The sequence below is a fragment of the Aquabacter albus genome (assembly GCF_040049275.1).
Classification (GTDB): Bacteria; Pseudomonadota; Alphaproteobacteria; order Rhizobiales; family Xanthobacteraceae; genus Aquabacter.
The window spans coordinates 287044-402386 of the sequence record NZ_JBDZDT010000001.1; the positions used below are offsets into that span (position 1 = coordinate 287044).

88 protein-coding genes (2 of these 88 only partly in view) are annotated in these 115343 nt (G+C 67.3%); 34 read left to right on the forward strand and 54 right to left on the reverse strand.

The window, feature by feature from the left end:
* A protein-coding gene (locus tag ABLE91_RS01145; protein WP_348927640.1) for an MdtB/MuxB family multidrug efflux RND transporter permease subunit crosses the window boundary here: on the reverse strand, positions 1–237 show its 5' end (the start). 2853 nt of this gene lie to the left of the window's left edge; 237 of the gene's 3090 nt are visible here — the first part of the coding sequence; its start codon is at positions 235–237; its stop codon lies off the left edge, out of view.
* 25 nt (positions 238–262) lie between these two features.
* On the reverse strand, positions 263–1537 hold the full coding sequence (locus ABLE91_RS01150; RefSeq protein WP_348927642.1) for an MdtA/MuxA family multidrug efflux RND transporter periplasmic adaptor subunit: 1275 nt from the start codon (positions 1535–1537) through the stop codon (positions 263–265).
* 574 nt (positions 1538–2111) lie between these two features.
* Here ABLE91_RS01150 and ABLE91_RS01155 point away from each other — a divergent pair.
* Together ABLE91_RS01155 and ABLE91_RS01160 are read left to right on the forward strand one after the other, a co-directional pair.
* Positions 2112–3278: an MFS transporter gene (locus tag ABLE91_RS01155; protein ID WP_348927644.1), complete on the forward strand. Its 1167-nt coding sequence runs from the start codon at positions 2112–2114 to the stop codon at positions 3276–3278.
* Between the two features lie 89 nt (positions 3279–3367).
* A complete protein-coding gene (locus tag ABLE91_RS01160; RefSeq protein ID WP_348927645.1) occupies positions 3368–4072 on the forward strand; it encodes a glutathione S-transferase N-terminal domain-containing protein in 705 nt (234 codons plus the stop codon).
* A gap of 27 nt (positions 4073–4099) precedes the next feature.
* On the opposite strand, the gene ABLE91_RS01165 is transcribed toward ABLE91_RS01160, so the two are convergent.
* From ABLE91_RS01165 to ABLE91_RS01250, 18 genes are all read right to left on the reverse strand, one after another.
* A complete protein-coding gene (locus ABLE91_RS01165) occupies positions 4100–5728 on the reverse strand; it encodes an isochorismatase family protein (protein ID WP_348927647.1) in 1629 nt (542 codons plus the stop codon).
* A 15-nt stretch (positions 5729–5743) separates the two neighbouring features.
* Complete coding sequence (locus ABLE91_RS01170) at positions 5744–6592, reverse strand: N-acyl homoserine lactonase family protein (protein ID WP_348927649.1); 849 nt, start codon at positions 6590–6592, stop codon at positions 5744–5746.
* Positions 6593–6675: 83 nt separating this feature from the next.
* Positions 6676–7788, reverse strand: coding sequence for a vWA domain-containing protein (locus tag ABLE91_RS01175; RefSeq protein WP_348927651.1), 1113 nt, complete (start codon positions 7786–7788; stop codon positions 6676–6678).
* On the reverse strand, positions 7785–8669 hold the full coding sequence (locus ABLE91_RS01180; protein WP_348927652.1) for an AAA family ATPase: 885 nt from the start codon (positions 8667–8669) through the stop codon (positions 7785–7787). Before ABLE91_RS01180 ends, ABLE91_RS01175 begins: the two co-directional genes overlap by 4 nt.
* A gap of 4 nt (positions 8670–8673) precedes the next feature.
* A complete protein-coding gene (locus tag ABLE91_RS01185) occupies positions 8674–9717 on the reverse strand; it encodes a xanthine dehydrogenase family protein molybdopterin-binding subunit (protein ID WP_348927654.1) in 1044 nt (347 codons plus the stop codon).
* 1 nt (position 9718) lies between these two features.
* Positions 9719–11473 (reverse strand): xanthine dehydrogenase family protein molybdopterin-binding subunit, encoded by a 1755-nt coding sequence (locus ABLE91_RS01190; protein ID WP_348927656.1) that lies wholly within the window; start codon positions 11471–11473, stop codon positions 9719–9721.
* Between the two features lie 11 nt (positions 11474–11484).
* Entirely contained in the window at positions 11485–11967 is a 483-nt protein-coding gene (locus tag ABLE91_RS01195; RefSeq protein WP_348927658.1) for a (2Fe-2S)-binding protein, read from the reverse strand.
* A gap of 10 nt (positions 11968–11977) precedes the next feature.
* A complete protein-coding gene (locus ABLE91_RS01200) occupies positions 11978–12799 on the reverse strand; it encodes an FAD binding domain-containing protein (protein WP_348927660.1) in 822 nt (273 codons plus the stop codon).
* A gap of 1 nt (position 12800) precedes the next feature.
* Positions 12801–13253: an SRPBCC family protein gene (locus ABLE91_RS01205; protein WP_348927662.1), complete on the reverse strand. Its 453-nt coding sequence runs from the start codon at positions 13251–13253 to the stop codon at positions 12801–12803.
* A gap of 2 nt (positions 13254–13255) precedes the next feature.
* Complete coding sequence (locus ABLE91_RS01210; protein WP_348927664.1) at positions 13256–13693, reverse strand: SRPBCC family protein; 438 nt, start codon at positions 13691–13693, stop codon at positions 13256–13258.
* 9 nt (positions 13694–13702) lie between these two features.
* Positions 13703–16591 (reverse strand): flotillin family protein, encoded by a 2889-nt coding sequence (locus ABLE91_RS01215; protein ID WP_348927666.1) that lies wholly within the window; start codon positions 16589–16591, stop codon positions 13703–13705.
* Positions 16592–16618: 27 nt separating this feature from the next.
* The gene (locus tag ABLE91_RS01220) at positions 16619–17491 is read right to left on the reverse strand and encodes a phosphoenolpyruvate hydrolase family protein (RefSeq protein WP_348927668.1); all 873 of its coding nucleotides are present in this window, start codon (positions 17489–17491) and stop codon (positions 16619–16621) included.
* A 7-nt stretch (positions 17492–17498) separates the two neighbouring features.
* The gene (locus ABLE91_RS01225) at positions 17499–19739 is read right to left on the reverse strand and encodes an ABC transporter permease (RefSeq protein ID WP_348927670.1); all 2241 of its coding nucleotides are present in this window, start codon (positions 19737–19739) and stop codon (positions 17499–17501) included.
* Positions 19732–20511, reverse strand: coding sequence for an ABC transporter ATP-binding protein (locus ABLE91_RS01230; protein WP_510181893.1), 780 nt, complete (start codon positions 20509–20511; stop codon positions 19732–19734). Before ABLE91_RS01230 ends, ABLE91_RS01225 begins: the two co-directional genes overlap by 8 nt.
* A gap of 5 nt (positions 20512–20516) precedes the next feature.
* Positions 20517–21605, reverse strand: coding sequence for a branched-chain amino acid ABC transporter permease (locus tag ABLE91_RS01235; RefSeq protein WP_348927674.1), 1089 nt, complete (start codon positions 21603–21605; stop codon positions 20517–20519).
* A 2-nt stretch (positions 21606–21607) separates the two neighbouring features.
* A complete protein-coding gene (locus ABLE91_RS01240) occupies positions 21608–22618 on the reverse strand; it encodes a branched-chain amino acid ABC transporter permease (protein ID WP_348927675.1) in 1011 nt (336 codons plus the stop codon).
* Positions 22611–23465 carry a helix-turn-helix transcriptional regulator gene (locus ABLE91_RS01245; RefSeq protein WP_348927677.1) on the reverse strand — a complete coding sequence of 285 codons (855 nt, stop codon included), beginning with the start codon at positions 23463–23465 and terminating at the stop codon, positions 22611–22613. Before ABLE91_RS01245 ends, ABLE91_RS01240 begins: the two co-directional genes overlap by 8 nt.
* A 159-nt stretch (positions 23466–23624) precedes the next feature.
* A complete protein-coding gene (locus ABLE91_RS01250; protein ID WP_510181890.1) occupies positions 23625–24875 on the reverse strand; it encodes an ABC transporter substrate-binding protein in 1251 nt (416 codons plus the stop codon).
* 598 nt (positions 24876–25473) lie between these two features.
* On the opposite strand from ABLE91_RS01250, the gene ABLE91_RS01255 reads away from it, so the two are divergent.
* Entirely contained in the window at positions 25474–26457 is a 984-nt protein-coding gene (locus ABLE91_RS01255) for a Bug family tripartite tricarboxylate transporter substrate binding protein (protein ID WP_348927679.1), read from the forward strand.
* Positions 26458–26515: 58 nt separating this feature from the next.
* Here ABLE91_RS01255 and ABLE91_RS01260 read toward each other — a convergent pair whose 3' ends face one another.
* Positions 26516–27331, reverse strand: coding sequence for an IclR family transcriptional regulator (locus ABLE91_RS01260; protein ID WP_348927681.1), 816 nt, complete (start codon positions 27329–27331; stop codon positions 26516–26518).
* 358 nt (positions 27332–27689) lie between these two features.
* On the opposite strand from ABLE91_RS01260, the gene ABLE91_RS01265 reads away from it, so the two are divergent.
* The 12 genes from ABLE91_RS01265 (at position 27690) to ABLE91_RS01320 (ending at position 39846) form a co-directional block, all read left to right on the forward strand.
* Positions 27690–28550: a fumarylacetoacetate hydrolase family protein gene (locus ABLE91_RS01265; RefSeq protein ID WP_348927683.1), complete on the forward strand. Its 861-nt coding sequence runs from the start codon at positions 27690–27692 to the stop codon at positions 28548–28550.
* Between the two features lie 262 nt (positions 28551–28812).
* Complete coding sequence (locus ABLE91_RS01270; RefSeq protein ID WP_348927685.1) at positions 28813–30900, forward strand: hydantoinase/oxoprolinase family protein; 2088 nt, start codon at positions 28813–28815, stop codon at positions 30898–30900.
* Entirely contained in the window at positions 30897–32684 is a 1788-nt protein-coding gene (locus ABLE91_RS01275; RefSeq protein WP_348927687.1) for a hydantoinase B/oxoprolinase family protein, read from the forward strand. The genes ABLE91_RS01270 and ABLE91_RS01275 overlap by 4 nt, the downstream gene beginning before the upstream one ends.
* A 15-nt stretch (positions 32685–32699) precedes the next feature.
* Entirely contained in the window at positions 32700–33110 is a 411-nt protein-coding gene (locus ABLE91_RS01280) for a hypothetical protein (RefSeq protein ID WP_348927689.1), read from the forward strand.
* 212 nt (positions 33111–33322) lie between these two features.
* A complete protein-coding gene (locus tag ABLE91_RS01285) occupies positions 33323–34102 on the forward strand; it encodes an IclR family transcriptional regulator (protein ID WP_348927691.1) in 780 nt (259 codons plus the stop codon).
* Entirely contained in the window at positions 34095–34718 is a 624-nt protein-coding gene (locus ABLE91_RS01290; protein WP_348927693.1) for an RraA family protein, read from the forward strand. Before ABLE91_RS01285 ends, ABLE91_RS01290 begins: the two co-directional genes overlap by 8 nt.
* Before the next feature lie 10 nt (positions 34719–34728).
* Positions 34729–35985, forward strand: coding sequence for a 3-isopropylmalate dehydratase large subunit (locus tag ABLE91_RS01295; protein ID WP_348927694.1), 1257 nt, complete (start codon positions 34729–34731; stop codon positions 35983–35985).
* A 10-nt stretch (positions 35986–35995) separates the two neighbouring features.
* Positions 35996–36535, forward strand: a complete 540-nt coding sequence (locus ABLE91_RS01300) for a 3-isopropylmalate dehydratase small subunit (protein WP_348927696.1) — start codon at positions 35996–35998, stop codon at positions 36533–36535.
* Positions 36536–36564: 29 nt separating this feature from the next.
* Positions 36565–37536: a TRAP transporter substrate-binding protein gene (locus ABLE91_RS01305; protein WP_348927698.1), complete on the forward strand. Its 972-nt coding sequence runs from the start codon at positions 36565–36567 to the stop codon at positions 37534–37536.
* Between the two features lie 7 nt (positions 37537–37543).
* Positions 37544–38044 carry a TRAP transporter small permease gene (locus ABLE91_RS01310; protein WP_348927700.1) on the forward strand — a complete coding sequence of 167 codons (501 nt, stop codon included), beginning with the start codon at positions 37544–37546 and terminating at the stop codon, positions 38042–38044.
* Positions 38041–39327: a TRAP transporter large permease gene (locus ABLE91_RS01315; protein ID WP_348927702.1), complete on the forward strand. Its 1287-nt coding sequence runs from the start codon at positions 38041–38043 to the stop codon at positions 39325–39327. The genes ABLE91_RS01310 and ABLE91_RS01315 overlap by 4 nt, the downstream gene beginning before the upstream one ends.
* Before the next feature lie 42 nt (positions 39328–39369).
* A complete protein-coding gene (locus ABLE91_RS01320) occupies positions 39370–39846 on the forward strand; it encodes a cupin domain-containing protein (RefSeq protein ID WP_348927704.1) in 477 nt (158 codons plus the stop codon).
* A gap of 59 nt (positions 39847–39905) precedes the next feature.
* Here ABLE91_RS01320 and ABLE91_RS01325 read toward each other — a convergent pair whose 3' ends face one another.
* The 7 genes from ABLE91_RS01325 to ABLE91_RS01355 all read right to left on the reverse strand — a co-directional run bounded on the left by ABLE91_RS01325 (position 39906) and on the right by ABLE91_RS01355 (position 48294).
* On the reverse strand, positions 39906–41627 hold the full coding sequence (locus tag ABLE91_RS01325) for an FAD-binding protein (RefSeq protein ID WP_348927706.1): 1722 nt from the start codon (positions 41625–41627) through the stop codon (positions 39906–39908).
* 17 nt (positions 41628–41644) lie between these two features.
* On the reverse strand, positions 41645–42844 hold the full coding sequence (locus ABLE91_RS01330; protein WP_348927708.1) for a fumarylacetoacetate hydrolase family protein: 1200 nt from the start codon (positions 42842–42844) through the stop codon (positions 41645–41647).
* 5 nt (positions 42845–42849) lie between these two features.
* Positions 42850–44043, reverse strand: coding sequence for a YyaL domain-containing protein (locus ABLE91_RS01335; protein ID WP_348927710.1), 1194 nt, complete (start codon positions 44041–44043; stop codon positions 42850–42852).
* A gap of 111 nt (positions 44044–44154) precedes the next feature.
* The gene (locus ABLE91_RS01340; RefSeq protein WP_348927711.1) at positions 44155–44550 is read right to left on the reverse strand and encodes a thioesterase family protein; all 396 of its coding nucleotides are present in this window, start codon (positions 44548–44550) and stop codon (positions 44155–44157) included.
* Positions 44547–45329 carry an enoyl-CoA hydratase/isomerase family protein gene (locus tag ABLE91_RS01345; protein WP_348927713.1) on the reverse strand — a complete coding sequence of 261 codons (783 nt, stop codon included), beginning with the start codon at positions 45327–45329 and terminating at the stop codon, positions 44547–44549. Before ABLE91_RS01345 ends, ABLE91_RS01340 begins: the two co-directional genes overlap by 4 nt.
* Positions 45326–47404: an acetate--CoA ligase family protein gene (locus tag ABLE91_RS01350; RefSeq protein WP_348927714.1), complete on the reverse strand. Its 2079-nt coding sequence runs from the start codon at positions 47402–47404 to the stop codon at positions 45326–45328. Before ABLE91_RS01350 ends, ABLE91_RS01345 begins: the two co-directional genes overlap by 4 nt.
* 14 nt (positions 47405–47418) lie before the next feature.
* Complete coding sequence (locus tag ABLE91_RS01355; RefSeq protein WP_348927716.1) at positions 47419–48294, reverse strand: Bug family tripartite tricarboxylate transporter substrate binding protein; 876 nt, start codon at positions 48292–48294, stop codon at positions 47419–47421.
* A gap of 236 nt (positions 48295–48530) precedes the next feature.
* Between ABLE91_RS01355 and ABLE91_RS01360 the strand changes: the two genes are divergently transcribed.
* Positions 48531–49442 (forward strand): LysR family transcriptional regulator, encoded by a 912-nt coding sequence (locus ABLE91_RS01360; RefSeq protein WP_348927718.1) that lies wholly within the window; start codon positions 48531–48533, stop codon positions 49440–49442.
* 30 nt (positions 49443–49472) lie between these two features.
* On the opposite strand, the gene ABLE91_RS01365 is transcribed toward ABLE91_RS01360, so the two are convergent.
* The 4 genes from ABLE91_RS01365 to ABLE91_RS01380 are packed head-to-tail and all read right to left on the reverse strand — an operon-like array spanning position 49473 to position 54832.
* Positions 49473–50657 (reverse strand): LLM class flavin-dependent oxidoreductase, encoded by a 1185-nt coding sequence (locus ABLE91_RS01365; RefSeq protein ID WP_348927719.1) that lies wholly within the window; start codon positions 50655–50657, stop codon positions 49473–49475.
* A gap of 23 nt (positions 50658–50680) precedes the next feature.
* Complete coding sequence (locus ABLE91_RS01370; protein WP_348927721.1) at positions 50681–52627, reverse strand: TRAP transporter permease; 1947 nt, start codon at positions 52625–52627, stop codon at positions 50681–50683.
* 7 nt (positions 52628–52634) lie between these two features.
* A complete protein-coding gene (locus ABLE91_RS01375) occupies positions 52635–53639 on the reverse strand; it encodes a TAXI family TRAP transporter solute-binding subunit (RefSeq protein WP_348927722.1) in 1005 nt (334 codons plus the stop codon).
* Between the two features lie 23 nt (positions 53640–53662).
* Entirely contained in the window at positions 53663–54832 is a 1170-nt protein-coding gene (locus ABLE91_RS01380; RefSeq protein ID WP_348927724.1) for an acyl-CoA dehydrogenase family protein, read from the reverse strand.
* A gap of 146 nt (positions 54833–54978) precedes the next feature.
* Here ABLE91_RS01380 and ABLE91_RS01385 point away from each other — a divergent pair, with 146 nt between their 5' ends.
* Together ABLE91_RS01385 and ABLE91_RS01390 are read left to right on the forward strand one after the other, a co-directional pair.
* On the forward strand, positions 54979–55956 hold the full coding sequence (locus tag ABLE91_RS01385) for an aliphatic sulfonate ABC transporter substrate-binding protein (RefSeq protein WP_348927726.1): 978 nt from the start codon (positions 54979–54981) through the stop codon (positions 55954–55956).
* Positions 55957–56101: 145 nt separating this feature from the next.
* Complete coding sequence (locus ABLE91_RS01390) at positions 56102–57586, forward strand: MFS transporter (protein WP_510181891.1); 1485 nt, start codon at positions 56102–56104, stop codon at positions 57584–57586.
* Positions 57587–57711: 125 nt separating this feature from the next.
* On the opposite strand, the gene ABLE91_RS01395 is transcribed toward ABLE91_RS01390, so the two are convergent.
* Positions 57712–71589, reverse strand: a complete 13878-nt coding sequence (locus tag ABLE91_RS01395; RefSeq protein ID WP_348927728.1) for a DUF4114 domain-containing protein — start codon at positions 71587–71589, stop codon at positions 57712–57714.
* Between the two features lie 361 nt (positions 71590–71950).
* Positions 71951–72934, reverse strand: a complete 984-nt coding sequence (locus ABLE91_RS01400; RefSeq protein ID WP_348927730.1) for a helix-turn-helix transcriptional regulator — start codon at positions 72932–72934, stop codon at positions 71951–71953.
* A 177-nt stretch (positions 72935–73111) separates the two neighbouring features.
* Here ABLE91_RS01400 and ABLE91_RS01405 point away from each other — a divergent pair, with 177 nt between their 5' ends.
* Entirely contained in the window at positions 73112–73468 is a 357-nt protein-coding gene (locus tag ABLE91_RS01405; RefSeq protein ID WP_348927732.1) for an iron chaperone, read from the forward strand.
* 320 nt (positions 73469–73788) lie between these two features.
* Here ABLE91_RS01405 and katG read toward each other — a convergent pair whose 3' ends face one another.
* Complete coding sequence (gene katG / locus ABLE91_RS01410) at positions 73789–75960, reverse strand: catalase/peroxidase HPI (RefSeq protein WP_348927734.1); 2172 nt, start codon at positions 75958–75960, stop codon at positions 73789–73791.
* 130 nt (positions 75961–76090) lie between these two features.
* Between katG and ABLE91_RS01415 the strand changes: the two genes are divergently transcribed.
* Entirely contained in the window at positions 76091–77035 is a 945-nt protein-coding gene (locus ABLE91_RS01415; protein WP_348927736.1) for a hydrogen peroxide-inducible genes activator, read from the forward strand.
* 26 nt (positions 77036–77061) lie between these two features.
* Here ABLE91_RS01415 and ABLE91_RS01420 read toward each other — a convergent pair whose 3' ends face one another.
* The 6 genes from ABLE91_RS01420 to ABLE91_RS01445 are packed head-to-tail and all read right to left on the reverse strand — an operon-like array spanning position 77062 to position 81724.
* The gene (locus ABLE91_RS01420; RefSeq protein WP_348927738.1) at positions 77062–77949 is read right to left on the reverse strand and encodes an amidohydrolase family protein; all 888 of its coding nucleotides are present in this window, start codon (positions 77947–77949) and stop codon (positions 77062–77064) included.
* Between the two features lie 16 nt (positions 77950–77965).
* On the reverse strand, positions 77966–78766 hold the full coding sequence (locus tag ABLE91_RS01425; RefSeq protein WP_348927740.1) for an SDR family NAD(P)-dependent oxidoreductase: 801 nt from the start codon (positions 78764–78766) through the stop codon (positions 77966–77968).
* 10 nt (positions 78767–78776) lie between these two features.
* Positions 78777–79325, reverse strand: coding sequence for a carboxymuconolactone decarboxylase family protein (locus ABLE91_RS01430; RefSeq protein WP_348927741.1), 549 nt, complete (start codon positions 79323–79325; stop codon positions 78777–78779).
* 10 nt (positions 79326–79335) lie between these two features.
* Positions 79336–79923, reverse strand: coding sequence for a hypothetical protein (locus ABLE91_RS01435; RefSeq protein WP_348927743.1), 588 nt, complete (start codon positions 79921–79923; stop codon positions 79336–79338).
* Positions 79916–80731, reverse strand: coding sequence for an alpha/beta fold hydrolase (locus ABLE91_RS01440; RefSeq protein WP_348927745.1), 816 nt, complete (start codon positions 80729–80731; stop codon positions 79916–79918). The genes ABLE91_RS01435 and ABLE91_RS01440 overlap by 8 nt, the downstream gene beginning before the upstream one ends.
* Positions 80732–80740: 9 nt before the next feature.
* Entirely contained in the window at positions 80741–81724 is a 984-nt protein-coding gene (locus ABLE91_RS01445; RefSeq protein WP_348927747.1) for a Bug family tripartite tricarboxylate transporter substrate binding protein, read from the reverse strand.
* A gap of 167 nt (positions 81725–81891) precedes the next feature.
* Between ABLE91_RS01445 and ABLE91_RS01450 the strand changes: the two genes are divergently transcribed.
* Positions 81892–82854 carry a LysR family transcriptional regulator gene (locus ABLE91_RS01450; protein ID WP_348927749.1) on the forward strand — a complete coding sequence of 321 codons (963 nt, stop codon included), beginning with the start codon at positions 81892–81894 and terminating at the stop codon, positions 82852–82854.
* A 24-nt stretch (positions 82855–82878) separates the two neighbouring features.
* Here the strand turns inward: ABLE91_RS01450 and ABLE91_RS01455 are convergent, their stop codons facing one another.
* Positions 82879–83943 (reverse strand): glycosyltransferase family 4 protein, encoded by a 1065-nt coding sequence (locus tag ABLE91_RS01455; RefSeq protein WP_348928303.1) that lies wholly within the window; start codon positions 83941–83943, stop codon positions 82879–82881.
* A gap of 134 nt (positions 83944–84077) precedes the next feature.
* On the opposite strand from ABLE91_RS01455, the gene ABLE91_RS01460 reads away from it, so the two are divergent.
* Both ABLE91_RS01460 and ABLE91_RS01465 read left to right on the forward strand, forming a co-directional pair.
* Entirely contained in the window at positions 84078–85901 is a 1824-nt protein-coding gene (locus tag ABLE91_RS01460) for an ABC transporter ATP-binding protein (protein ID WP_348927751.1), read from the forward strand.
* A 102-nt stretch (positions 85902–86003) separates the two neighbouring features.
* Complete coding sequence (locus ABLE91_RS01465; RefSeq protein ID WP_348927753.1) at positions 86004–88220, forward strand: amylo-alpha-1,6-glucosidase; 2217 nt, start codon at positions 86004–86006, stop codon at positions 88218–88220.
* 20 nt (positions 88221–88240) lie between these two features.
* Here the strand turns inward: ABLE91_RS01465 and ABLE91_RS01470 are convergent, their stop codons facing one another.
* From ABLE91_RS01470 to ABLE91_RS01480, 3 genes are all read right to left on the reverse strand, one after another.
* A complete protein-coding gene (locus tag ABLE91_RS01470; protein ID WP_348927755.1) occupies positions 88241–89554 on the reverse strand; it encodes an MFS transporter in 1314 nt (437 codons plus the stop codon).
* A 32-nt stretch (positions 89555–89586) separates the two neighbouring features.
* The gene (locus ABLE91_RS01475) at positions 89587–90387 is read right to left on the reverse strand and encodes a PRC-barrel domain-containing protein (RefSeq protein WP_348927756.1); all 801 of its coding nucleotides are present in this window, start codon (positions 90385–90387) and stop codon (positions 89587–89589) included.
* A gap of 247 nt (positions 90388–90634) precedes the next feature.
* Positions 90635–91705, reverse strand: coding sequence for a LacI family DNA-binding transcriptional regulator (locus ABLE91_RS01480; protein ID WP_348927758.1), 1071 nt, complete (start codon positions 91703–91705; stop codon positions 90635–90637).
* A 102-nt stretch (positions 91706–91807) separates the two neighbouring features.
* Here ABLE91_RS01480 and ABLE91_RS01485 point away from each other — a divergent pair, with 102 nt between their 5' ends.
* Genes ABLE91_RS01485 through ABLE91_RS01505 form a run of 5 tightly spaced genes read left to right on the forward strand, consistent with a single transcriptional unit; the run spans position 91808 to position 97915 of the window.
* On the forward strand, positions 91808–92824 hold the full coding sequence (locus ABLE91_RS01485) for a TRAP transporter substrate-binding protein (protein ID WP_348927760.1): 1017 nt from the start codon (positions 91808–91810) through the stop codon (positions 92822–92824).
* A 41-nt stretch (positions 92825–92865) separates the two neighbouring features.
* On the forward strand, positions 92866–94752 hold the full coding sequence (locus ABLE91_RS01490) for a TRAP transporter large permease (RefSeq protein WP_510181894.1): 1887 nt from the start codon (positions 92866–92868) through the stop codon (positions 94750–94752).
* A gap of 32 nt (positions 94753–94784) precedes the next feature.
* Complete coding sequence (locus ABLE91_RS01495; protein ID WP_348927762.1) at positions 94785–95324, forward strand: VOC family protein; 540 nt, start codon at positions 94785–94787, stop codon at positions 95322–95324.
* Between the two features lie 7 nt (positions 95325–95331).
* Positions 95332–96606 carry a ribulose-bisphosphate carboxylase large subunit family protein gene (locus ABLE91_RS01500; RefSeq protein ID WP_348927763.1) on the forward strand — a complete coding sequence of 425 codons (1275 nt, stop codon included), beginning with the start codon at positions 95332–95334 and terminating at the stop codon, positions 96604–96606.
* A 7-nt stretch (positions 96607–96613) separates the two neighbouring features.
* On the forward strand, positions 96614–97915 hold the full coding sequence (locus tag ABLE91_RS01505; RefSeq protein ID WP_348927765.1) for a four-carbon acid sugar kinase family protein: 1302 nt from the start codon (positions 96614–96616) through the stop codon (positions 97913–97915).
* Between the two features lie 19 nt (positions 97916–97934).
* Here ABLE91_RS01505 and ABLE91_RS01510 read toward each other — a convergent pair whose 3' ends face one another.
* On the reverse strand, positions 97935–99257 hold the full coding sequence (locus ABLE91_RS01510) for a sugar porter family MFS transporter (RefSeq protein WP_348927767.1): 1323 nt from the start codon (positions 99255–99257) through the stop codon (positions 97935–97937).
* A gap of 132 nt (positions 99258–99389) precedes the next feature.
* Between ABLE91_RS01510 and ABLE91_RS01515 the strand changes: the two genes are divergently transcribed.
* Genes ABLE91_RS01515 through ABLE91_RS01535 form a run of 5 tightly spaced genes read left to right on the forward strand, consistent with a single transcriptional unit; the run spans position 99390 to position 105473 of the window.
* On the forward strand, positions 99390–100721 hold the full coding sequence (locus ABLE91_RS01515; protein ID WP_348927768.1) for a DegT/DnrJ/EryC1/StrS family aminotransferase: 1332 nt from the start codon (positions 99390–99392) through the stop codon (positions 100719–100721).
* Positions 100722–100768: 47 nt separating this feature from the next.
* On the forward strand, positions 100769–102172 hold the full coding sequence (locus ABLE91_RS01520) for a sugar porter family MFS transporter (protein ID WP_348927770.1): 1404 nt from the start codon (positions 100769–100771) through the stop codon (positions 102170–102172).
* Positions 102173–102182: 10 nt separating this feature from the next.
* Entirely contained in the window at positions 102183–102542 is a 360-nt protein-coding gene (locus tag ABLE91_RS01525) for a hypothetical protein (RefSeq protein ID WP_348927771.1), read from the forward strand.
* Positions 102535–104166, forward strand: coding sequence for a GMC oxidoreductase (locus ABLE91_RS01530; RefSeq protein WP_348927773.1), 1632 nt, complete (start codon positions 102535–102537; stop codon positions 104164–104166). The genes ABLE91_RS01525 and ABLE91_RS01530 overlap by 8 nt, the downstream gene beginning before the upstream one ends.
* Positions 104166–105473: a carbohydrate porin gene (locus tag ABLE91_RS01535; protein ID WP_348927774.1), complete on the forward strand. Its 1308-nt coding sequence runs from the start codon at positions 104166–104168 to the stop codon at positions 105471–105473. Before ABLE91_RS01530 ends, ABLE91_RS01535 begins: the two co-directional genes overlap by 1 nt.
* 230 nt (positions 105474–105703) lie before the next feature.
* Here the strand turns inward: ABLE91_RS01535 and ABLE91_RS01540 are convergent, their stop codons facing one another.
* Genes ABLE91_RS01540 through ABLE91_RS01550 form a run of 3 tightly spaced genes read right to left on the reverse strand, consistent with a single transcriptional unit; the run spans position 105704 to position 108966 of the window.
* Positions 105704–106318, reverse strand: a complete 615-nt coding sequence (locus ABLE91_RS01540; RefSeq protein WP_348927776.1) for an Isoquinoline 1-oxidoreductase subunit — start codon at positions 106316–106318, stop codon at positions 105704–105706.
* Positions 106318–108501, reverse strand: coding sequence for a xanthine dehydrogenase family protein molybdopterin-binding subunit (locus ABLE91_RS01545; RefSeq protein ID WP_348927777.1), 2184 nt, complete (start codon positions 108499–108501; stop codon positions 106318–106320). The genes ABLE91_RS01540 and ABLE91_RS01545 overlap by 1 nt, the downstream gene beginning before the upstream one ends.
* Before the next feature lie 3 nt (positions 108502–108504).
* Complete coding sequence (locus ABLE91_RS01550) at positions 108505–108966, reverse strand: (2Fe-2S)-binding protein (protein WP_348927778.1); 462 nt, start codon at positions 108964–108966, stop codon at positions 108505–108507.
* Between the two features lie 192 nt (positions 108967–109158).
* Between ABLE91_RS01550 and ABLE91_RS01555 the strand changes: the two genes are divergently transcribed.
* Entirely contained in the window at positions 109159–109773 is a 615-nt protein-coding gene (locus ABLE91_RS01555; protein ID WP_348927779.1) for a TetR/AcrR family transcriptional regulator, read from the forward strand.
* Positions 109774–109870: 97 nt separating this feature from the next.
* On the opposite strand, the gene ABLE91_RS01560 is transcribed toward ABLE91_RS01555, so the two are convergent.
* The 5 genes in view from ABLE91_RS01560 to ABLE91_RS01580 are tightly spaced (at most 37 nt apart) and all read right to left on the reverse strand, a layout consistent with a single transcriptional unit that may run on beyond the window.
* Positions 109871–110515, reverse strand: coding sequence for a DUF1989 domain-containing protein (locus tag ABLE91_RS01560; protein ID WP_348927781.1), 645 nt, complete (start codon positions 110513–110515; stop codon positions 109871–109873).
* A 34-nt stretch (positions 110516–110549) separates the two neighbouring features.
* Positions 110550–111407 carry an ABC transporter ATP-binding protein gene (locus tag ABLE91_RS01565; RefSeq protein WP_348927782.1) on the reverse strand — a complete coding sequence of 286 codons (858 nt, stop codon included), beginning with the start codon at positions 111405–111407 and terminating at the stop codon, positions 110550–110552.
* 2 nt (positions 111408–111409) lie between these two features.
* Positions 111410–112372 (reverse strand): ABC transporter substrate-binding protein, encoded by a 963-nt coding sequence (locus ABLE91_RS01570; RefSeq protein ID WP_348927784.1) that lies wholly within the window; start codon positions 112370–112372, stop codon positions 111410–111412.
* Between the two features lie 34 nt (positions 112373–112406).
* Complete coding sequence (locus tag ABLE91_RS01575; protein ID WP_348927786.1) at positions 112407–113192, reverse strand: ABC transporter permease; 786 nt, start codon at positions 113190–113192, stop codon at positions 112407–112409.
* A 37-nt stretch (positions 113193–113229) separates the two neighbouring features.
* Positions 113230–115343, reverse strand: partial view of a hydantoinase B/oxoprolinase family protein gene (locus ABLE91_RS01580; protein ID WP_348927787.1) — the 3' portion only. It continues 1525 nt past the right edge of the window; only the last 2114 of its 3639 coding nucleotides appear in the window; its start codon lies beyond the right edge, outside the window — the gene reads right to left on this strand; the stop codon is at positions 113230–113232.

Sequence of the window (115343 nt, forward strand, 5' to 3'; positions counted from 1 at the left end):
CTGCTTCAGGTTCGCCATCTGCCCCAGCTGGCGCTCCAGCGGCGCGGTGACCGAGGAGGTCATCACTTCCGGGCTCGCCCCGGGATAGAAGGTGCGCACCGCGATGGTCGGGTAGTCCACCTCGGGCAATGCGGAGAGCGGCAGGAAGCGGAACGCCACCATGCCCACCAGGAGCAGCGCCGCCATCAGGAGCGAGGTGGCGACCGGGCGCTCGATGAAGGGGCGGGACGGGTTCACGCCGTATGCTCCCTGCCCTGCCCGGTCATTGCGCCGGCCTCTGGCTGCGCCGGGGCGCGTCGGGCGGAACGGTGGCGGCGCCTTGCTGCGCAGGGCGCTGAGCGTCCGGCTCGCGCACCCTGGCGCCTTCCTTCAGCTTGTCGGCGCCGTCGAGCACGATCTTGTCGCCGGGCGCGAGGCCGCTGGTGACGGCGACCTTGTCATCGTGGCTCGGACCAAGCACCACCTTGCGCACGGTGACGCTCTCGTCCGGCTGGATCAGATAGACGAAGGTGCCCGGCGCGCCGCGCTGGACGGCGGCCGAGGGAATGACGGTGGCGCCCGACAGGGTGTCCACCAGCAGGTCCACATTGACGAACTGGATGGGGAACAGGGCATCGTCGGTGTTCGGGAACTCCGCCTTCAGCTTCACCGTGCCGGTGGAGACGTCCACCTGATTGTCCACGGTGGTCAGCTTGCCGGTGGCGATCTGCGCCCGCCGGTTGCGGTCGAACACCGTCACCGGCAGTTCCGCGCCCGCCGACACGCGCCGCAGCACCGCGGGAACCTGATCCTCGGGCAAAGAGAACACCACGGTGATGGGCTTGAGCTGGGCGATCACCACGATGCCACTGGAATCCCCCGCCTGGACATAATTGCCCACGTCCACGAGGCGGATGCCCACCCGGCCGGCGACCGGCGCCACGATGTGGCAATATTCCACGTTCAGCTCGGCGGTGCGCACCTGGGCCTTATCCACCGCAATGGTGCCCTCCCACTGCTTCACCAGGGCATCCTGCGTGTCCACCTGCTGCTGGGAGGCCGCATTCTTGGCCACCAGCGGCTTCACGCGCTCAAGGTCCATTTGCGCGTTCTTCTGCTGCGCCTGATCGCGGGCGAGCTGGCCCTGCGCTTGCTGGAGCGCCGCCTCATAGGGGCGTGGGTCCACCTCGGCGAGCGGATCGCCCGCCTTCACATCCTGCCCCTCCTTGAAGGAGATGGCGGTGAGACGCCCGCTGATCTGGCTCTTCACGGTGACGGTGACGAGCGGGGTAACCGTTCCCAGCGCCGTGAGCATGATGGGCAGGTCGGCCTTCTGCGCCGTGGCGCTGGCCACCGGAATGGGGCCAGCTCCGGCGCCCCCGCGCCCGCCGGCGGGCGCTGTCGCGTTGGGCCGGATGAACCAGCCCGCGCCGACCAAGGCGAGGAGCAGGAGGAAGATGACGGCAGACCACGGAAACCGCCGCCGCTTGCGCGGGTTCAGCCCCTCGATGGCGATGGGCTCGCCCTTCAGATCCCCTAGCGGACGCGGGTCATTCATGTGGACGCATTCCGAAGCGCGGAAGGGACAAATCCCTCTCCGACGCGGTGACAGTTCGCTCCGGACAGATCATCCGTGGAATCGGGCGCTAAAAGATTGCTGATCTGCGGCGATATTTCGGCGCCTTGATACGGCATATGGTTTCTGCCGGCGTGTAAATGCATTGCATGCTTACGGAATTATATATGCTGTGGCGAAGCTGATGATTGTTACAAATTGGCAATCCCGCATTACGTTACGGAATGTTTACTCGATGAAGACGTGGCCGATGCAATGGAAACGCTCAAACTGAGCGCCCCGCCCCTGCCGTACAGCGGAATATTCTGTCCCGCAATGTAGCCGGCGCCATCCCAGGCGGGACGGCGATGGTGTCGCCGATCTCCTCCATGCGCGCGGCAGCGAAGGCTTCCAACCGCTCGCGCCGCGGCCCGCCATGGCACCACCCTGCCAAAATGCCGCGCCGCCCCTGCCGGCACGGCGGCGCAATACCGCTATTTTGCTGCAGGACAGCAAATGCGGGATCACGCGCCCTGTGGCTCATGAAATGGTATCAGGCGCGGCGGCGCAGCCGGCCGTGCAACGCTCAGTGCTCGTGGCCTTCTCGGCGGGCTGCGGCATCACGGTGGGCAACGTCTATCTGTGCCAGCCGCTCCTGCACGAGATGGCGGTCAGCTTCGGCGTGACGGAGCAGGCCGCGGGCCTCGTGGCCGTGGCCTCGCAGGCCGGCTACGTGCTCGGCATCCTGTTCATCCTGCCGCTGGCCGACGCCATCGATCCGCGCCGTCTCCTGCGGGTTCTGCTGCTGCTGACGACCCTGTCGCTCGTCGGGGCGGCGTTCGCACCCACCATCTCCGCCCTCGCGCTGGCCAGCCTTGCCTTCGGCACCACCACCGTGGTGCCGCAACTGCTCATCCCCTTCACCTCGGGCCTCGTGGAGCCGCGTCATCGCGGGCGGGTCATCGGTGCCCTGCAGACGGGGCTGGTCCTCGGCATTCTCCTCACGCGCACCGCCTCGGGCGGGGTTGCCGAGATGAGCGGCTCGTGGCGCGCGCCCTATATGGTGGCGGCGCTGCTCACCGGCGGCCTGTTCCTGCTGCTGCCGCAACTGATGCCGCAGAGGCCGCGACAGCCGGGCGGCCTTGGCTATTTCGCGCTCATGCGCTCCCTCGCCTCGCTGCTGGCGATCAGGCCCCTGCGGCTGTCCATGGTCCTCGGCTTCTGCGTCTTCGGCGCCTTCTCCGCCTTCTGGGCGACGTTGGCGTTCCATCTTTCGAGCCCGGCCTTCGCGCTCGGGCCGGCGGCCATCGGCCTGTTCGGGCTCTATGGCGCGCCGGGCGCCCTGCTCTCCCCCATGGCCGGGCGGCTGTCGGACCGCTACGGGGCATTCTGGGTGAATGTGGCCTCGCTGGTCTTCGTCATGGTCGCCTTCGTGCTGGCGGGCTGGCTGGGGGCGATCTCGCTGCTGGCGCTGATCCTGGCAGTGAACTTCCTGGATTTCGGCCTCCAAAGCGGGCAGGTCGCGAACCAGACCCGCATCCTCACCGTGGGCGACGGCATCCGCGCCCGCATCAACACCGTCTACATGGTGGCGACCTATGGCGGCGGCGCCTTCGGCTCCCTTGCCGGGGCCTTCGCCTGGACCGTCGCGGGCTGGAAGGGTGTCTGCGGCCTGTCCCTCGGGCTGGTGCTTACGGCATGCATCACGCTCGCGCTCATGCGAAGCGCCAACGAGCCTGCGTGAGGCGATGATCGGGGCATCGCCGTTGCGCGCCCGCCAAGCCCCGCTATCGTCGCGTGCGATTTCGGATATCGATTCCGGTGGAGTTTCCAATGCCTGACCTTTCCGCTTTCCCCATTGCCAAGCGCTGGCCGGCCGCGCACCCGGACCGCCTTCAGCTCTATTCCTTCCCGACGCCGAATGGCGTGAAGGTGTCCATCGCGCTTGAGGAGATCGGCCTCCCGTACGAGCCGCACGCGGTCAATATCAGCCAGAACGAGAGCTGGACCCCCGAATTCCTCTCGCTCAATCCCAACGGCAAGATTCCGGCGATCATCGATCCCGACGGGCCGGACGGCGCGGCGCTGGGGCTGTTCGAATCCGGGGCGATCCTGCTCTATCTTGCCGAGAAGACCGGCAAGCTGCTGCCGGCCGACACGGCCCGGCGCTACGAGACCATCCAGTGGGTCTTCTTCCAGATGGCGGCGGTGGGGCCGATGTTCGGCCAGGTGGGCTTCTTCCACAAATTCGCCGGACGCGAGATCGCCGACAAGCGCCCGCTCGAGCGCTATCGCGATGAATCCAAGCGCCTGCTCGGCGTCCTCGATACGCGCCTCGACGGGCGGCAATGGATCATGGACGACGACTACACCATTGCCGACATTTCCCTCATCGGCTGGGTGCGCAACCTCGTCGGCTTCTACGGCGCCCGGGAACTGGTGGAGTTCGACACGCTGAAGCACGTTCCCGGCTGGCTGGAGCGCAGCCTCGCGCGCCCCGCCGTGCAGCGCGGGCTGGACATTCCCAAGCGGCCCTGAGCCGTCGGGAGACTTTCAGGCTCGGCATCACTCGCGCGTCGCAGCCATCACCGCCTCGACATCCGTGACTATGGCCACGTTCTGCAGGGCATAGTTCACCGAGGCGGTGTGCCATTCGGCATTCATGGTGGAGCAGGCATCTTCCGGCACCACCATGAAATAGCCCTTGTCGGCGCCGGTGCGGGCCGTGTGCTCGATGGACATGTTGGTCCAGGCGCCGGTGACGATCACCACGTCGCGGCCGAGCGCCTTGAGCACGGTCTCAAGGCGCGTGCCTTCCCACGCGCTCATGCGCTGCTTTTCCACCACATGGTCGCCGCTCTGCGCCTCGAGCCCGGGCACCGGCGCGACACCCCACGTGCCGCGGACCAGCGCCTTGGTGTCCGCAAGCCCCTCGAAGAGCGGGGCGTTCATGGTCACGCCGGGCGCGCCGGGCTCCACGATGAACCACACATGGATCACCGGGATGCCGCGTGATCGCGCCGCCTCGGCCAGCCGCGCCGCGTTGGCGATGGCGTTCTGCTGCCGGCAATGGGCCGGCGAGCCGGACGAGGCGAAGGCCCCACCCTCCATGACCACGTCGTTCTGCATGTCCTGGATGATGAGCGCGCAGCGTGCCGGGTCGAGGCCGTAGCCCGGCGCGGCCTTCTTCACGCCGCTCGCGGCTATCGAGGCCGCCGCGGTGACGCCGGTGACTGGTCGATCCGCCGCCGCGCCGCCAGGGCTCGGACGGGCCTCGGCGCCGGCTGCCTTCATGTAGGGCTCGATCCGGGGGCCGATCATGGTCTCGACGGCGTAAAGCGAATGGGTGGCGGTGAGGAAAAGCGTGCGCCAGTCCGGCCCGCCCCAGGCGAGATTGCCGACGAGTTCAGGCACGCGCACCTTGCCGATCAGCTCGCCCTGGATCGAATAGACCCAGACGCCGCCCGGGCCGCAGACCCAGACATTGCCCTGCGCATCGCACTTCATCCCGTCCGGCACGCCGGGCTCGCTCGCCGAGACGATGTCCGAGGCGAAAATCCGGCCGGAGCCGAGCCTGCCGTCCGGCAGCACGTCGAAGACGCGGATATTGTGCTGGACCGTATCGTTGACGAACAGCCGGTCCTCGGTGGGGCAGAAGCACAGACCGTTGGGCTGGTCGAAGAGATAGCGGTCCACCAGCAGTTCCGGCGCCCCGCCGCCGGGCGGAATGCGATAGACCCCCTGGAAGCCGAGCTGGCGGGGCCGCTCGACCCCATAGAGCGGCATGCGGCCATACCAGGGGTCGGAGAAATAAATCGACCCGTCCGACTTCACGCAGACATCGTTGGGGCTGTTCAGCTCCATGCCTTCGAAATGCGAGGCCAGCACCTCGCGCCGGCCGTCCGGCCGCTCGCGCACCAGGGTCGAGGTGGCATGCTCGCAGACGATCAGGTTGAGGTCGGCGTCATAGGTCATCCCGTTGCATTTGTTCGCCGGCCGCTTGACCTCGCGCACGCCGCTCTTGTCCCAGCGGCGGCGCACGTCGCCGGGCATGTCCGAGAACAGCAGATGGTGCTCGCGCGGATGCCAGACCGGCCCTTCCGAGAATTCGAACCCGGTGCCGAGTTGGCGCACCGGCGCCCAGAGGTCCATCAGGTCGGCGAAACCGGGGCGGACGGCAGCATGGGTTGTCATGATGCGAGCCCCGGATCAGGCCGCAAACCAGTTGCGCGCCGGCAACGACTGCACCACCGGGCCGGGGATCGCCATGTCCATGCGGCCCACCACCAGCCCATGGGCGATCTTCGCCGGCTTGTCGTGCACCGGCAGCAGGAATTTCGAGCTTGAGAGCAGCTTCTTGATGGCCGCCTTCTCGCCGCGCTTCGAGCCGCCATGGTTGCCGGTGACGCGCGGCTCGTTGTCGCCAAGTTCGTGGAAGGGGGTCACGATCTGGTCGTTGAAGTCGTAGATCACGTCGCCGCAGAGGGTTGCCCGGCCTTCCACCGTGTCCACATGCACGTTCATGGACCCTTCCGTGTGCGCGCCGGCCGCCTCCAGGTAGCAGCCGGGGAACAGCTCGATGGGGCCGGACAGTTCGAGGTCTTCGAAGCGCAGCGCGTCGCGGGTGTGCAGGCGGTCCACGAGGTGCTTGATGTCGGGCGCCGGATACTGCGGGTGCATCAGGCCGGAGACCGAATATTCAAGCTCCCGCCGGTTGACGATCACCGTGGTGTTCATGGGGAAGAGATCGTCCTTCCCCGCATGGTCGATATGCAGGTGCGTGTGCAGCACATAGCGCACATCGCCCATGCGCACGCCGTATTTGGCGAGCTGGTTCTCGATCATGTTCTCGTGGAACTGGAGGCCGCGCATGCCGAGGCTCTCCATGATCTGGTTGTTGCGGTAGCCGGTATCGACCACGATGGGCCAGGGGCCGCCGAGGACGAGGAAACCATAGGTCGGCACGCGGCGCACACGGCCACAGTCGCGTCCCAGCACGAGGAAGCTCGACTCGAGCTCGATGTCGCCATAGTCGAGAACCTTGATTTCGAGCGCCATGAACGTCCTCCCCTTAAGTTATCGAGCGAGGCAGCAGGCCCGCCCCGCGATCTCGTTGAATATTTTGCCCTCGGGCCGCTCGGTCACGCCGCCTTCGCGCCTCCGAGCGAGAGGATGTGCCGACAGATCCGAGCGGTGCTCCCGCCATCGGTGAGGCTTGCAAGCCGCGGCGCGATCAGCCGCAGCGCCTCGGTTTCCGGCCGGTAGCCCGGGTCCGAAGCGAGCGGAGTGAGCCAGTGGATGCCATGGGCCCGCGCCGCAAGCCGCGCGACCGCGCCGACGAGGGCGGAAGGATCGCCCCGTTCCAGCCCGTCCGACAGCACGACGACAACGGCGCCACGGGCATAGGCGGCAAAGCGCGGCACCGCGAGAAAGGCCAGCAGGGCATCGCCGATGCGCGTGCCGCCATCCCAGTCGGCGACGAGGCCGGAAGCCTCGCTGAGCGCGTGCTCGCGCCGACGCCGGCGCAGCGCGCGCGTCACGCGGGTGAGCCGGGTGCCGAAGGTGAAAGCCTCCGCCCGCGGCGCGGCCTGGATGACGGCGTGGGCCAAGGCGAGGTTGGCGTCGCTGCGCTGCTTCATGGAGCCAGAGACGTCGATGAGCAGCAATATGGGGCGCGGGCGGGTGACGCGCCGGAGCTTCTTCAGGCTCATCACCTCGCCGTCATGGCGGATGGCGTCCTTCAGGCTGCGGGCAAGATCGACCGTGGGCCCGCGCCGCGCGGCGCGATGGCGATAGCCCCTGCGGCGCGGCAAGGCGGCCGGCAGCGCCCGCCCGAAGCGGCGCAACGTCTCGCTCTCGTCCATAGTCCGCAGGCGCCGCAGGGACAGCGCCTCGGCGCCGGTCGCAGCCTGCCCGGTCTCATTGATCTCCTCGGCGATGAGGATTTCGCGGGAACCGGAATCCTCCTGGACCGACATCTCCTCGTCCGGCGCCCAATCGTCCTCGCCCGGCTCGGCAAAAGCGCCGAGGAAATGCATGTCGAACAGCGCGTCGAAACGGTCCCGCTGCTCGGGATGGGGGGCAAGCGTCGCCACCGCCGCCTTGCGCACGTGCGCGATGCTGCGCGGGCCGAGCAGTTCCACGGCCATCAGGAACGCCGTGGTCTGTTCGGGCGCGACGGCAAAGCCGTTTCCGCGCAGCAGCGTCGGAAAGGCGACGAGCGGGCGCGCGGCGGCGGGGAGCGGCGCGATCATGCCGCCAGTCCCGGAATGATCAAAGGCAGGCGCGGACGCAGATGGACGAGATCCTCCTCGTCCTTGATGGCCGCACCGAGCGAGCGCCGGAACGCCTCCGGCCAGGGCGCCCCGCTGTGCGCGAGCGCGGTGGCGGCTTCCGCCCAGTCCACCGCCTCGGCCACGCCCGGGGGTTTCGCGAGCGGCTCCTGCCTGAGCAGCCCCACCGCATGGACCACGGCCCTCGCCGTGCTCTCCGCCACGGCGGAGGAGCGCAGCATGATGATCTGCGCCTCCCGCTCCGCCTCGGGATAGGCGATGTAGTGATAGACGCAGCGCCGCCGCAGCGCTTCGTGCAGTTCGCGAGTGCGGTTCGAGGTGAGGACCACCACCGGCCGCTCCGCTGCGCGCAGCGTTCCGCGCTCCGGGATGGAGATGGAGAAATCGGAGAGGAATTCCAGAAGGAAGGCCTCGAACTCATGGTCCGAGCGGTCGATTTCGTCGATGAGGAGGACAGTGGAGTCCGGCCGCCTGAGCGCGGTCAGCATGGGCCGCTCGATGAGAAAATCGTCGCGATAGATGTCGAGGCTCTCGCCCTCGCGCGCCTGCCGGATGGCCAGCATCTGGCGCGGATAGTTCCACTCATAGAGCGCGGCGGCCGCGTCGATGCCCTCGAAGCATTGCAGTCGGATGAGCTGGCGTCCGAGAATGCCGGCCAACGCCTTGGCGGCCTCGGTCTTGCCGACGCCGGGCGCGCCTTCCAGCAGCAGCGGCTTGCCCAGCGCGAGGGCGAGATAGCCAGCGGTGGCGATGCCGTCGTCCGCCAGATACATGGCCGCGCGCAGCGCCTCGGCCAGGTCCTCGGGGCTCGAAATGCCGGAGACGGTGGTGCGCAGCGTCATGCCGTCACCGCCAATTGACCGGGCCGCCACGGCGCGGCTGCGGGCGCACGCCGCCATTGGCGCGGATAGCCTTCAGGATCTTCTCGGGCGTGATGGGCAATTCGTCCACGCGCACGCCCACCGCGTTATAGATCGCGTTGGCGATGGCCGGCAGCACGGGGTTGGCGCACATCTCGCCCGGCCCCTTGCCGCCGAAGGGGCCATCCGGCGCCGGCCGCTCCAGCACCGTGACGTGGTAGGGCGCGATGTCCCCCGGCCCCGGCATCAGATATTCGTTGAAGTCGCGCGGGCCGTGGTCGGGATTGGGATAATAGGGCTCCGGCGTCTCATAGAGCGCGTGGCTGATCCCCATCCAGGCGCCGCCCACGAGCTGCTGCTCCACCATGCGCGGATTGATGACGCGGCCAAGCTCATAGGCACTGGTCATCCGCAGCACCGTGACCTCGCCGGTCTCGTCATCCACCGTGATGTCGGCGACAAGGCAGGCATGGGCGAAATCGGTGTTGGGGTTCATCTCGCCGGTCTCGGCATCCACCGCCGAGAGGGGAATGAGGAAGATGCCACGCCCGGCAATGGTGCGGCCCTGCTTGAACTGGGCGGCCTGGGCGGTGGCCTTCACCGTGATGCTGCGCGAGGGCGCGCCGCGCACATGGATGTTGCCGCGCCCGTCGGTGACGAGGTCGGCGGCATTGACCTCAAGCTCCTCCGCCGCCGCCTCCATCAGCACGCCGCGCGCCTCGCGGGAGGCGGCGATGACGGCGTTGCCCATGCGGTGCGTGCCGCGGGAGGCGAAGCTGCCCATGTCGTGGGGGCCGGTATCGCTGTCGGCGGTGTCCACATAGACGTCCTCGATGGGCACGCCCAGCGTCTCGGCGGCGATCTGGCGGCTCACCTGCTTCATGCCCTGGCCGAGATCGATGGCCGAGAGCGCGACGGTGAACTTGCCGTCCGGATTGGAATGGACCAGGGCCTGGCTCGGGTCGCCGCCGAGATTCATGCCGATGGGATAATTGACCGAGGCCATGCCGCGGCCTTCATGGCGCGCCATCTCAGCGCCTCCTCGTGCCGAAGACGGAAGAGAACCGCACCGCGCCATGCTGCGTCTGCGCCGGAGCGGGCGGAGAGGCGGCAGGAGCGGGCGGCGACTGATAGGCCGGCGGTGGTGGTTGGATCGCTGCCGGCTGGTACGGTGGCTGCGCCGGCTGATAAGACGGCGGAGGGGGGACGACAGGCCGTGCCGGCTCGTAGCGGGGCACTTGCATCGGCGCTGGCCGGTTGTCGCGGGCCCCCTCGAACACCGGCCGCTTGGTCAACGGAATGCGCATCGTGCCGGCGGGCAGGACCTGCGTCGTGGGGCCGCCGCGCGTGTCGGGCCTACCGATCTGGCCGCTCTGGTCGACCGGCGTCGCCGGGATCTGCGCCCGCTCGCCGACGCCGCCGCCGACAACGGAGGACTGGCGCTTCGCCTGTTCGGAGATCGGCCAGTTCGCCTTCTCCGCCGCCACCTGCACGCATTCGATGAGCGCGGTGTTCTTGGCGGCGCGGCGGTGCGCCTTCATGTCCCCATCGCGATAGGCGTTGAGGATGCGGAACTCCATGGGGTCCATATTGGCCGCCTCGGCGAGGCGATCCATCTGGACCTCGATGGCGAAGTCCACGGCGGTGACGCCGAAGCCGCGCATGGCGGTGGAGGGGCAGCGGTTGGTGTAGCTGACATAGATGTCGGAGGAGACGTTCGGGATCGAGTACGGGCCCGGCACATGGGCGGTACACTTGATGGCCGCATAGCTGGACAGGCGGGTATAGGCACCGGCGTCGAAATAGCTGCGGATGTGGCGGGCGATGATGCGTCCGTCCCGCATCAGTCCGTCCTTGACAAAGATGCGCTCGGCGCCGCGCGGCGAGCCGGAAAGCATCTCCTCCTCGCGATCGAGCACGTAGCGCACCGGCTTTCCAGTGAGCATGGCGCCGAGCACGGCGAGGGGCTCGGTGAGCGAATCCACCTTGCCGCCGAAACCGCCGCCCACCGTGCCGCCGATGAAATGCAGCCGGTTGGATTCCAGGTCCACGATCTTCGCCGTAGTGCCCAGCGAGAAGAACAGGCCCTGCGCGCAGGTGTGCACCACATAGCGGTCATTGTGCTCGGGCGCGGCGATGGTTCCGTTGGTCTCGGTCGGCGCATGCTCGATGGGAGACATCTGGTAGCGCTCTTCCATCACGATGTCGGCCTGGGCGAAGGCCCGCTCCACATCGCCGAAGCGGAGCTTCTGGTGGTCGAAGCGGTCGTGATATTCGAAGTAATTGCCGGGATAGGTCTCGTTGACCACGGGCGCGCCGGGCTTCAGCGCCTCCTCCACATCGAAGACCGGCACCAGGGGCTCGTAGTCTATGCGGACCAGCTTGCGCGCCGAAAGCGCCGCTGCCTCGCTCTCGGCGATGATGGCCACCACCGGCTCGCCCTTGTAGCGGACCTTGTCCACGGCCAGCGTCGGCTCATCGTCCTTGCCGAAATTGATCAAGCTGAGCAGCGTGTTCTTGTTCACCGGCACGTTGGCGCCGCGCAGCACCTTCTTCACCCCTGGCGCCCGCTCGGCGGCCGAGACATCGATGGAGCGGATGCGGGCATGATGGTGAGGGCTGCGCACCACCTTCAGATGCAACAGCCCGTCGAAGGCATGGTCATCGAAAAAGCGCGTGCGGGCCGTGACATGCCCGGGCATATCCTGGCGCTGCACGCCCTTGCCGACGACATTGAGATTGTCGTCGCGCTCGTCGGCGAAGATGTCCTTGCGCATCTCCAGCATGGCAGCCTCCTTCAGGCCCGTCTTGCGCCGGGGGCGGCGGCAGCGGCTAGGATCGCCGCGATGATCGGCTCGTAGCCGGTGCAGCGGCAGATGTTGCCGCTGATCCCGTCGATGACCTCCTCGCGGGTGGGGTTGGGGTTCTTCGCCAGAAGCGCCCGCGCGGCGGTGAGCATGCCGGGCGTGCAGAAGCCGCATTGGGCCGCGAAATGGTCCATGAACGCCTCCTGCAGCGGTTGAAGGTTCGGCCCGTCTGCCATGCCAGAGGCGGTCTCGATCTGGCGGCCCTCGCATGTCACCGCCAGCGTCAGGCAGGAGAGGTGCGGCTCGCCGTCGATCAGCACGGTGCAGACCCCGCACGTGCCCTGCCCGCAGCCATATTTCGGGGCGAAGTCGCCGAGGCCGCGCCGGAGCATGTCCAGCAGCGTTCCGGCCGGATCGACGAAGGTGGCGCGGTCGGCCCCATTGAGGCGGAACTGGACCGGGAGCTTGGCCATGATCGTCTCCTCAACGGGGCTCGCCGGCCAGGAGCCGGCCGAGATGAACGGGCAGGATCTCGCGCCGGTACCATTCGCTGGCGATGGCATCCGTGGCCGGCCGGCAGCCTTCCAGGGCCGCCTGCTTCGCTGCCTGGATGGCGGCCGCATCGAGCGGCTTGCCTTCCAGCGCGCGCTCCACGCCGCGGGCGCGCATGGGCGTCGGTGCCATGGCGCCATAGGCGACACGCGCCGGCGCCACACGCCCGCCGGAGAGCGGCAGGTGCGCGGCGATGGAGAGCACCGAAATGCCCTTCGGCTTCACCCGGCTGACTTTCCGGAAATGCAAATCGGACGGGTTCTGCGGCCGGGCGAACTGGACCGCCGTGACCAGCCCCTGCCCGCCCCGCTCGCGCCCGGCAAGGAAGTCCTCCAGCGGCACCGCCCGGCCGGAGCCATAGCCCGCCTGAAGCACCACCTGGGCATCGAGCGCGAGAAGCGCCACGGTGAAGTCGCCATAGGGCGTTCCGGCGAAGAGATTGCCGCCGATGGTTGCCATGTTCCGGATCGCCGGCCCGCCGATGCCGCGCGCCGGCCCGTGCAGATAGGCGAGATCCCGGCTGGCGAGCACCATGGCCATGGTCACGCCGGCGCCAATCTCGACCCGCGCGCCGCTCACGCTCATCTGCCGGAAGGCCGGATCGGTGACGCGCACCAGCGTGCCCTCCGTCAGCCGGCCTTCATTGACGTCGCGCATCACCAGCGTGCCGCCGCCGATCAGCAGCGCTTGCCGGTCGCCGGAGAGGATGCCGGCCGCTTCCGAAAGGCTCGCGCAGCTTCTCACGTCGAGCATTTCAAGCCTCCTCGCGGGCGATCTGCGGCAGGCGGCGGACCGCTTCGATGCCGTTGGTGTAGACCTCGTCGCCGACGATCTGCGCCAGTTCCGCCTCCCGCCCCGGCGGCGTGGTGAAGCGGCTCTCCCAGTGCCAGAAGCTCCGGTTGCCGTCCGTCACCGGAAGCAGCCGCACATGCGCCACGTAGTTGAAGAGCGGGATCGGCGTGTCCAGCAGGCAATAGCTGAAGGTCATCTCAAGATCCGAGAGGGTGAGGAGCTGCTCGCGCAGCTCGCTGCCGTCGCGCAGGAGGAAGCGGCGCACGCAGCCCACCCGGTCGGATGGGTTGGCGCGCTCGATCTCGCTCCAGGCGACGATCGGGTGCCATTTGTCATGGCCGTTGAAGTCGCGCAGGAGTGACCAGAGCCGGTCCACCGGCGCGTCGATGATCGTGCTGCGGACGACATGGGGCATGGTCACCCCCCGAATGCGCGCTTGAGGGCATCGAATCCGCCTTGGAACACGTTGCCGCCGATGCCGCCGACGAGTTCCGTCTCGCGCTCCGGCGCGCAGTCAAAATCCGCTGACCATTCGATGAAGGTCCGCTCCTGATCGGTGATGGGGGTCAGCCGGAGCGTCGCCACATAATTGGTCAGTGGCATGGGCGAATCGAGGATCGAATAGGTGCAGAACATGTCGTAGTCCGACAGGCCGAGGAGCTGCTCGCGCAGCCGGTCGCCGTTCCGCAAGGCGAAGGCGCGGATGCAGCCCACCTTGTCGGCCGGTTCGCCATTCTCGATGCGGCTCTCCGCGATGGCGGGGTGCCAGTTCGGCAGGCCGTTGAAGTCCCGCACGCGGGCCCAGACCTTGACGGCGGGAGCGCCGATGACACTTGAGACGTAGACGCGAGCCATGGTCCTACCTCACGCCTTCTCTGCCGGGCCAGCGCCGCCGTCGGAGCCTCCGCCCGACCCGCCACCCGACCCGCCTTTGGGCTTCGCCGGCTGCGCATCCTTGGCGACGCGCTGCATGTCGGAGGCCTCGCGCATGAGCCCGCCCATCTTGGCGAGGTTCCCGCCTTCGATGCCGATCTCCTTCAAGACCTGATCGATCATGGGCGCCTGCACTCGGTAGCGCAGCGCGGATTCTATCACCTCGTCGGTGGGCGAGCGCGCCGCGCCGCCCGTGCCGCTCATCCCCGCGAGCCCGTCCACATGAAGGATGCGGATGCCCTCGATCTTCTCCATGGGCTTCACGCTCTCGCGTACGATCCCCTCGATCTTGTCGAGCAGCCGGCGGCGGAACATTCCGTAGCGGGCGCCGTCGCTGAGCACGTTCTCCGCCTCGTAGAGGAGCTTCTGCGCCTCGGCCTCCACCGCGCGGCGGACCTTCTCGGCCCCGGCCGCGATACGGGATTCTTCCGCCGCCTTCTCGGCGAGCGTGATCTCGACACTCTTGCGCCGCTTGGCCGTCTCGCTTTCGCGGACGGTCTTGACCTGCTCCTCCGCCTCCACCGCCTTGGCGCGGGCGATCTCGGCATTGGCCTGCGCGGCGGATTCCTCCAGGGACTTCGCATAGAGGGCGATGGCCTTGTCCATGGCGGCGGACTCCACATCGCGCTCGCGCTCGATCTCCAGCTTGCGCAGTTCGCGCTGGCGACCGACGCGCGCCTCGTCCAGACCCCGGTCGGAGGAGATGCGGGCCCGCTCCACCTCCTCGTTGGAGGCGATCTGCGCCTCCTGGAGCGCCTGGGTGCGGGCGATCTCCAGCTGCTCCAGCGCCCGGCGCCGCTCGATCCGCGCCGCCTCCAGCCCTTGCTCGCGGGCGATGTCCACGGTCTCCACCTGCTGGCGCGCCGTGATCTCGGCCTGGCGCAGCGCCTTGTCCGCGTCGGTGCGCTCCACCTTCTTGGCGGCCAGCACGATGGCGCGATCTTCCTCGGCCACCTCGACGGCCTTCTTCTGGGCGATCTGCAGCATCTCGCGGGTCTTGGCGGAGTTGATCTTCTCCTCGTCGAGACCAAGCTCGGTGGCGATCCGCTGGCGCTCCACCACGTCGCGGCGTTTCAACTCGGCGGCTTCGAGATTGGCGTTGCGCCGGATCTCCAGTTCCTTCGTGGCGAGTTCGGCGGCGATGCGCTCGGCCGCCACCACCTTCTCCTGCGCGATGCGGGCGGCTTCCGTCGCCTCGCGGGCGGAAATCTCCGCGGTGTCGATGGCCTGGTTGCGGGCGATCTCCAGGTTGCGGATCTCCTCGTCGCGCCGGATGCGATCGCCGGAGACGGTCTTCTCCTGCTCGATGCGGGCTTTCTCGACGGTTTCGCGCGCGGAAATCTCCGCTGCCTCGAGGGTCTCCGTCCGCCCGATCTCCAGCAGGCGCTTGCTCTGCTCCTGCGCGATGCGCTCCGCCGTGATCACGTTCTCCTGGGCGATCCGCGCCTTCTCCACCGCCTCGCGCGCGGCGATCTCGGCCTCGTCCAGCGATTTGTTGCGGGCGATCTGGAGCGCGCGCAGCCGCTCCTCCTGGGCGATGCGGGCGGTCTCCACCGCCTCCTTCGCGGCGATATCCTCCTGATCGATCGTGCGGGTGCGCTCGATCTCGCGGTTGCGCACCTCCTGCTCGCGGACGATGCGCTCGGCATTCACCGCAGTCTCTTGGAGAATGCGGGCCTTATCGGTTGCCTCGCGGGCGGCGATCTCCGCCCCCTCTAGCACCCGGGTACGTTCGATCTCCTTCTGCCGGATGTCGCGCTCGGAAGCGATGCGGGCGGTGTTGATGGCCTGATCGTTGGCGATGCGCGCCTTCTCCACCTGCTCGCGGGCGACGATCTCGGCCTCCTCCACAGCCTGGGTGCGGGCGATCTCCTGCTGGCGGATATCCCGCTCCGAGGCGATGCGCGCCTCGCTGATGGCGCGCTCATTGGCGATGCGCGACTTCTCGATCTCCTCGCGGGAGGTGATCTGCGCCTGCTCCGCCTCGGTGTCGCGCACGGCGCGCTCGCGGGCCACCTCGGCGCGCTGCACGGCGCGCTTGATCTCGATCTCGCGCTGCTGCTCCAGCCGCGCCCCCTCGCTCTCGCGCTCGATGTCGAGCGCCTGGCGCTCGGCTTCGAGATTGCGCGTGCGGATGCGGATCATCGCATCCTGCTCGATGTCGTTGCGCAGCTTCCGCTTGTCCTCGATCTCCTCGATGATGCGCGTCAGGCCCTCGGCATCGAAGCGGTTGGACGGGTTGAAGAATTGCAGGTCGGTCTGGTCGAGATCGGTGAGCGCCACCGATTCCAGCACGAGGCCGTTCTGGTCGAGCGCCTCGGCCGCGGCATCCTTGACGCGCTGGACATAGGTGCCGCGCTGCTCGTGCATCTCCTCCATGGTCATCTCGGAGGCGACGGTGCGCAGCGCCGAGATGAATTTGCCCGAGAGCAGCGCATTGAGCTGGTCCGGCTGGAGCGTGCGCCGGCCGAGCGTGGCGGCGGCCACCGAGACGGCTTCGCGCTGGGGCCGCACGCGGACATAGAATTCGGCGTCGATATCCACGCGCATGCGGTCGCGGGTGATGAGCGCGTCATTGTTCGCCCGCGTCACCGCGAGCTGGAGCACGTTCATGTTCACCGGCGTGACGTCGTGGATGATGGGCAGCACGAAGGCGCCGCCATTGATCACCACCTTTTCGCCGAACAGCCCGGTGCGGACGAAGGAGACCTCCTTCGAGGACCGGCGATAAAGCCAGTTCACCAGATAGACGATGATGGCGATGATGATCACCGCCACGATCAGCCAGAGGATCAGCGATCCGATCAGCTGTCCCGTCATGTCCTCATCCTCCCGCCCGTGTCAGGGTCATTTCGCTTTGCCGGCCTTGCGCGCCGGCTTGGTTTCTTGCGTGCTGCCGATCCGCTTGAAGGCGCGGACCTGATCGCGGATCGCCACTTCCACCGGCAGGCGCTCCATGGAAGAGGCGCCATAGAAGCCGTGGCAGTTCGCGGTACTTCTCATGATGAAGTCTGCATCGGCCGGCTCGGCCACCGGCCCGCCATGGACCAGGATGAGCGCATCCTTCTTCACCTTGAGCGCCGCCTTGGCCCAGCGATCCACCAGCGTCGGGCAATCCTGAAGCTTCAGCGCGGTCTCCGCGCCGATGCTGCCGCCGGTGGTGAGCCCGAGATGGCAGACGATGATGTCCGCGCCCGCCTGCGCCATGGCGCGGGCGTCGTCTTCACAGAAGACGTAAGGCGTGGTCAGCAGCCCCTTGGCGTTGGCGAGGGCCACCATCTCGACCTCCAGGCCGTAGCCCATGCCGGTCTCTTCGAGATTCTGGCGGAAGACGCCGTCGATCAGGCCCACCGTCGGGAAGTTCTGGACGCCGGCAAAGCCGATCCGCTTCACCTCATCCAGGAAGACATCCATGCGGCGGGACGGGTCCGTGCCGCAGATTCCGGCGATGACGGGCGTCGCCTTAACCACCGGCAGCACCTCGGCCGCCATCTCCATGACGATGGCGTTGGCATCGCCATAGGGCATCAGCCCGGAGAGCGAGCCGCGCCCGGCCATGCGGTAGCGGCCGGAATTGTAGATGACGATGAGGTCGATGCCCCCGGCCTCCTCGCACTTGGCCGAAAGGCCCGTGCCGGCGCCGCCGCCGACAATGGGCTCGCCGCGCGCGACCATGGCCCGGAAGCGCTTGAGGAGGGTGGCTTTGTCGAAGCTTGCCATGGGTTGCCTATCGTTGCGCCGCACGCTCGCGGCGCCGGCCGGCATGCAGCGTGCGGAACTGCTGCGCCAAAGCGGCGGCGAAGGCGGGATCGTTGATGTGGAGCGGCAGCCGGATGAGCTGGCGGTTGGTGGTGACGCGCACGGTCTGAACCAGCGCCTGGACGAGCGCAGCGTCCGCCGCCGGGTCGTGGAAGGGCTGGCCCGGTGCATCGAGCGCCGAGACGCCCAGCTCCGGAATGAGGAAGCGCACCGGCCCTTCCATCTGGTTCAGCCGCTCGCCGATCCAGCGGCCCATGCGGGCATTCTCTTCCGCCGTCGTGCGCATGAGCGTGATCTGCGGGTTGTGCGCATAGACCCTGCGGCCGCGATAGCGCTCGGGCACGGTCTCGGGCGCGCCGAAATTCACCATGTCCAGCGCGCCCACCGAGCCCACATAGGGGATGCGGGTGCGGATGACCGCGCCGAAGCGATCCTCGGTGGCCGGCAGGATGCCGCCCATCATCATGTCGCAGATCTCGGTGGTGGAGATGTCGATCACCGCGCCGACGAGCCCGGACTCGATCAGCTTCTCCATGGCCCGCCCACCCGTGCCGGTGGCGTGGAAGACCAGCGGCTCCCACTCGGCCTCGATGAGCTTTGCGACCTGCTGCACGCACGGTGTGGTGACGCCGAACATGGTCAGCCCGACGAGCGGCTTCTCGGCCGTCTCCCGGCGGCGCGGCGCCTCGCGCCGCAGCTCCGCGAGCCGTGCCTTCGCCATGGCGGCCATGGCGTGGGCGCCGTTGCCCAGGACGAGGCGCGAGACCCGGTTGAGGCCCTGCACGTCCGTGACCGCATGCACCATGGCGATGTCGGTGGCGCCCACATAGGCGCGCACATCGCCGGAGGCCATGGTGGAGATCATCAGCTTGGGCAGGCCCACCGGCAGCTCCTGCATGGCCGGCGTCACCATGGCGGTGGCGCCCGAACCGCCGGCCGAGATGATGCCGATCACGCCCTCCTGGCGCGGCAGCCACGCCTTAAATGCGTCCGTCATGGCTGCCACCGCCGTGCCGCGATCGCCCGAGGCGATGCCGGCGGACCCCCGAGGATGGGCAAGCGCCACCTCCTGCGGGCTCACGTCGCCGCCGGCGCTGCGCCCCGAAGTGGACAGGTCCACCAGGCGGGTCCGCAGGCCCTCAGCGCGGATGAGATCGCGGATGAAGCGCAGCTCATCGCCCTTCGTGTCCAGCGTGCCGGCGATGACCACATAAGGCTCGCCGAGGACAGCGGCAGCCAGCGGCCGGACGTCACCCACGGGGCGGCCGTCGCGCGTTGCCAGCGTCGGGCGCGAGACGGTGCGGGCCTGCGCCTCGATGCGGGCCGCCGGCACAGGCTGCGACCAGCGCGTCGGGATCACGGGATTGGAGAGATAGACCCGCGTCGGCCCCTGCGGCACAGGCGCGGCGGCCGGAGCCGCCCCGTTGCCCGTGCGGGCCTGCACCACCGCATCGGTCTCGTCATGGCCGTGGCGGCCGACGCCGAGGAGGCGCTGCTGAAGCTCGCGGTCGCCGGCGAGGGTGGCGGACGCGATGATGCGGTTGATCCGGCCATTGACCATGATGGCCACCGGATCGGACATCTGGGTCGCGACGCCGATATTCTGCTCGATGACGAGGATGGCGACATCGCCATTCTCGGCGAGCCGCACCAGCATCTCCTCCACATGGGCGACGATGACAGGCGCAAGCCCTTCGGTGGGCTCGTCCATGACCAGGAGGCGCGGATTGAGCAGCAGCGCGCGGCTGATGGCCAGCATCTGCTGCTCGCCGCCGGAGAGCTGGGCGCCGCCGTTGTTGCGCCGCTCGGCGAGGCGCGGAAACACCTCGTAGATGCGCTCGGGCGTCCAGGCACCGCGCTTGCCCCGCTGCATCACCCGCAGATGCTCGTCCACGGTGAGCGAGCGCCACAGGCGCCGGCCCTGCGGCACATAGCCGACGCCGAGGCGCGCCACCTCCGCCGGGGAACGGCCGGCAATCTCCTCGCCGAAGAAGCGGATGGAGCCCGAGGAGATGGGCACGAGCCCCATGATGGCCTTGCACATGGTGGTCTTGCCCATGCCGTTGCGGCCGACAACGGAGAGCACGCCGCTCTGCAAGGTGAGATCGACGCCCTGCACGGCATGGGACCGGCCATAGAAGACGTTCAGCCCTGCGATCTGGAGGATGGGGATGCCCGCGGCGGGCGGGGCTTTCAGGCGCTCAGCCATGGGCGCCCCCGAGATAAAGCTCCTGCACCTCGGGATCGGTCTCGATCTCTTCCGGCCGGCCTTCCTTGAAGATGCGGCCGTTGTGCATCATCGTCACGCTCTCGACGACGCGCAGCGCAACATCCATATCGTGCTCGATGATGATGTAGCCGATATGGCCGGGCAGCGAGGTGAGGATGTGGACGAGGTCGCGCCGCTCCGTGGGCGAGAGCCCCGCCGCCGGCTCATCGAACAGGATGAAACGCGGCGCCCCCGAAAGGGCCAGCGCGATCTCCAATTGGCGCTGCTGCCCATAGGCGAGTTCGCCCACGAGGCGGTCCTTCACGGGCGCCAGATGCACCGCATCCACCAGCCCCTCGGCGGCATGGACGAGCGCATCGTCGCGGCGCGGGCGCAGGAGGGAGAAGCGGTTGCGGGAGACGCCCCGGCAGGCGAGGTAGACATTGTCCATCACCGAAAGACCGGCGAAGAGCGAGGAGATCTGGTAGGTGCGCCTAAGGCCGCGGCGGATGCGCTCGTGGGGCGGGAAGGCGGTCACGTCCTCGCCAAAGAAGCGGATGATGCCGGAAGACGGCGGAAAATCGCCGGTGATGCAATTGAACAGCGTGGTCTTGCCCGCGCCGTTCGAGCCCAGCACCGCCCGCCGCTCGCCGGGGCGCACGGAGAGGGTGATGTCGGATAGCGCGGCCAGCGCCCCGAACAGGCGCGAGACGCCGCGCAGCTCCAGCGCATTGGCCGAGCCGGCCGTGCTCAGGCTTTCCCGGGACGGCATCGCATTCATGGCGTGCCTCCGCCGATGCGCATCTGCGCGGCCTGGGTCTCGCGGCTCCGGCGATAGCGCTCGCGCAGCCGCTGCCAGATGCCCACGAGCCCGTCCGGCGAGAACAGCACGATGACGAGAAAACCCAGCCCGATGAGGAGCTGGAAGCGCTTGCCGTCGAGGCCCACCGCCTCCAGGAGGTCGAGCGAGAAGGTGCGCAGCAGCACATAGACCAGCGCGCCGATGAAGGGCCCGATGGGCCGGCTCATGCCGCCGACCACGGCGATGATCAGAACATCGACCACCGGCCCGACGCCGGCCGTGCCCGGCGAGACCTGCCGCTGGTACCAGACCAGCAGCACGCCCGCGAAGCCGGCGATCACCGAGGCGAAAGTATAGGCGGCGATCCGGTGGGCGACCACGTTGAAGCCGAGGGCCGCCATGCGCCGGGGATTGTCCCGCGTGCCCTGGAGCGCGAGGCCGAAGGGCGCGCGCGACACATAGATGACTGCGCCATAGGCGAGCGCCGCGCAGCCCAGCGTCAGATAGTAGAAGGGGACGTTGCTGCCCCAGTCGACCCCCAGGAAGACCGGCGGCGTGATGCCGTTGAAGCCGCTGAAACCATTGAAGATCGTGTAGTTCTGCAGGCACAGATAGTAGAAGGCCGAGGCGATCGCCAGCGTGATCATGATGGTGTAGATGCCCTCGGTCCGCACCGAGAGCGCCCCGCTCAGAGTGCCGAACAGCATGGCGATGAAGACCGCCACGGGCACCGCCGCCCACCAGGGCCATTTCAGGCTGATCTGGGCGATGGCGCTGTCCCCGAAGATGGCGACAAGATAGCCGGCGAACGCCGCCACCGTCATCTGCACGAGGCTGACAATGCCGCCATAGCCCGCCAGGAACATCAGGCTGAGGGCGATCATTCCGAGGATCATCGCGTAGGCGATGATCTGCACGAGCCAGAACGACGTCGCGATCAGCGGCATGACGAGCAGCAGCGCGGCGACGATCCAGAAGGCCGGCCCCTGGCGGGCGATCACCTCGCCGAGCCCTTCGCGGGGCGGGGCGTGCTGGCCGATGGGGCGGATGTCGGTGATGGCCATGGTCAGCGCCTCGCCGCCAGGCCCTGCGGCCGGATCGCCAGCACCGCGACCATGATGATGAAGGTCAGCATCACGGCGTAAGTGGGCATGTAGACGGAGCCGAACTGCTCGGCGAGGCCGACGATGAGCGCGCCCATGGCCGCGCCGGGGATCGAGCCCATGCCGCCGACGATGACCACCACCAGCGAGGAGAGGAGGATCTTCGTGTCCTCCCCCGGCTGGAGCGACTGGAAGGTGCCGCCGACGACGCCCGCGAGCCCGGCCAAGCCCGCACCGAAGGCGAAGACCAACACGAAGATGAGCTGCACGCGCACGCCCGTCGCGGAGAGGATGTCGCGATCATCGACGCCGGCGCGCACCAGCATGCCGATGCGCGTGCGGTTCAGCGCCAGCCACATGACGACGCCGACGATGATCGCGCCCATGAGGATGGCGATGCGCACGAACGGATAGGTCATCATGACCGCTTCGCCGTTGCTGCGCAGGCCGACCATGAAGGGCAGCTGCACCGGGCCGGCCAGCCATTCCGGCGTCGTCACCTGATAGGTGTCGCCGCCATAGTTCCAGAGCAGCAGGTCGGCGACGATGATGGAGAGGGCGATGGTCACCAGCGTCTGCCGCAGGTCCTGCCCCTCCATCCAGCGGAAGAGGAGCACCTGCATCAGGATGCCCGCCAGGGCGACGATGATGAAGGCGACGATGAGCGCCACCAGCCAGGAGCCGGTCAGATGGCCGATGCTGTAGCCGATATAGCCGCCGAGCAAATATAGCGAGCCGTGGGCGAGGTTGACGTTGCGCATCAGGCCGAAGATGAGCGTGAAGCCGCTGGCCACCAGGAAATAGAGCGCGCCGAGGGTGATGCCGTTGAACAGCGCGCTGAGGAACACGCGCTTGCGCCCGAACGTCGCCTCCATTTCCGGCGTCCAGACCGCGAAGACGAGCCACAGGAGAAGCGCGGCCGCGACCAGGATCACGAACGACCAGATGGGGCGCCGGGCGATGAAGTCACCCATGGGCCACCTGCAGCGGGGTAAGCCCGACCGTGCGCAGCGCCCGGCGATAATCGCTCGGCGACATGCCCATATGGGCGGTGAAGAACCGGGTGAAGACGCTCTGGCACGAGAAGCCGAGCCGCGCGCTGATGCTCGTGACCGGCTCGTGCGACAGCACGATCCGGTCGAGCGCGGCGTCAACGCGGACCGTGTTCGCGAAGACCGTCGGCGTCACGCCCACCTGCTCCTTGAACAGCTTGAAGAAATGGGCCCGCGACAGGCCGGCCTCGCGGGCGACATAGGCAAGCACATGCTCATAGGACGTATGCTCCTCCAGCAGGCGACAGGCGCGCTGGACGCGCCTGTCGATGGTACATTCCGCCGGCAGGTGGATCAGCGAGGAGGCGAGCCCGGGGCCGATGGGCTCGCTGGAGGCCTGCGCCAGCGCCATCAGCACCGGCGCAAGGTTGAGCTCGCGATGCGCGGAGAGCAGCATCTCGACGGCCTTGTCGCGCCACGCCGCAAGCTCGCGGGTGACCACCAGCTCGGAGGACGGGAAGGCGAGCGAACCCGGCGGCGTCATGGTCTGCGCCGCCAGCCATTCGGGCTTGAGATAGACCACGAGGAAAAGTCCGCACGCGCCGCAGCTCTCCGGCATGAAGCTGTGTGGCTCCCAGGGATTGACGGCGGCTCCCATGAAGGGGTCGGCGCGGAACGCGCGGCCGTTGACGTTCACGAGCCCGCATCCGCCTTCCAGATAGAAGATCAGATGGGCCTCTCGGTGGGCATGCAAGACCAGCGGACGATCGAGGGCGTAGATCGACACCCGGCCGAACGGCCCGTGGCAAACCGCGACTGCGCGACTCATGGCTCCTCGCGTACAGTGTGGCGAGCGGCGCCTCTTCCGGCATGCCCCGCCTGATGCCGCACGCAAACGCGCGGGCGACACCGTGAACCGGTACGGAACGATGGTCGGAAGGGGCGCTTGCGAGCCGCGCCCCATTCCGGGGATGGTGTGCTCAGCCGCTTACGGCTTGCACTCCGGATTGGTCCGCGAGGGCAGCCCCACGGCCTTGAAGGCTTCCGGCGACAGGCCCAGGGTCTCCGGGACGTCGGGCACAGTCTTCACGAACTTGTTGGTCAGATCGCCGTTCGGCAGTTCGGCGACCTCGGTGATGAAGGTCGTGGCGATGGCCTGCCGGTTTGCGTCCAGCTTGACCTTGCCGTTCGGGGCGTCGAGTTCAGTCTTGGCCAGTTCGGCCCGCAACTTGGCGCCGCCATCGGACAGGTCGCCATTGACCTTGTCCATCGCCTTCGCGAGCGCGTTGAACGCGTTGTAGTAATTGGTGGCGAAGAGCGAGGGGCTGGCGAAGCGCTTGTCGGCCGGGAAGGCTTCCTGATAGGCCTTCACCCATTCCTTCCAGCGCGGATCGTCCCAGGCGTCCGCGACGCCGCCGGACGAGGGCGTGCCCACCAGCAGCTTCTTGGCGGCGCCGCGCGACGACAGCACGGTCTGGTCCACCATGATGGAGCCGCCGATGAACTTCGCCTTGCCGCCGGTCTGGCTGTACTGGTTGAGGAAGTTCACCGCATCGCCGCCGCCGAGGCCGAGGAAGACGGCATCGACGTCATCGGGGATGTTGGCGATCACCGAGCCGAAGTCCTTCGTTCCGAGCGGGACCCACTGGCGCTGGACGATCTGGCCGCCGGCCTTGCAATAGCCTAGGGCGAAGCCGAAGACCTGCGTATAGGGAAAGGAATAATCCTCCCCGATCACGGCGACTTTCTTGTAGCCCTTGTCCTTGAAGACATATTCGCCGAGGCCCGCCATCCACTGCGCGCCGTCGCTATTGAACCGGAAGAAGTTCGGCGATGGATTGACATAGGTCGTCTCGAGCGCACCGGACGAGCCGTTGATCATGACGAGGTTCGGCACCGTCTTGCTATAGTCGCGCATGGCGATGCCTTCGGACCCCGACAGGGGACCGATGATCAACTGGACCTTGTCCTGCTCGACGAGCTTGCGCGCTGCGCGCAGCGCGGAGTCCGGGCTGGCGTCGGTCGCAACAATGATGAGCTCGATGTCACGGCCGGCAATCTTGTTGTTTGCCTGCTTGGCGGCGATCTGCACGCCGCGCACGCCGTCTTCGCCGCCCGAGGTCAGCGCACCCGAAAGGGTCGCCATAACGCCGATTTTCAGTTTTTCTTGAGCTTGGCCGCTCGAAGTGGATGCCATTAAACAGCAGGCCGCGACGGCCGCCATAAGCGCCTTCCGCATCGTATTCCCTCCCTGCATACCCGGCCACGTCGAAGGTTTGCACGACGAAGCCGATGGCGGAGTTTTTTTATTCCGCTCTAACCTTACGGTACCACAGGGCGACCGGCTGCCAAGATCGCAAACATTGCTGAGGGTCTGCTTTTCGCGATGCCCGGCCTATTTTTCCGGCCTTTGTTCGGGCCGCTTCGAAGGAAGTTCGACCGCAAGGCGGGTGTTCAGAGCCTGGATGCGCACCTTGATACAGAGGTAAATCCCGCCCCTGCAAAGCGCCGAAGATATCTGGGCTGTGGCCAAGCTTTCGTGAGATGGATCCACGATCCACCCTCAGACACGCCTCTTGGCTAATGCTGGAGCACGGCACGATGTTTGCCGGAATATTAAAGAGGCGCATCGGAAATATGCCACTCCCGATGACTTCCATCGGCATCTTCATAAGAAAGACATCGATGATATTCTACTATAGCCTGTAGTCTCGGGCCGCCCGCCCGAATGGGCTGCAATCGCCTCTCTTGACTTGGGGCGCGGGCGCACCTAACGATCGCACAACAATGCAAAAAAATTTTCGTTATCCGAAATTTTCGGTGCGGTGGAGGAAACGATGATCAAGCGGCGGGATTTTCTGGCTTCCTCGGCGGCCCTTGTCGGGGCAGCGATCGCCCCTTCCATGCTGTGGGCGGACACGAAGGGCTTCCCCAATCGCCACATTCGAATGGTCGTCCCCTTCGCACCCGGCGGCGGCGTGGATGTCTTCGCCCGGCTGATCGCCCAGAAGCTGAAGGATCTGAAGGGCTACACGGTCATCGTGGAAAATCGCAGCGGCGCCAATGGATCCGTCGGCGGCAATGCCGTCCGGACGTCCGATCCGGACGGATATAGCATCCTGTTCTCGGCGGGCACGCAGGTGATGACCAAGAGCGTCATGAAGACGCCGCCCTACGATCCCATCGCCGACTTCACACCCATTGCACGGGCCGGCGAGGCGCCGATGATCCTGGTGATGTCGCCGAAGCGGCCACAGAACACCCTCGCCGAGATCATCGCAAACGCCCGCACGCAGCCCAATGAGTGGAATTTCGCGACCTCCGCCCTGGGGTCTCCCGGCCACCTCGCCGAACTTGAATTCAACCGGCTGGCAAAACTCAATCTCGATATCATTCCCTATCGCGGGACAGCCCCCGGATTGGTGGACGTTTCAGCCGGGCACGTTCAGCTCATGATCGATCCGGTCCTGGCCCTGCTCCCGTCCGCCCAAGGCGGGAATGTCAAAGCCATTGCCCTGACATCCGCAAAGCGCAGCAGCCTTGCCCCCGATGTGCCCACCGCCGCGGAGAGCGGGCTGCCCGGCCTCGACCAGGCGTCGTGGTACGGGGTGTGGGGGCCGAAGGGCCTGCCGGATGACCTCGTCACGCTGCTGAATGCCGCCATCAACGAGGCCGTGCAGTCCCTGGCCGAGAGCGGCCAGCTTGCGAAAATCGGCATTGAGCCCGCCACCGAAACGCCGAAGCAGTTCGATGCCTTCCAGCGCAGCTACCTTGAGAAAGGCAGCGAATTGCTGAAGGCCGCAAACTTCGAGCCCATCTAGGTTTTCCAGCCACCAGACCGGCGGGCGCTGACGCGCCCGCACGGGGTGCGGGGACGCGCTACCAGGGACGCGTGACCATCGCGATGATCCCGCCGGCGTCGAAGGCGCGCCCGAGATCCCGGGTGGAAACCAACAGCGGACCAAGAACATTCCGCTGTAGGTCTTCCAGGCTCGCGCGGACCGACGGCGCCGCCACGCTGATGGCCCCGACAGGGCGGCCGTCAGCATCGAGGACGGGTGCCGCGATAATCAGAAGCCCATTCTGTATCAATGAGCTGGCGAGATAGTAGCCCTTCTCGCGGATGCGCTGCAGCTCCTCGTCCAGACCCGGATCGAGCCTGGGCTCCGCATCGGACTTGGAAGCCGCCTTGATGGCCGCCAAACGCTCGCTGGGGAGATAGGCCAGGATCGCCCGGCCGATCACCGAGGTATGAGCGGGAATGGTGGTTCCGATCTGGATATCAACACCGAGCCTGGCAAATCCGGCGCGCACCCGCTCGACATACAGCACCTGGTGCCCCTCCAGCACCGCAAAGCTCGCGGCCTCGCTGGTATCGCTGACAAGCGCGCGCAGAAAGGGCCGCACCATGTCGCGGACGTCCCGCCTGGCGATGGCCCGGTGGCCGAGGTCCAGAACCTTCAGGGTCAGCGCGAAGCGGCGCCCCTCCAGCCGCTTCACATAGCCGTCTTCGACCAAGGTGTTCAGCATGCGGAAGCAGGTTCCGGCATCGAGGCCGCTCCCGCGCCCGATCTCGCTCAGCGTCAGCGGCGCATCGGACTGCGCGATGGTCTCCAGAATGCGCAGTCCCTTGGACAGGGATTGGACGGCGCTTTTCCGATCCGCGACCCGCTCGGCACCCGGACCCTCCGTCACTGAACTCACTTGGGTAACCTCTCTCGTATCGTCAAAGGCTTCTTTTAACCCCAATTACGTTGCCGGTCCCGTTGACAACGCAAGCGCATTCTACAATGTTATCCGAAATAAAATTCGGATTCCGAAAAAATTTAGGAGAGGCGATGCGAGACGCGATTTCGATGGGGATCGGACGAAGGGGTATATCCATGGTATCCGGCCGCATGTCGGCGCGGACGACCCGATCGTCGGCACCGTCGCGCTTCGTCTTCGCACGTCCCCGCGCGCGCCACTGAACAGCCCTCATGCTGACGGCGGAGAGCCGCTGCGCTGCCCCTCCCCGCCACATCCCTCTTCGCCAGACCCAAAGGAGTTCCAGATGAAGTTCGCCTCGTTCCATATCGATGGCCGCCCGACCTATGGTGCGGTCGATGGCGAGATCATCGCCGAGGTGACCAGCGAGCACCGGCAGGCCTATGCGGACCTGCGCGCGGCCATTGCATCGGATCGGCTGACCGAGATCGGCCAGGCGGCTCTGGCGAGCGGCAAGCGGCACCCGGTCGGCGGCATCCGCCTCGACCCGGTGATCCCGAACCCGGACAAGATCATCTGCGTCGGGCTCAACTACGAAAGCCATCGCCTGGAGACGAAGCGGCCGGACAGCGCCTATCCCTCCATCTTCCTGCGCTTCGCCGACACCCAGATCGGCCACGATGCACCGACCATCCTCCCCCTGAGCTCGACCCGCTTCGACTATGAAGGGGAGCTCGCGGTGGTGATCGGCAAGGGCGGCCGGTACATTTCAGAGGCTGACGCCCTCGACCATGTCGCCGGCTATAGCTGCTACAACGACGTCTCCGTCCGCGACTGGCAGCGCCACACGCACCAGTTCACGCCCGGCAAGAACTTCCCAGCCACCGGCCCCTTCGGGCCCTTCCTGGTGACCCCTGACGAAGTGGGCGATCTCGCGCCGCTGCGCATCACCACCCGCCTCAATGGCGAGGTCATGCAGGATGCCCATTTCTCGCAGCTCATCTTCTCTGTTCCGCACATCATTTCCTACGTGTCCGGCTTCACGGAGCTGCGGCCGGGCGATGTGATCGCCACCGGCACGCCGGGCGGAGTCGGCGACCGCCGCGAGCCGCCCCACTACATGAAGGCGGGGGACGTCGTCGAAGTGGAGATCGAGCGCGTCGGCCTCCTGCGCAACCACGTGGAAGCCGAGAAGAGCGCGGTCTGAGCCGCGTCGACATTCAACGGCGGGGAAGGTCCAAGAACCACCGTCATGGCCGGGCTTGTCCCGAAGTCGGATGTTTCCGACTTCGGTTCATCAAGTGGGGAAGTCGGCAACAGCCGACTTCCCGGCCATCCACGGGGCTCCGCCAGGTGGATGCTTAAGGGAGAGCCGTGGATGCCCGGGACAAGCCCGGGCATGACGGGAGCATCAAACGGAAACCGCCGACACATTGAACGTCGATGCTGCCTAAGGGAGAAACATCGCAATGGCCGCCGCACCTGACGTGACATCGAACACCTTGCGCATCGCCGTGGATATCGGCGGCACCTTCACGGACCTTGCCGCCTTCGACGAGGCGACCGGAGAGCTTCGCTTCGGCAAGGCGCTGTCGACCCATGGCGCGCTCGTCAACGGCATCCAGCACACGCTGCTGGATGCCGACGTCAAGGTCGATGACGCCTATCTCTTCCTGCATGGCTCGACCATTGCCATCAACACGCTGCTGGAGCGTTCCGGCGCGAAGACCGCGCTCCTGATCACCGAAGGCTTCCGCGACATCTACGAGATCGGCCGCGTCAACCGGCCGGACGCCTACAATCTCTTCTTCTCGAAGCACGAGCCTCTTGTCCGGCGGTCCCTGCGCTTCGAGGTGCCGGAACGCCTGCGGGCCGATGGCGCGACCCATCGCAAGCTCGACGAGGACGCCGTCCGCACGCTCGTGAAATCGCTCGCGGACCGCGAGATCGAATCCGTCGCGGTGCTGCTGCTGCATTCATACCGCAACCCCCAGCACGAGATCCGGGTGAAGCAGATCGTCCAGGAGGAGCTGCCGGGCGTCTTCGTGTCCGCCTCCCACGAACTGTCCCAGGAATACCGGGAGTTCGAGCGTGTCTCGACGGTGGCGGCGAACGCCTATGTGGGGCCGCGCGTCGCCGCCTATCTCGGTGAGCTGGAAGACCACCTCCAAGCCAGCGGCTTCAAGGGCACCTTCTATGCGGTCCAGTCCACGGGCGGCCTTTTCCCCGTGGAACATGCCCGGCGCGAATGCGTGCGCATGCTGGAATCAGGCCCCGCCGCCGGCGTCATCGGCGCGCAGGCCATCTGCACGCAGCTTGGCCTGCCCGACGCCATCGCCTTCGACATGGGCGGCACCACCGCCAAGGCCGGCGTGATCAGCGAGGGACGTCCGCTGACCACCGGCAGCGCCCTCATCGGCGGCTATGAGCGCGCGCTGCCGATCCAGATCCCCATGATGGACATCTTCGAAGTGGGCACCGGGGGCGGAAGCCTTGCGCGCGTCGGCGAGGGCAATGCGCTCCGGGTCGGCCCCCAAAGCGCGGGCTCCATGCCGGGACCGGCCTGCTATGGGCGCGGCGGAACGGAGCCCACCGTCACCGACGCCAATTTGCTGCTCGGCCGGCTGGACCCGGAGCACTTCCTCGGCGGCGCCATGGCGCTCGACGTCGAGGCGGCGCGCAAGGCGATGAGCGATGTGGCCGACCGGCTCGGGCTCGATCCCATCAAGACGGCCGAAGGCATTCTGCGCATCGCCATCACCGCCATGTCCTACGCGGTCAAAGCAGTCACCACCGAGCGCGGGCTGGATGCAGGCGCGTTCACCATGGTCGTCTATGGCGGCGCGGGGCCGCTCCACGCCTCCGCCATCGCCCGGGAAATCGGCATCAAGCGGGTCCTGATCCCGTTTGCACCCGGCCACTTCTCGGCCTTCGGCATGCTGTTCAGCGACCTGCGCTATGATTTCGTGCGCTCCTGCTTCCGCAAGCTCGCCGAGGTGACCTTCGAGGAATTGGAGGACATCTATCGCGGCATGGAGGACGAGGGTCGGGCGGCCATCGCCGGCTCTGTGGTGCGGCCGGAAAGCGTGCGCGTCGAGCGCGCGGCCGACATGCGCTATGTCGGCCAGGAGCACGCGGTGACGGTGGACCTGCCCGAAGACCTGTTCCTGAACGCCGATCACGCGGCCTTCAAGCGGCGCTTCGACGAGGTCCATGCGGTGCGCTATGGAACGTCCTCGCCGTCCGAGGCCTGCGAGATCGTGAGCCTGCGCACCACGGTTCTCGGCGTCATGGCAAAGCCCGCGCCGCGGACCGTGCCTGAAGGCGGCGAAGAGCCCACGGCGGACGCCGTCCGCATCGTCAAGCCGGTCTTCTTCGGCGACCGCTTCCACGACACGCCCGTCTACAGCCGCACGCACCTGAAGGCGGGCAACCGCCTCTCCGGCCCGCTGCTGGTGGAGGAGCACGCCTCCACCACAGTCGTGGCGCCCGGCGACGAGCTCGTCGTCGATCGGTTCGGAAACCTCGTCATCGCTATCGGGAGCGCCCGCTCATGAGCACGGAGCCGCAGACACCGGCCATCGACCCCATCACGGTGGAGATCATCCGCAACGGCCTCCTGGCCGTGACGGAGGAGATGAAGACCAATTTGATGCGGACGGCCTACAACCTCATCATCTATGAGGCGCTGGACTTCACCGTCGGCCTGTTCACCACCAAGGGCCAGACCATCTCCATCGGCCTCGGCCTGCCCATGTTCATCCGCGGCATGGCGGAGACCGTGAAGGCCAAGATCGCCCATTACGGGCTGGAGAACATCCATCCCGGCGACATCCTCGTCACCAACGACGCCTACACCACGGGCAGCCATCTCAACCACTTCACCTTCACCCAGCCGATCTATTTCGAGGGCGAGCTGGTGGCGTTCGCCTGCTGCATGGCGCACTGGCTCGATGTGGGCGGCACGCTCGGACAGGTGACGACCGATATCTTCTCCGAAGGCATCCAGATCCCTATCGTGAAGTATCGCCGCGGCGATGTGGTGAACCAGGAGCTGGTCGACATCATCGCCATGAACGTGCGCCTGCCGGAGCGCGCCATGGGCGATCTGCGCGCCCAGATCACCGCCATCACCACCGGCGAGCGGCGCTTCGTCGAGCTGGTGAAGCGCTACGGCAAGGATGCGGTGCTCGGCGCGGTCGACATATTGATGGACCAGTCGGAGGCCATCGCCCGCGCGAACACCCGCGCCATTCCGGACGGCGTCTACGAGGCGGAATCCTTCATGGACGACGACGGCGTGGAGGTGGGCCAGCGGGTCCCCATCCGCGTGAAGGTGGAGAAGCGCGGCGATGAGATGACCATCGATCTCTCCGACGTCAGCCGGCAGGTGCGCGGCTTCTACAATTCCGGCTTCACCACCGGCATCGCCTGCGCCCAGGTGGCCTTCAAGTGCCTGACGACGCCCACCGAATATCCGGTCAATGACGGCAGCTTCAGGAACCTGAAGGTGATCATGCCCATGGGCCGGGTCATCAGCGCCGAGCGGCCCTTCCCCATGCGGGTCTGGATGACCTATCCCATGACCGTGATCGACACGATCTTCAAGGCGCTGGCGAGCGCCATTCCCGATCGCGTCGCGGCTGGCCACCATGCGGATCTGGTTTTCCCGAACATCCACGGCGTCTCGCCCGCGGATGGGCGCCTCTTCATCGTCGGCATCGGCCCCCTGGGCGGCGGGTGGGGCGCGAAGGCGAACGAGGACGGCGTCTCGGCCACCGTCTGCATCAATGACGGCGACACCCATAACAGCCCGTCGGAGCAGCTGGAGGCCAAGTATCCCGTTCTGGTGGAGCGCTATTCGCTGCGCGAGGACAGCGCCGGCGCGGGCCGCACGCGCGGGGGGCTCGGCGCGGAAATGGTCGTCCAGGCGCTCTCGCCCTTCTCGCTGACCACCCGCATCGACCGCATGCATTGCAAGCCCTGGGGGCTCGATGGCGGCGGCGATGCCATGGGCAACGGCATCGGCATCCGCCGCAACGGCCAATGGGAAGCGGAACTGCCCAACGCCAAGATCTTCGGCGTCCGGCTGGGCCGCGGCGATGCTTACATGATGCAGTCCGGAGGCGGCGGCGGCTTCGGCGATGCCCTCGCCCGCGATCCCGAGAAGGTCGCGGATGATGTCCGCGAGGGCTATGTTAGCCGAGCTGCTGCTTATCGGCACTATGGGGTCGTGGTGACGCCGGACGGCGCCCTGGACGTGGAGGCAACCGCGGCACGCCGTGCTGCCTTCGGACAGGACAGCGGCGAGGATGCCGCGTTCGAGGTCATCGCCGGATAGGCATGCGAGGGTGATGTGACGCAGTTCGGACCAGGGCAGTCGCGGTCCTTCGGGCCCCGCCCCGCGCCGCTTGAAACACCGCAGGACCTTCTTGCGGTGTGGCGCGACGGCGGTGCCCAGCATATGGCCCTGGGCGCCGGTTGCGGGTGCAGCGGCGATGGCGTTGTCCTTCAGCTCTCCGACTTCGAGCAGGACATTGTCGACTACCTCCTGGCAGAGGCCGAGCGCGGCGAGCGGGCCGACGTCATCGCGCTCTTGCAGGGGCAGGGCCGCCTTGCCGATGGCCGCTGGAACATCACTCTGCTGCTGGAGCATCTGGGGGCGCAGCCTGAAAAGGACGAGGCACGGGAGTTTGTCGTGTCTCGCCTCAAGCGGACCCTGGCGTCCTTCGCCACCCGCCACCGCATGACGGCCTCAGCCGTCTGAGGCGCGTTCCAGCGTGATGCCGCACCAGTCGGGATCAGCGCGTTAAATCCGATCTTCCTGCAGGAATGACGTGCGTCCTCGGCCAGTCCGGGGAACGCACGCCTATGCTTGCGGGCGGCTTTTCTTTTGGTTGACGTTCGATCCTTCCTTTCCTATCGTTCCTGTAATCGGTTAATAAGTTCCGATAATCGGAACACAGGGATGAACGCCACGTGGAAGCGGAATTTTCGCTGAGCACCAGCCGTGCGCTCAGAATCCTCTCCAGCTTCAGCGAAGACCGGCCCGAGCTCGGCGTCTCCGAGATCGCCCGCGAACTGTCGCTGTCCAAGGCCAGCACGTCGCGCTTCCTCCAGGCCCTCGAGATGCACGGCTTCGTAGACCGCAATCCGGTGACGCGAAAATTCCGCCCGGGGGTCGAGGCGTTCCGGGTGGGCAGCCTGTTCCTGCGGGCCGGCGGGCTGAACGAGGCGGCGGCGCCCATCATGGCGCGCCTCGTGGCCGAGACGGGCTTCACGAGCTACCTGTCGAGCCTGCGCGGCGACACCATGGTGATCCTCGCCGCCCTCGAAGGCCGCGGCCCCATCAAATATTCCATTCCCGTGGGTGAGAAGCTCCCGGTCCATACCAGCGCCACCGGCCATGCGGCGCTCTCCACCCTGAAGCCCGACCAGGCCGAGAGCATCCTGCGCGCGAGCCAGCTGGTGGCGCGCACGCCGTTCACCCTCACCGAGGTGGACAGGCTCATGGAGCGCCTCGCCCAGGTGCGCGCGCAAGGCTTCTCGCTGAACTGGCAGGAGCACACGGCGGGGGTCGCCTCGGTTGCGGCCGCCGCGGTAGGCACCGAGGGCGAACTGCTCGGCGTGCTCTCCCTCGGCTACGCCACCATGCAGGCGTCGCAGGAGGAGAGCCAGGCGCTGGGCCGCGAGGTCAGGAAGGCCGCCGACGAGCTGAGCGCGGCCCTGAAAGCACGGAGGCCGCACGAGCATGACTGACACCCGGCGCCCCGGCGATGATGTGATCGCCGCCCTCGGCCGCATCCCCGTGACCACCGTCTATGAGGCGGCCGGCAAGCTGGGCGATGTGGGCCCCGCCGTGCGCCCGCTGGTGGAAGGCACGCGCATTGCCGGCCGCGCCTTCACGGTCAAGGCCATGCCGGGCGACAACATGGTGGTGTTCCGGGCCATCGAGGAGGCGCCCCCCGGCAGCGTCCTCGTCATCGACGGCGGCGGGACGGTGGACGCCACCATCTGGGGCGGCTCCTCCACCCTCGCCTGCATGGCGAAGGGCATTGTCGGCTGCGTCACCAATGCGGCGGCGCGGGACATCGACCAGATCCGGGAACTGGGATTCCCGCTCTATGCCGCCGGCCTCAATGTGCGCGGCACGGCCAAGCGCCATCCCGGCTGGGTGGGCCTGCCCATCGCCATGGGCAACGCCACCGTCCATCCCGGCGACATCGTGCTCGCCGACGGCGACGGCGTCCTCATCGTGGCCGCCACTGAAGCAGCCGAGGTGCTGGTGCGCGCCGAGAAGAAACGCAGCGACGAGGAGAGGCGGGACGCGCGCCTGAAGGCGGGCGAACCCATCCGCAGCGTGCTGGGTCTTTAAGGAGGAAACCATGGGACAGACGGCCACCGAGAAGATCCTCTCCCGTGTGATGGGGCGCCCGGTGAAGGCCGGCGAGACCCTCTATCCCAAGCCCGACATGGTCACGGTCCACGACTGGTACGTGGTGAATTTCGACCGGGCGCTCCAGGATATGGGTGTCACGCAGCTCTACGATCCCGAGCACGTCCTCATCTCCACCGACCACGAGCCCGTGGCCACCTCCCCCGCCTCCGCCGAGCGGCAGAAGAATGTGCGGGAGATCGTCCGCAAATACGGCATCAAGCAATTCTTCGACGTGGGGCGCGGCGGGCTCGGGCACATCTTCCCCATGGAGCGGGGCATCGTGCATCCCGGCATGTTCGTGCTGGCCTACGACACCCACGTCACCAATTACGGCGCCATCGGCGCGCTCGGCTTTGCGCTGGTGACGGAGATTTCCGAGGTGCTGGCCCTGGGCTCGGTGTGGATCCAGGTGCCCGAGACGCTGCGCGTGAACCTGAAGGGTTCGCTCAAGCCCGGCATGACCATCCGCGACATCTCCCAGAGGATGATCGTCGATATGGGCGAGGACCTGCTGGACTATTCGGTGGTGGAATATGGCGGCCCCGCTTTGTCCTCCGTCGATTTCGGCGGGCGCAACACGCTCTGCAACAACCCGCTGGAGATGGGCGCGAAATCCGCCCTCGTGGAGGTGGACGACTATGCCCGCGCCTGGCTCGCCGAGCGCGGGACGAGCACGGAGCACGCCGCCTACAGCGACCCGGATGCCACCTTCAAGGGCGTCTACGACTACGACCTCGGCCTCATGGAGCCGCAGGTGGCCGCGCCGCCCCGGCCGGACAATGTGGTGGGGGTGACCAGCGTCGAGGGCGTCGCCATCAACCACGCCTTCATCGGCTCCTGCGCCAACGGGCTCATCGGCGATCTGCGCGACGCCGCCCGCGTGCTCAGGGGGCGCAAGGTGCACCCTTCCGTCCGCCTCTTCGTCACGCCGGCCACCCAGGAGGTGGCGCTCCAGGCGGACCGGGAGGGCCTCATCGGCCAGTTCATGGATGCGGGCGCGGTGATGACGGCGCCGGGCTGCGGCCCCTGCGCGGGCGGGCGCATCGCCCCCATGGCGCCGGGCGAGGTCTCCATCAATACCGGCACCCGCAACGATCCCGGCCGCCTCGGCACCACCAAGGGCGACGTCTATCTGGCGAGCCCGCTCACGGTCGCCGCCTCGGCGGTCGCCGGCCACATCGCCGATCCCCGGCGCTATCTCTGAGGAGGCAGCCATGGACTTCGTCTATCAGGGCCGCTGCTGGAAGTTCGGCGATGCCATCTCGGTGGATGCGGACCTCACCAAGAAGGAATTCGCCACCAGCCGCGAGCTGCGCCCGGACATCCTGCGCGAGCACGTGATGGTGACCATCGACCCGGACTTCCCGAAGAATGTGAAGCCCGGCGACATCCTGGTGGCGGGGCGTCGCTTCGCCCAGGGCAATCCGCACATCCAGGGCCTCATCGGCGTCGCCGCCCTCGGCCTCGGGCTGGTGGTGGAATCCATCCCGCGCGGCAGCTACCGGAACGCGGTGAATGCCGGCCTCCCCTTCCTGCCCCATTGCGAGGGCGTGACCGCCGCCTGCGAGACCGGCGACGAACTGCGGGTGGATTTCGCGACCGGCCGGTTCGAGAACCTCACCCGTGGCACCGTTCACACCTATGCGCCCCTGCCGGACATGCTGCGGGAGACCATCGCGCTCGGGGGCTGGAAGCCCATGGTCATGAAGCGCCTTGCCGCCATGCGGCAGGCCGGGGAGGTCCCAGCCGCCTGACGTCCAACAAGAAATAAAGGGAGGAACACATGTTCAGGAGGATTCTGAGCGTCGGCTGCCTGATCGCAGCCGCGTTGTCGCCGGCTTGCGCCTTCGCGGCGCAAAAGGTGATCGTCGGCGACACCGGCGCACCCTCATCCATCATCGGCCGCACGCTGGCGGTCTTCAAGGAGAAGGCCGAGCAATACAGCAAGGGCGACCTCCAGGTGCAGGTGTTCTCGAACAGCCAGCTCGGTACGTTCGGCACCATGGCCACCCAGATGAAGGTGAACCTGGTCAACGTCATGTTCATCCAGCCCGACGCGCTGGGCGAGCAGGTCTCCATCGTCACCGCCAATGCGTGGCCCTTCCTGTTCAAGGACCAGGACGAGATGATGGCCGCCTGGAACGGCCCCGGCGGCAAGGCGCTGATCGCCGAGGTGGAGAAGCGCAGCGGCTACCGCATGATCGCGCCCTCCTGGAACGTGCCGCGCTGGGTCTACACCACCCGCGACGCCAAGGGCCTCGACGATTTGAAGGGCATGAAGATCCGCGTGCCTGGCACCGCCATCTATGTGCAGCAGATCAAGCTGCTCGGCCTGTCCCCCACGCCTATGAACATCGCCGAGACCTTCACCGCCATGCAGCAGCGCGTGGTGGAGGGCATCGAGGGCGCCATCTCCGACATGGCGGGCTATTCCATCCAGGACGTGGCGAAATCGGTGGTGAAGACCGGCCACGTGCTCTCGCCGAAAGCCTTCCTCACCTTCGGCAAGTGGGTGGACACGCTCACCCCCGCCAACAAGGAGGCCTTCTACAAGGCCGCCGAGGAAGCCTCGAAATTCTACGGCGACACCACCAAGGCCGAGGAACAGGACCTCATCGACAAGTTCAAGGCCAAGGGCATCCACTTCGTCGAGCCGGGCTACACCGTGGACCAGATGCGCACCATGGTGGAGCCCATGAAGACCCTGCTCCCCGAAGTGTGGACCTGGGCGCAGAAGCTCGCGGGCAAGGAGTGAGGCGCCCATGAGACGCGTCTTCTTCCTCCTTGAGCGAACGCTGGACATCGGCGCCGCGGTGCTGGTGTTCGTGAGCCTCGCGGCCATCACCTGCCAGGTGGTCATGCGCTACGTCTTCAACAATGCGACCACGTGGTCCGACACGGTGGCCGCATCCTCCCTCGCCTGGCTCACCTTCTTCGCGGCCAGCGCCGCGGTGCGGCGGGACGAGAACCTTGCCGTGCGCGGCCTGTGGGACATCCTGACCCCCACCGGCCGCAAGATGATGATGACCTTCTGCGACCTGCTGGTGCTCGCCTTCTCCGTGCTGCTCGCGCTCTCGGGCACGGAGCTCATGTCCATCACCAGCAACACGGTGGTGGAAGGCATGATGTTCCATGTGAGCTGGGCGGACATCTATTCCGTCTCGGTCATCAGCGCGGCGGCCATCGCGCTGTTCTCGTTCGAGCGCATCTGGAACACCTGGGCGGAGCCTTCGGCGGGCCCCTCGAGGGAGGGTGAACCATGATCGGCGCGCTCATCCTCGTCGCCCTCATCTTCTTTCTCGTCATCGGCCTGCCCCTCGCCTTCGGCATGGCCCTCGCCTCGGTGATCGGGCTGTTCCTCCTCGACGGCAATCTCATCATCATGGCGATGCAGATTTTCGAGGGGCTGAAATCTTTCCCGCTGGTCGCCATCCCCCTGTTCCTGCTGATGGCGAACCTGATGGAAGTGGGCGGCGTCACCGACAGCCTGGTGCGCTTTGCAACATCCCTCATCGGCCATGTGCGCGGCTCGCTTGCCATCGGCAACGTGACCGCCTCCACTTTGTTTTCGGGCATTTCCGGCTCGTGCATGGCGGACACTACGGCGGTGGGCTCCATGCTGATCCCGGCCATGGTGCGGGAAGGCTATCCGCCCGCCTTCGCCGGGGCGGTGACGGCGGCGGCGAACATCGTCGGGCCCATCATCCCGCCCTCCATCCTCATGATCCTCTATGGCTTCGCGGCGGAGCAATCCATCGCCGAGCTGTTCCTGGCGGGCATCCTTCCCGGCCTGCTCCTGTCGCTCATCTTCGGGCTCTATGCCTTCTGGGTGTCGAGCAAGAAGGGCTACGGCTCCATGGGCCACCGCTTCAGCCTCAAGGCTGTGGCGGTTGCCACCGTGCGGGCGACCCCTGCCCTCGTCATTCCGGTGCTGATCGTTTTCGGCGTCACCGGCGGCGTGTTCACGCTGACGGAATCCGCCGGCGCGGCCGCGCTCTACGCCCTCCTCTACGCCCTCTTCCGGGGCGCCTTGCAGGGCGGTGTCGACTGGCGCGGCATCGGGCGGGCCTTCTTCCGGGCGGGCATCGACACCGGCGTGGTGATGATCCTGGTGGGCGCCTCGGACTTCCTCTCCTGGGTGCTCACCCGCAGCGAGATGCCCGAGGCGATCCTCTCGGTGCTGAGCGGCTATTCGCCCATGGTGACGCTGCTGCTCATCAATATCGTGCTGCTGATCTTCGGCACCTTCCTGGAGCCTGCCCCTGCCCTTCTATTGGCCTCGGCTTTGTTCCTGCCGCTGGTCAAGAGCCTGGGCATCGACCTCGTGCATTTCGGGATCATCATGATCGTCAACCTGCAGCTGGGGGTGCTGACGCCGCCCGTGGCATCGGCGGCGTTCATCACCTCCCGCATCGCCGGCATCTCGTTCGAGAAACAGGTGCGCGCGCTGCTGCCCTTCGTGGGCCTCGGCGTGATCGCGCTGCTCATCATCACCTATGTGCCGGCGGTGTCGCTCTGGGTGCCGAGCCTCTTCGCCGCGCCTTAAGCGGCGCGGCAACCCCATTCATCATCCTCAGGAGAAAAGACAATGCCTCTGTTCGTGTCCGAGAAGGACCTCATCCCCGGCAGCGCGGCGGTGGAGCTGCATTCAGGCAACATGAAGACCCTGTTCGTCTATGGCAACGAAGCCAACATGATGGTGGCGACGCGCTATGCGGGCTACCACTCAAAGCCCCACCGCCATGTGCCGGAACAGCTCAATTATGTGGTGGAAGGGGAGCTCTGGATCTTCATCGAGGAGGAAGGCTACCTCGTGAAGAAGAACGATTTCCTGCGCATCCCCGGCAACCTTTTGCACTGGGCCTGGAACCGGGGCTCCGGCCCTTGCACCATGGTGCAGGTGCATGCGCCGGTCCTCGCGCCGGAATCGCGCGTCGGCACATTCGGGCTGTTCGACGAGGGCGAGACGCCCAACGTGCGCAAGTCGCCGCCCTCGGAATCCGTCGATGCGGACGTGAGCGCGGTCGAGCGCCGGGTGCTGGCGAAGCACGGCATCACCATCTAGGAAGCGCTCAAGCCGGTATGTGGTGCCGCCCATCCCAGGCGGCGCCACACACCAGCCCGTTAGTTGAGTTCGCCGAGGCGGGCGCGGAAGAAACCGTCCGGCGCGCGGGAATCGACGAGGATATTGGTCTCCTGCGCGCCATCGGACGCGGGGCGATCCTGCCGGTAGTGGCTGCCGCGGCTTTCGGCCCGCTCCAGCGCCGCCATGGCCATCATGTCCGCCACCTCGCACATATTGAGCAGCTCGATGGCGTTCACCTGATCCTGCGGCGTCGTGATCTGCCCGCGCGACAGGAGGATCGCGCGGATTTCGTTCGCGCGGCGGCGCAGGTCCTGAAGCCCGTCCGCATCGCGAAGGATCAGCAGGTGGCGATTGGCCGCCAATTGCAGCTCCCGCCGCAAGACGGCGAGCGGCTCGGTCCCGTCGGCCGGAAACTGCGCGAGGAATTCTGAATGTTCGCCGAAGAGACCGGCGACCGCGCTGTGGCCACGGGACCGCGCCCGTTCCGCGGCCGCCCGGCCCGCGCGCCGGCCGAACACCTGGCAGGTCACGGACATGTTGCCGCCCAGGCGGTCGGCGCCGTGGGGACCGGCCGCGACCTCGCCCGCCGCGAACAATCCCTTGATGTTCGACTCGGCATTGGCATCGATCCTCAGGCCGCCATTGATGGCATGCGCCGAGCAGGCGATCTGCACCTTGTCGCGGTAGAGGTCGGTGCCGCGCGCCTTGTACCAATCGTAGGTCAGGGGCCACATGCGGGCGATGCTGCTGTCCGCTTCCGCGAGGATGCGGCCGAAGTCGCAATCGATGAAATCGAGATAGACCCCGCCTTCCGGCGTGCCGCGTCCATCATTGATGGCCGTCTGGATGCCGATCTCCACATAGCGGGATATGTCGCTGGCGCTGAACGGGAAATGGCGCTGCTTCTCGTCGATCACCGCCTCCACCGTCAGGCCCGGCGGCAGATAATCCGCGAGGAACGGGACGCCGTCACGGTCGGTCAGCCTTGGATGCGCGTGCCAGAGATAATTGCCGAACAGGTTGACGAAGGGCGAGACGATGCTGACGCCGGCCTGCATGAACTCCATGTTGACGAGCTGCGCGCCGCACCTTCGGGCCATGGCATACCCATCGCCGGTAATGTCCGAGGGATAAAGGTTGGTGGCGAAGAGCTGGCTGGCGCCGCCCGTGGTGAGGACCACCGCCTTGGCGCGGATCACCACGGGGAGGCCGTCCCCATCCAGCGCATAGGCCCCGAGGCATTCGCCGTCGCGCACGATGAGGTTGACGATCATCATGCGGTCGAGCACCCGCACGCCGAGACGCGTCGCCTCCGCGCCGAGCGCCTTCACGATGGGCTTGAAATGGTCCTTGATGACGTGCGAGCGCGGCCGCGAGGAGAAGCAGGCGCGGAAGACGAGATAGCGCTCGTCTTCACGCTCGAAATGCACCCCGAAGCTCTCGAGATATCCGAGCGCGTCGCCCGCTTCCTCGGCCAGGATCCGGCTGAGCCGGGGATCCGACATGCCCTGGCCGGCGGCGAGGATGTCATCCAGGAAAACCTCGGAGCTGTCGCCGGTGCGGCCCGCATCGTCGGGCACGTTGAAGGCGCCGACTTCCGCGACGCTGTGGAAGGTGGCGCCGCTGCGGCGGAACTCCCCCTTGATGACCACGAGCACGTCGGCGCCTTCGGACGCCGCGGACAGCGCCGCCCGCAGGGCCGCGCCGCCGCTGCCGACGATCAGCACGTCCGCTGAGACCTCGCGATGCTGCTCCGACATGGCGCCCCCCTCCCGCGCTATCTCGCCTTGGTGGGAAGGACGCCCCGTGCCGCAAGGTTGCGCATGAGCGCGCCCGTGCCGAAGGTCCAGGGCGCGCAGGCGTCGGTGTCGCGGATGCGATTGACCAGCCGCCCCAGGCGCGGGCTCGCGATCGCAACCAGATCCCCCACCTTGTGCGTGAAGCCCTGCTCGGGCGCGTCCCGGTCCTTCACCGGCGTGAACATGGTGCCGAGGAAGAGGACGACGCCGTCGGGATACTGGTGATGCCGCCCGATCATCTGCGAAACGATGTCTGCGGGATCGCGGCTGATGAGCGCGATGGAGGAGGCATCCTCCAGCTCGAAGCCGTCCTCCCCCTGCACCGTGAGCGCAAGGTCCGCCCGGCGCACGTCGTCGAGCGAGAACCCTTCGTCGAACAGGCGCAGGAGCGGGCCGAGCGAGCATGAGGCGTTGTTGTCCTTGGCCCGGCCGAGGAGCAGCGCGGACCGGCCCTCCACGTCGCGCAGGTTGACGTCATTGCCCAGCGTCGCGCCGACGATGCGGCCCGTGGAGGCCACCGCCAGCACCACCTCTGGCTCGGGATTGTTCCAGGTGGATTTGGGATGCACGCCGGCATCCATGCCGGTGCCCACCGCCGCCATGGGCGGGGCCTTCGTGAACAGCTCGGCGTCAGGCCCGATGCCGACTTCGAGATACTGGCTCCACGCCCCCTGGGAGATCAGCACCTCCTTCGCCCGCGCCGCCTCTGATGAGCCCGGCTTCAGCGCGGCGAGATCGTCCCCCACCGCTTTCTGCAACTCCGCGCGTATGGCCGCGGCAGAGGCCGGATTGCCCCGCGCCCGCTCCTCGATGACCCGCTCGAGGAGCGAGGCGATGAACGTCACGCCAGTGGCCTTGATGGCCTGAAGGTCGATGGGGGCGAGGAGCCAGGGGCGGCCGGGGTCCCGCGTGTCGGGCGGGGTGTTGGCGAGGATAACATCGAAGGGGCCGAGCAATTCCCCCTCCGCGGCGCGCAAGGCCGCGGCCGGATCGGCCTCCTCGCAGAGGTCGCGAACGGTGGGAAAGCGCGCCGTCACGTCGAACACGCCGGAGGGGCGCACGGCAACGACCGAGGGACCGGCCACATCAGGCCGCCAGACGCGGCCGACCAGCGTTGCAGTGTCGGCATCGGCCGGGAGGGTGCCGGCCAGCGCGGCGCGGATATCCAGTTTGGTCATGATCCTCAGAGCCTTCGGAGAGCGGGCCGGAAGCGGCCGGGCATGGTAATCCGGCACAGCGCGTCCACGAAATAGAAGTCTCCGAACAGCACGGCGGCGTCGGGCCCGATATTGTGTGGCTTCGAGTAGCAGCCGTGCTTCAGCAGTCCGCGATGGGCGGGCTCGCGCGCCAGCGAAGGGCCGCACAGGCCTTCCAGGAGCCACACGGCCTGTTCCCACCTGCGCTGCGCACGCTCCGTATCGGGATCGATCTCCGCGAGGGTCAGGAAGGCATTGGCGACGATGGCGGAGGCGGCGGTGTCGCGCGGGGCATCGGGCAGCGCCGGATCGTCGAAATCCCAGAACGCCACCGGATCATCGCCGAGGCGGCGCATGAAATAGTCGGCAAGCTCCTGGGCAAGCTCCAGATAGGCGCGCTCACCCGTGGCGCGGGCGGTATCGGCAAAGCCGAGGATCGCCCACCCCTGCCCCCGCGACCAGCAGGATTCGTCCGCATAGCCCTGGAACGTGTATCCCCGCGCCCGCTCTCCCGAAGGCAAAGCGTACTGCACGGCATGATAGGTGGAGAGGTCCGGGCGGATGAAGGCGGCTTGCGTCATCTTCGCATGGACTTCGCCGGCGACCAGATAGCTGGCATCCCCGGTCACGCCGGCCGCCCAATAGAGCAACGCCAGATTGGCCATGGTGTCGATGGCCGAGCTGCAGCGCGCGCGGGAATCCTCAAGGCTCCCCCAGGACGAGAGGTAGGCGCCGCGATCGGTGCGCACCAGCCGGCTGCGCAGGCGCGCGGCGGCCTGCACCCCGATATCGCCGAACGCCTTTTCCCCCGTGATGAAGAATGCGGGCACGGCGCTCGCATTGAAGATGAAGCCGATATCGTGGGTGTTGGGATCGTCCGCCCGCTGCGCCACCAGCCGCATGCGCTCGCGCGCCAGCCGCAGATGCCTCGCATCCCCGCCATGCAGATGCGCCGCCAAGAGCAGGCCGACCCAGAAGCCGCAGAACCAATTGCCGTGGCTCCAGGCCTCGCCCTTATAGCCCGCCGCTTCCGAGGCGAGCATGGTGTCCCAGCTCCCGTCCGGGGCGGTCACATAGGGAAAGGCGATGCCGAGCCGCTCCTCGTCCTGAAGGGTTTTTTCGCAGAGCAGATCCAGAGCTTCCGAAAAAAGGCGCTGCTGGACACCGGTCAGTGCAGTCATGCTCCCCGTCTTCCTTTCTTGCTTTGTCTCCGCGCGGGCGAGGACGCACCGCACGCGCTCCCACCCGGCGGAGCGGACGGCATGGAGCATCCCCGCTTCGGGCGGGTTTGATCAACTGCCCATGAGGCGTTTCTTGAATTCCTCGGCATTCACCACCGCGCGCTCATGGGTGCCGGCCGCCACCGTCCTGCCGCCGCAGCGCGCCTCGATGCGGAAGCTCAGCCGGCGCCCCTTGGCGGCGACGAGTTCCGCATGGGTCACCACGCTCTCGCCGGTCTTGGCGGCGGCGAGATGCTTCACCTGCACCTCGGTGCCAACCGTGAGATCGCCCGCGTCGAGATAGGGCTGGACGGCGAAGACGCAGGTGTCCTCCAGCATGAAGACGAGGTTCGGCGTCGCCAGCACCGGCAGGTCCACGACGCCGTGGGACGCGACCGTCATCTCATGCGTCACCACCCAGTCATGGGTGATGGTGGTGCCGATGGGAATGGCGCTCGTGTCGGTCATGCCCGCTCCTCGCTCTTGGTCCGCTTGTCGAGGAAAGCCTGCATGGCGGCCTGCGGCTCGCCCTTGGCGTAGCATTCGAGCTGGGCGCGGATGCCGGCGATGCAGGCGGCCTCGAAGCCCGGCTGGGTCAAGGCGCGGAAGCGCTCCTTGGTGAGGCGGATGGCGTGGGGCGGCAGCGCCGCAAGCTGCTTCGCACGCTCCAGCGCGAGGGGCAGCACGCCGGCGGGGTCCGGCGCCAGCTCCGTCACAAGGCCCATCTCATAGCCGCGCTGGCCGCTCACCAGCTCGCCAGAAAGGGACATCTGGAGATTGTGCGTGGCATTGAGGTGCAGGGTCATGAAATACGAGCCGACGATGCTGGCGATGCCCACCTTCACCTCCGGCTGGCCGAGCCGGATCTCGGGCGCCGTAATGCGCCAGTCCGCGCACATGGAGACCTGGAAGCCCGCCCCTGCCGTGACACCGTTCAGGGCGGCGATGCAGGGCTTCATCACGTCCCGCACAGCCTGATAGACCGCCTGGTGGCCGTGGTGCCGGGTGGCGATCTGCGTCCAGTCCAGCGTGCGCGCCTCGTCGAGATCCATCCCCGCGCAGAAGGCCCGAGGCCCGGCGCCGGTGATGACGATGGCGCGGATGGCCTCGTCGGCATCCAGCCGGCCGAGCTCGGCGATGAAGGCGACGCGCATGGCCTCATTGAAGGCGTTCATGCGCTCCGGCCGGTTGAGGGTGACGACGGCCACGGAACCGTCGACGCTCACGAGAAGCGGGGCGGTGCTCATTGCGCGCTCCTGAACTCGACCACGGCGTCCACCGCCACCACGCCCTTGCCCGCCTCCAGCGCCATCACCGGGTTGATGTCGACCGAGAGCAGTGTCCCCTCATGGGCCAGCGCGAAGTCGCCGAGCGCCACCGCCGCCCGGGCCAAGGCCGCAAGGTCCAAGGGCGGCGTGCCACGGAAGCCGGAATAAAGAGGGGCGATGCGCAGGCGGCCGAGGGCCTCCAGCACATCCTGCTCCTTGAACGGGGCGAGGAGCGAGGCGACGTCCTTCCTCACCTCCACCAGCGTCCCGCCGTCGCCCACCAGGACGACGGGCCCGAAGGCGGGATCCACGAAGGCGCCGAGCACGAATTCGTGCAGCCCCTTCACCATGGGCGCCACCAGCAGCTTCGGCGCCGCGACACCCAGCGCAGCGAGCGTGGCGAGGCAGTTCTCCGCCGCCGTGCGCACCGCATCGGGGCTTGCGAGGTTGAGGCGCACCAAGCCGTGCTCGCTCTTGTGCGGCACCTCGGCGGCACAGCCCTTCAGGGTGACGCGCCCGCCGAACGCCTCATAGGCCTTCACCGCCTCGTCCGCATCGGCACACACGCGATGCATCACCACCGGCAGGCCGCTGCGCCCGAGCATGTCGAGGCTCGCCGCCTCGTCGAGCACGCCGGACAGGTGCACCGGCTTCGGCTGAGGCTTGGGCAGGCCCGCGCCGACCCGCATGTTCATGTGCGCGGAATACTGCTTCAGCGCGTTGATGGCGTCGATCTCGTTCCGGTACATGGGCAGGCCGCCATCCTGGAACGCCTTGCGCACGGAATCCTGTGGGGCGCTCACCACCAGCGGCTTCCTGTGGGTCTCGACGAAGTTGGCCGTCGCCTCCACGAAGGAGGGCACGTCATAGCCCGGCCCAGCCACCGGGATGCTGATGAGGAACATGTCGCCCTCATCGTCCTCGCCCAGCGCATCGAGGGCACGGGGGAACATGTCGCTCTTGCCGAGCATGGCGGCGGTGAGGTCCAGCGGATTGCCGGCGGTGCCGAAATTGGGCAGCACCTTGGAGAGCTTGTCGAGGGTGCCCTGGGACAGGTCCGCCAGCGGAAGGTCGGCACGCTCGGCCGCATCCGCGCACATGACACCCACCGCGCCGCTATGGCTCATGACGATGGTGCGCCCACCCCTAGGCTGGTGGCCTGCCACATAGAGCGGGGCGGCGTTGATCATCTCGTGGATGTCGCGCGCCCGCCAGATGCCGTGGTGGCGCAGGAAGGCGTCGAAGGCGCCGTCATCCACCATCAGCGCACCCGTATGGGAGGCCGAGGCGACGGCGCCGCGCTTGGTGCTGCCGCCCTTCAGAAGGACGATCTTCGCATCGCGCCGGTGCGCGATCTCGGCGGCTTCCGCCAGCATCTGGGGATTGTTGACGGCCTCCATGTAGACGAGGATCAGCCGGATGTCGGGGTCGAACGCCACCGTGCGCGTCAGTTCGCACACGCCGAGGTCGGCATCGTTGCCGGTGGCGATCAGATAGCGCACGCCGAGCCCGGCCTGACGCAGATTGGCATAGGGCATCACGCTCGCCGCGCCGCTCTGGCTCACCAGCGCGATGGCGCCGTCCTGGGGCGGGATGTCCATGAACATGGTGCTGAAGTTCAGCACCGCGCCGTCGGAGAAATTGGCGAGCCCCTGGGCGTTGGGGCCGACGAGGCGCATGCCCAGCGCATTCGCCTCCTCCACCATGCGGCGCTGGATGCGCGCGCCCTCCTCGCCCATCTCGGCGAAGCCCGCCGTCATGACCACCGCCGTGGAGACGCCGCGGCGCGCGCACTGCGCCACCGCCTCCACCGCCTTGCTGCTGTCCACGGCGATGATGGCCGCGTCCGGCGTCTCGGGCACCTCCTCGATGCCGGGGAAGCAGGGCAGGCCCTGCACGTTCCGGTAATTGGGGTTCACGGGGAAGATCTTCCCCGCAAACCCGAACCGCTTCATGTAGTGGATGGGGCGACCGCCGACCTTGTTGTGGTTTTCCGAGGCGCCGATCACGGCGACCGATGCCGGGCTCAGCGATTTGATCGTAACGGTGTCCATCTTCCTGCCTGTCCTCAGTTGGCCGTGATGCCCGCGGTCGTGATGACCTTGTTCCATTTGGCGGCGTCCTCCCGGATGAGTTCGGCGAACTCCTGGGGCGTGCCGCCCGGGAACGGCGTGACGCCGAACGACGCGAGCTTCTCCTGCACCTCGCGCGTGGCGAGGATCTTCTTCATGTCCTTGTTGAGCCGGTCGACGATGGCGACCGGGGTGCCGGCGGGCGCGGCGAGGCCGTACCAGGTGGTGACGTCGAAGCCCGACAGGCCGGACTGCGCCACGGTGGGCACGTTGGGCAGCATGTCGTTGCGGGTCTCGCCGGTGACGGCGATGGCCTTGAGCTGCTTGGAGTTGATGTACTGGATGACGCTGCCCGAGATGGTGTCGAAGGCCATGGAGATCTGGCCGCCCATCAGGTCCGTCATGGCCCCCGCCGTTCCCTTGTAGGGAACGTGGGTGATGTTGATTCCGGCGGCGCTCTTTAGCAGCTCGCCGGCCAGGTGGGTGGTGGCGCCGACGCCGGCGGAGCCGAAGGTGAGCGTGCCGGGCTTCTGCTTCGCCAGCGCGATCAATTCGCCGATGGTGTTGGCCGGGAAGCTCGGCTGCACCACCAGCACGTTGGAGGAGCTTGCCACCGTGCAGATGGGCTCCATCATCTTCAGCGGGTCCGACATCTTGTAGAGCGAGGGATTGATGGACATGGTGCCGGTGGTGGCGAAGAACAGCGTGTAGCCGTCCGGCGCCGAATTGGCGGTCACTTCCATGGCCGTGCGGCCGCCCGCCCCGCCCCGGTTGTCGATCACCACCGGCTGCCCCAGCGAGGTGGACATGGCCTCGCCGATTACCCGCGCCAGAGCATCCGTGGGCCCGCCGGCCACAAACGGAACGATCATGCGGATGGAGCGTGTGGGGTAAGTCTGCGCGAGAAGCGCGGTGGCCGGAAATATTGCAAGTGCGAATGCTGTAGTTGCACTTGCGAAAGCACGCCTTGTTATATGTTTCATGTGCTCCTCCCTCTATTTTTCTTTGAAACTAAGGCAGCGCCCGCTTGGCGAAAAAGGGGCTGCAAGGACCATCACTCATGAACTAGGTTCACTGATGCCCCTCATGGACGTCGGGTGGTGGGTGGATGGACGACTTCAATCTGTTGCGGGTGTTCGTGCGGGTGGCGGAAGCGCGGAACTTCGCCGAGGCCGGCCGGCGTCTGGGGCTGACCGCCTCCGCCGTGAGCAAGGCGGTCTCGCGCCTGGAAAGCTCCATGGGCGCCCGCCTCCTCAACCGCACGACGCGCCATGTGGGATTGACCAATGACGGCGCCGAATTCTTCGAGCGCTGCGTCCAGATCCTCGCCGACATCGAGGCCGCGGAAACCCAGCTCCAGCGCTCGGTGGCGGAGCCGCGCGGGCGGCTGCGGGTGCATATTCCCGTGGGGTTCGGCCGCAAGGTGGTCCTGCCGGCCTTGGCCAAGCTGGGCGACCGCTATCCGGATCTGCTGATCGACGTGGAGCTGGGCGAGCGGAACGTGGACCTTGCGGAAGACGGGCTCGACGCCGCCATCCGCTTCGGCGAGCAGCCCTCCTCCGGGCTTCTGGCGCGCCGCCTGTGCAACGTCCACTTCGTCGCCTGCGCCGCGCCCTCCTATCTCGATCGCAGGGGCGTGCCGCTAAGGCCGGAGGATCTGGAACAGCACTCCTGCATCGGCTATGCGACGCGCTGGAGCGCCCATTACCGGGAATGGAAATTTTCCCGCGACGGCGTTCCCTTTTCCCTCAATCTGTCGGGCCGGCTGAACATCAACAATGTGGAATCCATGCTGGACGCCGCCATCGCCGGCAGCGGCATCGCCATGCTGGCCAGCTACATGGTGAGCGATGCCGTGCGGGAGGGATCGCTGAAGATCGTGCTCCGGGACTTCATCGCGCCCGCCACCCCGGTCTTCGTCGTCTACCTGCCCGGGCGCCAAAGAGCGCCGCGCGTCCAGCTTTTCCTGGATGTCCTCAAGGATCTCATCCCGGCAAACCCCGCCTGGAACGAGATTTAACGGTTTCCCGCCGCCGGGTGGCCACCGGCATCAGGCCCTCAGGCCCGCTTCCTTCAGAAGCGGAATGACGCGCTCGCCGAAGAAGGCGAGTTCCGGCTCGAAGTCGTAGAACGAGATCTGGATGCCATCTACGCCAGCTGCTTTCAGCTGGAGAAGCTGGTCCACCACCTGCTCGGGCGAGCCCACCACCTGCACATTGCCGCCCACTGCCCGGTCGGTGCGCCGATGCCCGCGCCAGGCATGGGCGTCGCTGGGCTCGGCGCCGAAATTCGCCACCGCCTCCACATCGGCGTGGTCGGCGATGGCGTCGCGATAGGCGATGGCCTCGGCCTCGGTCTCCCGGCAGATGATTGTCGGGTTGATCAGGGTCTTGATGGTGCGGCCATAATCCTGCGCCCGGTCCTTGATCTGCCGGGTCAGCGCGGGGAGGGTTTCCACCGCGCGGGCGATCTCGTAGCCGCCCGGGCTGGTGGTGAAGACGATGTCCGAATGCCGCGCCGCGAAATCGATGCCTGCGGCCGAGCCGGTGGCGTTAACGACGATGGGCCGCCCGTATTTCGGCCGCACGCCCACATAGGCGCCCTCCAGCTCCCAATGGCCGCCCTGCAGGGTGATTTCCTCGTCCTGCGTCCAGAGCCGCTGGAGAATCTCGACGAACTCGTCGGACATGGCGTAGCGCAGATCATGCTCGATCTGCGCCTTGCCGAAGCGGCGGTGCTCGCGCTCCCGATGCCCGGTGACGACATTTATGCCCCAGCGGCCTTCGGCGATGTGGTCGATGGTGGAGCCGAACTTGGCGAGGTGCAGCGGGTGCCACGGCCCGTAGAGGATATGGATCGAGGAGATGATGATGATGCGGCTGGTCACCGCCGCCAGCGCATTGCCGGCCACGAAGGAATCCAGCGAGATGCCATGGTGCTGGGTGAGGCCGTGATAGCCGCCCTTGCCCAGCCATTGGGCGAGGCCGAAGGCGAGGTCGAAGCCCTGCCGCTCCGCCTCCAGCGTGACGCACTTGTTGTAGTCGAAGTGCCAGCTTGTGCCCCGCTCCAGCGTCGATGCGCTCCAGCCGCCGGCCTGGAGCGGCACGAACAGGCCGAGCAGAAGCGGCTGCCGGAACGCCTTGGACAGGGGGCTGTCGGGAAAATCCAGCTGGGAGACGCGCGAGACACCGGCCTCGGGGCTGATCGCGCGCCGGGATGCGGGGGATGCGGACATGACGGCCTCTTAAGGGTTCTGGATTATTCGGCTGGAACGGTCCGCCGGCCGAGCGAGGCCCGGAGCGTGCGGGATGCGCCGGCCAGCGCGGGAAGAAGGCCGAGCAGGCCCAGGGGAAGCGGCGCCGCCAAAAGCGCGAGCCCGCCGGCCGCCAGGAGCGTGCGCTCCCACCCCTTCAGGCGCGTCTCCAGGAACCCCTCGAAGGCGGAGGCGAGCAGGATCACGCCGAGCGTCGCCGCCGTGATGGCGAGCGCAATCCCCCACCAGGGGCCGGCGAGGATGAGGCCCTGGTTCGCGACGAAGCCGAAGGGCACCAGGAAGGCCACGGCGGCCTTGCGCATGGCGTACATGGAGGTGGTGAACGGGTTGGTTCCGGCGATCGCCGCCGCCGCATAGCTCGATATGGCCACCGGCGGGGTCAGCGCGGACATGGCGGCGAAATAGAGCAGGAACAGGTGCGCCTGCATCTTGCCCACCCCCAGCTTCTCCAGGATGCCGCCGATGAGGATGGCGGCGAGGATGTAGGTGGACGACGTGGGCAGGCCGAGCCCCAGCAGCGTGGTGAGCACGGCGGCGCACATCAGCGCGGCCACCAGGCTGTCGCCGGAAATGAAGACGATGACCTCGCTGAACTTGTTGGCAAGGCCCGTCATGGTCATGCCGGCGAGGATCAGGCCCGCCGCCGCGCAGGCGATGGCCACCGGCATCATGCGCTCGGTGGCTTCCGCCAGTTGCTCCAGGATGGCGAGGAGGCCGAGGCGGGTGGAGCGGCGCAGGCTCGCGGCGAGGATCACCGAGACGGCGGCGACGAACGCCACCATGGACGGCGAATATCCGGCTGCCAGCGTCCCCACGAGCGCCACCAGGGGCAGCAGCATGGGCGCATCCGCCCTGAGTGTCTGCCAGAAGCGCGGCAGCTCGTTGCGGGGCAGGCCGCGCAAGCCCTGGGCGCGGGCATAGAAATGCACCTGGGCGTAGAGGCTCACATAATAGAGCAGCGCCGGCACCAGGGCCGCGAGCGCGATGGCGCCGTAATCAAAGCCCGTGAACTCGGCCATGATGAAGGCGGCCGCGCCCATCACCGGCGGCATCAGAGCGCCGCCATTGGAGGCGGTGGCCTCGATGGCGGCGGCGATCTTCGGCTGGAAGCCGGAGCGCACCATCATGGGGATCGTCACCGAGCCCGTGGTCACCACGTCGGCCACGGGATTGCCCGAGACCGAGCCGAAGAGGCCGGAGGAGATCACCGCCACCTTCGCCGGGCCGCCGGCATTGCGGCCGGCGAGCGCGGCCGAAAGCTTGTAGAGGAACTCCCCGCCACCGCAGCGGGTGAGCAGGTTGCCGAAGATCACGAACAGGAAGGCATAGGTGGCGGCGACCCGCAGCGGCACGCCGAACACGCCATCGGTGGTGAAGAAGGCGACATCGACGAAATGGGCGTAGCTCACGCCCTGGTGGCCGATCAGGCCGCCGATCCAGTTGCCGAACAGGTTGTAGAGCACGAATAGGACGATCAGCACCGCCATGTCGAAGCCGATGGTGCGGCGCGAGGCTTCCAGCAGCAGGACCAGGATCGCGCTGGAGAAGAACAGGTCGCCCGTGCTCAGCGGGTCGAACAGGGTGATGCGGCTCTCGATGACGTCGATCTGAAGGGCGAAATGCACCCCGGCCGCGATGGCGAGCGCCGCGCACACATAATCCAGCCAGAAGATGCGGTCCCGGCGGGCGCCGGCGGTGGGCGAGACCGTGAGGAAGGTGAGCGTCAGGACCTGGGTCAGGAAGATGATGGTGAGGCCCAGGACGTCCATGTCCGAGATCAGCGCCTGGTAGACGCTCCAGAGCGCGGTGAAAACGGCAAGCGCCAGGATCGGCAGGCGAACCCAGCCGCGCACCGTGCGCCGCCGGCCGGTGGTCAGCAGCGCGCGGAGCCGGAACGGCTCCGCCACTTCAGGAGAGGAGATCGCGGACATGGGCGCCTCAGTTCGTCGCCGGCTGGATGTGGTGGTCGGCGTAGAACTTCACCGCGGCCGGATGGTACGGCAGGCCCGTGGCGCTCGGCAGCAGCGCAGGCGTCAGGCGCTTCATCTCGTGGTGGAGGGCGTGGAACACATCGATGTTTTCCGTGACGGCCGCGAGGATGTCCGAGACCGTCTTGTCGTCGGTGCCGGCCAGCGCCACGAGATGGCCGCCCAGCGTCACGGTCTCCACGTCACTGGACTGGAAGGGATAGGTGCCCCCGGGGATGACGAACTTGTCCACCTTCCACTCGGCGCCCACCTTCGCCACCACCTCCGGCGAGAAGCCGACCAGCGTCACGGGCACGCCCTCCGCCGTGTCGAGGATGGAGCTGTGGCGCGGGTAGAGCACGTTCATGCCGCCATCAGCACGGCCGTCGCGCATCAGATTGGTCTGCTCGGCCGATGCGCCGCGCAGCACCTTGCCGCCGGCCTTCTCGATGTCCGCGATGGACAGGCCGCTCTCCTTCAGCAGGGCTTCCGCCAGCGAGGAGGAGATGTTGCCGCGCTTGTTGATGATGATGCGGATGGGCGGCTTCACCCGGCCAAGGTCCGAGGCGGTCTTGATGCCGTATTTGTCGGCAAAGTCCTTGGTGACGAGGAGATGCATGGGCGACCAGTTCTCCAGCCGCGCGATCACCCGCAGATTGGGGATGGGCGCGGTGAAGGGCTCGCCGCCGGTCAATGCCAGCTCCACCTCGGGCGCATGCATGATGGCGAGGTCGCACTTCTTTTCCACCAGCGACTTGGCGTTCGCGATGCCGCCGCCGGAGGTGAGGATGGTGATGGTGGAGCCGGGGAATTTCTTGCGCACGGCGGCATCCAGGCCGCTGCCGAGCAACTGCCATGTGCCGCCCACGCTCGCGGCGCAGAGGCTGAGATTATAGGTCTGGGCGGAGGCGGCGCCGGCCGAGAGGCCGAGCGCAAGCGCTGCGCCGAGCACGGCGCGGGAAGAGAAAGCACGCATCGGGAAAGCCTTTTTTCTGTCGGTCAGGCGTCGAGGCGCTCGCGCGCCGCCGCGAGGGCGGAAGCGTCGAGCTGCGGCGTGTGGATGCGGCTGCACTGCACGTCGCGGAAATGCCGCTCTAGAGGATGGCTCCGGCTGAGGCCGGGATTGCCGATGGTCTCGATGGCGATCTTCACCGCCTCGATGGTCTGGTCGGAGATCACCTGCTTCACCGCGCCCAATTCGGCGATGGAGACGCTGCCCGGCGCCGCATCGTATTCCGCGGTGATGCTCTCCTGGAGGCGCCGCGCACTGCGCACCAGGATGTCCATACGGCCAAGCTGTTCGCGAATGCGCGGCAGGGTGGAAAGGGGCGCGCCGAGGCTCGTCGGGGCCCGCTCCTGCACGTAGGAAACGAGGAAGTCACGGGCCGCCTCGGCCACGCCCACATAGACCGCGTTCAGCGCGCACGTGAACCAGGCCGAGTGGTGGAGATCGGACTTCTGCGCGTCGGCGGGCGCCTTCAGGTCCACCGCATATTCGGCCGGCACGATGACGTCCCTGAAAATCACGTCATGGCTGGAGCTGCCGCGCATGCCGAGATGGTCCCAGGTTTTCTCGATGCGCACGCCGAGGGCATTTCCCGGCACCAGCCACATGCCCACCTGGGCATTGTCCGGGGTGCGCGCCCACACCACGAACCAGGCGAGGCCCTCGGAGCCGGTGGCGTAGCGCTTGTGGCCGTTGATGCGCCAACCCTGGGGCACGCGCTCCGCGATGGTGCCGGCCTCGCCGCCACGGGTGGGCGAGCCCAGTTCCGGCTCCACCCGCACCTGGTTGATGAGCCCACCCTCCGAAATGGCGCTGCGGGCGACCAGGGCGCGGAGCGGGCTCGGCCAATGGCGTTTGCGCGCGAGAAGGCCGTGCTGGATGTAGTGCATGGCCAGCACGAGCCCGGTTGAGGCATCGCCCCATGCGATGGCGCTCAGCACCTGCGAGGCGTCCGAGAGCCCACCGCCGGCGCCGCCAAACTCGCTGGCCACCGTCAACCTGAGCACGCCTGCGCTTTCAAGGTCGCGGAAGTTCTCGAAGGCGAAGCTGGCATCGCGATCATGGGCGGCGGCGCGGCTGGCGAAGGTGGTCGCGAGCCGCTTCAGCGTGGCGGGCGCCGGCACCTCTGGCTGGGAGACGAAGGACAAGGGCAGAACGGACATCAAAGGCTCCAGCGGCGCTTTTTTGGAAACAGGCCGGACCGGGCACGAGAGCGGCCCGGATTGCGTCGATAGAAACTTAGTCTATAGAATTAGTCAACATACCTGTTCATATGGCTGGGTGTGGATCGTCCCTGAGGAAATTTCCCATGTCCCATGTTTCTTCGGCCCTCCTGAGGGTCTTCAAGGCCGCCGCCGGGGCGGCGTTGATCGTCGCCGGCCTTACATCGCACGCGCTCGCGCAGAGCCCGGAAAAGCTGCGCATCGGCTATCAGCGCTCTTCCACCCTCATCACCTTGCTTAAGACCAATGGGGCGCTGGAGAAGGCCCTCGCCCCTCTGGGCGTCCAGATCTCCTGGCATGAATTCACCAGCGGCCTGCCGCTGCTCGAGGCGGTGAATCTCGGCAGCATCGATTTCAGCGCGGACGTGGCCGACACGGTGCCCGTCTTCGCCCAGGCGGCGGGGGCCAAGCTCGTCTATGTGGCGGATGAGGCCCCCTCCCCCTCCGCCCAGGCCATCCTCGTGCCGGCCAACTCGCCCATCACCGCGCTCGACCAGCTGAAGGGCAAGAAGATCGCCGTTACCAAGGGCGCGGGCAGCCACTATCTGCTGCTGGTGGCCCTCGCCAAGGCCGGGCTCACCATCAAGGACATCACGCCGGCCTATCTCACCCCCGCCGATGCGCGCGCGGCCTTCGTCAGCGGCAATGTGGATGCCTGGGTGGCATGGGACCCGTTCCTCGCCAGCGCCCAGGTGCAGTCCGGCGCCCGCATCCTGGCGGACGGCACGGGCCTTGCCAGCTACAAGCGCTATTACCTGACCACCGAGGACTATGCGAAGCGCGGCAGCAAGGTGCTGGACGTGATCTTCGCCCAGCTCAAGGCCACCGGCGCCTGGACCAAGTCGCATCCCAAGGAGGCGGCGGACATTCTGGCGAACCTCTGGAGCATCGACGCCCCCACCGTGGAGAAGGCCAATGCGCGCCGCTCCTACCAGGTGGGCGTGGTGACCCCTGCGGGCCTCACCGAACAGCAGAAGATCGCCGACGTGTTCTTCGCCGAAGGGCTGCTGCCGAAGAAGGTGGACGCCTCGGCCGTCTCGGTCTGGCAGCCGGCGACGCAGTGATCCATGCGGGGTGGCCGCGCGGCGTGGCCACCCCATTCCGACGTCGCGGACGCAGCGGGTGACCTTAGGTCGGCGGACGCCCCTCCCAGATCGGGGTCGGACATGCCGTGAACCCCCCGGGGCCTCCCGGCGTTCTCCCCCTCGAATGTCCGGGCTCGATCACCCTCCCCACGCGGCAGATGCAGGGCGACACGCCGCAACCCTTGCGCCCGATGTCGCCGAAACGGCGATTCCGGCGCGATTGGACCGGCTGCCATGGGGCCGGTTCCATTGGCTCGTCATCGTCGCGCTCGGGATCACCTGGATCCTCGACGGGCTCGAGGTGACGCTGGCGGGCTCCGTGGCCGGCGCGTTGCGCGACAGCCCGGTGCTGCAGTTCAGCGCGGCCGAAGTGGGATTTGCGAGCAGCGCCTATCTCGCAGGCGCGGTGGGCGGCTCGCTGTTCTTCGGCTGGCTGGCCGACCGGCTCGGCCGCAAGCGCCTCTTCAGCATCACCCTGCTGGTCTATCTTGTGGCGACCGCGCTCACCGCATTCTCCTGGGATCTTTTCAGCTTCGCGCTGTTCCGCTTCTTCACCGGCGCGGGCATCGGTGGCGAATACACCGCGATCAATTCCGCCATCCAGGAGCTCATCCCCGCCCGGCGGCGCGGCTGGACCGACCTCCTGATCAATGGAAGCTTCTGGGTCGGAGCGGCCATGGGCGGCGTCGGCACCATCTTCCTGCTCGATCCGCGCCTCATCGATCCGGAACTCGGATGGCGGCTCGCCTTCTTCCTCGGCGCCGCATTGGGGCTCGGCATCCTGTTCCTGCGCCGGTTCATCCCCGAAAGCCCGCGCTGGCTGATGACCCATGGCCGCGTTGCTGAGGCGGAAGCGGTCGTCACCGATATCGAGGCGCGCGTGGCGCGCCCAGGCGTGGTGCTGTCCGAGCCCGACGTCCGCATCCGCGTGCGGACACGGGCCTCCACGCCCCTCCGCGAGGTGATGCGGGTGCTGGTGCGCGACTATCCCCAGCGCACGCTGCTCGGCCTTGCGCTGATGACGGCGCAGGCCTTCTTCTACAACGCCATCTTCTTCTCCTATGCGCTGATCCTCGGCACCTTCTACGGCGTGCCGAATGCCGAGGTCGGCTGGTACGTGCTCCCGTTCGCCGCAGGGAACGTGCTGGGCCCGCTGCTGATGGGGCGCCTGTTCGACACCATCGGGCGCAAGCCCATGATTGTCTTCACCTACACCATGTCCGGCATGCTGATCGCCGCGACGGGGCTGCTGTTCTCGCACGACATGCTCAGTGCGGACACGCAGGTGCTGGCGTGGTCGGCGACCTTCTTCTTCGCCTCCGCGGCGGCGTCATCCGCCTACCTCACCGTGGCGGAGAGCTTTCCCCTGGAGGTCCGGGCGCTGGCGATCGCGCTGTTCTATGCCTTCGGCACCGGCATTGGCGGCGTCGCGGCTCCCTGGTTGCTGGGCGCGCTGATCGACACCGGCTCGCGCAGCCAGATTCTCCTCGGCTATCTCTTCGCCGGTGCCTTGATGATCATCGCCGCGCTGGTCACCCTACGCTTCGGCATCCGCGCCGAGCGCCAGCCGCTCGAGAGCGTCGCCCGGCCGCTGTCGATGGTGGATTAGGGGCGGAAGCTTTTGCGGCTTCTGTTCTACCCTGAATGGAGGTCAGCGCCCCTTTTTTGGCGGGACTTCTCACTCCCAAACAGTTGATGCCGCCCCCGCATCTCCACGGGGGCAGCAGATGTGCATCAAACAAGGTGTTCCGGCGCCGGCACCAGCCGGATGACCATGTCGTTATAGTCGAAATCCGACCCCTGGTTGTAGGCGAGGTCTTCGAAGCCGAACGTGTTCTCGCCGTACATGCGGATATATTCATATCCGCCGGGATTGGCGTTGCCGATGACGAAGGTCTCGCCCGACGGGGTGAGGAGGACCGGCGCGTAATAGCCGGTGGCGCCGGCCACGGTCCAGTTCGTGTGGGTGTCGAAGTCGCCGCCGCGGTCCTCGCGGATGCCACTGTCCATATGGCTGCGGACAGCCTCGGCGAAGGCGTCGGTGTCGCCATACGCCACCCCGCCAACGCTCCATGCGCCGGTCCCGGCGTCCACATCCACATGCACGAAGCCGAGCGTGTTGGTGTTGGCGGAGCTGCCGGTCAGTTCGATGTTCAGCGTCTCGCCCTGCTGGAGGAAGACGAAGGGCTTGCCGGTGGTGCGCTGCGCATTGGCGAGCTCGGTCGCATCGGAGAGCGCGTTGTTGGCGACCGCGCTCAGATGCTGGCCTTCGATGGTGACCTGGAGCGAGCCGTCGTGCCAGGCGACGAGATCGGCATCCGGCGTCGGGTCAACGGCATGGTCGCCGCCGAGGAGCGCGAAGCGCAGCTGTTCCCCCGCAGGCAGATAGACCGACTGCGCACCGAGAAGCAGGCTCGCGCCATGGTCGTCCGCCACCGCCCCGATGGAGGCGAGGACGGCCTGCTCCAGGGTCACGTCGCTGCCGGCGTGGTGATCCTCGCGGCTGATGAGATTGCCGGAGCCGTCCACCGCATAGATCAGCAAAGTGGAGCCGGGCTGCAGGCCGGAATCCAGCGCGGAGAAGCGGACCCAGTTGCCGGCGATGGCGGCGCCGTTGTCCAGGGACAGCTCGATGCCGTGGCCGTCGAGGCTGATCTTGAGCGGCACCTCGCCGCCCCCCGCGCTGCTGTCGCCGAAGTCGCCCACATGGGCACGGTCGGCGGCCACCTGGTTGGCAAGATTGGCCCCGGTGTGCCCGGCAAGGACGCTGGCCAGCAGGGCCGGATCGGACCCTGCCGCGGCAAGGGCGTGGGAGGTGTCGCCCTGGGCGGCGATGCTCACCGCCGTCACGGCCTCGAGCAGGCTGATGGGGTCGGTGGCCGCGGCGGCATTCCGCTCCATCAGCGTGTTGCTGGCGACCACGAGCTGCACCACCGCATCGGCGATGCCTGCGGGCACCCCGGCGCTGGCGGCGATGGCCGCGACCGTGGCGGGGTCGGTGAGGTCGATGGCGGCGCCGGCGGCGGCCGCCGCCAGCCGCGCCGCGATCGCATCGAAGGGATCATCCGTGGCGCCCGCGGCCTCCAGCAGCGCCACCGTGTTGAGGATGCTGGATGCGGTGGCGAACGCCTCCGCCGCGCCGGCGACGCCGATGCGGGTGGCGGCGATGGGGTCGAGATCGTTGAGGTCGAGGCCGGAATGGAGCCCGAGCGCCGCGGCGACCACCTGCTGCGCGGCGGCGGGATCGCCGCTGCCGGCGGCCGCCACCTTCTGGACGAGGGTGGTCAGCGGGGTGATGGCGGTGGAGCCCGCCGGCGCCAGCATGGTGCCGTCGAAGGGCAGGTTGGTGGCCGTGTCGATGCCACCCGTCAGGATCAGCGGGGCGCCACCCGACACCAGCGCATACCGGCCATTGGTGTCCGTGGTGGTGTGCGCCTCGCCCGCATCGAGCACGCCGTTGAAGTTGGCGTCGGCAAACACGGTGGCGCCGGAGATATAGCCGTCGATGCCGAGGCCCTCGAGGACATCGTCAACGAAATCGCCGATGGTATGCGCCACGGACCGCAGGAGATTGCCAGCCTCATCGAACCCGGTGCCGACATACAGCAGCCCCGTGTAAATGTTCTGGCCGAGGATGCGGTAGGAGTCGTTGATCTCCGCCAGGGCGTCGTTGATCGTCGAGGCATACTGGACCATGCGGTCGCCGATGGCGGCGAGGTAGGGGTTCTTGATGATGGTGTCGAGATAGGCCGAGCCCATGGCCTTGATGTCGTCGTCCAGCGCGCCGACATCGCCCGTGAAGAGATGGACGATGAAGTCCGCGAAATGCTCGGCCACCGGCACATAGAGGCGCGGGTCCACGCCGGTCTGGAGCATGTAATAGTCCATCGCCACGTTGCCGATGGAGGTGGCCATGCCCTCCGCATCGCCGCTGGCGACGGCATTGCCGAAGGAGATGAGGTTCGGCACCGCATCGACGATGATGTGCGCGGCCTCCGTGCTCAGATCGCCGACGACATCGCCGATGAGGCTCGCGGTGGCGGCCGCGATGGTGAGCTGGCCGTGAAGATACTCATAGGCGCCCGGCACTTCGCTGATCGCGCCCTGCACGGCGCCCATGCCGAGGACGTAAAGGCCGGCCTGCGCGCCGAGCTTGGTGGCGGTGATGGCCAGGCCCATCGGGGTGCCGGCGAACATGGCGTCCACCGCGGCTTTGGTGCCCACCATCGTGGCGATCTGAATGCCCAGCTGGGTGTAGGCGTTCGCGCTTTGAGGATCGTCCAGAACGCTCACATAGGCGCGGCCGAGCGGGTGCTTGTTCAGCACCCATGCCATGCCGTTGCCCATGGTGGTGACCGTGTCGATGAACGCCTGGTCGCGGTCGCTCAGCGTGGTGCCGGGCGGCAGGTGCTGGCGGATGACAGAGGTCGCCCCCTGAGACGCGAGCTGCCTCTCGATGGACGTGATGGTGGCGCCGGCTCCCGACGAGGACATGCCGAGCAGCGCGCCATACCCCGTGAGGATGTCGTCCTTGTATTGCGCGTCGTCGAGCACGGCTATCAATTGCCGCGCGTCGAAGGCGTCGTCCGTGCCCGGATTGTTCGCCATGAGCTGGCGCGCGCGCAGGTGCAGCCAGGCAAGCCCGATGTCGTGCATCATGCCCGTATCGGCGCCTTGGCTGCCGAGGCCGGTGGCCTGCACTTCCTTGTCGAGTGCCTCCAAGACCTGATCGGACGTCAGATTGCCGGCGACATACTGCTTGACGAGCGTGTCCTCGGCGCCGCCGTTCAGCAGGCGCGTACTCAGAGCGTTGAGGGTGATGCTGTAGTCCGAAAGGAAGGGCGACCGGACTTCGGATTCCGTCACCCCATGCAGCATGGACACGAGCGCGAGGTCGTAGGCATAGGTGGATTGGCCGACGCCCTGGATCCCGGTGTTGAGATAATAGGTCCCGAGCCGCATGGCGTTGACCACGGTGTCCATGCTCAGGAAGCCGACGGTGTTGGCGCGCAGCTGCTGCGCCACCCACAGGTCGTTCCCGAACATGTTCCCCACGAGAGACACCTGGTCCGGCATGAAGGCGAGGGTCCCTTCCCAGGCCAGGAGCTGGCGCGCCTCCTGCTGTGTCAGCGCGGTCGGGTCGGGAGCCTCCTGATGCACGTTGCCCTGCGCGTCGCGCACATTGGCGGCCGTGGTGCCCTCGGCGACGCGCCATGCCAGCTCCGCCGAGAGATCGCCGATGGCGATCTTGTCGATCATCTCCGCCCGCACCGCGCTCACGCCGTTGCCTTCGCCGGTCAGCAGCGAGTTCAGGGAATAGAGCGCGGCGAAGGTCGAGACATTGTGCGCAGCCGCATATTGCTCGAGGTCGGTGATGGCGTCGGTGACCGACATCTGGCCGACCTGGATCTTCGCGAAGACGAGGCCCACCTCGCTGAGCGAGCCGGTGAAGAAGGGGTCATCCCCCGCCCCGAACTGGGCGCCGAAATGGGCCGCCCCGGCCGCGAAATAGGTGCCGATGGCGGCATCGTCCGCCGCGCTGCCATGGCCGATCAGCCCGAAGGCGATGGCATTCCGCTGCTGCACGCTCAGCGGCGTCGAGGCCGCATCCTGCATGATCTCCGCGCCGGAGACCTCGCCCGCCTCCACGAGCGCCACGAGGGCATCCCGCGCCGCAAGGAAGCTCGCGCTGGCCTCGCTCTGGCCGATGCCGAAGCCCAGAAGCAGCCGGACGGCCTGATCGTCCGTCAGGTCCCCGGCCGCCAGGGCGTTTTGCACGGCGGACGGGTCCACCTCGAGCGAGCCCATGACGGCGCCGATCCCGGCAAGCCCCGCCGTTGTGGCGTGGGCGGCCGCATCCAGCAGCAGCGGCGCGGCGGTGGCCGTGTCCACCCGCCCGTCGGCCACGTAAGCGTCAATATGGGAAGCGGCCCAGCTCCCGATGGCGCTCGAAGGATCGGATGAGAGCGCGGCGAGGAGGTTGGCGATCACATGGACCGCCCCGGCGCCGGACAGGCTGCCGTCCGTCACCGCCGCATCGATGTCGTTGAGATAGGTGCTGTTGCCGCTGACCACAAGCGCGAGCTTCGTGCCGACGGCATCCTGGGTCCCGGCATCGCCGAAGCCGGCGACGCTGATGTAGAGGTGGGCGGCGGTCGCGCTGGAGATGGCGGTGAGCGCGGCCACATCGATCGGCGTGGTGCCGGTGATTTCCTTGATGTAGTCGAGGATCCCCGTCGCGCTCCCCGCGTCCGCGAGGTCCGCGATCTCCTCCGCCACCGCATCATGCAGCGCCGAATAGGTGGAGGCGCCGGCGAGCCAGTGGACCAGCTTGCCGAGGTCGAGGCTGCCCACAGCACCGTCGATGGCCGCCATGGCGTCGGACGCGGAAATGCTTCCGGCGGTCACGAGCGCGTTCAGCTCGTAGCTGGCCGTGTGGGCCGAATACGGGCTCGGGAAATCCACCTGCCCCATGCCGGCGAGAACCACGGCAAGCTGGGCCGCCGTCAGCGCGCCGTCGGTGAGGCCGCCCTCGAGCATCTGCGTGGTGGCGGTGTCGACCGCGTCGGCGCTGACGGGAATGCTGGCGAGCGGCGTGCCGAAGGCCTTGCCGATGGCGAGCTGCACGCCGGCGTCGCCGCCGCCGGCTATGGCGAGGAGCTGCGTGTTGGCGCGGCCGCTGTCGAGGCCGGACATGCTGACCCCCGCCAGCATCCTGTTGACGTCGACGTCACCGTCCACGACCGCATCGCCCATGGCGTGGCCCAACGCGACTTGCGAGGCGACGTCCGCATCCACCGCCATGGCGCTGATGAGCTGAGGCGCATAGTAGGAGAAGTTGGGAAGGATGCTGATGATCTGGTCGATGACGGCGGGGATGCCCAGGCCGCCGTCCACCGCCATCTTCATGAGCTCCGGCCCGATGACCGTTTGGGAGCCCAGCGCGCTGGTGAATTGGACGTAGGTGAGGAGCTGGACCACGTGAGCGGCCGGGATACCGTCCGCCTCATAGGCCCGGTCCACCGCATCCACCGCACCCGCTGCCCCCGCGCGCGCCAGCGGTATGGCGAGAGATTGGTCGTAGTCATTCGCGTTCGGCAGGCTGGAGGTGACGCCAGCCGCGTAGGCGATGAGCGAGGCCATTTTCGCCGTGGTCGCCCAGCCGGCGTCCAGGGCGTGGCTGAGATTCGCCTCGGCATTGCCCGGCGCCATGCCTGCGGCGAACAGCGATCCCAACGCCGCGCCGAGGCGCTCGAACGCAGCTTCGTCCGTCGCCGCCGAAGCGAGGCCGGCAAGGACACCCACAGCGTCCGGCAGCGAAAGCGCGTCCGCGTCCACCGCGTCGACGATGTGGGTGACAGCCGCGTCCAGGGTGATGTGGCCGTCTTCCACCAGATCACCCATGATCCGGTTGATGCCGCTCACCACGAAGACGCTCGCCAGATCGGTCGCCGGGTGGTTGCCGGCGGCGAAGAAGAGGCCGTCGACGGCGCTGCCGAGGGTCAAGCTTCCGCCTGTGATCAGCGCCGAAATCTCGTCGGTGACGATGTCCGTCAATGCGCCGTCGCTGGAGACCAGATAGGTCATCAAAGAGAGGCCGTAAGACACGGACAGGCGGCCGGCGGAAATTTCTCCTGCCACGTCGTCCACAACGCCCTGCTCGGTGAGTGCTCCGCGGCCGATCAGGGTCACGAGCTCCACCGCGACGGCCTGCACACCGGAAAGGCGGAACACGGTTGTTCCGAGGGGGGTGTATGTTTCGAAATTGTCCGCCATGCCGAGGAGCACGGCCATCGCCTGCCCGGCGGTCATCATGCCGGGCTGGTTGACGAAGGTGTCGAACAGCGACATGAATTCGGCGTTCCCGCCATAGGCCCCGAAGACCCCGACGAGCGTCTCTCCGACCGCCGCCTGCAGCCCCGAGGCGCCGTGGCTGGCCACCGCCGCCAGCAACGCGACCTCGTTCAGCACATAGCCCATGCGGTAGCTGGACTGAGCCGCCTGGACGGCGTCCATCGCGGCGCTGACGCTGATGTCTCCGTTGTCGATCAGGCCGCCCAGATACTGGCCGAGCGCCACCGGGAGGTCGTAGGTGACCGGGGAGATATCGGTATAGTCGTGGTAGAGCGTCGCGCCGGTGATGATGGCGACGGCCTGCTCCGGCGCCAGCGTGTGGTTGCTGAGCGCCGTGTCGATGGCCGTTGAAACGGCGCCCGGCGTCAAGAGGCCCGCCTTGACCAGCGAGGCGATAAGGCTGCCCGCTTCCGCCTCCATCGAGACGGCAGCGTTATCAGTCACGCCGGAAGGCGGCGTGAGGAGAACCCGCATCGCATTGTCCGCGGTGATATGCTCGGGAACGAGGTTCGCCAGCGCATCGAACACGGCCATGCGCAGGACCGCCATGGAGTCGCCCTGCCGCGTGGTGCCGGAGACCAGGCTCACCAGCGCCTGCAGAGCGTCGATGGCGGACATGGTGCCGGCATCGACCGCCGTATCCAGCCCCGTCAGGATCTCGGCGACCGCCGCATCGTCCAGGCCGACGCCGATGGTCCCGCCGGCGGTCCCGCCCGCGACCATCATCCCGAGCCTGACCATGTTCGCGACATCGTCCGGAACCAGCCCCAGCTCCTGGAAGATGTTTCCCGAGGCGATGCTCGCCAGTGCGCGGCCGACGGCGATCTGATCGGCCGCCGTTCCCGCGCTGGCAAAGCCCAGCAGCAGCAGGGCCGTATTGTCGGCAGAGACGCCGAAGACGCTGTCCAGCACGTCCAGCGCCTGGCCGAAGGTGAAATTGCCGCCTACGAGGCCGGCAATGGCCACGCCCGCGGCAATCCCGATGTTCGGATAGAAGTCGGCATCGCTGGGGCCGCCCAAATTGACGGGATTGATGGCGGTGAGGTGTGCCAGGACATAGAGGACCTGCTCCGCCGAGAGGCCGTCATCGACGGTGCCGGCAACCGCCTGCACGAACTGCTCGGCGGTGAGCCCGAGTGCATCGCCGAGATAGGCGAGCTGCTTGGCGGCAATGTTGGTGTAAGCGCCATCGCCCGTCGCAACCAACATGCTGAGAAGGGCGATCACCCCGTCCTGGCTCTGGGGATAATCGCCGATGAGCGCGGCAATGGCGGCGCCCACATCCTCCATCACCCCGGAATCCCCGACCCGCGCAAAGGCGGAGAGCGCAAGCACCGCCTGGCCCAGGTACAGACCGGTGGCGTCCTGGAGCTGGACGGGGGAATTGACGGCGTCGCTGATCGCCGCAATGAGCTGCTGGACAAAGGGCCGGTAGCTCGACGCGCCGTTCGGAAGCTCGCGCATTTCGAGAGCGTTGAGCTCCGCCAGCACATCCCCGAAATAGGCGCCGGGGCTTGTGTCGATCATGCCGGCGAGGATGATGGCGGACACACCCGGATCGAAGTCGGCGTCCACAAGCGCCGTGTGCACGTCGCTCATGGTGGCGCGCCCGGCGCTGATGAGCTGCGTGAATTCGTGGCCCACCGCGACCTGCGCCGGCAGGCCATCGGTCGCCATGCCCATGAGGATCGACAGGCCGTCCGCGGCCGACAGGCCGTTCGTGCCGATCAGCTGGCCGACGGATTCCACGAAATCATGGATCTGGACGGTGTTCAGATGGTCGAGCAGCGCGTTATGGGCGCTCTGCCCCAGCTCCGTTCCCAAGCCGGCGCCCGCCTCGATGGCGGCGAGCAGCGGGATGGCGCCGAAGGCCGGCAGGCTGGCGAGGCGGCCGAGCAGATCGGAGGCGGTGAGGTCGCCATTGTCCACGAGGTCGGCGAGCGCCGCACCGGCCTGCGCGATGACCGCGGCATCCGCGGCATCGATGGGCGACGACACATGGCGTTCCGCCAGCTCGACCAGAACGCCGATCGCCATGTCGAGCGAGATGGGCTGCGTGCTGTCGTGGGCCGCAGCGACAATGGCTCCGGCAGCATCGCTCGCGGAAAGCGCCCCACCCGAGATTATGAAATCGATGGACTGGCCGATAAGGGTAAGGCTGATTGTGGACGTGTCCGGCGCCAATTGCAGGATGATGAGCACCGCGCCGACGGCAGAGATGTGCCCGGCCTCGGCCTCCGTCGTCAGCGTACTCCTGATGGTGTCGAAGTCGGTGAGATCGGCGTCTATCAGGTCCTTGAGTTCCGCGCCCACGGCCAGCTGCTGGCTCTGCGTGCCGGCGCCCGCAAGGCCGCCGAGGAGCGGAATGGCGATGTCGATCGGCAGCGTCCCGCCGGTGGCGGCGTCATGGATGACGTCGAGCACATCGGTGAAATGCTGCGCGTCGCTGCCGATGAGGGTGACGAGCTGCGCCCCGACCTGGCCGGCAATGCCGGCCGCCTCGGCGGCGGCGGAGGTATCGCCCGCCGCGCTGATCAGCAAAGTGACAGCTTCGGTGAAGCTGAGCACGCCGCCATCGACCGCGTCCGACAAGGCGGTGCCCACATCGGCGAAGGCGAGCTTGCCGGCTGCGACGAGCTCCGCGATCCCGACGCCGAGAGAGGCCAGCGATGCGGGAAGGCCGTCCGCCAGTTCCACGATCACCGAGATGGCCGCAGCCGCCGTGAAGCCGGAGGCGGAAATGGAGGCGCCGAGCGCCACCAGCGCATCGTCGGCATCCATCAGGCCTTCGGAGATGAGGGCGGAGAGGAAAGAAGCGCCCCCTTCCGCATCGCCCGACACCACAACAACGGCCGCAGCGCCGGCCACCATTTCGGCCGCAGTGAGCGTGCCGGCATCAACGGCGTCCGCAAACTGGCCGGCGAGGTCCGCATAGGTCGCGAAGCCGTGGGATTCCACCTGATCCAGGATCTTGGCGCCTACCGTGGCGCCGCCCTCCGCCCAGGCGCCCGCGACGACGGCCACCAGGTGATCAAGAGGCAGGCCACCCTCCAGATAGGCGCTGTAGACGCCGCCCGTCGCGGCATTTTCCGTCACGGCGCCGCTGGCGACGAGGGCAGCGATGCCGCCGCCCGTCGCAGCCTGAAGCGCCGCGTCGGCCGGGATGGCAATGCCCACGAGCAATGCCAGCGCCTCGGCGCCCGTGATGACATGGTCCGCCGAAGCGGCCACGATGCCGGCCACGCTCTGCGCCTCGCTTCCCGCATGGCCGCCCAGGAAATCCGCGATCTCGCCACCGATGGCGAGAAGCACGCCATCCGATGCGCCGGATGCGGCGGCCGTCATGGCCGAGATCGCCTCGGCCAGGGTGACCTGACCGCTGGTGATGAGCGCGTCGATCTCGCCGAGAATGGCCGTCTGAAGCGTCGCGGTCACCATAGGGTCGCCGCCGGCCTCGAAGCGCGCGATCAGCACGCTCTCCAGCAGCCCGACGGCCTGCTGCGCGGTGAGGTTGCCGCCGGAAATGCTGGCTTCCAGCGCGGTCATCACCGCCGGGGCGGTGAGCTCGCCACCCACCAGGGCCAATTCCAGCGAAATCGCCACCGCGTCGCTGAAGCCCGCCGCGCCGCCCACCGCAAGATTGGTCAGCGCCCCCATACCGTCCGCCATGGAGACGGTACCCGCGACCATAACGGCCACGATGGCCTGGGTGACGCCGCCCGGCTGGGTGCTGCCGGCGCCGATATCGGTCAATTCCGCCAGCACCCCATCCTTCGCGCTGGCGCTGCCGGCGCTATAGACGGCGAAAAGCAACGAGACCGCCTTCGCCGCCGTAAGGTGATCCGGCAGGTCCCCGATCAGGGTGCTGATGGCATCCAAGCTGGCGCGCTGATCCGCTGCCGACAGGCTTGCGATCAAACCGGCGATGGAGGTCCCGAAAACGGACGGCGCATCGGCACCGTTCGCGAAGCCGGCGACCTCGGCCATGAGGGTGACGCGCTGCGCGGTGGTCAGGTTCGCGGAGAACAGGCTGTCCCGGATCTGGGCGCTGGAGAGATAGCCGGCTCCCAGGCTGGCGATCTCGGCTGCGGTTCCGGCGATGCGGTCCATGTCCGCCCCGGCGCCGCTGGCCAGGGCGGTGATGGCCGCCTGCGGGAGGAAGCCCCACACGGGGGTGCCGTTGTTCTGCGCCGTCCAATTGGCAGCGGCCACCTGTCCCATATAGGCGTAGATCGCATCCCGCGCGTCCGCGACGGACGAGAGCGCCACGAGCAGGCTCAGCGCCTGGGTCGCATTGATGAGCGGGCTGGGATTGCTGAGCAGGAGCTGGCCGGCGATATGATCCAGCGCTTCCGCAGGGGTCAGAGACCCGTCGGCAAGCAGCGCTGTGAGCGCGGCCCGTATGTCCGCCTGTGAATCCGGAAGGGGATAGTATCCCAGCAGCTGAAGGAAGGCGGCATCGCCGACGCCCGGCACGGCGGCGGCCAGCGCCTCGATGCCTTCATTGCCCACGAGCCTGAGGTCGTGATCGCCGCTCCCGGCGAGCGACATGAAGCGCGTGAGCGCCTGGGCGGCGAGAGCCGGATCGGTGCCCACGAGCGCCGCGATCTCCGCCACGGCTTCCGTCCGCAGGCCGGCCGAGGCGCCGGGCAGGATGTTGCCCAGCACGGTGATGGCGTTGGAGGGGGTGAAGGTGCCCGCATCGACGGCGGCGTCGAGCGCGCTGACCGCGATGATGCCCCCGGACAGAAGGGTCGCAACCGTCCCGTTCACGGTGGCGCCGTTCACGGCGGAAAGCTGGCCGAAGGCGACGAAGGCCTCCGCAGCATCCAGGGCGCCCGCCGTCAGCTGCGCGGCGATCGCGTCCGACATGGTTCCGACCCAGATGGGGGCGGTGGCCGGATTGCCCTGGGGGGTGGTGAGATCGACCATGGCTTCGAGGATCGGCAAAACGCCGTCGCCGCCATGGGCATAGATCTGCGCCAGCAGGTTCGCCGCCTGGCTGGCGGTGAGGTTGCTGCTCTCGATGCGGCCCGCCAGGGCGTCGATGATGGTCTGCGCGGCGGTGGGGTCGGTGCCGAACAGGTTGGCGATGGCAAGCGCCGCCGCCGCCACTTGGGCGATGGAACCGAGGCCGGCGGTCTCCGCGAGCGTCTCGGGATCGGTGATCAGGATCCCCAGCTCCACGTCGATGATCGCCTGCACCGCTGCGGAAGCGCCGGCGCGCAGGGCCTGGAGGTCCGCGATGACCGCCTGCAAGGTGATGTCGCCGTTGGATATCAGCGCGTCGATCTCGTCCTGGACCGCCGTCTGCAGCGCCGCGTCGCCGGCGGCGGCCATGTGGACCAGCACGGTGAGCGCGACGTCCGCATCCAAGGCCGACGGCACCGCCGCATCCACGAGCGCGATGGCATCGCCGAGGCTGATGGCCCCGTGGGCGATCAGCGCCGCGATGTTCGCGCCAGCGATTGCCTGGAGCGCCCTGGCGCCGCCATTGGCGAGGCCGAGAAGCTGGGTCGCCGCAGCATCGGCCGTGATGGCGGCGCCATCCACCCAGGACAGCAGGGCATCGGTGGCGGCACTGGCGGTCTGCGCCGAACCGAGGGCCGCCGCCTGGGCAAGGAGGGTAAGGGCCTGCCCGGCATTCAGGAGGGCATCTTCCAGCGCCCCCTCCAGGACACCGACGCCGGTGGCCGGATCGGCGTCAAGGTAAGCGGCGATCTGCGCGTAGATGGCGGTGAGCCCGACGGGAGGGGTCCCCGTGGCTGCGCCGGCCAGAAGAAGGATTGCCTGGTCCGGCGTCAGCGTTTCCGCCGTCACGGCCGCGGCGATCTCCGCCAGGCCCTGGGCGGGCGTGAGCATGTGCCGGTTCAGGATGAAGGTCAGCTCGCGGCCGGCGGCGATGAGATCCCCGTCGCTTCCGGAGCCAGCAAATCCAACGACCACATGGATGGCTTGCAGGTCGGTGAGCACGCCGCCCTGCAGGCCGTTGCTCACCGCGCTCATGGCGTATGAGCCAATATCTTGCGCGGGAAGCGCCAAGGCGGCACCGATGGTTTCGAGACCGCCCGACTCCAGAACGGCCAGCACAGCGGCGGCCTTGATGAGGACGGATAGGGCCAGCGACGGATCGTCCACACCCAGATAATTCGTGATGCCCCCGGCAAAAACGATATCGATGGCCGTGGCGATGTCGGCAGCCGGAACAGCGCGATCGTGGATCAGGTCGGCCAGGGCTTCCCCTGCACCGGCGATGAGCTCCGGATTGCCCGTTATGGCGCCCAGCGGGCCCGCACGGCCGCTCCCGCCCAAAGCGATGAGGAAGGCCATGCCCTGGGCGACCGTTGGGCCGTCGGTGCCGATGATCGAAACGATGGCCGCCGTCGCATCGGTCACGCTGATGGCGCCGCCCTCCACCAGGGTGCGCACGCCATCGGTCGCGGCGTTCATGGCGCTCCGATCCTGGACGAGACCGCCCGGAACGGTTGCAATGGCCACCAGAAGCTCAACGGCACCGGCAGCTGGCAGGCCTTGGTTCGAGATCCCGTTGGTGATGGCCAGCACCATGTCCCGGGCTGACAGCTTCCAGTTGGGAAGCGCGAATAACGGTGTCGTGGTGTCGACCAGCGTGGCCAGGCTGAGGCCCGCGGTGTACGCCAAGTCGGCCTCAGCGACGACGACGCTGATGAGCAGCCGCGCCGCCCCCTGGGCGCCATTGCTCAGCCCCACCGCGGTCAGCGCATTGAGCGCCGCCTGCCCCGAGACGAAACCGTTTTCGACGAAGTCGAGCACTTCCGCCACGACGGTGGCAGCAGATGTGCCGGCGAACCTGCCCAGCAGATAAATCGCCGACAGCGCGGGCAGGCTTTGGTCCTGGACGGCGGCGTTGATATCGTCGGCGATGTCCTGGACCGAAAGCGCGGGCGTGGCCGACGCCGCCAGAGCGCTGATGGACTGACCCGAATAATAGACGTTGTTGATTTCGTCGCCGGGGGGGCCTTCGGAGATGCCGATGCCCGCGGCAATCGCAAGGATCTGGATGGCCTGATGGGTCGCGGCGCTATCGCCGCCGATGAGGGCCGCCAGCTCGCTGGTGGCCTCGCCGGAATACTGGGAGTTCGGCCGGGCAATGATGCCGGCGAGCAGGCCATAGGCCTCCGTCTCCGAGAGGATGCCGTTCGAGATGGCATCTTCGATGGCCTGCATGGTCGCGGCAAGGGTCAGGGTCTCCCCGCCCCCCTCTTCGCCACCGCCTTCGCCGCCGCCCTCGCTCCCTCCTTCGCTTCCGCCATGGTCATTGGTGATGAACCAGGCGAGGACCATGCCCGCACGGATCTGGACGTCCACGGGGCCGTCGGCCGCGACCGCGAGCAGTGCGTGCAAGGTCTCGATGCCACTGATCTGGCCCTCGGACGTGGCGTCGGAGACATCGTCCATGGCGTCCGTCACGTCGACCGCGTCCGTGGCGATGAGACGGGCAATCTCCGCGCCGATGGCGCCGATGTGGCTGCTGTCGCCGTCAAGGGCCGTCAGCGTGTGGGCGAAGGCGAGCAGGGCCTGGACCGGGCTGACGTTGCCATCGCTGGCGGCAGCCTCGATGAGGGCAACGCCGTTGGCGTAGCGGGCCGGGCCGGTGAGATTGGCGATGACCGCGTTCGCGACAGCGACGCCGGTCAGGCCATCCTGCACTGATGTGGCATCGAGCCCGATAGATGAGGTGTCGAAACCGGCAATGGCATTGTAGTCATTGTCGCTCATGGAATTTCCCCACCGCGCCAAATTCTCGCCAAACCGCTCTCGACGAGAAACTTAGGCCAAATAAAACCATCCCCCCGCTCAGCCTTGCCGGATACTTTACAAGCCTGATCGAGATCCAAACCCCGGGAATACGGACAAGGCACAGCTATGCTGCAGCGGCCCTTCCATTCCGAGGTCATCGGAACGGAAGGGCACTGCCCGCAACGGTTGCTTGGACGTATCGCCCCTCAGACTGCATCTTGCCGAAAATTTCCGCGGCTTTCTTCCCGCTTTGCGCAAGGTGTCCTGCCGCTGCGCGCAATCCACCTGCCTATGGGGCAGTGTGGCCCGCTGCGCGCAGCGGGCCGGGATGGATCGGGCTCTAGCGGGGGTCGGACGGGTGGCTGGATGCCTCGGCGAGGGATTGCCGGTAGTCCGTGGGGCTCATGCCATAGGCATTGCGGAACCCGCGATAGAAGACGGTGGAACTGTCGATGCCGCAGGCGAGCGCGATGTCCAGCACCGAACGCCGCCGGTCCCGCGCCAGCAATGCCCGCGCCCGCTCCAGCCGGCGGCCCAGCACGTAGCGGGTGAAGCTGATGCCCGTGGGCGCGAACAACAGGTGCAGCTGTCGCGTGGAGATGCCGAGCGCGACGGCGACGGTTGCCGGGGTCAGGTCCGCCCGCCCGAGATTGTTCTCGATTATCTGGCGGGCCTGCTCCAGGCGCGCGGCGCGCAGGGCATCGCGGGTCGGCTCTTCGAGAGGCTTTGCGACCCCGCGCGCCACCAAGGCGAGTTGCGCCAGGGCCTGGATCGCCGTCTCCGCGGCGGCTCCCTTCAGATGGGGCGCCTGGGCGACGAAGGCGCGGAAATAGGCGGTGAACAGCGCGTCTATGCCGGGCTCGGGCACGACGAGGCTGGCCATGAGGTCGCTGGGACTGGCCACGAAGTCCCGGCACTGGGCGAAGGGAATCTTCACCAGCCGGAGGTGGAAGCCCCCTTCCGTGGTGGGCGCGGTGCGGTAGGGCAGATCGGAATGGCTCAGCGCCAGTTGCCCCTTGCCCACGACGAACTCGCTGCCGGGGGTCCCGAACCAGCAGGCGCCGTCGAGTTGCTCATAGATGCAGAGGCTGTCGCTGGAGGCGCGGGCGATGTCGATCTCGCTGCGCGTCACCTCATAGGAAGAGGCATGCATCTCGCCGATGGTGGCCGTGCCCACCTGCTGGGCGGAGAATATGCCCCGGAAAGCGGCCCGCTTGCTGCGTTCCAGCTCCGCCGTGACTCCATAAATGTTCTTGGCCCGCACCTCGCGCCAATGCGCGAAACGATCGCTCACCGCGATGTCGTCGGTGGACCAGTAAGCCATGAGTTTCCCCGGAGCAGGCTCGCGTGCAGCGGCAACGTACTACGGCATGCAGTGAAAACAAGCCATGGCCACGGTTGGCGGCACCCGAGCGCGCCTGCGGGGGGCCACCGGCTCGACTGCAAGAGCTTTAGCGCCCCATTTGTTGCCTTTGGATATGTTTAAAAGCACACTGCCGGCATGACGAAGAAGGATAACCATGACGCCTATATAGCTGCCGCACCGGAGCAGTTTCGCGCCATGTTGGGTCACCTGCGTGCACAGCTATCGCGGGCTCTGCCAGACGCAGAAGAAGTCATGAAGTACGATATGCCCGGATTTCAGATCAAAGAAACGATCATTGCGGGCTATGCTGTCTTCAGCAAACAATGCGGCCTATATGTTGACCCAGGCGCAATTGCTGAGCATGCTGACGAGATCATGTCTTTGAAGCTTAAGGCAACGAAGACCGGAGTTACGTTCTCGGTGAGCAAGCCCATCACCGATGAGCTGGTAGAGAAATTGGCAATCAGTTCGCGCAGCAAAAAGGGATTTTAGCGACTGTCTTCGGCAACCCCGAACTCGCTTTACAAACCGGTGCAAACGCGGAGCGGGTCATTCGAACGTGAAGCGTTCGGCCAAGGCGGATATGAGCTAATCACGTTCCGGATGCGGTTTGGGCTCATCACCGTCATTCGATGCTATCGGAATGAACGGGTCCCGACCCTAGACCGTGCGGGTCTCAGGGCTTTCGTCTGAGACGCCGTTTGGCGTCTCCTGCCAGACGGCAGATCCCCACGCTTCACTTCACACAACCTTTCTCCCCTCGCGCCCCAACCGCCGCCGGGCTTCGGCGGCGGTTGGGGGTTTCAGCGGGATCAGGCGAGGTCGAAGCGGTCGAGGTTCGTCACCTTGGTCCAGGCCGCCACGAAGTCCTTCACGAACTTCTCCTTCGCGTCCGAGGAGGCATAGACCTCGGCCAGAGCGCGCAGGATGGAGTTCGAGCCGAACACGAGGTCGACGCGGCTGCCGGTCCACTTCAGCTCGCCGGTCTTGCGGTCATGTCCTTCGTAGACATCCGTGGTGTCGGGTGCCGCCTTCCACTGCGTGCTCATGTCCAGCAGGTTGACGAAGAAGTCGTTCGTCAGCACGCCGGGCTTGTCGGTGAGGATGGCGGCCCCACCAACATTGATGTTGATGGCGCGCAGGCCGCCGACCAGCACGGTCATCTCCGGCGCGGTGAGCGTCAGAAGCTGTGCCTTGTCGATCAGCGCCACTTCGCCGGGCACCGCAAATCCGGTCTTGTGGAAGTTGCGGAAGCCGTCAGCCGCCGGCTCCAGCCAGGCGAAGGCTTCGACGTCCGTCTCCGCCTGCGAGGCGTCGGTGCGGCCCGGCGAGAACGGAACGGCCACCTCGTGGCCGGCCGCCTTCGCCGCCTCCTCGACGCCGGCATTGCCGGCCAGAATGATCACGTCGGCGAGCGAGACCTTCTTGCCGCCGGTGGCGTTGAGGTTGAACTCGCCCTGGACGCGCTGGAGCGCCTTGAGCACCTTGTCCAGCTGCTCGGGCTGGTTCACTTCCCAGTCCTTCTGCGGGGCGAGGCGGATGCGCGCGCCATTGGCGCCGCCGCGCTTGTCGCCGCCGCGGAAGGTGGAGGCCGAGGCCCAGGCGGTGCCCACCAGCTCGGAGACCGTGAGGCCCGTTGCGAGGATCTTGGCCTTCAGCTCGGCCGCGTCCGCCGCATCGATCAGGGGATGATCGACCGCCGGCACCGGGTCCTGCCAGATCAGCACTTCCCGGGGCACTTCCGGGCCCAGATAGCGCGAGCGCGGGCCGAGATCGCGGTGGGTCAGCTTGAACCACGCCCGGGCGAACGCCTCGGCGAAGGCCTGCGGGTTCTCCAGGAAGCGGCGGGAGATCTTCTCGTAGGCCGGGTCGAAGCGCAGCGACAGGTCCGTCGTGAGCATGGTCGGCTTGTGCTTTTTCGAGGGGTCGTGCGCGTCCGGGATGACGTCCGGCGCGTCCTTCGCCTCCCACTGGATGGCGCCGGCCGGGCTCTGGGTCTTCACCCATTCATACTTGAACAGGTTCTCGAAGAAGAAGTTGCTCCACTGGGCCGGGGTCTGGGTCCAGGTGACTTCCAGGCCGGAGCCGATGGCGTCCGAGCCGTAGCCGGTGCCGAAATTGCTGGCCCAGCCGAGGCCCTGGTTTTCCAGCTCGGCGGCTTCCGGGTCCGGCCCCTTGTGGGACTCAGGGCCCGCGCCATGGGTCTTGCCGAAGGTGTGGCCGCCGCCGATGAGCGCGACGGTTTCCTCGTCGTTCATCGCCATGCGGGCGAAGGTCTCGCGGATGAAGGCGGCGGCGGAGATGGGATCGCCGTCGCGGTTCGGGCCTTCCGGATTGACGTAGATCAGGCCCATCTCGGTGGCGCTCAGCGGCGCGTTGAACTTGTCGAGGGAGCGGTGGGTGAGCCAGGCGGTCTCGGAGCCCCAGAACACGTCCTGGTCCGGCTCCCAGGTGTCTTCGCGGCCGGCGGCGAAGCCGAAGGTGCGGAAGCCCATGGTCTCCAGCGCCACATTGCCGGTGAGGATGATCAGGTCGGCCCAGGAGATCTTCTGGCCGTACTTCTTCTTGATCGGCCACAGCAGGCGGCGCGACTTGTCGATGTTGACATTGTCCGGCCAGCTGTTGAGCGGGGCGAAGCGCTGCTGGCCACGACCGCCGCCGCCGCGGCCGTCGGCGAGGCGATAGGTGCCGGCGCTGTGCCAGGACATGCGGATGAATTGCGGGCCGTAATTGCCGAAGTCGGCCGGCCACCAATCCTGCGAATCGGTCATCAGCTTGCGCAGGTCGCTCTTCAGCGCCTCATAGTCGAGCTTCTTGAACTCCTCGCGGTAATCGAACGTCTGATCCAGCGGATCGGACTTGGACGAATGCTGGTTCAGAAGGTCGACACGCAGCTGGCTCGGCCACCAGTCGCGGTTCTGGGTACCGCCGGCACCATGGGCGACCGGGCATTTGCCCGTGCTCTCATCAGTCGTCGCGTTCATGCTTCCCTCCGATCCAGGCTGTGGCGATCGTGACAATCGACCCATCCCCAGCGCCACCTGCAGCAGCTCTTATCAAATCTCCTTCATTAGATTAATTCCGATTTACTGATTGCCGTGATAAGTTTCTCTTATGAAAAACGTGACTTTCAAGCAGCTCCGCTATTTCGAGGCGCTGGCGCGGCATGGCCACTTCAGGCGCGCGGCGGAAGCGTGCGGCATCTCCCAGCCGGCCTTGTCGATGCAGATCAAGGAATTGGAGCAGGAGGTCGGCACCGGGCTCTTCGAGCGAAGCGCGCACCAGATCCGGCTAACCAGTTTCGGTGAAGAGTTCGCCCCGCGCGTCCGCGACATCCTGCGCTCGGTCGATGAACTGGGAGATCTGGCGCGCGCCTCGCGGAACAGGCTGATGGGGCGGCTGCGCATCGGCGTGATCCCGACGGTCGCGCCCTATCTGTTGCCGACCCTGCTTGGCAATCTCACCCGCCAGCACGACGGTCTCGACATCCATGTTCGCGAGACGCAGACGCCGAGGCTGCTTCAGGAGCTGGAAGAGGGCCGGCTCGACACGGCCATCGTCGCCCTTCCCGTCTCCGAGCCTGCCTTGATCGAAATTCCCCTGTTTACGGAGAACTTCCTCCTGGTCCGGCCCGGCGCGGACGAGGGAAAGCCGGTGCCCGGCCCCGAAGCGCTGCGCGAAATGCGGCTGCTTCTCCTGGAAGAGGGGCACTGCTTTCGCGACCAGGCCCTGTCATTCTGCAACGTGGACATGCGCGCTGCTCCACAGCGCGATTTTCTGGAGGCGAGCTCCATGTCCACCTTGGTTCAGATGGTGGATGCCGGCATCGGCGTCACGCTGATACCGGAAATGGCCGTGGCGGTGGAGACGCGCTCGGCAGCGGTCTCGGTGGTGCGTTTCAGGAAACCCCAACCGTCACGAACCATTGGCATGGTCTGGCGCAAGACAAGCCCCCTGGCCAAGCAGCTCCTGCAGATATCCGACGTGGTCCGCCGCTCGACCGGCGCACTGCGCGAGCAGCAAGCCGCCCTCCCCTTGAATGAGGACCCTCCGACCTGACGGAGATTTTCGGGCGGTACGGTGAACTACGAGGCGAACTTGAAGAAGGTGGTGGGATTGTCCACCAGCACCCTTTTTCGGTCCTCCGCGTCCGGAACGATATCGGCCAGGAGGTCGACCAGATCCCCGTCGTCGGGCATCGGCGCGTGCAGGTTCACATGGGGCCAGTCGGTGCCCCACAGCATGCGCTCGGGCGCATGGCGGAAGAGGCTGTCGGCGATGGGGACGACGTCGCGAAAAGGCGCGCCCTCCGCCGAGAGCCGGTCGCCGCCGCTCAGTTTCGTCCAGACCCGGCCGCTGTCGATCAATGCGCGCAGCGTCTTCAGCGCAGGCCCGTCCACGCCGGCCGCAATCCGCGGCCGCGCCATGTGATCGATTACGACCGGCGCGTCGATGGAGCGGATGAGGCTCTCATATGTAACGATGTCCTCGCCCGCCACATGGATGGCCACATGCCAGCCGAACGGCCTGACCTTGGCGACCACGGTGCGCAGCGCCTCGGGGTCCGGCGCCCCGCCGAGATGCGAGAGGAAATTGAAGCGGACGCCGCAGACGCCCGCCGCATCGAGCGCCGCAATGTCCTCTTCGCGAGCGGCCGGCTTCAGCAGAGCGACGCCGCGATACCGACCCGCGCCCCGCGCCAGCGCCTCCAGGAACGGGCGCGTGTCGAGGCCCTGTCCCTGGCTCTGGACGATCACCGCCCGGTCGATGCCGAGGTGATCGTGCAGGCGGCGCAGCGCCGTCTCGGGCGCCTCGTTCGGCGTGAAGCTGCGGTCGGGCGGAAGCGGAAAGCGGTCGAACGGGCCGAAGATGTGGCAATGCGCGTCGCAGGCGCCGGGCGGCAGCGCGATCCTGGGCTTGCGGGGATTTGGATTGGGCGGCGGGCCGTCGGGCCGCACTGTCTCTGTGGTCATGGTGTCAGGTCCCCACTCAATCGCAGCGGGCGGTCATGCCGCCATCCACCACGATCTCTGTTCCAGTGATGAAGCGCGCCTCGTCGGAGGCCAGGAAAAGGGCGGCATAGGCCGTATCGCGCCCGTCGCCCATGAAGCCGAGCGGAATGCGAGCCACCCGCGTCTTCAGCAAGGCCTCCACATCGCCGCCCGCACGTTGCCCGGCAAGCCGCGCTTCGACCATGGGCGTATGCATCTGCCCGGGAACCACCGTGTTCACGCGGATGCCCCGGCTGGCATATTCGACGGCTGTGACGCGGGAGAACTGGATGATCGCCGCCTTGGTGGAGGCGTAGCCCACCTGGGCTGCCCCGGTCCAGCGCAGGCCAGAGGTGGAGGCCGTGTTGACGATGGCGCCGCCGCCCGCGGCCTCCATGACCGGGATCACGTGCTTGCAGGCCAGGAAGGCGCTGGAGAGATTATAGTCGAGCTGGCGGCGCCAGTTCTCCTCGCTCAGCGCCACCGCGCCGCCGGGGGACGACCCGCCGACATTGTTGACGAGGATGTCGATGGTGCCGAAGGCCGCGCGGCAGGCCTCCACCGCCGCTGCCAGTTGCGCGCTGTCGGTGGCGTCGCAGACATGAGTTCGGATGATCCCGCCCTCGGCCTCCACCATCGCCACGGTCTCGGTCATGGCGTCGGCCTCAAGGTCCATGGCGAAGACCCTCGCGCCCTCTCGCGCGAAGATCACGGCCGCGGCGCGCCCATTGCCCCAGCCGGGGCCGACGCAGCCGGCCCCAATGATCATCGCGACCTTTCCGGCCAGACGCCCGGTCATGACTTCGCCCTCATGGCTGGAGTTCCGGCGTCTCGCCCTCGGGCAGGCCGATGTCGAAGGCGTTCAGCGTCATGGAGACCAGGGTGTAGTAGCCGAGGATACCCACAAGCTCGACCACGCCGGCCTCGCCCAGCTCCCGAACGGCGGCCGCATGCACGTCCTCGGGGATGTGCCGCTTTTCGTGCATCGTCAGCGCATAGTCGTAGACCGCCTGCTGTGCCGCCGAGGAGAAGACAGGCGTGCGCCGCTGGGCGATGGCATCGACGATCGCCGGGTCGAGGCCAGCCTTCAGAGCTTCGCGCTTGTGGGCGAACCACTCATATTGCGATGTCCAGCAGCGCGCCGTGACGAGGATGGCCAACTCCGAGAGCTGCGGCCCCATGGCTGTGCCGTAGCGCAGGAATTCCCCGAGATGCTGCGCTCGCCCACCGAATTCCGGACTGTGGATCCAGGCGCGCAGAGGCGCGGGGATCCGCCCGCGCTTGCCCGCGATGGCGGCGTCCGCGACCTTGAGCTGCGCCTCGCTCATCTCGTCCCGGTTGAAATCCTTGATCCGCATGAAGCCTCCCTCAGGCGCACATGTAAGGGGCGTAGAGGTTGAGCAGCTTCGCCCCGCCGTTCGTGCCGGCGCCGACCACCACGGCCGCCTGCTCCAGCGACACGGGATGGGCGAAGGTCGCCAGCGACCAGATGCCCCCGCCGGGCACATCCCGAAACAGGCGCAGATACACCGGGCTTGCCGATCCCTCCGCTGCACGCACGAGCGTGGAGACGGGGTCAGTGCCCGCATGGGGAAAATGCGCCACGCAGAGCCGCGCCACCTCGCCCGACGGCGGCATGACCGCATCGCCGGGATGCATCTGCTCGGCGATGACCCTCCGGCGGCCGATGGTGCGCGGCAGCACCCTTTTGCTCCAGGGGGTCGAGCGCTCGCCGGAGACGGCGGCGTAGTCCGGCGTCTCGAGCGCCGCCACGGAGCTGAGATCGTAGAGGGCGAGCCAGCGCGGCCAGCCGGCAAGGCAGACCCACCGCGACGCGCTCTCGAAGCCCGGCAAGACACGGCGCTGCGGGAAATGCTCGGTGTCGTACCAGTCGTTGAATTCGTCCTCCAGCGTCGCGGGAGGCTCCATGCTCACGAGGAGGAGACCCTTAGGCATGGGAGGTCTCCGACGCCGGTCGCTGCAGGGCCTGCGGCAGCACGAAGTCCAAGATGTGATCGGCCATGTCCCGCGGCGCCTGAACCGGCATCAGGTGCCCGCTCTCGATCACCTCGAACCGTGCGCCGGGAATATCCGCTGCGGTCGCTGCCACCTCGGCCGGCGGCCGCAACAGATCGTGCCAGCCTGCAATGACGAGGCACGGCACGGAGAGCTTCGGCAGCGCCTCGGCGACCCGCGTGGCGGCAAGCGCCATGTTGGCCTGGGCATAGCTTTCTGGATCGTTGGACAGGAAGCGCGCCCGATAGGCCTCGAACGCCGCGTGGTCACCGCGCAAGGCATCGGGATAGGACCGGGCAAGACTGGCATCCACGACCGCCGCCATGCCCTCGCGCCGCGCGAGGTCCGAGCGTGCCTGCAGATAGGCCTTCCGCTCCGGGGGAACGGACAAGGCCGGCGCGCACAGGACGAGCGATGAAGGCGCCCTGCTCTGGATCGAATAGGCGACGGCGATGGCCGCTCCCGCCGCCACGCCCACGATGCTTCGGATGGCGCTGAAGCCCACGACGTCGACGAGATGCGCCAGCTCTGCGGCGTGGTCCTCGATGGTCATCGCCGCGCGCGCCGGACCCGAGCCGCCCGCACCGCGCTGATCGTAGCGCAGGATGCGGAAGAACGGCGTCAGGAGCGGCATCAGCCCGTCGAAGCTCTCCAGGCTGCCGCCCAGCTCGTGCACTAGGACAAGCTCGGGCCCGTCTCCGCTGACCTCGTAGCGCAGGCCGGCGTCACGCGCGGTTCGTGCGGTCATGGGGAGAGGTCATTCCGGCTTGATGTTCGCGGCCTTGACGACCTTCGCCCACTTGTCCACCTCGCTGCTGATATAGGCGGCGAACTCCTCGGGGCTGTTGCCGCCGGGGACCGCGCCCTGGAGCGCGAGCTTCTCCTTGACGTCCGGCATGCGCAGCGCCTCCACCAGCGCGGCGTGGAGCTTGTCGACGATGGGCTGCGGCGTCGCCTTGGGAGCGATGACCCCGTACCAGTTGTCGGCCACCACCAAAGGCAGCCCCAGCTCGGCGGTGGTCGGCAGGTCCGGCAGGCTCGGCGAGCGCGCCGCGCTGCCGATGGCGAGCGCCCGCATCCGGCCCGCCTGCACATGGGGCAGCAGCACGGCGATGTCCATGAACATCAGGTTCACCTGCCCGCCGAGCAGGTCGGTCACAGCCGGGGCGGCGCCGCGATACGGCACGTGCACGATGTCGATCTGGCCATACTGCTTGAGCAGCTCTCCCGCGAGATGGGGCATGCTGCCCATGCCCGAGGACCCGAAGCTGAGCTTGCCCGGCTGCGCCTTCGCCAGGGCGATGAGCTCGGGCAGGGTTTTCGCGGGAACATTGTTGTTGACCACCAGCAGCTCGGGCACGCTCGCGGCGAGCGTCAGCGCCCGCAGGTCCGTGCGCGGATCGTAGCCGATGGCCTCCTGCATGCTGACGCTGATGGCGAGAGCACCGGCGGAGGAGAGCCCGATCGTGTAGCCGTCCGGCTCGGCCACCGCGACGGCCTTGGTGCCGGTCGCCCCACCCGCGCCCGCCCGGTTGTCGATGACCACGGGCTGCTTGAGGATGATCGACATCTTCTCGGCGAGCGTCCGCGCGATCGCGTCCGCCGGTCCGCCGGCCGAGAACGGCACGATCATCTTGATGGGCCTGTTCGGATAGCCCTGCGCGCCTGCGGTCTGGGCGCTTGCGCCGTGGGCGAACAAGGCCACGGCCGCGATCAGGCATCCGCGGAATAGTGCTTTCATCATGTCCCTCCCCAAAAGGCGGTCACGCTCTTGAAGGCGCGTCCAACGAGTCAGGGGCCATCCTCGCAGCAGGGCGCCTGCGGAACCAAAGCTTTATGGGCTTAGCTGGCGATGCCGTGACGGCATGGCCGCGATCTCCTATGCTTCTTCCAACGGAGGTGCACCACGTGGATTCCCGCAAGCTCGGCTACTTCGCCACCGTCGCCCGCGCCGGCAGCTTCAGCCGCGCGGCCGAAGAGCTGCGCATCGCCCAGCCGGCGCTCAGCCGGCGCGTGCGCGAGATCGAGGAAGAGTTGGGCCAGGCCTTGCTGGTGCGGCACGGGCGCGGCGTCCGCCTCACGCCGGTGGGTGCCGCCGTGCTCCGGCGCGTGGAGGAAATCGAATCCCTGCTGGCGCAGATCAAGGCCGAGGCCAAGCGCGGGGACCTCGCCCTGCGGGGCACGGTGACGCTCGGCCTGCCGCCCGCCGCCGGCCTCCTGATCGGGCCGCCTCTGGCCGCATTCTTTGCCGAGACCCATGCCGACGTGGTGCTGAAACTGCGCGAGGGCATCAGCTCGCTCATCCACGAATGGCTGAGCGAGAAGCGGATCGATGTGGGGCTCGTCTACAACGTGGTGCCCATGGACGGGCTGCACGTCATTCCGCTGCTGCGGGAGCCGATGGTTCTCGTGGGGCCGCCCGGCGACGTGCTGCGCATGTCCGACACGGAAGAGCTCCGCTTGCGCCACATCGCAAAGCTGCCGCTGATCATGCCCAGCCTGCCGCACAACAACCGCCGGATGATCGAGCGGGCGGCCGCGCGCCACGAGGTGAGGCTGAACATCCGCACCGAGGTGGACAGCGTCGCGCTCACCAAGGCGATGGTGCGCGCCGGCCACGGCTACACCATCCTCACCTATTCATCGGTCCATGAGGAAGTCGCGCGGGGCGATCTTACCATGCACACCATCGACCACCCTCCCATCATCGCCACGCTGTCGGCGGTGATGCTGAAGGAAACGGCGACAACGCCGCTCGCCCGCGAGCTGACCGACGCGCTGCGGGCAACCCTGCTCGGCCTCATCCAGCGCGGCATCTGGCGGGATTCCGCAACCTCTGTGCCAGACCCGTCCGTTGCCGAGGACCCTTAGCCACCCCGGCAGGCACCCGCGGCCTCACCGCGTGGGTGATGAGGCCGTCACCACCCGCAAGGGCCGTGCATTGGAAAGCGTCCTGTAGATATCAAGATAATCCTGGGCCATCCGCCGCGCCGTGAAGCGCTCTTCAAAGCGCTGGCGGATCTTTATGCGGGAGAGCGGAGGGAGATGGCGGACCGCGCTTGCGGCGCTCGTCTCGTCCTCCACGATGAAGCCCGTCACGCCATCCTCGATGACTTCCGGCACGGAGCCGCGGTTGAAGGCGATGACGGGCGTACCGCAGGCCATGGCCTCGATCATCACGAGGCCGAACGGCTCCGGCCAGTCGATGGGCACGAGCAGCGCAAGGGCTCCGCTCAGGAAGGCGGGCTTTTCACGTTCGCAGATCTCGCCGATGAACTCCACGCCAGGGGTATCCAGCATGGGGCGGATCAGCTCGTCGAAATAATCCTGATCGGCCTTGTCGACCTTGGCAGCGATCTTCAAAGGCAGGCCGCAGCGCTGGGCAATCCGAATGGCGCGATCAGCGCGTTTTTCCGGCGAGATCCGCCCGAGGAAGGCGAGATAGGACGGGGCGATCGGCTGCGGGGTGAGAAGGTCCGCGGGAAGGCCGTGATGCACCGTTGCGGCCCAGCCGGCCTGCGGCAGGGGCCGGCGCTGGGCATCCGAGATGGAAACCACGGGTGCCGAGGGAAAGGCGGAGAAGATCGGCTGCAGTTCCGGCAGATCGAGGCGTCCGTGAAGCGTCGTGATGAAGGGTGTCGGCTGGCGCGACAGCAGAGAAAACGGATAATAATCGAGATGGCAATGCAGGAGGTCGAACTCGCCGGAGCGGCGGAATACCTCTTCGAGCATCATCATGTGCAAGGCATTGGGATCACGGACCGTGCCATCGAGACGCAACGCGCGCGGCCACATGGGCTCGAGCTTTGCCGCCGTCATGGAATCGCCACTTGCAAACAGTGTAACGTCATGCCCGAGCGCCACGAGTTCTTCCGTGAGCCATGAGATGACCCTTTCTGTACCTCCATACAAGCTCGGGGGGATGGCCTCAGTCAGGGGAGCGATTTGAGCGATTCTCATGAAACGAAACGTCCTCACGGCAGTTAAGCTGACGGTGTCCTGTTTCGGAGCAGTCCCGAAAGGACGCTGAGCCACCCACACGACGCATCCGACGGGGAAGGCCAGCCGTGTTTCGCAACGCAACATTCGCCGGGATGTTCCCACGCACCCGCCCAGAAAAAACCAATTCGCCGCGATCAACGTCCGAACCGAAGCGGCCTGACGACCTATCCTGGTATGCCGAGCGCCCGTTTGCCTTCCTGCTGCGCTACGTCGGGCGGAGCTGGCTTTCCCATGGCCTGATATTGTTCGCGGTGCTCGGCGCCGTCGCCTGCTCCGTCAGCACGCAATATGGCGTGAAGGTTCTGGTCGACACGCTGTCGGCGGGACGCGATGCCGCAGCAGGGCCGTGGTTCGCCTTCGCCTTCCTCGTGGGGCTGATCGCGGCCGACAACCTGCTCTGGCGCGTGGCGAGCTGGATCGGCAGCCACGCCTTCGTGCGGGTGACGGGCGAATTGCGCTCGGACCTGTTCCGCCACCTCACCGGCCATGCCCCGTCCTACTTTACGGAGCGCAAGCCGGGGGTGCTGACCAGCCGGATAACGGCCACGTCCAACGCCGCGTTCCAAATCGAGAACATGACCGTCTGGAATGTGCTGCCGCCGTGCTTTGCCACGGTCGGCGCCATCATCTATCTGGCGCTGGTCAGTCCCCTCATGGCGGGTGTCCTGCTCCTCATCGCGGCGGCCATGATGGCGGTGATGACGCGCATGGCGGCCTCGGGCCGGCCGCTCCACCACTCGTTTGCCGACAAGGCCGCTGCCGTGGATGGCGAGATGGCTGATGTGGTGGGCAACATGGCCCTCGTGCGCAGTTTCGGCGGCATTGCCCGCGAGCACTCGCGTTTCGATACCACCGTCGGCGAGGAAATGAAGGCACGGCGGCGCAGCCTGCTCTACCTTGAAAAGCTTCGCCTGACCCACGCGCTGCTGGTGGTGGTGACGACCCTGGGCCTGCTGGCCTGGGCGATCCTGCTTTGGGAGAGCGGCAAGGCGAGCCCGGGCGATGTGGTGCTGGTCTGCACCCTCGGGCTTTCGGTGCTCAGCGCCACGCGCGACCTGGCGGTTGCCCTCGTGGACGTAACGCAGCACATGGCGCGTCTTTCCGAAGCGATCGGCACGCTGCTGTCGCCCCACGAACTGCACGAGCACCCGGAGGCTTCCACCCTCGTCCCCTGCGGCAGCCGCATCACGTTCGAGAACGTCTCGTTCCGCTATCCCAACGGCCGGAAGGTCTTCGAGGGGCTCGATCTGACCATCGAAGCCGGCCAGCGCGTAGGGCTAGTGGGCCGCTCCGGCGGGGGTAAATCCACGCTGGTCGCGCTGATGCAGCGCTTTTACGCCGTCAATTCCGGCCACATCTTCATCGATGGGCACGATATTTCACGTGCCACGGAGGAAAGCCTGCGGAGCGCCATTTCCGTTGTGCCGCAGGATACCGCGCTGCTGAACCGCTCGCTCCTTGAGAACATCCGGTACGGGCGTCCGCACGCCACCGACGAGGAGGTGTGGCAGGCGGCCATCGATGCCCGTTGCCGGCCCTTCATCCAGAACCTGCCCAACGGATTGGACACGATTGTCGGCGACCGGGGCATCAAGCTGTCGGGCGGGCAGCGCCAGCGCATCGCCATCGCCCGCGCCTTCCTGAAGGACGCGCCCATTCTGATCCTGGACGAGGCCACGTCCGCGCTGGACGGCGAGTCGGAAGAGGCGATCCGCGAGGCACTGGAGCGGCTGATGATCGGGCGCACCGTCATCACCATCGCCCACCGCCTGTCGACGCTTCGCGGCTTCGACCGCATTCTCGTGATGCAGGATGGCGGCGTGGTGGAAGACGGCGCGCCGGGCGACCTGCGGCACGACGGCATCTACCGCAACCTCGTGGGGCTCGAACTCGCCCGCTTGAAGCAGATGGCCTGACCCGCGCCTCCCCTTCTCCGGTTTTCGCCGCACGGCCGGCGCGAGCCTTGATGCAGCGAGCGCGTGCCGGAGACGGCATGCCGGCACGACGGGATTTGTATCATGCAGACGATCAGCGCGGAGAACGTGGCCCACGCCCCCGTACCCGCGGGGCCCGGCGCCTCCCAGCTTGCCCAATTCTTCATTCCCGCCACGGCCTCGCTCCAGGAGCGGCGTCCACGCACGCTGAAGCACGGAGATACATTCGGCGTCTTCGATCACAATGGTGACGCCATTTCCGGGCCCGGCAGCCCGGAAGGCCTCTATCACCGCGACACCCGTCATCTCTCCCACCTCTATCTGACGATTGCGGGCGAGCGCCCCATCCTTCTGAGCTCCACGCTCCGGGACGACAACGCCACCCTGACCTGCGATCTGACCAACCCCGATGTGTTCGACGCCCACGGCCGGGTGAGCCTCGCCCACGATCTTGTCCACCTGCGACGCTCGCGCTTCCTGTGGAACGCCCATTGCTTCGAGCGCCTGACCGTCCGCAATTACGACGAAGCGTCCCACCGCATCCGCATCGGGCTCAGCTTTTCCGCGGACTTTGCGGACATGTTCGAGGTGCGCGGCACCCGGCGAGACCGAAGGGGTCTGCTTCACGCCCCGCGTGTTGGGACCAGCTCGGTGGAACTCAGCTATACCGGGCTCGACGACCGATTGCGGCATACCGTTCTGAGGTTCGATCCCGCGCCGGAGAGCCTGACGGGGAAGGACGCGGTGTTCGAGTTCGAGCTGCCGCCGCAGCAAAGCCGTTCGCTGTTCTTCGAGATCGGCTTCGAGCCGTCTGCGGACGATCAGCCGGTGCCGCGCAACTACCTCACAGCCCTCAGGGACGCGCGGCGGGCGCTGCGCGCCGCACGATCCGCGGCGGGCTCCGTCACCACCTCGAACGCCATCTTCAATGAGGCGGTCGAGCGCAGCATGTCCGACATCTACATGCTGATCACCGATACGCCGGAAGGGCCATATCCCTATGCCGGCATTCCGTGGTTCAGCACGGTGTTCGGCCGGGACGCCCTGATCACCGCCATGGAGATGCTCTGGCTGGACCCGGGCATCGCGCGCGGCGTCCTGTTTCATCTGGCTGCCAACCAGGCGACCCGCAGCGACGCGAAATCGGATGCGGAACCGGGCAAGATCCTCCACGAAGTGCGCTATGGCGAAATGGCCGAGCTCGGCGAGGTTCCCTTCCGGCGCTATTACGGCAGCGTGGATTCCACCCCTCTCTTCGTGATGCTCGCGGGGGCCTATTTCCGGCACACCAACGACCAAGCCGCCGCCGCAGCGCTGTGGCCGCACATCGAGGCGGCGCTCGCATGGATCACCGATCATGGGGACCGCGACGGCGACGGTTTCGTGGAGTACGGCCGCCGGACGTCGGAGGGCCTGATCAACCAGGCGTGGAAGGACAGCCACGATTCCGTCTTCCACGCCGATGGAACCCTCGCCCGTGGCCCGATCGCCATCGTCGAGGTTCAGGCCTATGTCTTCGGCGCGTGGCTCGCCGCCGCCGAGCTTGCGCGTGCGCTCGGGCATGACGCACAGGCGGCCGCCATGGAGGCAAGGGCCGAGGCGCTCCGGCAGCGCTTCGACACCGCCTTCTTCGACCCGGATCTCGGCACCTATGCGCTGGCCCTCGACGGGGATAAGCGGCCGTGCCGGGTGCGCTCCTCCAATGCCGGCCACGCGCTGTTCACGGGCATCGCCTATCCCGAGCGGGCAGCCTTCGTGGTCCGCGCACTCATGAGCAGCGATTCCTTCTGCGGTTGGGGCGTCCGCACCGTGGCCTCGGACGCGGCACGCTATAATCCCATGGCGTATCATAACGGCTCGGTTTGGCCCCACGACAACGCGCTCATCGCCGCCGGGTTTTCCCGCTACGGCTTCCGCGGGGAGGCCGCGCGGATCTTCGAAGGGCTGTTTGCGGCGGCCACCTATATCGACCTGAGGCGCCTGCCCGAACTGTTCTGCGGCTTCCGGCGGCAGCGCGCGCAAGGGCCGACCTTCTATCCGGTAGCCTGCGCGCCGCAGGCCTGGGCCGCCGCCGCGCCCTTGTCGCTGATCCAGTCGTGCCTGGGGTTCAGCTTCGATGGCGGCGCGAACCGGATCAATTTCAATCAGCCTGTCCTCCCGGCCTTCCTCGATGAACTCGTGCTGCGCAATCTCGGCGGGGCAAAAGGGAAGGCGGACGTGTTGTTGAGGCGGTCGGGCCAGCAGGTGATCGTCGAGGTGCTGCAGCGCCGCGGGACCATCGATCTCACCACCCATCTTTGAAGGCGAAGGCGGGCGATCAGCTATGCCCGCGAGCGCGTCTCGGGCATGACGAGGAGAACGGTGAGAAAGCCCACGCCGGCAATGGCGGCGAGCATTTCGAATGCAGCGTAGCTGCCGAAATTATCGGCGGCGAACCCGGCAAGCGTCGTGCTGATGGCGGCGCCGATGCCCATGGCGCAGCCGATCGTGCCCTGGGCCAGGTTGAAGTGCCCGCTGGCTTGGGCGACATCGACGATGATCAGCGGCACGAGAACCCCGAGGACCGCCGCCGATATGCCGTCGAGGATCTGGATCATCACCAGGATCTCGGGATCGGTCACCATCGCAAAGAGCACGCCGCGCACGAACAGCGCGCCGAAGCCGAGGAGCAGCAGCGGGCGGCGTCCCCAACGCTGGGCGAACCGGCCGACAAAGGGCGACAGCACGGTCACGGTGAACTGCGGCACGACCATCGCGGCCGCGACCATCACGGTTGCCGCCTCGCTCGAGCGCATGGTCAGCATGCTCGCGGCAAGCGGAAGCATGGCGGCATTGGCCAGATGGAACAGCATCACGCACAAGGCGAAGATGACGAGCGGCCGGTTGCGGGCGAGCGTGAAAACGCCGGCGATGAGATTGCCGTCGCCTTCCCGCGGGGCGGCGGCAATGGCGGAGGCCGAAATCTCCTCCGGCCGGATGCTGGAGAGCGCGAAGAGCGCCGGCAGCACAAGTGCGGCGGCGAGAAAAAACACCGCGTGGCTTGAAAGATAATAGCCCGCCGCGCCCATGACAGCTGCGGCGATCCCGGTGCCGGCGGAGGCAAAGGCTGCGTTGCGCCCGAGACGCTCGCTGATGTGCCCCGCCCGGGCGAGGCGCACGCTGAGCGAGACGAGCGCGAGGCCAAGCACGCAACTGGCGGCTGCGTGGAACACGCGGGAGGCGAGCACCACCGGAAACAGCGGCCACGCCGCGAACGCGAAGGCTGAGACGGCGATCACCACAAGCGAGACGGCCGCCGCTGCCCGTACCGACCGGACGCGATCGAGGAGCGCGCCGAGCGGGATTTGCCCGACAAGGCTCACGAGGCCACCGATGGTGAGCACGAGGCCGATATCGACCTGCGTCCATTTCTGCGTGGTCAGGAAGACGGCGACGAAGGGGCCGAAGCCCGTCTGGATATCGGCGACGAAGAAGACCAGCCAGTCCAGCCCGCGCCGGCTGCGTGCGGAGATGGGCTGTGGCTCCGGCCCTTCGACAGGGGCTTGCATGGGCGGATCGGCCGGGCGCTGCTCGGGCTCCCGTGCCTCGTCGACCTGATCGTGCCGATCGCGTTGCTCGGCTTTCCGGTCTGCCATGCCGGGTCTGCTCTCTCCGTCGTTCCTCAGGGTCAGGGTTTCTCCGCCGGCGCACCTTGCGCGGAGGGCGGGGGCGATGCGGCCGGAACCGCCGGCGCCTGGGCAGACGGCCCGGCCGGTAATGGTGCAGCGGGTTGCGGGGCCACGGCAGCGGCAGGGGCGGCATCCGCGCGGCCGACGATGACCACCGACTCGCCCGGCTTGTACACCGGCGCCGTCCTGAGCTGGTCGCGCGAGAGCTCGGCGACGATTGTCTCCATGCTGGCGCCCTTGGAGAAATGCAGCACGCGCCAGTCGACGGCGATCTTGCGCGTGCCCACGCCGAGAAAGCCGCCGAAGTCGATGATGGCCGCGCGGATCACGCCGCCACGATCGATCACGATATCGACGATGCGGCCCATATCATCACCGTTCACGCTCTGCACGGGCTTGCCGAGCAGGGTTCCGGCGAGGCTGCTTTCGATGATCACCGCTGGCGTCTCGGTGCCCGCGGGCCGGCCGGCAGGCGGGGCCTGAGTGCTTTGGGGCGGCGCAGGTTGCGGCGGTGAGGGCTGGGCAGGCGCCCCCTGCGGAGGAGGCTCCTGGACGGGGGCATTCTGGGCCGGCGCGTCCTGTGCCGGAGGGCTTTGGGCTGGAGCGCCGGGCGTCGGCTGCGGGGATTGGAGCGGCTGCAACTGCGCCTGCTGGACGTACTGCCGCGTCTCCGCGCGGAGGCCGCCCGGCGTGACGGCAACCAGTATGGCGAACCCGCCGGCCAGCCTCCGGGCGGTGGATGAGATACGGGACGGCATCGACCGCCATAATCCCTGCCGCTCGGCGTCATCGACCCGCATGCCTGGACTCCGGATGTCTGAGGGAGGGAGTTGCTCGTCGGTTTCCATGCAGCACACGACTTTCTCGCAGTGGGCACGACGAGGTGCAGGAGCACCAAAGGACCGCAAATCGATTTAGCACCGAAATGGGGCATCACCCTGGCGGCGGTAAAAGTCCGCTGCCAGGAAGACGGGCGCCTCTGGAACGGGCCGTGGACGGTGCCGTTCGTGATGTCGCGGAGCTTGAAGGAACCTGACCTGCCAATGCTCAGGGCAGGTTCTCGCGCAGGATGATCTCGGTTCTGGGCCGCGTCGTGCCTTCCAGGGGGGACAGCCCGGCGCGCAGGTTCGCGAAGATGGAGATGCAATCCATCAAGGCGCCCTGCGGGTTCTGGTTGATGACCGCGTCCATCGCCCCCTCGATCAGAAGCGCGCGCGTGTCCGGCGTCAAACCGTGGCCCACGAAGACCACGTCGTGCTGGCGCCCGGCCTCCTTGAGCGCCCGCGCGATGCCTTCCGGCCCGCCGCCAATATTGTAGATGCCCGCAAGGTCTGGATGCCGGGCCAGCAGCATCTTGGTCTGCCGGTAATTGCGCGCCTCCTCGTCCCGGCCTTCCCTTAGGCCCACCACCTCGATGGCGGGGAAAAGCTCCTCGAACAGATGCAGGAAGCCCATCTCGCGCTCCTCGTGGGCGCGATAGGCGAGGCTCCCGGCGATCATCGCCACTTTGGCCGGGCGCGCGCCGATGAAACGGGCGATGAGATAGCCCGCGGTGCGGCCGGCCGAGCGGTTGTCGAGGCCCACATAGGCGACGCGGCGGGTATTGGCGATGTCGGAGATCAGCGTGACCGCCGGCACGCCGCGATCCCACAGCCAGTCCACCGCCTCGCGCACGGTCGGATGCTCCAGCGCCATAAAGACCACGCCGTCCACGTCGCGCCCCACCCGCCGCAGCTCCTGCGCCAGCAGCTCCGGCCTGAAGCTTTCGATGTAATCGACACGCGCCCGCATGTTGAACGCGGCGAACTGGTTCGGCGAGCCGGCGATGATCTGCCCCAGCATGGTCAGGAACCGGTTGCTGCCGGCCGGCAGCAGGAAAGCGAGCCGCTGCGGCTTCAGGGCGGACGTGGGAACGGCCGGATCGAGGACATAGCCGAGGTCTCCCGCTGCCTTGACCACGCGCTGCACCGTGACGGCGCGCACCCCCGGCCGCTGGTTCAGGACACGGTCCACCGTCGCCGTAGAGACGCCGGCAAGGCGCGCCACATCGGCGATGGTCGCCATCTGCCGGCGCGGCGGCAGAGCGTCGGTGTCCTTGTCCCCGGGCGGCCCGAACATTCCCTCAGATCCCATCAAAAACCATCAGTATTTGAGTTTGACCGACCTCATCCGCGATTTCTATCCTTTCCTCAAGAAAGAACAGCTTTGTGGGAGGTAACGATGACTGGTCTGACGCGCCGCACCGTGCTGCGCACCCTTGCGGCCGCGCCCGCCGTCGCGCTGGTGGGCATGCCTTATGTGGCCCGCGCCGCCGAGTTCGAGCTGAAATACGGCAACAACCTGCCGCTCAGCCACCCGCTCAACGTGCGCGCCCAGGAAGCTGCCGACCGGGTCAAGGCCGAGACCAACGGCCGGGTCGAGATCAAGATCTTCCCGAACAACCAGCTCGGCGGCGACACCGACATGCTGAGCCAGGTGCGCAATGGCGGCATCACCTTCTTCACGCCGTCCGCCCTGGTGATCGCGACCCTGGTGCCGGTGGCCGCCATCAATGCGGTGGGCTTCGCCTTCACCGATTACGATCAGGTCTGGAAGGCCATGGACGGCAAGGTGGGCGCCCATGTGCGCGAGGCCATCTCCAAGGTGAACCTCTACGCCTTCGAGAAGATGTGGGACAACGGCTTCCGCCAGATGACCACCAGCGGCCGGCCCATCGAAACCGCGAAGGACATGGCAAATCTGAAGATCCGCGTGCCCGTGAGCCCGCTCTCCATCTCCATGTTCAAGGCGCTGGACGCCGCCCCCGCGAGCCTGCAGTTCAGCGAGGTCTACACCGCCCTGCAGACCAAGGTGGTGGACGCGCAGGAAAACCCGCTGCCCATCATCCAGGTGGCCAAGCTCTATGAGGTGCAGAAGAGCTGCGCGGTGAGCAACCACATCTGGGACGGCTTCTGGTTCATCGCCAATGGCCGCGCCTGGCGCGCTCTGCCGCCCGATCTCCAGAAGATCGTCGCCGATGCCATCAACGATGCCGGCGTGAAGCAGCGCGAGGACATCAAGGCGCTCAACGCCACGGTGCAGAAGGATCTGGAATCGAAGGGCCTCGCCTTCAACAAGACCAATCCCGAAAGCTTCCGCGCCAAGCTGCGCGAATCCGGTTTCTACAAGGAATGGCAGGAGCGCTTTGGCGCGGAGGCCTGGAGCCTTCTAGAAGGCACGGTCGGCAAGCTCGCCTGAGCCGCCCCACCTCGGAAGGACCAGCAGTGAAGGAACCCCTCATGGACGGCCATGCCGCAGCCATGCCCGCGCAGGCGCTCGCGCCTGCGACCGGTATCGCCCGCCTCGCCGACCGCGTCGACCGCGTCCTCGGCGGCACGGTGGAGATGATCGCTGCCTTGCTGGTCGTTGTGGAGATCTTCATCCTCGGGGCGGGCGTCACCGCGCGCTATGTCTTCCACGCGCCGCTGGTGTGGTCCGACGAGCTGGCCTCGATCCTGTTCCTGTGGCTCTCCATGCTCGGTTCCGTGGTGGCGCTGCGGCGGGGCGAGCACATGCGCATGACGGGCCTCGTCACCCGCGTGGGGCCGCAGGCGCGGGTGCTGCTGGAAGCGATGGCCATCACCGCCTCCATCGCCTTCCTCCTCCTGCTGCTGCCCCATGCCATGGAATATGCCGAGGAGGAGATCTACATCGTCACCCCGGCGCTGGAGATCGTGAACACCTGGCGCGCGGCGGCGATCCCGGTGGGCCTCTGCCTCATGCTGCTGGCGGCCACCTTCCGCCTGCTGCGTTTCGGCGCGCTGAAGCCGGTGCTGCTCGCGCTCGCCATCACCGGGCTCCTCGTGCTGCTGTTCTGGCTCGCCGGCCCGGTCCTGAAGCCGCTCGGCAAGGCGAACCTCGTCATCTTCTTCGTCGGCCTCGTGGCCGTGAACGTGTTCGGCGGCGTGCCCATCGCCTTCTCCTTCGCGCTCGCCACCTTCGGCTATCTCTCGCTCACCACCTCCACCCCCATGCTCGTCATGGTCGGCCGGCTCGACGAGGGCATGAGCCATCTCATCCTGCTTGCCGTGCCGCTGTTCATCTTCCTCGGCGCGCTCATCGAGATGACCGGCATGGCGCGCGCCATGATCCAGTTCCTCGCGAGCCTGCTCGGCCATGTGCGCGGCGGGCTGTCCTATGTGCTGATCGGAGCCATGTATCTCGTCTCCGGCATTTCCGGCTCGAAGATCGCCGACATGGCGGCCATCGCTCCGGTGCTGTTTCCCGAAATGCAAAAGCGCGGCGCCAAGCCCGGCGACCTTGTCGCCCTGCTCTCGGCCACCGGCGCGCAGACCGAGACCATCCCGCCCTCCATCGTGCTGATCACCATAGGCTCGGTCACCGGGGTCTCCATCGCCGCGCTGTTCACCGGCGGCATGCTGCCGGCGGTGGTGCTCGGCATCGCGCTCTGCTTCGTGGTCTGGTGGCGTTATCGCGGCGAGGATTTGAGCCAAGTGGCGCGGGTGTCGAAGCGTGAGATCGCCAAACTGGCGGTGATCGCGCTGCCGGCCATCGCGCTGCCCTTCGTCATCCGCGCCGCGGTGGTGGAGGGCATCGCCACCGCCACCGAGGTCTCCACCATCGGCATCGCCTATTCCATCGCCGCGGGCCTGCTGCTCTACCGGCAGTTCGACTGGCGCCGGCTGCCGCGCATGCTGGTCGACACCGCCTCGCTCACCGGCGCCATCATCTTCATCGTCGGCTGCGCCACGGCCATGGCCTGGGGGCTGACCCAGTCCGGCTTCTCGCAGGATCTCGCCCAGATCATGGCGAACGTTCCCGGCGGCACCTGGGGCTTCCTCGCCATCTCCATCGTCGCCTTCGTCATCCTCGGCAGCGTGCTGGAGGGCATCCCGGCCATCGTGCTGTTCGGCCCGCTCCTGTTCCCCATCGCCAAGCAGGTGGGCGTGCACGAGGTGCACTATTCCATGGTGGTGATCTTCGCCATGGGCATCGGGCTTTTCTCACCGCCCTTCGGGGTCGGCTATTACGGCGCCTGCGCCATCAGCAAGATCAATCCGGACGAGGGCCTCAAATACATCTGGGGCTACGTGCTGGCGCTCCTCATCGGCCTCGTCGTCGTCGCCGCCGTGCCGTGGATCTCCATCGGCTTCCTGAAAATCTGACACCCGATATTGCGTAGAAGAGGCATCCCAACATGAGCCGTTTCTTTGGCCAGATCCGACAGGCCGGCTATGTCGTCCCCGACATCGAGGCGGCGATGGACTATTGGAGCCGCGTCCTCGGGGTCGGGCCGTTCTTCTACAATCCGAAGGTGCCCATCAAGAACTACCGCTACAAGGGCGAGGCTTACGAGCCGCACAATTCGGTGGCGCTGGCCAATTCCGGACCGCTCCAGGTGGAGCTGATCCAGTGCCGCAACGACGTGCCGTCCATGTATCGCGATTTCACGCAGGCCGGCCATACCGGCCTCCAGCACGTGGCCTATTGGACCGACACCTATGACGACGATCTCGAACGCCTGACCGCCCAGGGCTTCAAGTCGGTGATGAGCGGGGAAGTGGGCGAGCGCGGGCGCTTCGTCTATTTCGACACCCATTATCACCCCGGCACGGTGATCGAGCTTTCCGAGGTGGCCGGCCCCAAGGGCGAGATGTTCCGCATGATCCGCGAGGCGTCCGAGACCTGGGACGGCCGCGACCCGGTGCGCCCCTTCCCCGATCTCAGCACGCTCTGAGACGGCCATGTCCGGCGAGCGCTTCGAGGCGACCTACCTCATCGAGACCCCGCTCGATCCCGCAAAGGTCGCGGAGGTGATGGCGGGCGAGCAGTCCTGCGGCACCTTTACCCGCGTCCATGGCGAGACCGACGACCTGCGCGCCCGGGCGCGCGCCGTCGTCACGCGCGTGGAGGAATTGGAGGCCGCCGCGGCGCCGAGCCTGCCCAATGCCTGGCTCGCGCGGAAGGGCGCCGCGGGCCCCTGGCGGCGGGCAAAAGTGGCGATCTCGTTCCCCGTGGACAATGTGGGCGCGAACCTCGCGACCCTCGCCGCCACCGTCGCCGGCAACCTCTACGATCTCGGCGAGGTCACGGGCCTCAGGCTCGACACCATCACCCTGCCCTGGTCGTTCCGGCAGCGCTTTCCCCTGCCCGCCCAAGGCATCTCAGGCACGCGGCGCCTCACCGGCGTCGCCAATGGCCCCATGGTCGGCTCCATCATCAAGCCTAATGTGGGCCTGAGCGCGCAGGAGACCGCAGCGCTCGTGACCAGCCTGTGCGAAGCCGGGCTCGATTTCATCAAGGACGACGAGATTTCCGCCGATCCGGTCCATGCCCCACTGGCGGAGCGCATCCCGGCGGTCATGGCGGCCATCCGCCGCCACCAGGACCGCACCGGCAAGGCGGTGATGATGGCCTTCAACATCACCGACGAGACCGATGCCATGCGCCGCCACGCCGACCTCGTGGCGCGCGAGGGCGGCACGTGCGTGATGGCGAGCCTGAACTGGTGCGGCTTCTCGGCCATCGAGACCCTGCGCCGCTCCACCGACCTTGCGTTGCACGGCCACCGCAACGGCTATGGCGCATTCTCGCGCCATCCGCTGCTCGGCATCTCCTTCCAGGCCTATCAGGTGCTCTGGCGGCTCGCCGGCGTGGATCACATGCATGTCCACGGCCTGCAGGGAAAATTCGCGCAGGACGACGAAGAGGTGGTGTCCTCCGCCCGCGACTGCGTGACCCCGCTGACCGACGGGGCCGACGACCGCGTGCTCCCCGCTTTCTCCTCCGGCCAATGGGCCGGCACGGCGCAGCCCACCTGGGACGCCATCGGGCATGCCGACCTGCTGTTCATGGCGGGCGGCGGCATCCTCGCCCATCCCGGCGGCCCGGCGGCGGGCGTCGCCAGCATCCGGCAGGCCTGGGGCGCAGTCGCGGCAGGCGAGCCGCTGGCGGAGGCCGCCGCCCGCTGGCCCGAGCTGCGCCAGGCGTTGGACTTCTTCGGCACACCCTCAGGATAAGCGAACCATGGCGCCCCCCGCTCTGAAGTATGGCTGGTACGGCGACGATTTCACCGGCGCGACCGACACGCTGGCGACGCTGGCCGAGCAGGGCCTGCGCGCCCTGCTCTTCCTGCGCATGCCGACCCTGGCGCAGTTGTCGGCGGCCCGCCCCCTCGATGCCCTCGGCATAGCAGGCGCGACCCGCGCCATGGCGCCCGAGGCCATGGCCGCCGAGTTGGAGGCCGCCGGCCGTTTCTTCGCCGGGCTCCGCGTCAACATCCTGCACTATAAATGCTGCTCGACCTTCGACAGCGCCCCCCATGTGGGCAGCATCGGCGCGGCGGTGCGGGCGCTGAAGCCGCATTTCCCCAACCCGCTCCTGCCGATCGTCGGCGGCCAGCCGAATCTGGGCCGCTACTGCCTCTTCGGCAATTTGTTCGCCGCAGCCGGAAGCGGCGGCACGGTCTACCGGATCGACCGCCACCCCACCATGAGCATTCATCCGGTGACGCCCATGGCGGAGGCCGATCTGAGGTGGCATCTGGCGGCGCAGGGGCTGAAGCGCGTCGCGCTGGTGGATTATCGCAGCTACGAGACCGGCACGGCGGACACGACCCTCGCCGATAGCCTCGCGTCGCAGCCGGATGCGGTCCTGTTCGACGTCTCCCGCGCCGCCGATATCGCGGCCATCGGCGATCTCGTCCGCGCGCAGGCGGGTGCCGGCCCCATGCTCGTCGTCGGCCCGAGTTCGGTCGCCCAGATGTTCGCAGGTTCACGGGGCGGCAAATCTGCCACTTCGGCTCTCGCCCCTTCAGACCGGCGCGAGGGGGCGACCCTCGCGCTGGTGGGCAGCCTCTCGCCGGTCACGCGCGCCCAGGTGGAGGCGGCGTCGGGCTATGCCAGGATCGCCATCGATCCGCGCCGCCTGCTCGACGACTGCACTTATGCGGCGACGCTGCAGCGGGAAGCGCTCCAGCATCTGGCCGAGGGGAATGTGATGCTGATCACCGACCGTCCCACCGGCGTGCTGGCGGAGACGGGACGTGTCGCCACCGCGACCGGCCTGCTGCTGCGCGCCATCATGACCGAGGCGCGCATTGCCCGGCTGGTGGTGGCGGGCGGGGACACCTCGACGCTCGCGGTGAAGTCCCTCGACATCTGGGGCCTGTCCTATCGCGCGCCCTTCGTCCCTGGCGCGCCCCTCTGCCGGGCGCACAGCGACGACCCGCGGCTCGACGGCCTCGACATCATCCTGAAAGGCGGCCAGATGGGCCCGCCGGACGTCTTCACGAAGGCGTCTGCGGCTCGGTCCGCACCGGCCGCCTGAAGCCCGGGGCGTCCCCGCCTCAGATGCCGAGCCATCGGAGGGACTTGCCCCTCACCACGTTGGATTCGATGGTTTCCAGGCTCACGGCGCGGGTCTCGGGCACGAAGAATATGGCAACCACCGTGGAGAGCACGCAGACCGCCATGAACAGGCCCATGGCGCCGGTCAGGCCGGCGCCTTCCACGAGGCTGAGGAAGGTCAGCGCGATCAGGCCGTTGAACAGCCAGCTTGTGGCGGAGGCGACGGCGATGCCCTGCTCGCGGATGGCGGTGGGGAACAGCTCCGACATCAGCACATAGGGCAGCGGCCCGAGGCTGAGCGCGAAGGAGACGATGTAGATGCACAGCCCCGCCAGCCCGAGCCACGGGTGATCGAGCAGCGTGGCGGCGACCGTGATCCCCAGCCCCAGCACCATGGCGACAGACCCTCCGATGAGGAGCGGGCGCCGGCCGGCGCGGTCCACGAGGTTCAGCGCAACAAGCGTGGCGAGAAAATTGGCGATGCCGAGGCCGAAGGTCGCCGCCAGCGCGGCCGAACCCGCGGAGAAGCCGAGCTCCTGGAAGATGGTCGGCGCGTAATAGAGGATGCCGTCGATGCCGCTCAGGTTCTGGAGCACGAACAGGGCGGCGCAGAGCACCAGCACGGCCACGGTGCTGCCCCGGCGGATGGCGCTCCAGTCGAAGCCGCGCGCCGATGAGGGACGCTCGGTGACGAGCGACAATTCCTGGAGCAGCCCCAGGTCCTTCGCCGCCCGGGCCGCCGCGTCGCTGTCGCCCTGGGCGAGGAGCCATCGCGGGCTTTCCGGCAGCAGGAAGATGCTGACCGTGCACAAAAGCACGATCGCAAGGCCGCTTCCCAGGATCAGCTCCCACCGCGCATCGGAGAAGGCGAACGCCACCCCATAGGCCAGCATGATGCCAGCGGTGACCGCGAGCTGGAAGATCGACACCACCGCCCCGCGATGGCGGGAGGGCGTCGCCTCGGCCGCATACATCGGCACCACCATGGAGGACAGGCCAACGGCGAGACCAACCAGAAGGCGCGCGCCGATGAGGGGCGTATAGGCCGGCACGAACAGCATGAGGGCAAAGCCTGGCGCAGCGACCGCAACAGCAATGAAAAGCGTCTTGCGCCGGCCCAGCCGCCCGGACAGGATTCCGGCAATAACGGCGCCGATAAAGCTTCCCGCCACAAGCGCGGTTACAAGCACCTCCGATTCAAAAGTGCTCATCGAGAGAGTGCGTATAACTTTGTCCAGAACGCCGGCGATGCTGGCTGTACTGAAACCAAAAAGTATTCCGAAGCTCGTTACCAGAATTACGACACGGTATACAGCGGACATATTGATAATCCCGTATCGCGTTCCATTGCTGGCAAGGCGAACGCAAAATCTTATTGCATAAGTTAAAGAGGAACTCTATACGGCCAAAGATAAAGTGTGCGGCTGGGTGCCTGCATCGACTGGGGGGCTAGCATGACGGTATCGGGCGCTTCCGCGCGTGATCAGGAATGGGCCAATCGCCTCGCGATCGAGGGGGGCACCCCGGTCAGGACGACGCCGCTGCCGTGGGAATTGCCCGGCGCAAACTGGATCGGCGAAGAAGAGCGTGAGCTCGTCGACCGGGTCGTGCGCGCCCGCAGCCCCTTCCGCTTCTACGGCCCCGATCCCCAGCACATGGTGGAGACGCTTGAGAAGGAATGGTGCGAGACCTTCGGTCATCGCCACGCCCTCGGCGTCTCGTCCGGCACCGCAGCTCTGTCCATCGCCATGTGGGCGCTGGGCGTCGGCCCCGGCGACGAGGTCTTCGTTCCCGGCTATCTCTGGGTCAGCTGCGTCTCGGCCGTGGTGCGCTCCGGCGCCATCCCGCGCCTTGTCGATATCGACGAGACCTTCTGCATCGACCCTGACGACCTGCGCCGCAAGATCGGCCCGCACAGCCGCGCGGTGCTGTGCGTGCACATGAGCGGCGCCCCGGGGCGGATCGCCGAGATCGCGGAAATCTGCCGGGAGAACGGCCTCGGCCTCATCGAGGATTGCGCCCAGGCCGCCGGCGCCAGCCAGAACGGCCGCGCAGTGGGCCGCTTCGGCGATATCGGCATCTTCAGCTTCCAGCTGAACAAGAATATCACCTCCGGCGACGGCGGCATGATCGTCTGCGAGGACGACGACATCTTCAAGCGCATCGTCGCGCTGCACGATCTCGGCTATGCCCGCAACGAGGCGGGGCGCCTCGACACCTCCGACGAGAATTGCCAGCTCTGGGGCATCGGCGCGCGCATGTCGGAACTGTCCGGCGCCATGGTGCTGGCGCAGATGCGCAAGCTCCCGCTGATCACCGGCGCCATGAACAGCGCCAAGTGGCGCATCCGCAACGCGCTGGCCGATATTCCCGGCCTCGGCTTCCGCACCATTCTCGATCCGTCGGGCGACACCAGCCCGTTCATGATCACCACCTTCGCGGACGAGGCCACCTGCAAGCGCTTCGTTGAGGCGGTGCGCGCCGAAGGCATCACCGGCCAGCCGGGCAGCCTCACCTGCATCACCATGCGGGAATGGGGCCTTCACTGGTATTCCAATATCCCGAGCCTCGTGCACAAGCGCTCCAACAGCCGGGACGGGATGCCCTGGACCCATCCGGCGAACGCCTTCGCGGAAGCCTACGACTACAGCTTCGGCGCGCTGCCGGCGTGCGACGACCTGCATACGCGCAGCGCGCTCCTCGCCGTCGCCTCGAGCCTGACCGATGCCGACGTGGACGACATCGTGACCGCATTCCGGAAAGTCGCTCGGGTCGTGCTCGCCTGAGATTGCCGCTCGGCAGGCTCGGACGGTGAATAGAGGGGGACGGGGCGATGATTTATCTGGTTGCAGCCATCGCCGGAATGGCGGGCTTCCTGTTCGGCTTCGACGAAGGCGTCATCGCCGGCGCCCTCGCCGCGCTGCGTCACCAGTTCGGCATCGATCCCGTCATGGAAGGGGTCGTCACCTCGGCGGTTCCCTTCGGCGCCCTGTTCGGATCGCTGGTGGCCGGACGGATCGCCGAATCCCTCGGCCGCCGCCGCTCGCTGCTGATCGCCGGCGGCCTGTTCGTCATCGGCGCCGTGCTCGCCTCGCTGGCAACGGGAGCCATCGTCCTGGCGCTCGCGCGGCTGGTGCTCGGCTTTGCTATCGGCATCGCGGCCATCGTCGCGCCTTTGTACATCTCCGAGAATGCGCCGGCCGAAAAGCGCGGCATGCTGGTTTCGGTCTATCAGCTCGCCATCACGCTGGGCATCCTCGGCGCCTATCTCGTCGGCTACATCTTCTCCGAATCCTGGCGCATCATGTTCGTGCTGGGTGCCATCCCGGGCCTCGCTCTGGCGGTCGGCATCTTCACCATGTCCGACACGCCGCGCTGGCTCGCCTCGAAGGGCTTGCTGGCCGAGGCCCGCGCGGCCATCGCCAAGGTCCGCGGCATCGCCCCCACCTCCCCCGAGGTGGAAAGCGAACTGGTGGCGATCCAGCGGGCCGCAGAAGGGCCCGTTGAAAAGGCCAGCTGGTCCGATCTCCTCGGCCCGACGGTCCGTCCCGCGCTGATCGTGGGCGTCGGCCTGTTCATCCTCCAGCAGCTCAGCGGCATCAATGCCGTGATCTATTTCGCACCGACGGTGTTCAAGGAATCCGGCTTCGATTCCCACTCGACGCAGCTTCTGGCGACTGCGGGCATCGGCGTCGTCAACGTGCTGATGACCTTCGTGGGCATGTCGCTCATCGACCGCATCGGCCGCCGGCCGCTTTTGTTCATCGGCTTCATCGGAACCGCCCTCAGCCTGGGCATGATCGCCATCGGCGCGGCCACGGACCTGCCCTGGCTCGACGTGGTCTCGATCATCAGCCTCGTCATCTATATCGGCGCCTTCGCGGCGAGCATCGGGCCGCTGCCCTGGGTGATGATGTCCGAGATCTTCCCGCTGAAGGTGCGGGCCCTGGGCATGAGCGTCGCCTCCGTCGCCAACTGGGGCATGAACTTCCTGGTGGTCTTCTCCTTCCCCACCCTCGTCACCTCGCTCGGCCTCAGCGGCGTGTTCGGCATCTACGCCGTGGCCTGCCTCATCGGCATCGCCTTCACGTGGTTCTACGCCCCCGAGACCAGCGGCGCCTCGCTCGAAGAGATCGAGGAGCACCTGAAGTCCGGAAAGCCCTTCCGGTCGCTCGGGAAAGGCAAGACCTCAGCCGTTCCGCCCGCCGGCCCCGCGCTGGCCGCGCGCAAGTCCTAAGGAGAGGCCCATGTCGCTGGCCGTTTCCGTTTCCGAGGCCCCAAGCTTGACCGAGGCCGCCGGACCGGCGGCGCGGCCGGACATCGATCCGCGCGCCGGCGCCGTGCTGCGCGCGCGGATCGCGAAGAGCCCGTACCGCGCCATGCTGGAGCCCATCACCGCCGAGGTGGAGCGGGTCGCCTTCGGCACCAACCAGATCCGCGCCGCCCTCGAGACGCTGGCGCGCACGCCTGCTCCGGCGCGGAGCTTCTGGCAGCGCCCGGGCGTAGAGGAGGCCGCGATCTCCGCCTTCCTCGAATATGTCGCGTTCGCCTCCCCCGCTTTCCTCACCTCCGTCGGTGAATGGCCGCTGGGGCAAGTCCGTGGCTGATACCGGCTCCTTCGATGTCTGCGTGGTGGGGACCGGCGCCGGCGGCGGCATCCTCGCTTACGAACTCGCCAAGGCGGGACTGAAGGTGGTTTCCCTGGAACAGGGGGGCCACATCGCGGCAGACCATTTCAAGACGGTGGATCCGCCCGGCTCCATCCGCGATTTCGGCCTGCGCGCCACGAGCACGTGGCCGAGCGACCCGCACGACAGCCTGTTCGTGCACAGCCTCTTCGCGGACGCCTCCACCGCCTCCGCGAACCGCCATCCCGACGGCTTCAAGCAGTATCAGGTCTATGCGGTCAACGGCCTGCAGAACCTGTGGAACGGGGTCAGCGTCCGCTTCTCGCCGAGCGATCTCGGCCCCTGGCCGCTCAGCTATGACGACCTCGCGCCGCACTATTCGGCGGTGGAGAAGCGCATCACCGTCTGCGGCACCTCGGAAAACATCCCGGACCTGCCGGACGGGGACTTCATCCCGCCGAAGCCCCTGCGGCCCGCGGACCAGATGATCGTGGACGCCGTGAAGGGGCTGGGCGAGCAGCGGGCCTTCGCCATCCCCAACCGCAAGGCGATCAATACCCGCGGCGGCATGGCGACGAGCTGCATCTCCACCGGCATCTGCACCTCCGGCTGCCCCGTCGGCTCGGTCTATAAATTCTCGGCGCGCCTCCTGCCGGAAATCGAAGGACTGCCGAACTACGAGCTGCGGACCAACGCCAAGGTGGCCAAGCTCATCCGCGCGCCCGGCCAGCAGAAGATCGAGGCCGTCGAATATATCGACACCGCGACTGGCGAGCACCATCTCCTCAAGGCCTCCATCGTGGTGCTTGCCACGGGCGCCGTGGAGACGCCCCGCATCCTGTTCAATTCCGCTACGGAAGAAGATCCCGCGGGCCTTGCCAACCGCCACGGCCAGGTGGGCCTGCGCCTGCAGGACAATCCCAAGTCCGTCCTCTCCACCTCGCTGTGGAAGCTGTGGGGCAAGCGGCGCAATTACGACATCGGCTATGGCGACCTGCTGATCCTGATGGCGCAGGAGCGGATGCCCAATGGCGAGAGCTTCCCCTTCATCGGGCATGCCATCCACGGCATTCCGGATGTGCCGCATTATCTTGCCGGCCTCGCGCCCTTCCCGCCCTTCGCGAAGCAGCAGCTCGCCCGGCTGATGTTCCACAGCTACGTGACGCTCGGCCTGTTCTGCGCGGGCGATCCCAACCCGAAGAACCGCGTGCGCCCCGGCACCAATCTCGACCGCTTCGGCGTGCCCCAGGTGGAGATCGACTTCACCATGTCGGCGAGCGCGCGCGAGATGATCGAGGCCATGGCCAAATGGGGCCGCCGCGTGCTGCGCAAAGCCTCCGCCACCTCCATCTACGAGACGTGGGACAATAGCGGCACCGGCATCCACTATGCCGGCACGACCGCCCTCTCGCGCGATCCCGCTTCGGGCGTGGTGGATGGCGACCTGCGCAGCCACGACATCGAGAACCTGTACATCTGCGACGGCGGCGTCATCCCCACTTTGCCCGACAAGCATCTCACGCTGACCATCATGGCCCTGTCGCACCGGCTGGGCCGGCACATCGTCGCGCGCGCCTCCCAAGGCCAACTCCAGGCAGCGTAATGCCCCGTTTGGACCCTTCTTCGAAAGCTGCCTTTCTCTCCTCGCTCCTCCTCACGGCCACGATCGGCGCTCTCGGCGCCGATCGTGCGCAGGCGCAGGACGCCAACCAGCTCACGGGGGATTGGGGCGGGTTGCGCACCCAGCTCGCGCAGAAGGGCTACCAGTTCCAGGCGGGCTATACCGAGGAAGCCGCGGGCAATACGAGCGGCGGGACGGGACAATATTTTAACGGTGCCGGCCAGCTCATGCTGGGCGCCACCCTCGATCTTGAGAAGATCCTGGCGATCCCCGGCGCGACGGTCCAGTTCACGGTGACCAACCGCAACGGCTCCAACCTCGTGGATGCGGCGGGGCTGAACACCCTGCAACTGGTCCAGGAGGTCTACGGGCGCGGCAATATCTGGCGGCTGGTGGATTTCTGGTACGAGCAGAAGTTCTTCGACGATGCGCTGTCCTGGAAGGGCGGCCGGATGACCCTCGGCGAGGATTTCGCCGGCTTCTCCTGCGACTTCCAGAACCTGACCTTCTGCGGCGCGACCCCGGGTAACCTCGTGGGCAATTACTGGTTCAACTGGCCGGTCAGCCAGTGGGGCACGCGCGTGCGCTTCGGCAAGCCGGACAGCTATTTCCAGATCGGCGCCTATCAGGTCGACCCGAGGAATGCCGAGAATAACGGCTTCTACATGGGCTTCTCGGACACCACCGGCGTGCTGATCCCGGCCGAGGTCGGCTGGAAGCCCACCTTGTGGGGCATGGCCGGGAGCTATACGGCCACCGTGTGGTACGACACGTCCTCGGCCGACGACGTCTATTACAACAGCTTCGGCGCGCCCCTGGGCCTGTTCGGCGGCTCGCCGATGCTGGTGCAGGGCCGCTACGGCTTCAGCGTCCACCTCCAGCAGCAGGTCTACCAGCCGGTGGCGGACGATCCGGTGCGCGGCCTCAGCGTGTTCCTCAACATCACCCAGACGGACACGAGAACCTCGCAGACCGACAATCAGGTGGCCGTCGGCTTCCAATATACCGGCCCGTTCAACGAGCGGCCCCGCGATGTCGTTGCCCTCGCCTTCGGCCGCACGCAGCTGAACGGCAATTATGTGGCGACCGAAGCCTTGCAGAACGCCGTGAATCCCGGCTCGGTCGTGGTGCAGAACACGTCCGAATATGTGATCGAGACCTATTACAATATCCACGTCTGCGCCGGCCTCGATGTGCGGCCGAACTTTCAGTACATCTTCAATCCAGGCGGCGTATCGAGCGCGGCCGATGTTGGGGTTATCGGCCTGAAGACCGTGGTCAATTTCTAGCGCATTTCATCCCCTGCCCCTTCTCCATCCGGGAAGGGGAGCATCGCAATATTCACCCCCTCATTGAGACGGCTGATTTTACCTCTCCCCGAGGGGAGAGGTCGACGCCGCAGGCGGCGGGTGAGGGGGCTCCGGCCGGTCAGGATTGGAGAGGGTGGTTCCCCCTCACCCCAACCCTCTCCCCCTCGGGGAGAGGGAGCATGGCGCACGGGCGGAGGGCCTGCCCGCCCTCACGAGGGCGGGCAGGCTGCCCCTGTGTCCACCCACGCCTGCACCAGCGCGCCGAACTGGGCATTGGTGCCGGGCGCGGGCTCGCGCCCCTCGCCGGGATCCCAACCCCACAGCACCAGCGAATCCGTGGTGACGTGCTTCACCAGCGCCGCCAGATCCCGGTTGCCGTTGCGGGCGGGGTCCTTCAGCTGCGCGCAGATCTGGCCGAGCGACTTGCCCTCCCAGGCCATGGAGGCGGGCGCGAGCGCCCAGTGCGGGTTGCCGGGCACCCGCGCCGGGTCGTAATTCTGCGCCCCGTGGCAGGTGGCGCACTGGAGGCCCGGCGCGCCGTGGCCGTCCGGCCCCCGCACCACCAGGGGCTGGTGCGGACGCCGGGCATCGGTCTGCCGCGGGCGGTCGCTCGCGGGGTGGCAGTTCATGCAGCGCGGATGCTCCAGCACCTTGCCGATCTCGCCGAACAAAGCGACGGAGCGCGCCTGCGGGTCGGAGATGCGGGAGAAGCTCGCCACATCCCGCAGCGGCGTGCCCGCCGTCTGCGACTGGGCGAAGGTGACCGCCGCGCTGCCGAGACCAACGGCCAGCGCGGCGGCGGTCGCAAGAAGCAGGGGCCGCATCACGACACGCTCCCGCCCACCATGGGCAATTGGCGCGGCCTAGGATGGCCGAGCCGCGCCAAAGCGTTCGCCACCGCCGGGCCGATGGGCGGCACGCCCGGCTCGCCGACGCCGGTGGGCTTCTCCGTGGAGGGGATGATCACCACCTCCACCTGCGGCATCTCGTTGATGCGCAGCGAGCGGTACGTGTCGAAATTGGTCTGCACCGGGCGGCCCCCGTCAAGGGTCACCTCGCCATAGAGCGCGTGGCCGAGACCGAAGCCGATGCCGCCTTCCATCTGGGCGCGGATGATGTCGGGATTGACCGCCACGCCGCAATCCACCGCGCACCAGACCTTGTGCACTCTCGGCTCATTGTCCGCCCCCATGGAAACCTCGGCGATCTGCGCGACGAACGAGCCGAAGCTCTCCGCCACCGCGACCCCGCGCGCCCGGCCGTCCACCGGCCCCGGCCCGTTCCATTTGGCAAGCGCGGCCACCGCTTTGAGCGCGCCGGCCGCGCGGGGCTCCTTGCCCATCATGGCCAGCCGCCCGGCGACAGGGTCCTGCCCCGCCGCCTGAAGCAGCTCGTCCACGAAGCATTCCACCGCATAGGCGGTGTGCGTGTGGCCCACGGAGCGCCACCACAAAGTGGGCACACCCACCTTGGCCACATGCACCTCGCAGTGGAAGTCGGAGACGTCGTAGGGCAGCTCGTTCGCCCCTTCCACCATGGTGGCGTCGATGCCGTCCTTCACCACCATCGCCTCGAACGGGGTGCCGAGGAAGAAGGACTGGCCGACGATGCTGCTGCTCCAGGCCGCGATCTTCCCGTTCTGGATGGCGCCGCGCATGCGGTGCACGAAAAGCGGGCGGTAATAGCCGCCGGTGAGGTCGTCCTCGCGGGTCCACACCACCTTCACCGGGCGGTTCGGACCGATGGCCTTGGCGGCCATGGCCATCTCGGCGGCCAGATGCTGGCTCACCTGCGCGCGCCGGCCGAACGAGCCGCCCGCCAGCATGGTTTCAAGCTTCACCTTCTCCAGCGGCAGGCCGAGGATGCCCGCGATGGTCTGGTGCTCGGTGGTCTGGAACTGGCTGCCGAAGCGGGCGAGCGCCTGCTGGCCGTCCCATTCCAGATAGCCGTCCAGCGGCTCCATGGGCGCGTGGGCGAGATAGGGGAAGACGAACTCCGCCTCCACCACCCGGTCGGCCTTGGCCAGTATGCCGGGCGCATCGCCATGAGTTCCGGCGACGGTGCCGGGAGTGCGGGCGAGCGCGCGATATTCGGCGATCAGCTCGCGGCTGCCCCGCTTCTCGGCGGCGCTCTCGTCCCAGGTCACCTTCAGCGCCTCGCGGCCCTTCAGGGCCGGCCACATGCCGTTGGCATAGATCGCGACGCCGGAGCCGATGGGCTTCACATCAACCACGCCCCTGACCTTGAGCGTCTCCGCCGCATCGAAGCTCGCCATCTTGGCGCCGAAGCGCGGCGGGCGGGCGACCACCACCGTCAGCATGTCCGGCTTGCGGATGTCGATGGTGAACTGGGCCTGGCCCTTCGACTTGGCGGCGCTGTCGAGACGCTTCACCGCCCCCTCCTTGCCGATCAGGCGAAAGGCGGAAGGGTCCTTCAGGGGGACGTTTTCAGGTGCGGGCAGCTTCGAGGCCGCCTCGGCGAACTGGCCGAAACGCCCCTTTTTGCCGGACGCATGGGAGATGACGCCCTTCTCCACGACGATTTCGCCGACCGGCACGTTCCACGCCTGCGCCGCCGCCTGAACCAGCATGGCCCGCGCCGTGGCGCCGGCCTTGCGCATCTGCTCGTAGGAATTGGCGATGGCGGTGGAGCCGCCGGTGCCCTGCACGCCGAAGGCGAGGTTGGCATAGAGCTTCACGTCGGCCGGTGCGTGCTCGGCGCGCATCTGCGCCCAGTCGGCATCCATCTCCTCGGCCACCAGAGTGGACAGCCCGGTGAAGGGGCCCTGGCCGAATTCGATGTGCTTCACCAGCACGGTCACGGTGTCGTCGGGCGCCACGCGCACGAAGGCGTTGGGTGCGAAGACCTCAGGCGCGCTGCCGCCCCGGAAGGCCGCGGCCGCCCCGGACTGCGCCCTGGCTGCCAGCGGCAGATGCAGGCCGATGATGAGCGCGCCGGCGCCCCGGAGCATCGCACGGCGGGAGAGAGTGGTGTCATGCGCGGTCATGGCTCAGCCCTCCAGCGTGTGCGCGGCGCTATGGATCGCGGCGCGGATGCGGGCATAGGTGGCGCATCGACAGATATTGCCGTTCATGGCGAGGTCGATGTCGCGGTCGCTGGGCTTGCGGTTCTCCTTCAGCAGGGCGACCGCGGTCATCACCTGGCCGGACTGACAGTAGCCGCATTGGGGCACATCCATGCTGATCCAGGCCGTCTGCACGGCCTCGGCTTCCTTGCCGGCGATGGCCTCGATGGTGGTGATCTCGCGGCCCTCCAGGGCCGAAACCGGCGTCACGCAGGAGCGCAGCGGCTGGCCGTCCACATGCACCGTGCAGGCGCCGCATTGCGCGACGCCGCAGCCGAACTTGGTGCCGGTGAGGCCGATATTGTCTCGGAGCGCCCACAGGAGGGGCGTGTCATCATCCACATCGACGCTGTGCGTCGTTCCATTGACTTTGAGTGTGTAGGCCATGGCTGCCTCGCGGGTGGCTTTGGAACAGCATTGGTGCCCGCGCGCGTTGAAGGAGGGTCGATCTTTTGTGCCTGATCTGACAAAACGGACTTAGGCAGGGAGACCCATTGCGCGGACGAAAAATGGACTCGTTAGAATGATTGAGTCTAGATAGGATAATCGCGCAAAGTCTGGAATTCGTCAAGATAGACAATGACCGATTGCAGCGACTGTTCCGTCGGGACATCCGACGACGCCAAAACCCGCATCGACCAGATCGCGGACGCCGCTCTGCGGCGCTTCTCCCGCTATGGCTTCAAGCGAAGCTCCATGGACGACATCGCCAAGGAAGCGGGGCTCGCCAAAGCGACGCTCTACCTGCACTTCAAGAGCAAGGACGACATCTTCCGGGCGATGATCCGCCGGTTCGGCGCGCGTGTCGAAACACGATGCCATGAGGTCATGGCGCAGAAGGCGCCCTTCCGCGAAAAGCTCACGGCGCTGATGGATGCCCATTTCGGCGCGGGCTACGCCGCCTTCGGTGCGGGGGAGCATCTTCCCGAATTGAAGGCGGTGATCACAGCCATCGCCTCGCGCGAGATCGAGGACCATGAGGGCGTCTTCGTCGCCCTCGCCTTGCGTCTCCTGAGGGAAGGCGATGCCGCTGGGGAAATCTCCCTCAAGCGGGTCGATCCGGAGCCTATCGTGTGGACGCTGATCCGGGCGGCCATCGGGGCGAAGATGGGCACGCCCCCCTCCCCGGAAATCTATGCCGAGCGGCTGCGTCAGGCGGTTGCTGTGGCAGCGGCGGCGGTGGACGTCGCGTAAGCTGGCGGGTCCGCTAGAGCCCCGTCATGCCCGGGCTTGTCCCGGGCATGACGGTAGTAAGGGCGTCAAACCTGCTTATGTCCGAATGCTGACCGCCCTAGCGGTCCAGTATTTCCACCACCAGTGGCTTCAGGCTGAAATTGTTGCAGGAGTTGAAGAGGATCGGGCAGTTGGAGATGGCGACGATCTGCGGCATCAGCGCCTGCATCACCATGTAGTCGCCGGGCTTGCCCTTGGGCGGGCGGATTTCCCACACGCCGTCCTGGTCATAGGCGACGGTCATGAAGATGTTGAAGCAGGCATCGATGTTGAAGTTCCAGCGGTCCATGCCGTAGCCGCGGATCGCCGTCTCCAGATTGCACTGGCAGTTGGGAGCGCCCTTCCCCTTCTCGCCATAGCGGGTGACGTTGAGGTGCTCGCTGCAATAGCCCCCGCCGCAATAATTCTCGCCGGTCAGGTCCTCCTCGATCTTCCACATCTCGCGGGTGCGGTTGCTGTAGAGGAGGTGCGGGGCGGTGAGCTTCCAGTTGAGGTTCACCGCGCGGCTGGAATGCATGGAGAGCAGCTCGCGCACATCGTCCCGATTGAAGGAGATCAGGTCGGCCACCTGCTCGCCGTCCGGCTGGGTGAGCTTCAGCCGCTGGCCCGCCTCGATCTCGAAGCTCATCTTCTCCGCCGGCGGCAGGACAACCGGCTCGCCGGGCTTCAGGACGGTCGTCGCGCGAGTGGTCGCGGGGGTCATGGGCGTTTCCTTTTTTTGGGCGCCGGGCGGGCGCCTATTCGGCTTCGGAATGGCGGCCGATATCGCGCCAGATCATCTCGCACAACCGGCGGAACTCGGGGAGGAGACGGACCTCGCGGAAGTCGCGCGGCCGGGGCAGGTCGATGCGGTACTCGCTCTTGATGCGGCCGGGCGGGCCCTCCATCACCACCACGCGGTCTGAGAGGCCCACGGCCTCCTCGATGTCGTGGGTGACGAAGACCACGGACTTGGCGTCCCGGCTCCAGATGCGCAGCAGCTCGCGGCCCATGATCATCTTGGTCATGGCATCGAGCGCACCGAACGGCTCGTCCATGAGATAGAGCTCCGGCCCGTAGGCCAGCAGCCGCCCCAGCGCCGCCCGCTGGCGCATGCCGCCGGAGAGCGCGCTGGGCTTGTAGTGCTCATAGCGCTCGAGGCCGAGAAGCTGGAGCAGCTCGGCGATGCGCGCCGGGCGCGCCGCAGGGGGCGTGCCGTTCAGCTCCAGCGCGACGCCGATATTCTGGCCGACGCTCGCCCAGGGCAGCAGCGTGTCGCGCTGGAACATGAAGCCGACGCCGGGGGGCGGCTCGCGCACCTCCTGGCCCGCGATGATGATGCGCCCCTCCGTGGCGGGAACGAGCCCGGAGATGAGCCGCAGCAAGGTGGACTTGCCGCAGCCGCTCGGCCCGACGATGGAGAGGAACTCCCCCTCGGCCAGGGAAAGGTCGACCTTGTCCAGCACCCGGGCGGCCTTGCCGTCCGGGCCGGTATAGACCTTCGAGGCGGCTTCCACCCGCACCCGCTCGCGCAACGGAGCCGATGCGGGGAGGTCAGCCGGCGGCCCGGCCGGCAGCCCCTCTATTGCGCCGTCGTGGGCCATCTCGCGTTTCATCCTCAGTTCGAGATGAGCTTGGCGTCGAAGGCCTCTTCCAGCGTCACCGGCTTCAGCGTGTCGTCGGTGGCGGTGACGATGTCGTTCAGGTTCTTGATGGATTCCGCGCTCACCACGCCGCCGTTCGGCATGCGGGACACGGCGCTCTTGGCGACTTCGGCTGCCAGCTCGGGCGAGAAGTTCGGGTACATCTTGGCGGTGATGTCGGCGGCGAGCTTGGGGTCCTTCTTCAGGTCGCCGATGGCCTTCACCACCGCCTGGGCGAAGTCCTTCGCCTCCTTGGGATGCGCCTTCACCCAGGAATCCAGCACGATGGCGCCGAACGAGGCGTAGGGCATCTGCCGATAGTCCACGACCACCTTGTAGGCGCCCGCCTTCTGCAGCATGGCGACCACGTCGGTGGTGATGAGGAGGCCGGCATCGAGCTGCCCGCTGTCGATGGCCGCCGTCATGGGCGCGCCGCCGCCGGTGCCGATGATCTCGAAGTCGCGCTCGGCGCTCATGCCGGCCTTGGCGATGGAATAGCGCAGCGTATTGTCGGTGAGGCTGCCGGGCGAGGTGATGCCGAGCTTCTTGCCCTTCATCTCCTTGTAGTCCTTGAAGGGGAAGTCCGCCTTGGCCACCAGCGCATAGGAATGGAACTCGTCGAGGCCCACCAGGATCTTCGCCGGCTGGCGGCGGGCCTTCAGGCGCACCACGTGGTCGGCGGCGCACAGGCACATGTCGATGCTGCCGCTCACCAGCGCCTGCACGGCCGGTCCGCCGCCCTTGAAGGCCACCATCTCCACCGCGAGGCCGACATCCTTGAAGTAGCCCTTCTCCTGCGCGGTGTAGATGGGCAGGAGCGCCTCGTTGAACGAGGCAGTGCCGGCGGTGATCTTGGTCTGCGCGACCGCCGCCGTGCCGAGCGCCGCGAGGGCGGCCGTGGCGAGGGCGAAGGTCTGGAGACTGGCTTTAAGCGACATCGGTCTCTCCTCTGGATAGGAAATCAGGGACGGATCATTTGGCAGGCGTCAGCCACCGCTCCAGCAGGTTGACGGCCTGGTTCATGAGGACGGCAATGACCATCAACGCGGTCAGGCCGGCGAAGACGCCGGTGGTGTCGAGGCGGCCGCTGGCATGCTCCACATACCAGCCGAGCCCACGATTGGCGCCGAGCAGCTCCCCCAGCACCGAGCCGATGAGCGCGAGCCCGACGCTGATGCGGGCCGCAGCGAACAGCCAGGGCAGCATGGAGGGGAGCTGAACCCAGCGGGCGATGAAGGCGGGCGAGGCGCGCATGGAGCGCATGAGGTCCACGAGGTCCTTGTCCACCTCCCGCAGGCCCTGCACGGTGTTGAGCAGGAAGATGAAGACCACGAAGGAGAAGGCCATCATGACCTTGGAGAGAAGGCCGATGCCGAACCACAGGATGAACAGGGGCGCGAGCGCGATGCGCGGCAGACTGTAGAGGCCCATGAGATAGGGATCGACCGCCTCGGCGAGGCGCGGATAGCGGGCGAGCAGGAGCCCGATGGCGAAGCCCACCACGAGGCCCAGGAACAGGCCGAGGACCGCCTGCCAGACCGTCGCGCTGGCGTGCCAGAAGAGGTCGCCGTTCAGCGTGATGCGCCACAGGCGCTCCGCCACCATGGTGGGCGAGGAGATCCAGAACGGATCGATCACCGTCTCGGACAGCACCTGCCAGGCGACGATCGACACGACGAACAAGGCAAGGCGATCCCCCCACACGCGCAGCTTCAGGCGCGGCAGGGAGCGGGGCTTGCTCTCAGCTTCGACGGTCATCTCTGCCGGCCTTTCGGATGCGAGATCGGGGTGCGCGTCAGGCCGAAAGGCATGCGGCCTCCGTCGCGGTCTGCTCCGCCTTTGCAGGAGGCGTGCCATAGCCCCCGCCCGTGGGTGTATCCAGGATCACAGCTTCGCCAGCCCCGATCAGAGTCTGGTCGCAGCCGCCCAATTCCTCGATGCGCCCATCGGCGCGCCGCACCGCGTTGCGCCCCACTTCCCCCGGCAGGCCGCCGTCCAGCCCGAAGGGCGGCACGCGGCGCTGGGAGGAGAGCAGCGCGCATTCCATGGGCTCCAGGAAGCGGATGGTGCGCGATGTGCCATCGCCCGCGCTCCAGCGCCCCCGCCCGCCGGAACCGGCGCGCAGGTGGAAGTCCTCCAGCACCACGGGATAGCGGAACTCCAGGATCTCCGGGTCCGTAAGCCTGGAATTGGTCATGTGGGTGTGGACGCCGCCAATGCCGTCGAAGCCCGGCCCGGCAGGGGAGCCGGAGCAGATGGTCTCGTAATATTGGTAGGTGTCGTTGCCGAAGGTGAGGTTGTTCATGGTGCCCTGCGCCGCCGCCAGGGCACCGAGCGCACCGAACAGGCAATTGGTCACCTGCTGGCTCACCTCCACATTGCCCGCCACCACCGCCGCCGGATAGGTGGGGGACAGCATGGAGCCTTCGGGCACCACGATCCGGATGGGTCTGAGGCAGCCGGCATTCATGGGGATGTTGCCGTCCACCATGACGCGGAACACATAGAGCACCGCCGCCTGGGTGACGGGCGCGGGCGCGTTGAAATTGTCCGGCCGCTGGGGCGAGGTGCCGGTAAAGTCAACGGTGGCCTCGCGGCGCGCATGGTCCACGGTGACCTTCACCTTCACCACGCTGCCCTGGTCCATTTCCACTTCGAAGGCGCAGTCTGCGAGCTTGTCCAGCACCCGCCGCACACTCTCGGCGGCATTGTCCTGGACATGGCCCATATAGGCCGCGACCACGTCCTGCCCGAAATGGGCGATCATCTTCTTGAGTTCCGAGACGCCGCGCTCGCTGGCCGCGATCTGCGCCTTCAGGTCGTTGACGTTCTGCACCACATTGCGCACGGGATAGCGTGCGGAAGTGAGCAGCTCCACCAGTTCCGCCTCGCGGAAGCGGCCTTCCTCCACCAGCTTGAAATTGTCGATATAGACCCCTTCTTCCTCGATGTTCGTGGCGCGCGGCGACATGGAGCCCGGCGCCACGCCGCCAATGTCCGCGTGATGGCCGCGGGCGGCCACATAGAACAGGATGCGCGCCCCGGCATCGTCGAAGACAGGGGTCACCACGGTGATGTCGGGAAGGTGCGTGCCGCCATTATAAGGGGCGTTGATGGCGTAGACGTCGCCGGGCTTCAGGTTTCCGCCATTGGCACGGATCACGCTCTCCACCGACTTGTCCATGGAGCCGAGATGCACGGGAATGTGCGGGGCGTTCGCCACCAGCTTCCCGTCCTGGTCGAACACCGCGCAGGAGAAGTCCAGCCGCTCCTTGATGTTCACGGAATAGGCGGTGTTCTGCAGCGTCACGCCCATCTGTTCGGCAATGGACATGAAGAGGTTGTTGAACACTTCGAGCAGGACCGGGTCCGCATGGGTGCCCACCGCCGGGGCATGCCGCGCCGCCTCCGCGCGCTCCAGGACGAGATGGTTGCGCGCGGTGATCTCCGCCGCCCAGCCGGGCTCGATGACAATGGTCTGGTGCGGCTCGATGAGGAGCGCGGGGCCGGCAAGGGTCTGGCCGCGCTTGACGTCCTCGCGGCGGAAAACACCCGCCTCGTGCCATGCACCCTGGGAGAAGAAGCGCGTCTGCGCGGCAGGCGCGGCCTCCCCCTCCGATACGCTCTCCTCCGGCTCGACGATGGCGGTGCCGCCGCCCACGGCTTCCGCCGAGATGGCCTCGATCACCAGCGCCTTGGTGGCGTCGATGAAGCCGAAGCGGGTGCGGTGAGTGTCCTCGAACGCCGCCTTCATCGCCTCCGGCGTGGCGAAAGGCACGATGAGCGAGGTGTCGGTGCCGGCATAGCGCACATGGGCGCGGCGGAAGACCTCGATCTCCGCCTCCGGCACCCCCTGCCCCGTCAGCTCACCGCGCACCACGTCTGCGGCGGCGTCCAGCGCCTCGCGAG

Excerpts from the sequence above, each read along its gene's own strand:
- ABLE91_RS01150 (WP_348927642.1), bottom strand. The coding sequence starts at position 1,537 with ATGAATGACCCGCGTCCGCTAGGGGATCTGAAGGGCGAGCCCATCGCC.
- ABLE91_RS01160 (WP_348927645.1), top strand. The coding sequence starts at position 3,368 with ATGCCTGACCTTTCCGCTTTCCCCATTGCCAAGCGCTGGCCGGCCGCG.
- ABLE91_RS01165 (WP_348927647.1), bottom strand. The coding sequence starts at position 5,728 with ATGACAACCCATGCTGCCGTCCGCCCCGGTTTCGCCGACCTGATGGAC.
- ABLE91_RS01170 (WP_348927649.1), bottom strand. The coding sequence starts at position 6,592 with ATGGCGCTCGAAATCAAGGTTCTCGACTATGGCGACATCGAGCTCGAG.
- ABLE91_RS01175 (WP_348927651.1), bottom strand. The coding sequence starts at position 7,788 with ATGATCGCGCCGCTCCCCGCCGCCGCGCGCCCGCTCGTCGCCTTTCCG.
- ABLE91_RS01180 (WP_348927652.1), bottom strand. The coding sequence starts at position 8,669 with ATGACGCTGCGCACCACCGTCTCCGGCATTTCGAGCCCCGAGGACCTG.
- ABLE91_RS01185 (WP_348927654.1), bottom strand. The coding sequence starts at position 9,717 with ATGGCGCGCCATGAAGGCCGCGGCATGGCCTCGGTCAATTATCCCATC.
- ABLE91_RS01190 (WP_348927656.1), bottom strand. The coding sequence starts at position 11,473 with ATGCTGGAGATGCGCAAGGACATCTTCGCCGACGAGCGCGACGACAAT.
- ABLE91_RS01195 (WP_348927658.1), bottom strand. The coding sequence starts at position 11,967 with ATGGCCAAGCTCCCGGTCCAGTTCCGCCTCAATGGGGCCGACCGCGCC.
- ABLE91_RS01200 (WP_348927660.1), bottom strand. The coding sequence starts at position 12,799 with ATGCTCGACGTGAGAAGCTGCGCGAGCCTTTCGGAAGCGGCCGGCATC.
- ABLE91_RS01205 (WP_348927662.1), bottom strand. The coding sequence starts at position 13,253 with ATGCCCCATGTCGTCCGCAGCACGATCATCGACGCGCCGGTGGACCGG.
- ABLE91_RS01210 (WP_348927664.1), bottom strand. The coding sequence starts at position 13,693 with ATGGCTCGCGTCTACGTCTCAAGTGTCATCGGCGCTCCCGCCGTCAAG.
- ABLE91_RS01215 (WP_348927666.1), bottom strand. The coding sequence starts at position 16,591 with ATGACGGGACAGCTGATCGGATCGCTGATCCTCTGGCTGATCGTGGCG.
- ABLE91_RS01220 (WP_348927668.1), bottom strand. The coding sequence starts at position 17,491 with ATGGCAAGCTTCGACAAAGCCACCCTCCTCAAGCGCTTCCGGGCCATG.
- ABLE91_RS01225 (WP_348927670.1), bottom strand. The coding sequence starts at position 19,739 with ATGGCTGAGCGCCTGAAAGCCCCGCCCGCCGCGGGCATCCCCATCCTC.
- ABLE91_RS01230 (WP_510181893.1), bottom strand. The coding sequence starts at position 20,511 with ATGCCGTCCCGGGAAAGCCTGAGCACGGCCGGCTCGGCCAATGCGCTG.
- ABLE91_RS01235 (WP_348927674.1), bottom strand. The coding sequence starts at position 21,605 with ATGGCCATCACCGACATCCGCCCCATCGGCCAGCACGCCCCGCCCCGC.
- ABLE91_RS01240 (WP_348927675.1), bottom strand. The coding sequence starts at position 22,618 with ATGGGTGACTTCATCGCCCGGCGCCCCATCTGGTCGTTCGTGATCCTG.
- ABLE91_RS01245 (WP_348927677.1), bottom strand. The coding sequence starts at position 23,465 with ATGAGTCGCGCAGTCGCGGTTTGCCACGGGCCGTTCGGCCGGGTGTCG.
- ABLE91_RS01250 (WP_510181890.1), bottom strand. The coding sequence starts at position 24,875 with ATGCGGAAGGCGCTTATGGCGGCCGTCGCGGCCTGCTGTTTAATGGCA.
- ABLE91_RS01255 (WP_348927679.1), top strand. The coding sequence starts at position 25,474 with ATGATCAAGCGGCGGGATTTTCTGGCTTCCTCGGCGGCCCTTGTCGGG.
- ABLE91_RS01265 (WP_348927683.1), top strand. The coding sequence starts at position 27,690 with ATGAAGTTCGCCTCGTTCCATATCGATGGCCGCCCGACCTATGGTGCG.
- ABLE91_RS01270 (WP_348927685.1), top strand. The coding sequence starts at position 28,813 with ATGGCCGCCGCACCTGACGTGACATCGAACACCTTGCGCATCGCCGTG.
- ABLE91_RS01275 (WP_348927687.1), top strand. The coding sequence starts at position 30,897 with ATGAGCACGGAGCCGCAGACACCGGCCATCGACCCCATCACGGTGGAG.
- ABLE91_RS01290 (WP_348927693.1), top strand. The coding sequence starts at position 34,095 with ATGACTGACACCCGGCGCCCCGGCGATGATGTGATCGCCGCCCTCGGC.
- ABLE91_RS01295 (WP_348927694.1), top strand. The coding sequence starts at position 34,729 with ATGGGACAGACGGCCACCGAGAAGATCCTCTCCCGTGTGATGGGGCGC.
- ABLE91_RS01300 (WP_348927696.1), top strand. The coding sequence starts at position 35,996 with ATGGACTTCGTCTATCAGGGCCGCTGCTGGAAGTTCGGCGATGCCATC.
- ABLE91_RS01305 (WP_348927698.1), top strand. The coding sequence starts at position 36,565 with ATGTTCAGGAGGATTCTGAGCGTCGGCTGCCTGATCGCAGCCGCGTTG.
- ABLE91_RS01310 (WP_348927700.1), top strand. The coding sequence starts at position 37,544 with ATGAGACGCGTCTTCTTCCTCCTTGAGCGAACGCTGGACATCGGCGCC.
- ABLE91_RS01315 (WP_348927702.1), top strand. The coding sequence starts at position 38,041 with ATGATCGGCGCGCTCATCCTCGTCGCCCTCATCTTCTTTCTCGTCATC.
- ABLE91_RS01320 (WP_348927704.1), top strand. The coding sequence starts at position 39,370 with ATGCCTCTGTTCGTGTCCGAGAAGGACCTCATCCCCGGCAGCGCGGCG.
- ABLE91_RS01325 (WP_348927706.1), bottom strand. The coding sequence starts at position 41,627 with ATGTCGGAGCAGCATCGCGAGGTCTCAGCGGACGTGCTGATCGTCGGC.
- ABLE91_RS01330 (WP_348927708.1), bottom strand. The coding sequence starts at position 42,844 with ATGACCAAACTGGATATCCGCGCCGCGCTGGCCGGCACCCTCCCGGCC.
- ABLE91_RS01335 (WP_348927710.1), bottom strand. The coding sequence starts at position 44,043 with ATGACTGCACTGACCGGTGTCCAGCAGCGCCTTTTTTCGGAAGCTCTG.
- ABLE91_RS01340 (WP_348927711.1), bottom strand. The coding sequence starts at position 44,550 with ATGACCGACACGAGCGCCATTCCCATCGGCACCACCATCACCCATGAC.
- ABLE91_RS01345 (WP_348927713.1), bottom strand. The coding sequence starts at position 45,329 with ATGAGCACCGCCCCGCTTCTCGTGAGCGTCGACGGTTCCGTGGCCGTC.
- ABLE91_RS01350 (WP_348927714.1), bottom strand. The coding sequence starts at position 47,404 with ATGGACACCGTTACGATCAAATCGCTGAGCCCGGCATCGGTCGCCGTG.
- ABLE91_RS01355 (WP_348927716.1), bottom strand. The coding sequence starts at position 48,294 with ATGATCGTTCCGTTTGTGGCCGGCGGGCCCACGGATGCTCTGGCGCGG.
- ABLE91_RS01360 (WP_348927718.1), top strand. The coding sequence starts at position 48,531 with ATGGACGACTTCAATCTGTTGCGGGTGTTCGTGCGGGTGGCGGAAGCG.
- ABLE91_RS01365 (WP_348927719.1), bottom strand. The coding sequence starts at position 50,657 with ATGTCCGCATCCCCCGCATCCCGGCGCGCGATCAGCCCCGAGGCCGGT.
- ABLE91_RS01370 (WP_348927721.1), bottom strand. The coding sequence starts at position 52,627 with ATGTCCGCGATCTCCTCTCCTGAAGTGGCGGAGCCGTTCCGGCTCCGC.
- ABLE91_RS01375 (WP_348927722.1), bottom strand. The coding sequence starts at position 53,639 with ATGCGTGCTTTCTCTTCCCGCGCCGTGCTCGGCGCAGCGCTTGCGCTC.
- ABLE91_RS01380 (WP_348927724.1), bottom strand. The coding sequence starts at position 54,832 with ATGTCCGTTCTGCCCTTGTCCTTCGTCTCCCAGCCAGAGGTGCCGGCG.
- ABLE91_RS01385 (WP_348927726.1), top strand. The coding sequence starts at position 54,979 with ATGTCCCATGTTTCTTCGGCCCTCCTGAGGGTCTTCAAGGCCGCCGCC.
- ABLE91_RS01390 (WP_510181891.1), top strand. The coding sequence starts at position 56,102 with ATGTCCGGGCTCGATCACCCTCCCCACGCGGCAGATGCAGGGCGACAC.
- ABLE91_RS01395 (WP_348927728.1), bottom strand. The coding sequence starts at position 71,589 with ATGAGCGACAATGACTACAATGCCATTGCCGGTTTCGACACCTCATCT.
- ABLE91_RS01400 (WP_348927730.1), bottom strand. The coding sequence starts at position 72,934 with ATGGCTTACTGGTCCACCGACGACATCGCGGTGAGCGATCGTTTCGCG.
- ABLE91_RS01405 (WP_348927732.1), top strand. The coding sequence starts at position 73,112 with ATGACGAAGAAGGATAACCATGACGCCTATATAGCTGCCGCACCGGAG.
- katG (WP_348927734.1), bottom strand. The coding sequence starts at position 75,960 with ATGAACGCGACGACTGATGAGAGCACGGGCAAATGCCCGGTCGCCCAT.
- ABLE91_RS01415 (WP_348927736.1), top strand. The coding sequence starts at position 76,091 with ATGAAAAACGTGACTTTCAAGCAGCTCCGCTATTTCGAGGCGCTGGCG.
- ABLE91_RS01420 (WP_348927738.1), bottom strand. The coding sequence starts at position 77,949 with ATGACCACAGAGACAGTGCGGCCCGACGGCCCGCCGCCCAATCCAAAT.
- ABLE91_RS01425 (WP_348927740.1), bottom strand. The coding sequence starts at position 78,766 with ATGACCGGGCGTCTGGCCGGAAAGGTCGCGATGATCATTGGGGCCGGC.
- ABLE91_RS01430 (WP_348927741.1), bottom strand. The coding sequence starts at position 79,325 with ATGCGGATCAAGGATTTCAACCGGGACGAGATGAGCGAGGCGCAGCTC.
- ABLE91_RS01435 (WP_348927743.1), bottom strand. The coding sequence starts at position 79,923 with ATGCCTAAGGGTCTCCTCCTCGTGAGCATGGAGCCTCCCGCGACGCTG.
- ABLE91_RS01440 (WP_348927745.1), bottom strand. The coding sequence starts at position 80,731 with ATGACCGCACGAACCGCGCGTGACGCCGGCCTGCGCTACGAGGTCAGC.
- ABLE91_RS01445 (WP_348927747.1), bottom strand. The coding sequence starts at position 81,724 with ATGAAAGCACTATTCCGCGGATGCCTGATCGCGGCCGTGGCCTTGTTC.
- ABLE91_RS01455 (WP_348928303.1), bottom strand. The coding sequence starts at position 83,943 with ATGAGAATCGCTCAAATCGCTCCCCTGACTGAGGCCATCCCCCCGAGC.
- ABLE91_RS01460 (WP_348927751.1), top strand. The coding sequence starts at position 84,078 with ATGTTCCCACGCACCCGCCCAGAAAAAACCAATTCGCCGCGATCAACG.
- ABLE91_RS01465 (WP_348927753.1), top strand. The coding sequence starts at position 86,004 with ATGCAGACGATCAGCGCGGAGAACGTGGCCCACGCCCCCGTACCCGCG.
- ABLE91_RS01470 (WP_348927755.1), bottom strand. The coding sequence starts at position 89,554 with ATGGCAGACCGGAAAGCCGAGCAACGCGATCGGCACGATCAGGTCGAC.
- ABLE91_RS01475 (WP_348927756.1), bottom strand. The coding sequence starts at position 90,387 with ATGCGGGTCGATGACGCCGAGCGGCAGGGATTATGGCGGTCGATGCCG.
- ABLE91_RS01480 (WP_348927758.1), bottom strand. The coding sequence starts at position 91,705 with ATGTTCGGGCCGCCCGGGGACAAGGACACCGACGCTCTGCCGCCGCGC.
- ABLE91_RS01485 (WP_348927760.1), top strand. The coding sequence starts at position 91,808 with ATGACTGGTCTGACGCGCCGCACCGTGCTGCGCACCCTTGCGGCCGCG.
- ABLE91_RS01490 (WP_510181894.1), top strand. The coding sequence starts at position 92,866 with ATGGACGGCCATGCCGCAGCCATGCCCGCGCAGGCGCTCGCGCCTGCG.
- ABLE91_RS01495 (WP_348927762.1), top strand. The coding sequence starts at position 94,785 with ATGAGCCGTTTCTTTGGCCAGATCCGACAGGCCGGCTATGTCGTCCCC.
- ABLE91_RS01500 (WP_348927763.1), top strand. The coding sequence starts at position 95,332 with ATGTCCGGCGAGCGCTTCGAGGCGACCTACCTCATCGAGACCCCGCTC.
- ABLE91_RS01505 (WP_348927765.1), top strand. The coding sequence starts at position 96,614 with ATGGCGCCCCCCGCTCTGAAGTATGGCTGGTACGGCGACGATTTCACC.
- ABLE91_RS01510 (WP_348927767.1), bottom strand. The coding sequence starts at position 99,257 with ATGTCCGCTGTATACCGTGTCGTAATTCTGGTAACGAGCTTCGGAATA.
- ABLE91_RS01515 (WP_348927768.1), top strand. The coding sequence starts at position 99,390 with ATGACGGTATCGGGCGCTTCCGCGCGTGATCAGGAATGGGCCAATCGC.
- ABLE91_RS01520 (WP_348927770.1), top strand. The coding sequence starts at position 100,769 with ATGATTTATCTGGTTGCAGCCATCGCCGGAATGGCGGGCTTCCTGTTC.
- ABLE91_RS01525 (WP_348927771.1), top strand. The coding sequence starts at position 102,183 with ATGTCGCTGGCCGTTTCCGTTTCCGAGGCCCCAAGCTTGACCGAGGCC.
- ABLE91_RS01535 (WP_348927774.1), top strand. The coding sequence starts at position 104,166 with ATGCCCCGTTTGGACCCTTCTTCGAAAGCTGCCTTTCTCTCCTCGCTC.
- ABLE91_RS01540 (WP_348927776.1), bottom strand. The coding sequence starts at position 106,318 with ATGCGGCCCCTGCTTCTTGCGACCGCCGCCGCGCTGGCCGTTGGTCTC.
- ABLE91_RS01545 (WP_348927777.1), bottom strand. The coding sequence starts at position 108,501 with ATGACCGCGCATGACACCACTCTCTCCCGCCGTGCGATGCTCCGGGGC.
- ABLE91_RS01550 (WP_348927778.1), bottom strand. The coding sequence starts at position 108,966 with ATGGCCTACACACTCAAAGTCAATGGAACGACGCACAGCGTCGATGTG.
- ABLE91_RS01555 (WP_348927779.1), top strand. The coding sequence starts at position 109,159 with ATGACCGATTGCAGCGACTGTTCCGTCGGGACATCCGACGACGCCAAA.
- ABLE91_RS01560 (WP_348927781.1), bottom strand. The coding sequence starts at position 110,515 with ATGACCCCCGCGACCACTCGCGCGACGACCGTCCTGAAGCCCGGCGAG.
- ABLE91_RS01565 (WP_348927782.1), bottom strand. The coding sequence starts at position 111,407 with ATGAAACGCGAGATGGCCCACGACGGCGCAATAGAGGGGCTGCCGGCC.
- ABLE91_RS01570 (WP_348927784.1), bottom strand. The coding sequence starts at position 112,372 with ATGTCGCTTAAAGCCAGTCTCCAGACCTTCGCCCTCGCCACGGCCGCC.
- ABLE91_RS01575 (WP_348927786.1), bottom strand. The coding sequence starts at position 113,192 with ATGACCGTCGAAGCTGAGAGCAAGCCCCGCTCCCTGCCGCGCCTGAAG.